The organism is Labrenzia sp. THAF187b (assembly GCF_009363375.1).
GTDB classification, from domain to species: Bacteria; Pseudomonadota; Alphaproteobacteria; order Rhizobiales; family Stappiaceae; genus Roseibium; species Roseibium algicola.
On the sequence record NZ_CP045344.1, the window covers coordinates 1,874,674 to 1,983,920 of the forward strand.

At 60.0% G+C, this 109,247-nt stretch carries 121 protein-coding genes and 1 tRNA gene (2 of these 122 only partly in view); 33 read left to right on the plus strand and 89 right to left on the minus strand.

The window, feature by feature from the left end:
• Window positions 1-388, plus strand: partial view of an arsenate reductase ArsC gene (locus tag FIV03_RS08630; RefSeq protein ID WP_152509268.1) — the 3' portion only. The gene continues 122 nt to the left of window position 1, outside the view; only the last 388 of its 510 coding nucleotides appear in the window; its start codon lies beyond the left edge, outside the window; its stop codon occupies window positions 386-388.
• A 35-nt stretch (window positions 389-423) separates the two neighbouring features.
• Here the strand turns inward: FIV03_RS08630 and FIV03_RS08635 are convergent, their stop codons facing one another.
• Window positions 424-1,623, minus strand: a complete 1,200-nt coding sequence (locus FIV03_RS08635) for a multidrug effflux MFS transporter (RefSeq protein WP_152509269.1) — start codon at window positions 1,621-1,623, stop codon at window positions 424-426.
• Between the two features lie 227 nt (window positions 1,624-1,850).
• Here FIV03_RS08635 and FIV03_RS08640 point away from each other — a divergent pair, with 227 nt between their 5' ends.
• Entirely contained in the window at window positions 1,851-4,070 is a 2,220-nt protein-coding gene (locus tag FIV03_RS08640) for an esterase-like activity of phytase family protein (protein WP_152509270.1), read from the plus strand.
• A gap of 88 nt (window positions 4,071-4,158) precedes the next feature.
• On the opposite strand, the gene FIV03_RS08645 is transcribed toward FIV03_RS08640, so the two are convergent.
• Together FIV03_RS08645 and FIV03_RS08650 are read right to left on the minus strand one after the other, a co-directional pair.
• Window positions 4,159-4,653 (minus strand): cytochrome b/b6 domain-containing protein, encoded by a 495-nt coding sequence (locus FIV03_RS08645; RefSeq protein WP_152509271.1) that lies wholly within the window; start codon window positions 4,651-4,653, stop codon window positions 4,159-4,161.
• Complete coding sequence (locus FIV03_RS08650) at window positions 4,650-5,048, minus strand: antibiotic biosynthesis monooxygenase family protein (protein ID WP_152509272.1); 399 nt, start codon at window positions 5,046-5,048, stop codon at window positions 4,650-4,652. Before FIV03_RS08650 ends, FIV03_RS08645 begins: the two co-directional genes overlap by 4 nt.
• Before the next feature lie 69 nt (window positions 5,049-5,117).
• Between FIV03_RS08650 and FIV03_RS08655 the strand changes: the two genes are divergently transcribed.
• Both FIV03_RS08655 and FIV03_RS08660 read left to right on the plus strand, forming a co-directional pair.
• Window positions 5,118-5,567, plus strand: coding sequence for a MarR family transcriptional regulator (locus tag FIV03_RS08655; RefSeq protein WP_023002888.1), 450 nt, complete (start codon window positions 5,118-5,120; stop codon window positions 5,565-5,567).
• The gene (locus tag FIV03_RS08660) at window positions 5,564-5,995 is read left to right on the plus strand and encodes a YqaA family protein (protein ID WP_152509273.1); all 432 of its coding nucleotides are present in this window, start codon (window positions 5,564-5,566) and stop codon (window positions 5,993-5,995) included. The genes FIV03_RS08655 and FIV03_RS08660 overlap by 4 nt, the downstream gene beginning before the upstream one ends.
• A gap of 48 nt (window positions 5,996-6,043) precedes the next feature.
• Here the strand turns inward: FIV03_RS08660 and FIV03_RS08665 are convergent, their stop codons facing one another.
• From FIV03_RS08665 to tsaD, 13 genes are all read right to left on the minus strand, one after another.
• Window positions 6,044-6,439 (minus strand): VOC family protein, encoded by a 396-nt coding sequence (locus FIV03_RS08665; protein ID WP_152509274.1) that lies wholly within the window; start codon window positions 6,437-6,439, stop codon window positions 6,044-6,046.
• Window positions 6,440-6,452: 13 nt separating this feature from the next.
• Complete coding sequence (locus FIV03_RS08670; RefSeq protein ID WP_023002891.1) at window positions 6,453-6,872, minus strand: hypothetical protein; 420 nt, start codon at window positions 6,870-6,872, stop codon at window positions 6,453-6,455.
• A gap of 80 nt (window positions 6,873-6,952) precedes the next feature.
• Complete coding sequence (gene leuB, locus FIV03_RS08675) at window positions 6,953-8,065, minus strand: 3-isopropylmalate dehydrogenase (RefSeq protein ID WP_152509275.1); 1,113 nt, start codon at window positions 8,063-8,065, stop codon at window positions 6,953-6,955.
• Between the two features lie 180 nt (window positions 8,066-8,245).
• On the minus strand, window positions 8,246-9,016 hold the full coding sequence (locus tag FIV03_RS08680) for a sulfite exporter TauE/SafE family protein (RefSeq protein ID WP_062486693.1): 771 nt from the start codon (window positions 9,014-9,016) through the stop codon (window positions 8,246-8,248).
• 1 nt (window position 9,017) lies between these two features.
• Entirely contained in the window at window positions 9,018-9,812 is a 795-nt protein-coding gene (locus FIV03_RS08685; RefSeq protein WP_152509276.1) for an ATP-binding protein, read from the minus strand.
• A gap of 136 nt (window positions 9,813-9,948) precedes the next feature.
• Complete coding sequence (locus FIV03_RS08690) at window positions 9,949-11,121, minus strand: M20 aminoacylase family protein (RefSeq protein WP_055659708.1); 1,173 nt, start codon at window positions 11,119-11,121, stop codon at window positions 9,949-9,951.
• A 143-nt stretch (window positions 11,122-11,264) separates the two neighbouring features.
• Entirely contained in the window at window positions 11,265-11,936 is a 672-nt protein-coding gene (locus tag FIV03_RS08695; RefSeq protein WP_152509277.1) for a methyltransferase, read from the minus strand.
• A gap of 27 nt (window positions 11,937-11,963) precedes the next feature.
• Complete coding sequence (locus FIV03_RS08700; RefSeq protein WP_023002897.1) at window positions 11,964-12,389, minus strand: EVE domain-containing protein; 426 nt, start codon at window positions 12,387-12,389, stop codon at window positions 11,964-11,966.
• Window positions 12,390-12,680 carry a YciI-like protein gene (locus tag FIV03_RS08705; protein ID WP_055659704.1) on the minus strand — a complete coding sequence of 97 codons (291 nt, stop codon included), beginning with the start codon at window positions 12,678-12,680 and terminating at the stop codon, window positions 12,390-12,392.
• A 478-nt stretch (window positions 12,681-13,158) separates the two neighbouring features.
• Entirely contained in the window at window positions 13,159-14,166 is a 1,008-nt protein-coding gene (locus FIV03_RS08710) for an NAD(P)H-dependent glycerol-3-phosphate dehydrogenase (protein WP_152509278.1), read from the minus strand.
• Window positions 14,153-14,629, minus strand: a complete 477-nt coding sequence (locus FIV03_RS08715) for an NUDIX domain-containing protein (RefSeq protein ID WP_173013810.1) — start codon at window positions 14,627-14,629, stop codon at window positions 14,153-14,155. Before FIV03_RS08715 ends, FIV03_RS08710 begins: the two co-directional genes overlap by 14 nt.
• A 26-nt stretch (window positions 14,630-14,655) precedes the next feature.
• Window positions 14,656-15,159, minus strand: coding sequence for an NUDIX domain-containing protein (locus FIV03_RS08720; RefSeq protein WP_152509279.1), 504 nt, complete (start codon window positions 15,157-15,159; stop codon window positions 14,656-14,658).
• Between the two features lie 103 nt (window positions 15,160-15,262).
• Window positions 15,263-16,369 (minus strand): tRNA (adenosine(37)-N6)-threonylcarbamoyltransferase complex transferase subunit TsaD, encoded by a 1,107-nt coding sequence (gene tsaD, locus FIV03_RS08725; protein ID WP_152509280.1) that lies wholly within the window; start codon window positions 16,367-16,369, stop codon window positions 15,263-15,265.
• 93 nt (window positions 16,370-16,462) lie between these two features.
• Here tsaD and hemC point away from each other — a divergent pair, with 93 nt between their 5' ends.
• The 5 genes from hemC (at window position 16,463) to FIV03_RS08750 (ending at window position 22,594) form a co-directional block, all read left to right on the plus strand.
• Window positions 16,463-17,389: a hydroxymethylbilane synthase gene (gene hemC / locus FIV03_RS08730; RefSeq protein WP_152509281.1), complete on the plus strand. Its 927-nt coding sequence runs from the start codon at window positions 16,463-16,465 to the stop codon at window positions 17,387-17,389.
• Between the two features lie 7 nt (window positions 17,390-17,396).
• Window positions 17,397-18,113, plus strand: coding sequence for a uroporphyrinogen-III synthase (locus tag FIV03_RS08735; RefSeq protein WP_152509282.1), 717 nt, complete (start codon window positions 17,397-17,399; stop codon window positions 18,111-18,113).
• A 120-nt stretch (window positions 18,114-18,233) separates the two neighbouring features.
• The gene (locus FIV03_RS08740) at window positions 18,234-20,198 is read left to right on the plus strand and encodes a hypothetical protein (protein WP_209009910.1); all 1,965 of its coding nucleotides are present in this window, start codon (window positions 18,234-18,236) and stop codon (window positions 20,196-20,198) included.
• A gap of 77 nt (window positions 20,199-20,275) precedes the next feature.
• Entirely contained in the window at window positions 20,276-22,318 is a 2,043-nt protein-coding gene (locus FIV03_RS08745) for a heme biosynthesis HemY N-terminal domain-containing protein (protein WP_152509283.1), read from the plus strand.
• A 200-nt stretch (window positions 22,319-22,518) separates the two neighbouring features.
• Window positions 22,519-22,594: transfer RNA gene (locus tag FIV03_RS08750), tRNA-Thr, on the plus strand.
• Window positions 22,595-23,059: 465 nt separating this feature from the next.
• On the opposite strand, the gene FIV03_RS08760 is transcribed toward FIV03_RS08750, so the two are convergent.
• Window positions 23,060-23,767, minus strand: coding sequence for a site-specific DNA-methyltransferase (locus FIV03_RS08760; RefSeq protein ID WP_152507369.1), 708 nt, complete (start codon window positions 23,765-23,767; stop codon window positions 23,060-23,062).
• On the minus strand, window positions 23,734-23,934 hold the full coding sequence (locus FIV03_RS32035) for a Com family DNA-binding transcriptional regulator (RefSeq protein WP_152509285.1): 201 nt from the start codon (window positions 23,932-23,934) through the stop codon (window positions 23,734-23,736). The genes FIV03_RS08760 and FIV03_RS32035 overlap by 34 nt, the downstream gene beginning before the upstream one ends.
• A 183-nt stretch (window positions 23,935-24,117) precedes the next feature.
• On the opposite strand from FIV03_RS32035, the gene FIV03_RS08770 reads away from it, so the two are divergent.
• The gene (locus tag FIV03_RS08770) at window positions 24,118-24,447 is read left to right on the plus strand and encodes a hypothetical protein (protein WP_152509286.1); all 330 of its coding nucleotides are present in this window, start codon (window positions 24,118-24,120) and stop codon (window positions 24,445-24,447) included.
• Window positions 24,448-24,463: 16 nt separating this feature from the next.
• Here FIV03_RS08770 and FIV03_RS08775 read toward each other — a convergent pair whose 3' ends face one another.
• From FIV03_RS08775 to FIV03_RS09035, 52 genes are all read right to left on the minus strand, one after another.
• Window positions 24,464-25,471 (minus strand): contractile injection system protein, VgrG/Pvc8 family, encoded by a 1,008-nt coding sequence (locus FIV03_RS08775; protein ID WP_152509287.1) that lies wholly within the window; start codon window positions 25,469-25,471, stop codon window positions 24,464-24,466.
• Complete coding sequence (locus FIV03_RS08780; RefSeq protein ID WP_152509288.1) at window positions 25,468-25,704, minus strand: hypothetical protein; 237 nt, start codon at window positions 25,702-25,704, stop codon at window positions 25,468-25,470. Before FIV03_RS08780 ends, FIV03_RS08775 begins: the two co-directional genes overlap by 4 nt.
• Before the next feature lie 3 nt (window positions 25,705-25,707).
• On the minus strand, window positions 25,708-26,100 hold the full coding sequence (locus FIV03_RS08785; RefSeq protein ID WP_152509289.1) for a hypothetical protein: 393 nt from the start codon (window positions 26,098-26,100) through the stop codon (window positions 25,708-25,710).
• Complete coding sequence (locus FIV03_RS08790) at window positions 26,097-28,319, minus strand: phage tail tape measure protein (RefSeq protein ID WP_152509290.1); 2,223 nt, start codon at window positions 28,317-28,319, stop codon at window positions 26,097-26,099. The genes FIV03_RS08785 and FIV03_RS08790 overlap by 4 nt, the downstream gene beginning before the upstream one ends.
• 172 nt (window positions 28,320-28,491) lie before the next feature.
• Window positions 28,492-28,929, minus strand: coding sequence for a hypothetical protein (locus tag FIV03_RS08800; RefSeq protein WP_152509291.1), 438 nt, complete (start codon window positions 28,927-28,929; stop codon window positions 28,492-28,494).
• Between the two features lie 15 nt (window positions 28,930-28,944).
• Window positions 28,945-29,166 carry a hypothetical protein gene (locus tag FIV03_RS08805; protein WP_152509292.1) on the minus strand — a complete coding sequence of 74 codons (222 nt, stop codon included), beginning with the start codon at window positions 29,164-29,166 and terminating at the stop codon, window positions 28,945-28,947.
• A 6-nt stretch (window positions 29,167-29,172) separates the two neighbouring features.
• On the minus strand, window positions 29,173-29,679 hold the full coding sequence (locus tag FIV03_RS08810; protein WP_152509293.1) for a phage major tail tube protein: 507 nt from the start codon (window positions 29,677-29,679) through the stop codon (window positions 29,173-29,175).
• An 11-nt stretch (window positions 29,680-29,690) separates the two neighbouring features.
• Window positions 29,691-30,929 carry a phage tail sheath family protein gene (locus tag FIV03_RS08815; protein ID WP_152509294.1) on the minus strand — a complete coding sequence of 413 codons (1,239 nt, stop codon included), beginning with the start codon at window positions 30,927-30,929 and terminating at the stop codon, window positions 29,691-29,693.
• A 170-nt stretch (window positions 30,930-31,099) separates the two neighbouring features.
• Window positions 31,100-31,639, minus strand: coding sequence for a DUF4376 domain-containing protein (locus FIV03_RS08820; RefSeq protein ID WP_152509295.1), 540 nt, complete (start codon window positions 31,637-31,639; stop codon window positions 31,100-31,102).
• A gap of 1 nt (window position 31,640) precedes the next feature.
• On the minus strand, window positions 31,641-32,531 hold the full coding sequence (locus FIV03_RS08825) for a hypothetical protein (RefSeq protein WP_152514017.1): 891 nt from the start codon (window positions 32,529-32,531) through the stop codon (window positions 31,641-31,643).
• A gap of 141 nt (window positions 32,532-32,672) precedes the next feature.
• A complete protein-coding gene (locus tag FIV03_RS08830; protein WP_152509297.1) occupies window positions 32,673-34,256 on the minus strand; it encodes a hypothetical protein in 1,584 nt (527 codons plus the stop codon).
• 9 nt (window positions 34,257-34,265) lie between these two features.
• Window positions 34,266-37,547, minus strand: a complete 3,282-nt coding sequence (locus tag FIV03_RS08835) for a DUF4815 domain-containing protein (RefSeq protein WP_152509298.1) — start codon at window positions 37,545-37,547, stop codon at window positions 34,266-34,268.
• A complete protein-coding gene (locus tag FIV03_RS08840) occupies window positions 37,547-38,650 on the minus strand; it encodes a phage tail protein (protein WP_152509299.1) in 1,104 nt (367 codons plus the stop codon). Before FIV03_RS08840 ends, FIV03_RS08835 begins: the two co-directional genes overlap by 1 nt.
• A complete protein-coding gene (locus FIV03_RS08845; protein ID WP_152509300.1) occupies window positions 38,647-39,498 on the minus strand; it encodes a baseplate J/gp47 family protein in 852 nt (283 codons plus the stop codon). The genes FIV03_RS08840 and FIV03_RS08845 overlap by 4 nt, the downstream gene beginning before the upstream one ends.
• Window positions 39,495-39,896, minus strand: coding sequence for a GPW/gp25 family protein (locus tag FIV03_RS08850; RefSeq protein WP_209009911.1), 402 nt, complete (start codon window positions 39,894-39,896; stop codon window positions 39,495-39,497). The genes FIV03_RS08845 and FIV03_RS08850 overlap by 4 nt, the downstream gene beginning before the upstream one ends.
• The gene (locus FIV03_RS31845) at window positions 39,896-40,465 is read right to left on the minus strand and encodes a phage baseplate assembly protein V (protein WP_173013811.1); all 570 of its coding nucleotides are present in this window, start codon (window positions 40,463-40,465) and stop codon (window positions 39,896-39,898) included. The genes FIV03_RS08850 and FIV03_RS31845 overlap by 1 nt, the downstream gene beginning before the upstream one ends.
• Window positions 40,462-41,100 carry a hypothetical protein gene (locus FIV03_RS08860; protein ID WP_152509301.1) on the minus strand — a complete coding sequence of 213 codons (639 nt, stop codon included), beginning with the start codon at window positions 41,098-41,100 and terminating at the stop codon, window positions 40,462-40,464. Before FIV03_RS08860 ends, FIV03_RS31845 begins: the two co-directional genes overlap by 4 nt.
• Complete coding sequence (locus tag FIV03_RS08865; RefSeq protein ID WP_152509302.1) at window positions 41,097-41,579, minus strand: phage virion morphogenesis protein; 483 nt, start codon at window positions 41,577-41,579, stop codon at window positions 41,097-41,099. Before FIV03_RS08865 ends, FIV03_RS08860 begins: the two co-directional genes overlap by 4 nt.
• Window positions 41,579-42,046 carry a DUF1320 domain-containing protein gene (locus tag FIV03_RS08870; RefSeq protein WP_152507388.1) on the minus strand — a complete coding sequence of 156 codons (468 nt, stop codon included), beginning with the start codon at window positions 42,044-42,046 and terminating at the stop codon, window positions 41,579-41,581. The genes FIV03_RS08865 and FIV03_RS08870 overlap by 1 nt, the downstream gene beginning before the upstream one ends.
• A gap of 20 nt (window positions 42,047-42,066) precedes the next feature.
• Window positions 42,067-42,543, minus strand: a complete 477-nt coding sequence (locus FIV03_RS31750; protein ID WP_209009912.1) for a hypothetical protein — start codon at window positions 42,541-42,543, stop codon at window positions 42,067-42,069.
• A 262-nt stretch (window positions 42,544-42,805) separates the two neighbouring features.
• The gene (locus FIV03_RS08880) at window positions 42,806-43,765 is read right to left on the minus strand and encodes a capsid protein (RefSeq protein ID WP_152509303.1); all 960 of its coding nucleotides are present in this window, start codon (window positions 43,763-43,765) and stop codon (window positions 42,806-42,808) included.
• 28 nt (window positions 43,766-43,793) lie between these two features.
• Window positions 43,794-44,168 (minus strand): DUF2190 family protein, encoded by a 375-nt coding sequence (locus tag FIV03_RS08885; RefSeq protein WP_152507390.1) that lies wholly within the window; start codon window positions 44,166-44,168, stop codon window positions 43,794-43,796.
• A gap of 1 nt (window position 44,169) precedes the next feature.
• Window positions 44,170-45,156, minus strand: a complete 987-nt coding sequence (locus tag FIV03_RS08890; protein WP_152509304.1) for a phage protease — start codon at window positions 45,154-45,156, stop codon at window positions 44,170-44,172.
• A 390-nt stretch (window positions 45,157-45,546) separates the two neighbouring features.
• Window positions 45,547-46,752 (minus strand): phage minor head protein, encoded by a 1,206-nt coding sequence (locus tag FIV03_RS08895; RefSeq protein WP_152509305.1) that lies wholly within the window; start codon window positions 46,750-46,752, stop codon window positions 45,547-45,549.
• A 1-nt stretch (window position 46,753) separates the two neighbouring features.
• A complete protein-coding gene (locus FIV03_RS08900; RefSeq protein WP_152509306.1) occupies window positions 46,754-48,352 on the minus strand; it encodes a DUF935 domain-containing protein in 1,599 nt (532 codons plus the stop codon).
• Window positions 48,346-50,004 carry a terminase family protein gene (locus tag FIV03_RS08905; protein ID WP_286202277.1) on the minus strand — a complete coding sequence of 553 codons (1,659 nt, stop codon included), beginning with the start codon at window positions 50,002-50,004 and terminating at the stop codon, window positions 48,346-48,348. The genes FIV03_RS08900 and FIV03_RS08905 overlap by 7 nt, the downstream gene beginning before the upstream one ends.
• On the minus strand, window positions 50,001-50,597 hold the full coding sequence (locus FIV03_RS08910; RefSeq protein ID WP_152507394.1) for a DUF3486 family protein: 597 nt from the start codon (window positions 50,595-50,597) through the stop codon (window positions 50,001-50,003). The genes FIV03_RS08905 and FIV03_RS08910 overlap by 4 nt, the downstream gene beginning before the upstream one ends.
• A 1-nt stretch (window position 50,598) precedes the next feature.
• Window positions 50,599-50,895, minus strand: coding sequence for a hypothetical protein (locus tag FIV03_RS08915; RefSeq protein ID WP_152509307.1), 297 nt, complete (start codon window positions 50,893-50,895; stop codon window positions 50,599-50,601).
• Window position 50,896: 1 nt separating this feature from the next.
• Window positions 50,897-51,220 carry a DUF2730 family protein gene (locus FIV03_RS08920; protein WP_152507396.1) on the minus strand — a complete coding sequence of 108 codons (324 nt, stop codon included), beginning with the start codon at window positions 51,218-51,220 and terminating at the stop codon, window positions 50,897-50,899.
• A 12-nt stretch (window positions 51,221-51,232) separates the two neighbouring features.
• On the minus strand, window positions 51,233-51,505 hold the full coding sequence (locus FIV03_RS08925) for a hypothetical protein (protein WP_152509308.1): 273 nt from the start codon (window positions 51,503-51,505) through the stop codon (window positions 51,233-51,235).
• 10 nt (window positions 51,506-51,515) lie between these two features.
• Window positions 51,516-51,908, minus strand: coding sequence for a hypothetical protein (locus tag FIV03_RS08930; RefSeq protein WP_152509309.1), 393 nt, complete (start codon window positions 51,906-51,908; stop codon window positions 51,516-51,518).
• Complete coding sequence (locus FIV03_RS08935) at window positions 51,905-53,107, minus strand: N-acetylmuramidase domain-containing protein (RefSeq protein ID WP_152509310.1); 1,203 nt, start codon at window positions 53,105-53,107, stop codon at window positions 51,905-51,907. The genes FIV03_RS08930 and FIV03_RS08935 overlap by 4 nt, the downstream gene beginning before the upstream one ends.
• A gap of 136 nt (window positions 53,108-53,243) precedes the next feature.
• Window positions 53,244-53,654: a hypothetical protein gene (locus FIV03_RS08940; protein ID WP_152507399.1), complete on the minus strand. Its 411-nt coding sequence runs from the start codon at window positions 53,652-53,654 to the stop codon at window positions 53,244-53,246.
• On the minus strand, window positions 53,651-54,286 hold the full coding sequence (locus FIV03_RS08945) for a regulatory protein GemA (RefSeq protein WP_152509311.1): 636 nt from the start codon (window positions 54,284-54,286) through the stop codon (window positions 53,651-53,653). Before FIV03_RS08945 ends, FIV03_RS08940 begins: the two co-directional genes overlap by 4 nt.
• Window positions 54,283-54,513 (minus strand): hypothetical protein, encoded by a 231-nt coding sequence (locus tag FIV03_RS08950; RefSeq protein WP_152509312.1) that lies wholly within the window; start codon window positions 54,511-54,513, stop codon window positions 54,283-54,285. Before FIV03_RS08950 ends, FIV03_RS08945 begins: the two co-directional genes overlap by 4 nt.
• Window positions 54,514-54,518: 5 nt before the next feature.
• Complete coding sequence (locus FIV03_RS08955; RefSeq protein ID WP_152509313.1) at window positions 54,519-54,800, minus strand: gas vesicle protein V; 282 nt, start codon at window positions 54,798-54,800, stop codon at window positions 54,519-54,521.
• Window position 54,801: 1 nt separating this feature from the next.
• Window positions 54,802-55,485, minus strand: coding sequence for a DUF2786 domain-containing protein (locus FIV03_RS08960; protein ID WP_152509314.1), 684 nt, complete (start codon window positions 55,483-55,485; stop codon window positions 54,802-54,804).
• Window positions 55,475-55,666, minus strand: coding sequence for a hypothetical protein (locus FIV03_RS08965; RefSeq protein WP_152509315.1), 192 nt, complete (start codon window positions 55,664-55,666; stop codon window positions 55,475-55,477). The genes FIV03_RS08960 and FIV03_RS08965 overlap by 11 nt, the downstream gene beginning before the upstream one ends.
• Window positions 55,659-55,853: a hypothetical protein gene (locus FIV03_RS08970; RefSeq protein WP_152509316.1), complete on the minus strand. Its 195-nt coding sequence runs from the start codon at window positions 55,851-55,853 to the stop codon at window positions 55,659-55,661. Before FIV03_RS08970 ends, FIV03_RS08965 begins: the two co-directional genes overlap by 8 nt.
• Window positions 55,843-56,112, minus strand: a complete 270-nt coding sequence (locus FIV03_RS08975) for a hypothetical protein (protein ID WP_152509317.1) — start codon at window positions 56,110-56,112, stop codon at window positions 55,843-55,845. Before FIV03_RS08975 ends, FIV03_RS08970 begins: the two co-directional genes overlap by 11 nt.
• Window positions 56,113-56,114: 2 nt before the next feature.
• Window positions 56,115-56,783 carry a DUF3164 family protein gene (locus FIV03_RS08980; RefSeq protein WP_152509318.1) on the minus strand — a complete coding sequence of 223 codons (669 nt, stop codon included), beginning with the start codon at window positions 56,781-56,783 and terminating at the stop codon, window positions 56,115-56,117.
• Window positions 56,784-56,825: 42 nt separating this feature from the next.
• Window positions 56,826-57,116 carry a hypothetical protein gene (locus tag FIV03_RS08985; RefSeq protein WP_152509319.1) on the minus strand — a complete coding sequence of 97 codons (291 nt, stop codon included), beginning with the start codon at window positions 57,114-57,116 and terminating at the stop codon, window positions 56,826-56,828.
• A complete protein-coding gene (locus FIV03_RS08990) occupies window positions 57,106-57,489 on the minus strand; it encodes a transcriptional regulator (protein WP_152509320.1) in 384 nt (127 codons plus the stop codon). Before FIV03_RS08990 ends, FIV03_RS08985 begins: the two co-directional genes overlap by 11 nt.
• On the minus strand, window positions 57,486-58,130 hold the full coding sequence (locus FIV03_RS08995) for a hypothetical protein (protein ID WP_152509321.1): 645 nt from the start codon (window positions 58,128-58,130) through the stop codon (window positions 57,486-57,488). Before FIV03_RS08995 ends, FIV03_RS08990 begins: the two co-directional genes overlap by 4 nt.
• The gene (locus tag FIV03_RS09000) at window positions 58,130-58,888 is read right to left on the minus strand and encodes an ATP-binding protein (RefSeq protein WP_152509322.1); all 759 of its coding nucleotides are present in this window, start codon (window positions 58,886-58,888) and stop codon (window positions 58,130-58,132) included. Before FIV03_RS09000 ends, FIV03_RS08995 begins: the two co-directional genes overlap by 1 nt.
• Before the next feature lie 67 nt (window positions 58,889-58,955).
• Window positions 58,956-61,148 carry a DDE-type integrase/transposase/recombinase gene (locus FIV03_RS09005; RefSeq protein ID WP_152509323.1) on the minus strand — a complete coding sequence of 731 codons (2,193 nt, stop codon included), beginning with the start codon at window positions 61,146-61,148 and terminating at the stop codon, window positions 58,956-58,958.
• Complete coding sequence (locus FIV03_RS09010) at window positions 61,145-61,396, minus strand: hypothetical protein (protein WP_152509324.1); 252 nt, start codon at window positions 61,394-61,396, stop codon at window positions 61,145-61,147. The genes FIV03_RS09005 and FIV03_RS09010 overlap by 4 nt, the downstream gene beginning before the upstream one ends.
• Complete coding sequence (locus FIV03_RS09015; protein ID WP_152509325.1) at window positions 61,393-61,851, minus strand: hypothetical protein; 459 nt, start codon at window positions 61,849-61,851, stop codon at window positions 61,393-61,395. The genes FIV03_RS09010 and FIV03_RS09015 overlap by 4 nt, the downstream gene beginning before the upstream one ends.
• Window positions 61,844-62,686: a ParB N-terminal domain-containing protein gene (locus FIV03_RS09020; RefSeq protein WP_152509326.1), complete on the minus strand. Its 843-nt coding sequence runs from the start codon at window positions 62,684-62,686 to the stop codon at window positions 61,844-61,846. Before FIV03_RS09020 ends, FIV03_RS09015 begins: the two co-directional genes overlap by 8 nt.
• 141 nt (window positions 62,687-62,827) lie before the next feature.
• Window positions 62,828-63,061 (minus strand): hypothetical protein, encoded by a 234-nt coding sequence (locus FIV03_RS09025; protein WP_152509327.1) that lies wholly within the window; start codon window positions 63,059-63,061, stop codon window positions 62,828-62,830.
• A complete protein-coding gene (locus FIV03_RS09030) occupies window positions 63,058-63,375 on the minus strand; it encodes a hypothetical protein (RefSeq protein ID WP_152509328.1) in 318 nt (105 codons plus the stop codon). The genes FIV03_RS09025 and FIV03_RS09030 overlap by 4 nt, the downstream gene beginning before the upstream one ends.
• On the minus strand, window positions 63,375-63,686 hold the full coding sequence (locus tag FIV03_RS09035) for a helix-turn-helix domain-containing protein (protein WP_152507417.1): 312 nt from the start codon (window positions 63,684-63,686) through the stop codon (window positions 63,375-63,377). The genes FIV03_RS09030 and FIV03_RS09035 overlap by 1 nt, the downstream gene beginning before the upstream one ends.
• Window positions 63,687-63,808: 122 nt before the next feature.
• Here FIV03_RS09035 and FIV03_RS09040 point away from each other — a divergent pair, with 122 nt between their 5' ends.
• Entirely contained in the window at window positions 63,809-64,318 is a 510-nt protein-coding gene (locus FIV03_RS09040) for a helix-turn-helix transcriptional regulator (RefSeq protein ID WP_173013812.1), read from the plus strand.
• Here FIV03_RS09040 and FIV03_RS32040 read toward each other — a convergent pair.
• Together FIV03_RS32040 and FIV03_RS09050 are read right to left on the minus strand one after the other, a co-directional pair.
• Complete coding sequence (locus FIV03_RS32040) at window positions 64,227-64,838, minus strand: GNAT family N-acetyltransferase (protein WP_152509330.1); 612 nt, start codon at window positions 64,836-64,838, stop codon at window positions 64,227-64,229. The two genes, FIV03_RS09040 and FIV03_RS32040, sit on opposite strands and share 92 nt — an antisense overlap.
• Before the next feature lie 336 nt (window positions 64,839-65,174).
• Window positions 65,175-65,939: a hypothetical protein gene (locus FIV03_RS09050; RefSeq protein ID WP_209009913.1), complete on the minus strand. Its 765-nt coding sequence runs from the start codon at window positions 65,937-65,939 to the stop codon at window positions 65,175-65,177.
• A gap of 269 nt (window positions 65,940-66,208) precedes the next feature.
• Here FIV03_RS09050 and FIV03_RS09055 point away from each other — a divergent pair, with 269 nt between their 5' ends.
• Window positions 66,209-66,523, plus strand: a complete 315-nt coding sequence (locus tag FIV03_RS09055; RefSeq protein ID WP_152509331.1) for a hypothetical protein — start codon at window positions 66,209-66,211, stop codon at window positions 66,521-66,523.
• Window positions 66,524-66,692: 169 nt separating this feature from the next.
• On the opposite strand, the gene FIV03_RS09060 is transcribed toward FIV03_RS09055, so the two are convergent.
• A complete protein-coding gene (locus FIV03_RS09060; protein ID WP_152509332.1) occupies window positions 66,693-67,016 on the minus strand; it encodes a hypothetical protein in 324 nt (107 codons plus the stop codon).
• Window positions 67,017-67,527: 511 nt separating this feature from the next.
• Here FIV03_RS09060 and FIV03_RS09065 point away from each other — a divergent pair.
• Window positions 67,528-68,349 (plus strand): response regulator, encoded by an 822-nt coding sequence (locus FIV03_RS09065; protein ID WP_209009914.1) that lies wholly within the window; start codon window positions 67,528-67,530, stop codon window positions 68,347-68,349.
• Between the two features lie 288 nt (window positions 68,350-68,637).
• Window positions 68,638-69,375 carry a hypothetical protein gene (locus FIV03_RS09070; protein ID WP_152509333.1) on the plus strand — a complete coding sequence of 246 codons (738 nt, stop codon included), beginning with the start codon at window positions 68,638-68,640 and terminating at the stop codon, window positions 69,373-69,375.
• Window positions 69,376-69,582: 207 nt separating this feature from the next.
• Here FIV03_RS09070 and FIV03_RS09075 read toward each other — a convergent pair whose 3' ends face one another.
• The 9 genes from FIV03_RS09075 to FIV03_RS09115 all read right to left on the minus strand — a co-directional run bounded on the left by FIV03_RS09075 (window position 69,583) and on the right by FIV03_RS09115 (window position 78,554).
• Window positions 69,583-70,371: a crotonase/enoyl-CoA hydratase family protein gene (locus FIV03_RS09075; RefSeq protein ID WP_152509334.1), complete on the minus strand. Its 789-nt coding sequence runs from the start codon at window positions 70,369-70,371 to the stop codon at window positions 69,583-69,585.
• Window positions 70,368-71,228 carry a hydroxymethylglutaryl-CoA lyase gene (locus tag FIV03_RS09080; protein ID WP_152509335.1) on the minus strand — a complete coding sequence of 287 codons (861 nt, stop codon included), beginning with the start codon at window positions 71,226-71,228 and terminating at the stop codon, window positions 70,368-70,370. Before FIV03_RS09080 ends, FIV03_RS09075 begins: the two co-directional genes overlap by 4 nt.
• A 118-nt stretch (window positions 71,229-71,346) precedes the next feature.
• Window positions 71,347-72,978: an acyl-CoA synthetase gene (locus tag FIV03_RS09085; protein ID WP_152509336.1), complete on the minus strand. Its 1,632-nt coding sequence runs from the start codon at window positions 72,976-72,978 to the stop codon at window positions 71,347-71,349.
• Window positions 72,965-74,959 carry an acetyl/propionyl/methylcrotonyl-CoA carboxylase subunit alpha gene (locus FIV03_RS09090; RefSeq protein WP_152509337.1) on the minus strand — a complete coding sequence of 665 codons (1,995 nt, stop codon included), beginning with the start codon at window positions 74,957-74,959 and terminating at the stop codon, window positions 72,965-72,967. Before FIV03_RS09090 ends, FIV03_RS09085 begins: the two co-directional genes overlap by 14 nt.
• 3 nt (window positions 74,960-74,962) lie before the next feature.
• Window positions 74,963-75,292, minus strand: a complete 330-nt coding sequence (locus FIV03_RS09095) for a hypothetical protein (protein ID WP_023002913.1) — start codon at window positions 75,290-75,292, stop codon at window positions 74,963-74,965.
• On the minus strand, window positions 75,282-75,803 hold the full coding sequence (locus FIV03_RS09100) for an O-acetyl-ADP-ribose deacetylase (protein WP_023002914.1): 522 nt from the start codon (window positions 75,801-75,803) through the stop codon (window positions 75,282-75,284). Before FIV03_RS09100 ends, FIV03_RS09095 begins: the two co-directional genes overlap by 11 nt.
• The gene (locus tag FIV03_RS09105) at window positions 75,800-76,225 is read right to left on the minus strand and encodes an ASCH domain-containing protein (RefSeq protein ID WP_023002915.1); all 426 of its coding nucleotides are present in this window, start codon (window positions 76,223-76,225) and stop codon (window positions 75,800-75,802) included. The genes FIV03_RS09100 and FIV03_RS09105 overlap by 4 nt, the downstream gene beginning before the upstream one ends.
• A gap of 4 nt (window positions 76,226-76,229) precedes the next feature.
• Window positions 76,230-77,837 carry a carboxyl transferase domain-containing protein gene (locus FIV03_RS09110; protein ID WP_152509338.1) on the minus strand — a complete coding sequence of 536 codons (1,608 nt, stop codon included), beginning with the start codon at window positions 77,835-77,837 and terminating at the stop codon, window positions 76,230-76,232.
• Between the two features lie 75 nt (window positions 77,838-77,912).
• Window positions 77,913-78,554 carry a TetR/AcrR family transcriptional regulator gene (locus FIV03_RS09115; protein WP_152509339.1) on the minus strand — a complete coding sequence of 214 codons (642 nt, stop codon included), beginning with the start codon at window positions 78,552-78,554 and terminating at the stop codon, window positions 77,913-77,915.
• 222 nt (window positions 78,555-78,776) lie between these two features.
• On the opposite strand from FIV03_RS09115, the gene ppk2 reads away from it, so the two are divergent.
• Window positions 78,777-79,685, plus strand: a complete 909-nt coding sequence (gene ppk2 / locus FIV03_RS09120) for a polyphosphate kinase 2 (protein ID WP_152509340.1) — start codon at window positions 78,777-78,779, stop codon at window positions 79,683-79,685.
• A 268-nt stretch (window positions 79,686-79,953) separates the two neighbouring features.
• Window positions 79,954-80,961 carry a Gfo/Idh/MocA family oxidoreductase gene (locus FIV03_RS09125; RefSeq protein ID WP_152509341.1) on the plus strand — a complete coding sequence of 336 codons (1,008 nt, stop codon included), beginning with the start codon at window positions 79,954-79,956 and terminating at the stop codon, window positions 80,959-80,961.
• Between the two features lie 134 nt (window positions 80,962-81,095).
• Here FIV03_RS09125 and FIV03_RS09130 read toward each other — a convergent pair whose 3' ends face one another.
• Window positions 81,096-81,935: an MBL fold metallo-hydrolase gene (locus FIV03_RS09130; RefSeq protein ID WP_209009915.1), complete on the minus strand. Its 840-nt coding sequence runs from the start codon at window positions 81,933-81,935 to the stop codon at window positions 81,096-81,098.
• Window positions 81,936-82,031: 96 nt separating this feature from the next.
• Between FIV03_RS09130 and FIV03_RS09135 the strand changes: the two genes are divergently transcribed.
• Both FIV03_RS09135 and FIV03_RS09140 read left to right on the plus strand, forming a co-directional pair.
• Window positions 82,032-82,952: a helix-turn-helix domain-containing protein gene (locus FIV03_RS09135; RefSeq protein WP_152509343.1), complete on the plus strand. Its 921-nt coding sequence runs from the start codon at window positions 82,032-82,034 to the stop codon at window positions 82,950-82,952.
• Window positions 82,953-83,013: 61 nt separating this feature from the next.
• Window positions 83,014-83,895 (plus strand): hypothetical protein, encoded by an 882-nt coding sequence (locus tag FIV03_RS09140; protein ID WP_152509344.1) that lies wholly within the window; start codon window positions 83,014-83,016, stop codon window positions 83,893-83,895.
• Between the two features lie 86 nt (window positions 83,896-83,981).
• On the opposite strand, the gene FIV03_RS09145 is transcribed toward FIV03_RS09140, so the two are convergent.
• The 5 genes from FIV03_RS09145 to FIV03_RS09165 all read right to left on the minus strand — a co-directional run bounded on the left by FIV03_RS09145 (window position 83,982) and on the right by FIV03_RS09165 (window position 90,617).
• Window positions 83,982-84,821, minus strand: coding sequence for an inositol monophosphatase family protein (locus tag FIV03_RS09145; protein ID WP_152509345.1), 840 nt, complete (start codon window positions 84,819-84,821; stop codon window positions 83,982-83,984).
• A gap of 1 nt (window position 84,822) precedes the next feature.
• Window positions 84,823-85,884 (minus strand): ABC transporter ATP-binding protein, encoded by a 1,062-nt coding sequence (locus FIV03_RS09150; RefSeq protein ID WP_152509346.1) that lies wholly within the window; start codon window positions 85,882-85,884, stop codon window positions 84,823-84,825.
• On the minus strand, window positions 85,881-88,112 hold the full coding sequence (locus FIV03_RS09155) for an iron ABC transporter permease (protein ID WP_023002925.1): 2,232 nt from the start codon (window positions 88,110-88,112) through the stop codon (window positions 85,881-85,883). Before FIV03_RS09155 ends, FIV03_RS09150 begins: the two co-directional genes overlap by 4 nt.
• A gap of 237 nt (window positions 88,113-88,349) precedes the next feature.
• Window positions 88,350-89,378 carry an ABC transporter substrate-binding protein gene (locus FIV03_RS09160; RefSeq protein WP_152509347.1) on the minus strand — a complete coding sequence of 343 codons (1,029 nt, stop codon included), beginning with the start codon at window positions 89,376-89,378 and terminating at the stop codon, window positions 88,350-88,352.
• Between the two features lie 198 nt (window positions 89,379-89,576).
• Window positions 89,577-90,617, minus strand: coding sequence for an ABC transporter substrate-binding protein (locus FIV03_RS09165; protein WP_152509348.1), 1,041 nt, complete (start codon window positions 90,615-90,617; stop codon window positions 89,577-89,579).
• A 211-nt stretch (window positions 90,618-90,828) separates the two neighbouring features.
• Here FIV03_RS09165 and FIV03_RS09170 point away from each other — a divergent pair, with 211 nt between their 5' ends.
• From FIV03_RS09170 to FIV03_RS09195, 6 genes are all read left to right on the plus strand, one after another.
• Window positions 90,829-91,572 carry a response regulator transcription factor gene (locus FIV03_RS09170; RefSeq protein WP_023002928.1) on the plus strand — a complete coding sequence of 248 codons (744 nt, stop codon included), beginning with the start codon at window positions 90,829-90,831 and terminating at the stop codon, window positions 91,570-91,572.
• Entirely contained in the window at window positions 91,573-93,690 is a 2,118-nt protein-coding gene (locus FIV03_RS09175; protein WP_152509349.1) for an ATP-binding protein, read from the plus strand. It abuts the gene before it with no gap.
• Window positions 93,691-94,177: 487 nt separating this feature from the next.
• The gene (locus FIV03_RS09180; RefSeq protein WP_152509350.1) at window positions 94,178-95,176 is read left to right on the plus strand and encodes a Gfo/Idh/MocA family oxidoreductase; all 999 of its coding nucleotides are present in this window, start codon (window positions 94,178-94,180) and stop codon (window positions 95,174-95,176) included.
• A 2-nt stretch (window positions 95,177-95,178) separates the two neighbouring features.
• Entirely contained in the window at window positions 95,179-96,753 is a 1,575-nt protein-coding gene (locus FIV03_RS09185) for a CoA-transferase (RefSeq protein WP_152509351.1), read from the plus strand.
• Window positions 96,750-97,523 (plus strand): enoyl-CoA hydratase/isomerase family protein, encoded by a 774-nt coding sequence (locus FIV03_RS09190; protein ID WP_152509352.1) that lies wholly within the window; start codon window positions 96,750-96,752, stop codon window positions 97,521-97,523. Before FIV03_RS09185 ends, FIV03_RS09190 begins: the two co-directional genes overlap by 4 nt.
• Entirely contained in the window at window positions 97,520-99,040 is a 1,521-nt protein-coding gene (locus tag FIV03_RS09195; protein ID WP_209009916.1) for an aldehyde dehydrogenase family protein, read from the plus strand. Before FIV03_RS09190 ends, FIV03_RS09195 begins: the two co-directional genes overlap by 4 nt.
• Before the next feature lie 8 nt (window positions 99,041-99,048).
• Here FIV03_RS09195 and FIV03_RS09200 read toward each other — a convergent pair whose 3' ends face one another.
• On the minus strand, window positions 99,049-100,098 hold the full coding sequence (locus FIV03_RS09200; RefSeq protein WP_152509353.1) for a substrate-binding domain-containing protein: 1,050 nt from the start codon (window positions 100,096-100,098) through the stop codon (window positions 99,049-99,051).
• Between the two features lie 316 nt (window positions 100,099-100,414).
• Between FIV03_RS09200 and FIV03_RS09205 the strand changes: the two genes are divergently transcribed.
• From FIV03_RS09205 to FIV03_RS09245, 9 genes are all read left to right on the plus strand, one after another.
• On the plus strand, window positions 100,415-101,617 hold the full coding sequence (locus FIV03_RS09205) for an ABC transporter substrate-binding protein (RefSeq protein ID WP_286202305.1): 1,203 nt from the start codon (window positions 100,415-100,417) through the stop codon (window positions 101,615-101,617).
• Between the two features lie 164 nt (window positions 101,618-101,781).
• Window positions 101,782-102,687 carry a sugar ABC transporter permease gene (locus FIV03_RS09210; RefSeq protein ID WP_152509355.1) on the plus strand — a complete coding sequence of 302 codons (906 nt, stop codon included), beginning with the start codon at window positions 101,782-101,784 and terminating at the stop codon, window positions 102,685-102,687.
• Window positions 102,687-103,559, plus strand: a complete 873-nt coding sequence (locus FIV03_RS09215) for a carbohydrate ABC transporter permease (RefSeq protein ID WP_023002938.1) — start codon at window positions 102,687-102,689, stop codon at window positions 103,557-103,559. Before FIV03_RS09210 ends, FIV03_RS09215 begins: the two co-directional genes overlap by 1 nt.
• A gap of 4 nt (window positions 103,560-103,563) precedes the next feature.
• A complete protein-coding gene (gene ugpC / locus FIV03_RS09220) occupies window positions 103,564-104,673 on the plus strand; it encodes a sn-glycerol-3-phosphate ABC transporter ATP-binding protein UgpC (RefSeq protein ID WP_023002939.1) in 1,110 nt (369 codons plus the stop codon).
• A 3-nt stretch (window positions 104,674-104,676) separates the two neighbouring features.
• The gene (locus tag FIV03_RS09225) at window positions 104,677-106,161 is read left to right on the plus strand and encodes a GMC family oxidoreductase (protein ID WP_152509356.1); all 1,485 of its coding nucleotides are present in this window, start codon (window positions 104,677-104,679) and stop codon (window positions 106,159-106,161) included.
• Window positions 106,158-106,916, plus strand: coding sequence for a 3-ketoacyl-ACP reductase (locus FIV03_RS09230; protein WP_152509357.1), 759 nt, complete (start codon window positions 106,158-106,160; stop codon window positions 106,914-106,916). Before FIV03_RS09225 ends, FIV03_RS09230 begins: the two co-directional genes overlap by 4 nt.
• Window positions 106,917-106,941: 25 nt before the next feature.
• A complete protein-coding gene (locus tag FIV03_RS09235) occupies window positions 106,942-108,534 on the plus strand; it encodes a GMC family oxidoreductase N-terminal domain-containing protein (protein WP_152509358.1) in 1,593 nt (530 codons plus the stop codon).
• The gene (locus FIV03_RS09240) at window positions 108,531-108,845 is read left to right on the plus strand and encodes a Dabb family protein (RefSeq protein ID WP_152509359.1); all 315 of its coding nucleotides are present in this window, start codon (window positions 108,531-108,533) and stop codon (window positions 108,843-108,845) included. Before FIV03_RS09235 ends, FIV03_RS09240 begins: the two co-directional genes overlap by 4 nt.
• A 27-nt stretch (window positions 108,846-108,872) precedes the next feature.
• Window positions 108,873-109,247, plus strand: the beginning of a protein-coding gene (locus FIV03_RS09245; RefSeq protein WP_152509360.1) for a dihydrodipicolinate synthase family protein. 789 nt of this gene lie beyond the right edge of the window; the window shows 375 of its 1,164 coding nt (coding positions 1-375); it begins with the start codon at window positions 108,873-108,875; the stop codon falls past the right edge of the window.

Below are 109,247 nucleotides of genomic sequence, written 5' to 3' on the forward strand. Positions count from 1 at the left end.
ACAACCGGCTGGCGCCGTGCGTCCGGAAGCACTTGCCTTGCTCAGCAAGCTCAATTTCAAGACGGATGGGTTGCGCTCGAAGGACTGGGTCGAATTCGCTGTGCCGGATGCCCCGGTCATGGATTTCGTCTTTACCGTTTGCGACAATGCGGCCAAGGAAACCTGCCCTGTCTGGCCCGGGCAGCCGATGTCCGCTCATTGGGGGCTGCCGGACCCTGCAGCGGTTGTCGGAAGTGACAGCGAACGGGCGGTCGCATTCAACGATGCCTTCCGGATGCTCAGCAACCGGATCTCGGTGTTCGTGAGCCTGCCGATGTCTTCGCTCGACCGTCTGTCCCTGCAGAAGAAACTCGATCAGATCGGGCAGTCCGCCGAAGAGCACGTGTAACGCTTCTCCGGCGGACTTGTTTCAAGGTTGTCGCGTCAGGCGACTGCCTGGCCCTCGCGTGACGTGCGCAGGGTCAGCAGTGCGATGACCAGGGCGATGAGTGCACAGGCGGCAACCGCGCCGACCAATGGCAAAGCTGTCCGGTCGAAGAACGGGCTGCAGACGAGGATCATCACGCCACCGGCGACCATCTGGAAGGTGCCGCCGAGGGAGGAGGCCATGCCGGCATGTTCGCCATGTTCTTCCAGCGCCATGACCATCACCGGAGCAATGACCTGGCCGAGGCAGGAGTTGCCGATGAAGAAGAGCGCCATCAGAACCGGCAGGTCGTCGATGCCGCTCCACACAAGAATGACCAGCAGGACGTTGGCTGCCGCAAATCCGCTGACGGCCATCAATGCCACTCTGCCCATGCCAAAGCGCTCTCCAAGCGAGGCGGCAAACTGGGAAGACGCAAAGAAGCCGATCGCGTTCAGCGCGAAAACAAGGCTGAAGGCTGTCGGCGTCAACTGGTACTGGGTCATGTAGACCAGCGGCGCGGCGGCGATGAAGACGAAGAAACTCGCCAGCGAGAAGCCGCCGATCAGCGTCAGACCCATGAACCTGCTGTCGCGCATCAGGTAGATGGCGCTGCGCAGCATCGCTGTCGGGTCGATCTTGCCCCGGCGCTCGGCCGGTAGCGTTTCGGGCAGCAAAAAGGCCATTTGCAGCATGGCGAGAAGGGAAATAACGCCCAGGGCCACAAAGATCAGGCGCCAACTGCCGAACTGGATGATCAAGCTGCCGGCGAGCGGTGCAAGCATCGGCGAAACGCTGAAGACCAGCATCACCAAAGCCATCAGCCTGGTCGCCTTTGGTCCGGTGTGGAGGTCGCGGACTACGGCCCGCACGATGACCATCGGCGCGCCGGCACCAAGAGCCTGCACGAAACGGCCGAATGTCAGGGCTGAAACGTCGACCGCGGTCGCGCACATGACCGATCCGATGAGGAAGACGATCAGGCCCAGAAAGGCGGGCAGCTTGCGTCCGAACCGGTCTGCCAACGGACCGTAGATCAACTGGGCTAGCCCGAAAGCGATGAAATAGACCGTGAAGGTCATATGAACCGCAGCGTCGTCCGTCTGCAACGCCTGCACGATTTCCGGCATGGCGGGCAGATAGAGGTCGATGGCAAATGGACCGACAGCAGCGAGAAGCCCCAGCACAATGGCGGAGCGGACAAAACCGATCTGCATTGGAAAATCCGATGAAAAATGCGCCGGAGGCACAAATGCGGGAAAGTCTGGAAGATGGAGGTGGCGGTGATCACCGCCCGGCCTTGATATGATGTAAGTGCTCGAAATGCAAATTCAAGGCTTGCTGGGTGTTGTCATGAAAGCTTCATGCAACTGTCACCGATATTGTAATCAGGGCCACTAGCTTGCGCGCACCATCAACCCGATATTTTGTGGGAGCGAGTGCAATGGCGGACCTTCGTGGGCGCTTTTTAAAAGGTGTCAGCCTTTCAGTCCTGTTCGGCCTTGGCGCCGTGTCGGCAGCACAGGCAGAGTATTTCGAGCGTATCAACACATTCCCGGTCTACAAGACCCTGCCGGAAGGCGTGGATCAGGCCACCGAAACCGTTGCCGAAATCATCTATGCCACGAAGGACGGCCGCACGCTCGTCTTCACCGACAGCCCGGGCGAAGCCATTGTTTTCGTCAATGCGGCCAACCCGCTGAACCTGCAGCCGATGGGCCGCACCGCGCTTGGTGGTGAGCCGACTTCGGTCGCCGTCGGCGAAACATTCGCCTATGCGGGCGTCAACACGTCCGAAGACTACGTCAATGCGTCCGGCCATCTGGCCGTGATCGCTCTCGACGGTCTTGGTATCACCGCGAAGTGCGACGCCAAGGGTCAGCCGGACAGCGTTGCCATCTCTCCGGACGGCAAGTTCGTTGCGATCGCCATCGAGAACGAGCGCGACGAAGATCTGAACGACGGCGTGATCCCGCAAATGCCGGCCGGCCATCTCGCGATCTTCGATCTGGACGAAACCGGCACGCCGACCAACTGTGACGCGGTCCGCATCGTTGACCTGACGGGTCTTGCGGAAGTCGCGCCGACCGATCCGGAGCCGGAGTTCGTTTCGATCAACTCCCAGAACCAGGTTGTCGTCACGCTGCAGGAAAACAACCATATCGCCGTGGTCGATCTGGCCTCCGGTGAAGTTGTCAGCCATTTCTCCGCCGGTGCGGCTTCGGCTGAAAACATTCCGGTTTCCAAGGCGCGCATGAGCGATGCCTCCGGTTCGACCGAAAACGTCAAGCGTGAGCCGGATGCGGTTGCCTGGATCGACGACGAGCGTTTCGTGACCGCCAACGAAGGCGACTACGAAGGCGGTTCGCGCGGCTTCACCATCTGGAACACCAAGGGCGAGGTCCTGTTCGACAGTGGTAACCAGATGGAACACCTTGGCATGGCCAACGGCCACTATCCGGCCAAGCGCGCGTCCAAGAAGGGCACCGAGCCGGAAGGTGTGACGGTTGGTGAATTCGGCGGTGAAAAGCTGATCTTCGTCAATTCCGAACGCGGCAACTTCGTCGCTGTCTACAAGGACACCGGCGCCGAGCCGGAATTCGTCCAGTTCCTGCCGACCCATGTCGGTCCGGAAGGTTCACTTGCGATCCCGAGCCGTGACCTGTTTGTGGTTGCCAACGAGGTCGACAGTGCGGAAGACAACGTTCGCGCGCAGGTCTCCCTCTACAAGTTTGGTGCGGAAGCTCCGTCCTACCCGATGGTCGTGTCCGAAACCGATCCGGAAAAAGGCGCGCCGATCGGCTGGGGTGCACTGTCTGCACTGGCTGCAGACCCGGAAGACGGCAACAAGCTCTACGCCGTCAGCGACAGCTTCTATGACGACGCCCGCATCTACACTCTGGACATCTCTTCCAAGCCGGCAAAAATCGTTGCCTATGCAACCGTTCAGGGTGGCAAGCAGGCAAAACTGGACCTGGAAGGCATCTCCGTTGCCAAGGATGGCGGCTTCTGGCTGGCTTCCGAAGGCAATCCGGACAAGGAACTGCAGCACCTGCTGCTGAAGGTCGGCACCGACGGTCAGGTTCAGGAAGAAATCACGCTTCCGGAGGAGCTGAATGCCCAGTCCGCACGTTTCTCCTTTGAAGGCGTTGCCGAGTTCGAAATGGACGGCAAGACGCTGGTGGCCGTGGCCGTTCAGCGTGAATGGAAAGACGACCCGAAGGGCATGGTGAAGCTGGCCATCTACAACCCGGCCGACAAGTCCTGGGGCTTCGTTCACTATCCGCTCGACAAGCCGAAGAGCGCAGCCGGTGGCTGGGTCGGCCTGTCGGAAATCGTCTCCATGGGCGACGGCAAGTTCGCCATCCTGGAGCGCGATAACAAGGGTGGTGAAGACGCAGCCATCAAGCAGATCACCACGATCTCCCTGGACGGTGTGACCCCGGCTGCCTACGGATCCGAGCTCCCGGTGCTCCAGAAGCATTACGCCATGGATATCCTGCCGGCTCTGGCCGAAGGCAAGGGCTGGGTTCTCGACAAGCCGGAAGGCCTGACGATCACGGCCGATGGCCGCCTGATCCTGGTCACCGACAATGACGGTGTTGACGACGCACCGGGTGAAACCCGGCTGATCAACCTCGGCCCGGCAAGCCGCCTGAACTAAGGTACTTCAGACAAAGGTCCTCCCAAGACCTGAGCGAAGGTCCGGCCGCTTTACGCAGCCGGGCCTTTCCTTTTCTGCATTGCCATTCTCAAGCCGTGAAACTTCGTCTTTGCCAGTGCCACAGGGCAGCAAGGCTGTGCAGTCCGGTGAGTGCTGCAAGCAAAAGCGCCGCGGCATGGTGCAGGCCTGCCGGTGGCAATCCGGCGAAAGTCGCAAGTCCCGGCAATGTGCCATTCGCAATCATTTCCAGGCTACCGGATATGACGATCATGCCGACACCGCTGACCAGAAGCAGAAGCGGTACGAGGCGCAAGGCGGCGTGGACGCCCTTGCCGATAGCTTGCTGCAACCCGGAATGAACGGCGAACACCGGCTGAGGGGACCCCATTGTCAGCCAAAAAATTGTGCGAACAAGAGCGAGCAGGCCCGCAGACAAGCCAAGTCCCAGATGGGTTTTCAAAAGGTTTGGCGAAAACGGTTCGTTGTTCGTCAGGGCATAGCCGGTAGCCAAGGCACTGATGGTAAGAGCGGCAATCGTCCAGTGCAGCAACCTGTTTCCGGTTACGGGCAAGACCGCCATCATTCATCCTCCCGAATGACGTTGTAGAGCGCGGCATGAAAGCTGATGCCCTTGAATTCCGCGACGATGCCACTTTTGCCGAGTTTCCGGATGGCGGCCTGATACGCATCTGGACTTTCCCAAAGCGCGATGTTGACCAACTGGAACTTTGCCTGCGGAGACAGGGACTGGTGCAGGCGCGTGGTGATGTAGCCGGGCTGCTCTTTCAGGAAGTCACGCGCCTGTTCCCAACTGCGAACTGCATCGGCAAGACGGTCTTCGGGAACTTCAAAGGAATTGATCAGGGTTACCGGGGCCTTGGTGTTGATTTCACTCGCCATGGCGGAGACTCCCAGGTTGGCGGTCAGGAAGGAAAGTGCTGCCAGATGAATGGCACGACGTGTCCAGAGTGATGTCATTTCGAACTCCTATTTATATAGCAAGCTATGTTTATTTATATAGGGTGCTATCTATCGTATATGCAAGGGATGACCTTCGAAAAAGATTCCTCCGCCGGGTATCTGGCAAACCACATGGCACGGCTGTTTGCCGCCGGTCTCCATCGCCGCATCCGGCCGCTAGGCCTGTCGCCGGGGCAATTTCCGGCGCTGGTCGCCCTTTGGGCAAAGGAAGGACGCACGCAAAAGGAACTCGTGCAGTTGCTTGATATCGAACAGGCAACGCTGGCAAACACCCTGGCCCGGATGGAACGGGACGGCTTGATCACCCGCCGGGCGAGTGAAGAAGACGGCCGGGTTCAGGAAATTTTCCTGACCGACAAGGCCAAGGTGCTGGAAAAGGAAGCCATCGCGTCTGCGATTGCCCAGAACGGAGAAGCGCTGGAGGGGTTTTCGGAACAGGAAAAGGCGCAGTTCCTGGATTTCATGCACAGAGCCATTTCAGCCATGCAGAAAGCCCAGACCGGCAGTTCCCGATGAGTGCCAGCTTGCTGGGCCTGTTCGGCGTATCCTTTCTGGCTGCCACCCTGCTGCCCGCCCAATCCGAACTTGGCCTTTCCGGCCTGATAGCGCTTGGAACGGAACCCGTCGTTCTGCTGGTTGCGGCGGCAAGCCTTGGCAACACGCTCGGATCGATGGTCAACTGGGTTCTTGGTCGGGCAGCAACCGCCTGGTCGACCGCTTCATGGTTTCCGGTCAAGCCTGACAAGCTCGCCAAGGCAACCGGCTGGTATCACCGCTACGGACGCTGGAGCCTGCTGCTCAGCTGGGCGCCGATCATCGGCGATCCCCTGACACTGGCAGCCGGTGTGCTGAAAGAGCCGTTCTGGAGTTTCACCCTGCTGGTCGCCATTGCAAAGACAGCACGCTATGTCGCTGTCGCGTTGATCACGTTGCAGGTTATCTGAGACTGCAGATCAGCCGGGGGAACGCGAAACCTTCGCTGCGCGTGACGCTTAACCCTCAGCACGCTCGATCAGATCCCACTTGTTGCCGAAGGGGTCCTGGAAGACGGCAACCTTGCCGTAGGCCTCGTGGCGTGGTGTTTCCAGAAAGGTGACGCCCGTCGAAAGCATCGCCTGATGATCGCGATCGAAGTTGTCGGTGTGCAGGAACAGAAACACACGGCCGCCGGTCTGGTTGCCGATGGCGGCGTGCTGATCGTCACCGTCGGCTTGCGCCAGCAGGAGACGTGTCTCGGAGCTGCCCTTGGGCGCGACCAGTACCCAGCGCTTGCCGCCGCCAAGGTGGGTGTCTTCGACCAGGTCGAAGCCAAGCTTGCCGACATAAAAGTCGATGCCCTGGTCATAATCCGGCACGATGAGGGCGATCGCTCCAATCATCTGTTTCATGGCAGGCCGTTTCCTACTGCGCGCGCCGGTAGACGGACACGTTCGTGTAGCTTGCAACGTCGACCAGGTGGACGGTTTGGGTCACGGTCAGCGTTCTGCCGTCGTCAGACAGTTCCCGGTCGGCTTTCATGATCGTCAACCCTCCGCGGCGGGCTTCCGAAATGAGGTTGCGATCTCCCTGGAACACGAGACGCATGGCGTCGACCAGGCCGCTTTTGCCAAGACGCACTTCCGGGCCGTCCGGCATTGCCTCGAAAGTGTCGTTGGTGACTTCGCCGTCGGAGGCCACCTGGTTCATCGTGAAGACGGCGACGCCGAAGTTCTCATCGATCTTGAGCGTGGCGCTGCGTGGCGGCTCGCCTTGTTCGAAGTCGCTTTCCTCCGTGTCGAGGATCCAGGTGCCGAGAAAGGGGGCGAGTTTGTCTTCGATCATGGGACCAGCGGTGTCTTGAAAAGGGAAAGCCGCCACCGGGATAACCGGTGACGGCTCTGCTTGCAAATGGCGATTGCCTGTCAGGCGCTCAAGGCGTCCAGTTCGGCAATGATGGCGTCGCCCATTTCCACGGTGGAAACGGTGGCCTGGCCAGGCGCTGCGATATCTTTCGTCCGCAGGCCCTTGTCGAGAGCGTTGGCGATGGCCTTGTCCAGTTTGTCGGCGGCTGCAACTTCCTCGAAGGAGTAACGCAGCGCCATGCCGAAGCTGGCAATCATGGCGATCGGGTTGGCAGCGCCCGTGCCGGCAATGTCCGGAGCCGAGCCGTGGACGGGCTCGTAAAGCGCCTTGCGCTTGCCGGTAACACCATCCGGTGCGCCGAGGGATGCGGACGGGAGCATGCCGAGCGAACCGGTCAGCATGGCGGCAACGTCGGACAGCATGTCGCCAAAGAGGTTGTCCGTCACAATGACGTCGAACTGCTTGGGCCAGCGGACAAGCTGCATGCCGCCGGCGTCAGCCAGCATGTGCTCCAGCTGAACATCCTCGTAGCCGTTCTTGTGCGTCTGGGTAACGACTTCGTTCCACAGTACGCCGGACTTCATCACGTTCCGCTTTTCCATGGACGTGACCTTGTTGCCGCGCGTGCGCGCCAGCTCAAAGGCGACACCGGAAATGCGCTCGATCTCGTAAGTGTCGTAGACCTGCGTGTCGATACCGCGTTTCTGGCCGTTGCCGAGGTCGATGATTTCTTTCGGTTCGCCGAAGTAGACGCCGCCGGTCAGCTCGCGCACGATCAGGATGTCGAGACCTTCGATCACGTCCTTCTTCAGCGAGGATGCATCGGCAAGCGCCGGGTAGCAGATGGCCGGGCGCAGGTTGGCGAACAGCTGCATGTCCTTGCGCAGGCGCAAAAGCCCGGCTTCCGGGCGAACTTCGTAAGGAACGTCGTCCCACTTGGGCCCGCCGACGGCACCGAAGATGACCGCGTCGGCAGCCATGGCCTTGGCCATGTCTTCTTCGGAGATCGACAGACCATGCGCGTCATAGGCGGAACCACCCACCAGGCCTTCGTCGGTTTCAAAGGACATGCCGCCCTTTTCATTGAACCAGGCAATGACCTTTTTCACTTCCTGCATGATTTCCGGGCCAATGCCGTCACCCGGCAGAAGCAGAAGGTTTTGTGAAGCCATGGGTGTTCCATCCCGCATTTTGAGAAATCTGATGGCGATGGGTTAGCGCGTCGGCCGTTGTCTTTCAAGATGAAGCCAGTTGCGAAGAACTCAAGCAAGCCGTGGGGAAAGGTCAAGAACGGCAGAAAGGCCCGGAGAGCTGCGGGATTGAAGCGGGTTTCAGGACGGCTCCGGCAAGGATCAGCCGAGCCAGCCCCGCACTGCCTGGAACAGGAGGTTCAGCGCCAGCGCGGTCATTACCCATCTGAAGCCGGTCTTGAAGCTCTTCTCGTCCATTCGGCCGAGCAGGCGGCTGCCGGCGAGTGTGCCGAGAAAGCCGCTGGCGATCATCAGGACAATCAGTCCCAGCCAGGGCGCAAAGGCGAAGCCGAGCGCGCCGAACGCAATGATCTTGAAGATGTGCATGATCAGCGCGGTGATTGCCTGGTTGGCGACGAACCCGTGGCGCGGCAGGCCGAGGGTCGACAAGACGGCACCGCCGATGGGGCCGGCCGCACCGAAGAACATGGACAGGAACGTGGAGGCAAAACCCGCCGCCGCCATGACCCGTTTCGGTGCCTTGCCGAAGTGAGGCGCCTTGCCCCAGACGACCCAAAGCACGAACAGGCCGATGCCCGCCTTTAGAACCGCCGGTGGCAATTCCACCGCGATGGCACCGCCGACGGCCGCGCCAATTGCCGCCCCGACTGCGAACCAGAGCGCAATCAGCCAGTCGACATGTTTCAGTTGCACCAGTGCGCGTCCGGCGTTCGATCCGAGCTGAACGACACCGTGGACCGGCACCAGGGCACTGGCCGGCATGACGGTTGCCATGATCGCGATCAGCGCGACCCCGCCGCCAAGGCCGACGGCCGCTGTCAGGGCCGAGGTGAAGAAACTCGTGACGATCAGTGTCAGCGATGCAGCAAGGTGCAGCTGATCGGGAAAGAAGAAGCCGGCGATGTCCGACATGTCACGACCATCTCTTGTTGGCGTAGTTGACCGCTTCGCGGACATCCAGTGCGCGGGTGGAATTGCCGCTGCGCAGATAGAAGACCGAGGCCTTGTTTTCTTCCAGATAGACGGCGCGGGGTGCCGGGCTGACGATGACCATGGCGACGTCCTTGCCGTCCACCCTGGAAAAGACCGTGTGGATGTAAGGACAGAGATCTCCGCCGAGTGTCTTGGAAACGATGTCGTTGACGGTGCGCTCGAACGAATCGAGGTCCGGGCTTTTCAGCGTTGCCAGGTCCTTGTCGAGACCAAGCGGTGTGCCGTTGTCATCAACACCGATCAGAAGGTGCCCGCCATCGGCATTGAAGAAGCCGGCAAGGGTCTTGGCGATGACCTTTTCCAGGGACCGGTTGGTCCGGTTTTCCTTCAGGTCCCAGCGCAGCGACGACTTGAACTCCACGCGCCGGTTCTCGCCCTGTTTCAGAAGATCGGGAATGAGCGCGGTTTGCTCTTCGCGCAGAGACCGGTAGGCTTCGGACGTTCGCATGTAGTTGCGGGTGAAGATGCCGAAGGCGAGGCCGACAACTGCGCCGAGACCCGTATAGGCAATCGCAACATCCAGATGCCGGGGAAGCAGCACAAGCCACAGGCGCGCCGTCAGAAATTCAAGGAGGTTCGGAGCCGTTTCCGAAAAACGTGCCAGTTCCCACCAGACCACCACAAGGTTCAGCGGGTGGATCACCAGCACACCGACAATGGCCCCGACCACGACATAGGCTGCCAGGAAGGGAAGCTTGAACGGGGAAAGAGCCATATTCGAAAATCCAAATGAAAACGCCGGTCGGAACCGGCGTCACTCTTAATCCAAAACCTTCCCGCCGTCATCCCGGCCCGTCGTCCCGGGTCGGCATCGTGCGAACCGGGATGACGATGAAGGATTTCACAGGCGGTCAGGCCGCTGCGGGCAGGGCCGTTTCGACCAGTTTCACCCAGTAGGAACAGCCGACAGGGATCAGGTCGTCGTTGAAGTCATAGGCCGGATGGTGCAGGCCCGCGCTGTCGCCGTTGCCGGCGAAAATGAACGCGCCCGGGCGTTCTTCCAGCATGTAGGAGAAATCCTCCCCGCCCATCATCGGCTCGATCTCGCGATTGACCTTGCCGACCCCGGCAATGCCTTCGGCGACGGCCGCCGCGAAATCCGTCTGCTCGTCGTGGTTCGCCGTGACCGGATACCCGCGCGTGAACTGCAGAACTGCCTTTGCGCCGAACGCATCGCCAACAGAGCTGACGATGGATTCCATCCGTGCCTGGGCGAGATCCCGCATTTCCGGGCTCAGCGTGCGCACGGTTCCGCGCAGCAGCACTTCCTGCGGAATGACGTTGAAGGCGTTGCCGCCCTGGAAAACGGTCACCGACACAACAACCGAATCGAGCGGATTGGCATTGCGGCTGGCGATGGTTTGCAGCGCGGACACCAGTTGCGAGCCGATTACGATCGGGTCGATGGTCTCATGCGGCTTGGCGGCATGGCCGCCCCGGCCGGTGATGGTGATGCGGAATTCGTCGGTCGCGGCCATGATCGGGCCCTTGCGGATGGCGAATTCGCCCACCGGCATGCCCGGGAAGTTGTGCATGCCGTAGACTTCCTCGATCGGCCAGCGGGTCAGAAGACCATCGTCGATCATCGCCTTCGCGCCTGCGCCACCTTCTTCGGCCGGCTGGAAGATGACGACGACGGTGCCGTCGAAGTTGCGGGTCTCGGCGAGATATTTTGCAGCGCCCAGCAACATGGCGGTGTGGCCGTCATGGCCGCAGGCATGCATCTTGCCCGGGATCTTGGAGGCATAGTCCTTGCCAGTGATTTCCTCGATTGGCAGCGCGTCCATGTCGGCGCGCAGGCCGATGGTCTTGCCGGCACCGCCGTTGCGGCCCTTGATCACGCCAACGACGCCCGTCTTGCCGACACCCGTTGCGATTTCATCGACACCGAAGCTCTGCAGCAGCTCGGACACCTTTTCGGCAGTCCGCACCGTTTCGTAGAGAATTTCGGGATTTTCGTGAATGTCGCGGCGCCAGGCGGTGATCTCGTCGGCCAGATCCGCGAGGCGATTAACGATGGGCATGAAGGACTCCTAGAAACACATCGGAACAGGAAAGCGCTTTAAGCTTGAACGGCTAACCTATCGCAAGCTGCAAAAAGAGGAAGTGGGATTGCGGAAAAAGTTATGTGCAAGGCGATGGTCCGCAAGACTGATCCGCCACCAGGTCATTCTCCGGATGATTTTTCCTGCAACCGGAAAACACGGGTGCGTTTGATCTCGTTGTCTTCCAGCGCACCGACCACCGGAACGCTGTAGGCCGCCAGTTCAACCAAGCGTGACGAGGGCAGATAGGACCGGCCAGGGTCGCCGACATAGACCTCGATGTTGTTCGTCAGCAACCTGTCGAGAAATGCCAGCACCTTGTCGGCCATGGGCTTGTCGTAGAAAACGTCACCACAGAAGACGAGGTCCGCTTGCGGCGGTTCTCCGGTGGTGATGTCCGCGGTCTCGGTGGTGATCTCCACCTCGTTGAGCGCGGCATTGAGGCGTGTTGCGGTCAGGGCGTAGGGGTCGATGTCGACCGCGTGGCAGGACGCTGCGCCTGCCTTCATGGCGGCTATGCCGACCAGACCGGAGCCGCAGGCAAAGTCGACAACGCGTTTTCCCGCGACCAGTTCCGGCGTGTCGAGCACGTAGCGGGCAAGTCCCTGGCCACCTGCCCAGGCAAAGGCCCAGAATGGCGGCGGCAGGCCTAGCTCGCCCAGTTCGTCTTCGGTCTTTTGCCACAGATCCATGGCCTCATCGGCCACATGCAGAAGGATTTCCTCTGCATGCGGCACAGGTTTGACCTTGGTCTCCTTCCGGATGAAGGCTGCCGGATCCTTGATAAGGGCCATTCGGGGCGGATCTCTCAGGAGAGGAAGTTACGCAGGCTCTTTCAGACCGCCCATTTCACAGACGATTTTCCATTCCTCTTCCGTGACCGGCTGAACCGACAGACGCATGGAGGTGACCAGCGACATCTTGGCAAGGCGCGGTTCGGCCTTGACGTCGGCCAGGGTCACCGGCTTGGGCATGTCACGGACAGCCTTGAAGTCCACGCATTCCCAGCGGGGGTCATCGATGGTGGTGTCCGGATGGATGTCGCTGCAGACCTCAACGATGCCGACGACTTCCTTGCCGATGTTGGAATGGTAGAAGAACGCCTTGTCGCCGATTTCCATGGCCCGCATGTTGTTGCGTGCCTGGTAGTTCCGGATACCGTCCCACTGCTCACCCTTGTCGCCACGGGCCTTCTGCTGTTCCCAGGACCATTTGTCGGGCTCGGACTTGATCAGCCAATACTGCACTCAGTTTGCCTCCGGGTTCTTGATTGCCCAGTTCCAGGGGCGGATCTCGACGCTTTCGAACAAACCGGCACGGGCGTAGGGATCTTCCTGGGAGATCGCCAGGATCTCGTCGCGGTTGGAGGCTTCGATCACCACCAGCGAGCCGGTCATGTTGCCGTCGTCGTCAAGAAACGGGCCAGCTGCCTTGAGGCTGTCCCCGAGGCCTTTCAGGAAGTCGAGATGGGCGGCGCGGTTGTCGAGGCGCGTCTGCAGGGCACCGGGCTTGTCGGTGCAGATCAGGGCATAGAGCATGAAGAATTCCCCGGGTTGGTCGAATCTGCGTCGAACCTAGGGCCGGGGCGGGGGAAACTCAATGGGGGAAAGTCTGAGAGGTGCATCACACCCTGTGCGAGCGGCCCATCCTTCGAGACGCCTGGCGTTGCCCGGCTCCTCAGGATGAGGGAGCGGGGGAGCTGTTCTCCCCTTCGTGGCAGGGCAACTGACTTTGGACTAAAGACAGGCAGCAAGCACAAGTGTCACCCCGGGCGAGCAACGCGAGACCCGGGGGCTACTCGTTTCCAGAGAGCTGGAATGGGTTTTGCGTCTTCAGGGCACCTTGTCTGCTTCGGCAAGCGGCGCGGCGAGTGGGCCCCGGATCTGCGCTTCGCTTGTCCGGGGTGACGCCGAGGGGATGAGGATATCGCTCATATGCCAATCCCCTATCACAAGCGGAAAGAGAATCAGGTGCCGGCCTGTGTCGATGCCAAAGGCCGGTTTCCTTACGAGAGGCTTAAAGCCCTGCCGTTTCCGATTTCAGCGGGCGTGCCATCAGGGTGTTGAGGGCGTCGTCGATGGTCAGATCCTCGTCGATCATCCTGGCGACGGTCTCGCAGATCGGGACTTCGACATCGTATTTTCGGGCCAGCTTTACGGCGACGCGGGCGGAATAGGCGCCTTCCGCGAGCTTGCCGCCTGCCGAAATCAGCTCGGAAGCCATGAAGCCTTCGCCGAGCCGCAGCCCGAAGGAAAAGTTGCGCGACTGGCTGGACGAACAGGTGAGCACAAGATCCCCCAGACCGGAAAGGCCTGTCAGGGTTTCACCCTGTGCGCCCATGGCAGTGCCGAGGCGTGACAGTTCGGCAAAACCGCGGGCGGTCAGCGCCGCCTGGGCACTGGCGCCGAGCTTGCGGCCGACCACGGCCCCGCAGGCGATCGCGAGCACGTTCTTGAGGGCGCCGCCGATCTGGGCACCGAGAATGTCGATCGAGGCATAGGGCCGGAAACAGGGCGATTGCATCGCTTCGCACAGGCTGAGCGCGGTCTTGGCCGAATTGGCGGCAACGGTGACGGCAGTCGGCAGGCCCTTGGCGACGTCGTCGGCAAAGCTCGGGCCGGACAGGACGCCGGGTTCGACGCCGGGCAGTTCCTCGCTCATGACCTTGGACAAGAGCTTGCCGGAGGATTGTTCGATGCCCTTGGCGCACAGCACGACGGGGCCGCGTACCTTGCCCGTCTGTTTGAGGGCCGCCAGCATCGCACGGGTTGTCTGGGCGGGTGTCACCAGCAAGATGGCATCGGCGTCGGCAACCTCTTCCAGCGAAGATGTCGCTTCCAGTTCCTCGTCAAAGGTGATTCCCGGCAGATACCGCGGGTTCTGCCGACGGGACCTGATATCGGAGACCGTGCCGGGATCACGCGCCCAAAGGCGCACTTCCCGACCGGCACGGGCCGCGGTCAGGGCCAGGGCCGTGCCCCAGGCGCCGCCGCCAACGACGCCGATAGAACTAATGGCGCCCATTGCTCTGCCTTTCCACGCGCGTCCGTAATGTTTCAAGTTGCGCTCCAAACCCTTCAAAAAAGCGGGCCTCGGTCGGCGCATCCATGGTGAACAGGTCAATCCAGAACAGACGGAACCTTATCGGAGGTCCGCCTGCGTTCGGTGACATTTCGAAATGTTCCCATTCTGTCGCGGGCTTTTCACGAATTCGGCCGTGAAAATGCCGCCGGCGATGCAAGCCGTCGAGACAACGGGGAACATCTTTGAAGATATGGTCCTGGTCGGCGAACGATTCGAGCGCGATATCCAACGAAAGTCCGGTCTCCTCGGCAAATTCTCTCCTGGCAGCCTGCAGATAGCTTTCGCCGGGGTCGACCGTGCCTCCGGGAACCTGGATGCCGGCGTTCGGGAAATCGGGTTCCACAAACACGAGAAGCTCTGTTCCACAGGTCAGGTAGACATAGGCCTTTTGGTAGATCAGCACGGGCAGGTCCTTGAAAGAACTGTTGTTTATGCCGCGTTGGCGAGGCATGTCACACGTTTGCGCAGGGCATCGAGGGGCGCGCCGAAGGCTGCGAAGAAGTTTTCCTCGTCGCTTGCCCGTTCGCCAAAGAGGTCAACCCAGAAGAAACGATAGCGAATCGGTTCGCCGCCGCTGCTGGGATGCATTTCGTAATGTTCCCACTCGCTCTCCGGCCGGGCACCGAGGCGGACATGGTAGTTGCGGCGGATGTGGCGGCCAAGCAGCGGGCGGTTTGGTGCGGGCCGGTACTGGCCGACGGGAGGGATCGTTTCGAACGGGATATCCTGACTGGAAAAATGATCAAAGGCCACGTCCAGTTCGAGGCCTGTTTCCTCGGCAAATTCCCGCATGGCGCCATGCAGAAAGCTTTCGCCCGGATCAATGGTGCCGCCCGGAACCTGCAGGCCCAGGTGAGGCGTGTCCGGTTCGTCGAAGACCAGAAGGTCCGTGCCGCAGGTCAGGTAGACATAGGCCTTGTGGTAGACGCGCATTTCTCAGAACAGTCCTTGTTGGAAGGCTGAAGTTTCCTAACAGGGTCTTTGGTCGCGCAAAAGGGTCGGTGGGAAATTGAGCGATGATTTACAGGTCCACACCCTAGACCTTGGCGCCCTTTTTGCCCGCGCCGAGCACACCGGCATTGGCCGAATCCAGCGGCCAGCGAGGCCTGGGCGACAGGCTCATGTCGTCCACGGGGCCAAGTCGAAGCCGCTCGATACCGGCCCAGGCGATCATTGCTGCATTGTCGGTGCATAGGCGCATGGGCGGCGCGATGAAACGGGCATCTGCCTCTTCTGCCGCAGCCAGAAGACTGTTGCGGATTTCCTGGTTCGCCGCGACACCGCCAGCCACAACGATTGCCGGTTTGACACCCGGGTGACGTGTCCGGAAGAGATCGAGTGCGGAGCGGGTGCGGGCTGCCAAAACGTCGGACACAGATCGCTGAAACGCCGCGCAGAGGTCGGCAATCGTCTGTTCATCGACAGGTTCAAGCTTTTTCGCCTGGGTGCGAAGTGCCGTCTTCAGTCCGGCGAAGGACATGTCGAGGCCCGGGCGATCCAGAAGCGGACGCGGCAGGCGGAAGCGGGTGACGTCGCCCTTGGCAGCCATTTTTTCCACATGCGGGCCGCCGGGATAGGGCAGGCCCAGCAGTTTGGCTGTTTTGTCGAAAGCTTCGCCAATGGCATCGTCGATGGTCGTGCCGAGACGTTCATAGTCCCCGACGCCGCGCACCAGCAGGAACTGGCTGTGGCCGCCGGAGACGAGCAGCAAGAGGAACGGGAACTCGAGATCGTCGGTCAGGCGCGCGGTCAGGGCGTGGCCTTCCAGGTGATTGACGCCGACGATCGGCTTGCCCGCGGCCATGGCGATGGCCTTGGCAGTCATGAAGCCGACGATGACACCACCGATGAGGCCGGGACCGGCAGTTGCGGCAATCGCGTCGATATCGTCCCAGCCGCAACCGGCCTCGTTCATGGCTTCGGCAACGATCCGGTCGAGGATCTCGATGTGGGCACGGGCGGCAATTTCCGGCACCACGCCCCCGAATTCTGTATGCTCGTCGATCTGCGAACGGATCGTATTGGAGAGGATCTGCTTGTGCGCAGGGCCGCACACCACCGCTGCTGCGGTTTCGTCGCAGCTGGTTTCAATGCCCAGGACCGTCAGATTGGTCGCATTGTCATCTGTTTTGACTGAGGTCATTGGTCTAAGTGCGGTGGCCTGTGTTAGGACATCCGAAAAGACATAAATCGGTGCCCGTCATTTCTGCCGGGCGTAGCATCTGGACGGTAAACCTTGCAATCAAATCCTTTGCGTATCGGAACAAGGGGCAGCGCGCTGGCGCTGGCACAGGCCCACGAAACCCGGGACCGGCTGATGGCGGCCCATGGTCTGGCCGAAGACGCGTTCGAGATCGTGGTCATCAAGACCTCCGGCGACAGAATCCAGGACAGGCCGCTGTCGGAAGTCGGTGGCAAGGGGCTGTTCACGAAGGAAATCGAGGAAGCGCTTCTGGACGGGCGGATCGATCTTGCCGTTCATTCGTCCAAGGACATGCCGACGGTCCTGCCGGATGGTCTGGCTTTGACGGCCTTCCTGCCGCGGGAAGATGTGCGCGATGCGTTCCTTTCGCCCAAGGCAAAGACCCTGACCGATCTGCCGCAGGGCGCCGTCGTCGGGTCCAGCTCGCTGCGCCGGCAGGCGATGATCAAGCGGCTGCGACCGGATATCGAAGTGGTAATGTACCGCGGAAACCTGCAGACACGCCTGCGCAAGCTGGCGGAGGGCGAGGTGGACGCAACACTTCTGGCGGCGGCCGGTCTGCGCCGGTTGGGCCTGGAAGCGGAAATCACCAGCCTTCTGGAAACCGACCAGTTTTTGCCGGCTGTCGGTCAAGGTGCGATTTGCATCGAAAGCCGGTCGGACGACATGGCTACCCTTGAAATGCTGGCGGCAATTCACGACGCGGCAACGCAGATCCGCCTTGATGCGGAGCGCGCCTTCCTTGCTGTTCTGGACGGGTCTTGCCGCACGCCCATCGGCGGCCTGGCAACGCTCGAAGGCGATGCGATGCACTTCCGAGGGATTGTGCTGAAGCCGGACGGATCGGCCGCGCATGAAGCATCGGGCAGCGGGCCTGCGGCCGAGGCCGTGCGGATTGGCCGGTCTGTCGGTGAAGATCTGAAAACCCGGATGGGACCGGACTTTCTGGCAGGAGCCTGACCCGGTCATGCGCTTTCTGGTGACACGCCCCCAGCCGGATTGCCGGCGGACCGCTGAAAAACTGCGGGCGTTGGGGCATGTTGCCGATGAAGCTCCTGTTCTGAAAACCGTTGAAGTGCGGTCGGCAAAAATCGGACTGGAGGGCGTGTCGGCGCTGGCGTTTTCAAGCCGGCGGTCGGTTGCCGTCCTGTCGGCACAGGGCCGGATCGATGCCTTGCGGAGCTTGCCGGTATTCACGGTGGGCGACGTAACCGCGCTCGCCTGCCGGGAAGCGGGCTTTTCAAACATACTTTCGGCCAGCGGGGATATTGCAGCGCTGGCCCAGCTGATTCTCGATAATCGGAGCGGATTGTCCTCAGGGGCCGTCCTTTATCCTGCTGCCGAGGATCGGGCGGGGGATCTGGAGGGACTTCTCGCCGCAGGGGGCATTTCCTGTCGCACCGTCGTGCTTTACCGCATGGAACCGGCGGAAAGGCTGCCTTCTGCCGTGGTTGACGGCCTTCGCCAGAATGCCTTTGATGGTGTCTTCATTTATTCCAAACGCACGGCCGAAGCTTTTCTGGCGCTGGTTCGCAGGCACGGTCTCGACCATATTTTTTCCGGGTTGCCTGTCTATGCCCTTTCGCGGCAGTCGGCCGAGCCCCTATTTGAGGTAAGCCAGGTGCGTATTGCAGCTGCGCCGAACGAAAGCGCCTTGATGGATCTGGCTTTAACACAGTGTTAACCAGATCCGGGGGAGTCGTTCTTTTGCAGCGCGCAAAAGTCTTTGCTGCGGCGGTACCGCTTCGCAAAGAGGTGTGTATAGTGAAGGTCTTGGGACCGGCAGGGTTCAGGAGGAGATGAGATGACGACGGACAAGAAATCCCCGGGCGGGACATCTTCATCGGGCGGCAGCGGCACCGGCGGCAAGGACAAGCCGGGTAGCAGCACCGCGTCTTCCTCCGGCAGCAGCAAGCGGCCGGTAACGATCGATCTGACCGCAGAGAAGGTCGGTGCCAAGCCGACAGACACGAAGCCAACCTCTGGTGCGAGCTCAACCGCGAGCGCCACGACGGGGTCTGGCGGCACGACTGCGGGTGCAACCAAGACAGGCGGCATCGGCAGCACGACTGCGTCCGGCAGCTCAACGTCAGCCGGAAATACAACGTCTTCCGGCAGCACGGGCAGTTCGGGCAGCACATCGTCGCCCTCTTCGTCTGCTTCGACATCGTCCTCAACCGGATCAGGCTATTCTTCGTCGTCTTCTACCACTGCCGGGTCTTCCACTGCCGGAAAGCCATCCGGAGCCGGCACGACCGGGTCGTCAACGGCGACCGGCAAGCCGGCGTCTCCGGCAAGCTCATCGACGTCTGCCACCAGCCAGCCTGGAACCTCCTCGACAAGCAGCAGCTCCCGTCCAGGGGGAACAACCAGCTTTTCCAATCCGCCGGCCGCTGAAGACCGCGGCGGTGTCGGGGCATTCGGCGTTCTGATTGCGGCCGTTATCGGCGGTATCCTGGTGCTTGGCGGCGGCTTCGGCCTTTATCAGGCCGGGCTCGTCAAACTGTCGCCCGAGCCGAACCAGCAGCTCACCAGCGCGCTCAGTGCCGCCGAACGCAAGATCTCCGATCTGGAGAAAAAACTCGGCGACGTGACGTCTTCGGTCTCCAGCCAGGGCAGCTCCGGTGCTGTTTCTGCTCTGGAAAGCAAGGTCACCGCGCTTGAAGCCAAACTGCAGGATGCGTCGTCGTCCGATCTGAGCGCCGCGATCGATGCCCTGAAGCAGGATGTCGAAGGACTGCGCAGCACCGTCGCTTCGGCAGGGGCCGGCACCGGCGAAGGAACTCCAGCCGATCTCCAGCCGCTTGAAAGCCGTCTGGCCGCGCTGGAAGAGGAAGTGAAGGGCGATAGCCAGGTGGATCTGGCACCGCTTGAAAGCCGCCTGGCCAAGCTGGAAACCGACACCACCTCGACATCCTCCGAAGCCGACAAGCTTTCGGGTTCCGTAACCGGGCTCGAAGGTCAGCTTTCGGACCTGAAGACGACCCTTTCCGAGGTGGAAACCCGCCTTTCCAATACCGAAGCGACCGCGAAGGCAGCGCAGACAGCCGTATCGACGTCGGACGTTTCCCTGAAGACCCTTGCCGACAGCCAGGCACGGGCAACCGAAACCCTGTCTTCGCTGGCTGCCGACATCAAGTCTGTCGGCGCGGCCAACACGGCGGCGCTGGAAGGTTTGCGCTCTGAACTGGACGCGCTTTCAACGCGCCTTGCCGCGGTTGAGGCAACGATGGGCGATGCGACGGCGCGTGAAGTTGCTGCCAGGGCACTGTCCGTTTCCGCGCTGAAGTCGGCCGTCGATTCCGGCCGCCCTTATGAAACCGAGCTGGCCGCCGTCAAGGCGGGACTGCCGGGCGGGCTCGACCTGTCTGCACTGGAGGCCAACGCCAAGACCGGTGTCGAACCGGTGCCCGTGCTGATCGCCCAGTTCCCGCCGGTTGCGCGCTCTGTCTACCAGACGTTTTCCGAACCGGACCGTTCGGGTGATGTACTCGACAGCCTGATGACCAGTGCACAGTCGCTGTTCACCGTTCGCCGTTCGGGCTCGGGTGAAGGCGACGGGCCGGCCGCTGCCCTGCAGCGCATGGAAAACGCCGTCCGGAAGGGAGACCTCAAGTCGGCACTTGCCGCCTACAAGGATCTGCCGGAACAGGGACAGGCAGCTGCTGCCGACTGGGCAACGCGCGCCGAAGCCCGCGTCGAGGTTGATGACCTGACGGACAAGGCCTCGCAGGAAGTGCTCAACGCGCTTGCTGCGAAGGATAGCTGAATGCAGGCCGGCCACTCGCCCGCCCGTCAATGGAACTATGTGCCGGCAGGAGCCGGCCGTCGCAGGGAGCGAACTGAATGATCCGCGTTCTGTTCTTTTTCGCGCTGTTGTTTGCCGTTGCCATGGGCTTTGCCTGGATGGCGGACCTGCCGGGAACGATCCAGATTTCCTGGCCGGTTTATGAAGGCGGCCAGCAGGTCGGGACGGACATCTGGGAGCAGTCGCCTGCGATTGTTGCCCTTGCCGCAGCTATTTTCCTGGCGATCTTCCTGGCGATTGTCTGGGTGATCCGCGTCGTCCTCAAATCACCGCAGATTGCCAGCCGCTTCTTTCGGCGCCGCCGGAAAGACAAGGGCTACAATGCGCTGTCACAAGGCTTGATCGCTCTGGGCACGGGCAACGCCAAACTGGCGCGCCGCTACGCGCTGGACGCCGACAAGCTGCTGGATGATGAACCCGCGGCAAAGCTGCTGCTTGCGCAAACGGCCCAGCTTGCCGGCAAGGACGGCGAAGCGCGTCAGCGTTTCGAGGCGATGCTGGAAGATCCGGCCACCAAGGCGCTTGGTCTGCACGGCCTCTTCATCGAGGCCGAGCGGCACAGGGAGCCGGTGGCGGCACGTCACTACGCGGAGGAAGCCGCCAAGACATCGCCGGGTCTGGAATGGGCCGGCAAGGCTGTTCTCGGCTATCAGGCGGTTGCCCACCATTGGGATGAAGCGCTCAAGACCCTGGAGCGCAACTACGCCGCCAAGATGCTGGACAAGAAAACCTATCGGCGTCAGCGCGCCGTCATCCTGACGGCGCTTGCGACAAAGCTGGAGGACGGCGAGCCGGAACGGGCCTATTCGCTGGCCAAGGAAGCTCATGGTCTGGCACTCGACCTTGTACCGGCGGCCGTGCTGACGTCTCGTCTGGCGACGCGCCGGGGCGACATTCGCAAGGCCTCCAAAGTGTTGGAGGCAACCTGGCGATTGTTCCCGCATCCGGAGTTGGCTGAAACCTATGCCCATGTGCGTACCGGCGATTCGGCTGTCGACCGCTTGAAGCGGGTGAAATCGCTTTCCGCACAACGGGCAAACACTCCCGAAGGTGCGCTGGCCATCGCCCGCGCAGCCATGGAGGCGCGCGAGTTCGAAGAAGCGCGCAAGCAGCTGAAAAAGGTCCTGCAGTCCGAACCCACCCGTCAGGCGTTTCTGCTGATGGCGGAAGTGGAGGAAGCCGAACACGGTGACCGGGGCCGCACACGCGACTGGCTGGCCCGCGCCGTCAGTGCGCCGCTCGACAAGGTCTGGATGGCCGACGGCATCATTTCCGCCGAATGGCAGCCGGTGTCACCGGTCACCGGCAAGCTCGACGCGTTCCAGTGGGCAACGCCGGGCAGTCTGTCGGACGAGGATGGTCCGCTGCTGGAGGACAGCCTGTTCGAGGCGCCGGCCCTGCCGTCCGCCACTCCAGGCGAGCCGGTTCGGCCGGTTGCAGATGCGGATGACGGCGCCGTGGTGCTGGAAGCCGAACCCGTCACCAAGCCTGCCACTGCCAAGCCTGTGGAACCCGAGACGGGTGATGCCAAATCCGGCAGCGCCAAGTCAGCCGCCGCGGAACCTTCCGCTGCCTCTGTACCATTGGAAAAGCAGGGCTACGAAGGGACGACGGACGATGTCAAATACAGCCCTGCGCTGAAGGACCTGCCCGACGCCGAGGCTACCAAGGCACCTTCGGACAAGGCTGCGAGCGTTGAGAAGACGGCAGCCAAGGAAACTGCGGCAAAAGGCGAAGCCGGGGCCGAGGACAAACCCGCCGTGGTGACAGGCAAAGATGCCGGGACTGCGAAAGCTGGTGTGATCGGCAAGGCCGACACCCGGAACGGTTCCGGGACGCCTTCCAAGCCAGAGGCAACATCTGAGGCCAAGGTTGAGGAAACCTCGAAATCGGCGGATGCAAAGCCATCGGCAGCCAAAGCCGGGGAGGCCAAGACAGGCGAAACAAAATCCGGAAGTTCCAAAGAGGATCTCAACCGGCCAATCGAATTTCCCCTGTCGCGGATGCCGGACGATCCTGGCCCGGATGAGGACGACGAGGAAGAGACCGCCAAGACGCCACGGCCGCGCTTTTTCAACTGAAGCGCTGCTGCGGCGATAGTCGGAATGTGCTGACGAGCATGTGTTTGCCTGGCTTCCGGAAAAGGGAAGATGTGATCTTCCTGAAAGAACCGGTTTTAGGCTCTTGCATCTGACGCCAAGCTCCGGTAATTAGCGGCGCACTCGGGCTTGACCTGAGTGTCCGCGCCTAATCGCGCGATGCCCGGCATCTGCCGGAGAACGCCGCTGTAGCTCAGATGGTAGAGCACGTCATTCGTAATGATGGGGTCGGGGGTTCGAGTCCCTTCAGCGGCACCACTTTCCAGGCCCAGTTTTCTTTCTTCAGGTGCGCCCCATAGGGCTATTCCTTCTCTGATGCTTTCCTCCGAATTGAGGAAGCTGTCACGAGACTTCAGAAAATGTGTAGCGCGCAAAATCGCTTGGCGAAACGCGCAACACCATATGGCACCCAGATTGCGCGCTGAGAGAGCACCGGCAGAGGCGCGTGCTCCCAAGAGGAATCTATTGCCGTTTGGCACTAGCCATCCTTCTCACTCGGACGCTCGATAAGGCTGTCCCGCCAATCTCCCTGATAGTTGAAGTCCGGCGCTGGTATCGGTTCGGAGAACCAGAAGTCGGTGAAGGCTGCGACATTGGGTACGCAGAACCAATGTGCTTGACCGTTAGCATCGATCGCCCACCAACGTGCTTGTCTCGGCGCTTGCTTCCAGTCGACATTTGGCATCCGCGTACCCTAGTTGTTACGGAGTATTTAAAGGGACTTTATACGGCCTTTGAAAGCCGCTCACTCGCAATATCGTAATAAGCCGCCTCCCGCTCGCAACCGACAAAGCGACGGCCGGCACGAAGCGCCGCAACACCTGTTGTGCCCGATCCTGTGAAGGGATCGAGCACAGTACCGGGCGGGCAGACCTGGACGAGAGCATCCATCAACGGGAGCGGCTTGCCAGTGGTGTGGAGTTTGGGTCCGGCCGCCATTACGCCACAGCGAATGATCCCCGGATAGGTGGGACCATCCTTGTCGTGCCATGCCCCCTTAGATCCCCAAAGGATGAACTCGGCCTGCTGGCGGAACCGTCCCTTGGCCGGACGGCAGGCTTCCGTCTTGTCCCAGGGGACGCACCCCCGGTAGGTGAACCCGGCTGCCTGGACTGCATCGATCATGACCGACAGCTGTCGCCAATCGGTGAAGACAATGAACGGTGAGCCGGGCTTGAGGACGCGGTGGGCCTCAGTGAGCCAAAGGGTCGACCAGAGCATGTAGGAATGCTGGTCGCGGTTTTCGCCAGAGAACTCCGGATACTTCTTTGGGTCATTCACGTACTTGCTGTTGGCGCTATCCGCCGTGCGGCTGCCGGCATGCAAGCCGCCAGAGCTATACGGCGGATCGGTTACGAGGGCGTCATATTGTTCGGCTGACTGATCATGCAGCCAGGTCAGGGCGTCTTGTTGGAAGAGTTGCCAGGACATGTCTTCTCCGGGATTTGGCGCTCTGGGCGTTCGGAGAAGGGCTCTAGGGGCCTCAGGTTATTCAGCGTCCCGCATCGGGGACATTTGACTTCTACAGGGCCAACGATCGCTCGCTCGGCCGACTTCATCAAGAGTTTGCGGCAAGAGCCGCAGCGGATTTCATTCATCGTGAGTGACAACCTTATGGCGACTCATCCATAAAGCCCGAGCATCGCGCGATGCACCGGGCGCGGCGGTTGTCGTAGACTGCCGGGCGGGCTGAAGATTGGCGTTTGAGGCCCGCCGTCCGGACGTAAGTCCGGACCGTCCGTCAGGGTGGATTAAGGCACTGAACTTTGGGGAAGACGATAATGACCGATTTGCCGCATCTGGATATGTTGGAAACCAACATCCGCAACATCAACATGATGAACACGCAGTCCATGCAGCGCAATGCGCGAGGCCACATCCAAAATACCTTTGCGCTCATCAACGCTGACGCCGAATGCAGAGCGGCCGGCAACAAGGCGATTGCGATCTGCGATGAACTCGCCCATGAAGCCGCCGTTCTGACTGTTGAAGAAAGCCACAAACAGAAGCTGGACCAGTTGACGGCCGAGGCTCTAGCGGCAGTTGTTGCACTCAAGATGGAGTGTAAACGCTGTGGGCCGAACGACGTGGCAAGGGCTCTTGGGGTCTGATCAACCTCAGTGCCGGTCACTCCTTTGTCTCCACTTCCACCATCGTGATCCAACCGCCGCCCTCCGGATCAATCGTATGAGTGACCACGGTCGACACCCATTTGATGCTCTCGATCGCGGAGCCGAAGCCGGTCAGGGTGACCGGAGCGCCGGCAACGGCAAACGGGTTGCCGCGCATCTCGAAAGACCCGGAGCCAGTCCATCGGCTTAAGGCAGACGCCACCGCACCGGCCGTCTTCTTGGCTTCAGTCTCAGTCGGTGTCAGATGCATGGGCGCATATGCGCCGCCTTTCTTTCCGATGTTCTGGGTTTCCTGCTTCAAGCGTCCCTTCTTCGGGTCGTACCAAGTCGTCTCCGCTTTCTCGTGCGCCGGCCGTTCCTCGATATCGACATCCCAGCCGTAACACTGTTTCCGGTTGACCAGGATCGGCGGTAGATCCTTGCCCGATCCGGATTGCGCCTTGCCGCGCTCCAGGACAAGAAGCTTGCCCGCCTGGGGCTTGACGATCGCGCCGATTTCATCGGCCAGCTCGGTGGCAAAATCGAGTGGGCTTTGGTTCCAGCGAAGCCGGTACGGGATCTTGATGTTCTCGATCGCCGAGCTCACCAGCGCAGAGACGCCCGCCTCCTTGGCAAGGTCTTTGAAGATCTTGCCTGCCGTGCCGAAACCACCCTCCTGGTCATAGTGCTTGGATCCGGTTGCTTTCATCTTGTCGATGAAGTCGGCCGCCCTGCAATAGACCTCCATCGTGTCACCGTCTTCCGGGCTTCCGCCGAACGCCGTCCGGCTTGCAGAGAAGGTACCGAACTGCACAGCCGCACCCGGCAGCATGCCGGCGCTGATGGTGTATTTGGTGCCTTTCGGAGGCGGTGAGTACGGCGGCGCGGAAAAGGTCAGGACCGCTTCGTCGCTCTCGTATCCTGCCTGATCCGTGATCGAGACGCGCAACAGGGAACCACCCCATAAGGGCACAAGGTTTGGCGTCTTAGCGCCCGCGACAATGACAAACGGCTTGCCGATCATTCCCAGGGCCTCACCGGTGTTTCGTCAGGCGCTTCAGGTGCCTCGGGAACACTCAGGATCGTGCCGAATGCCACATCGCCGGAAGGGTCTTTCATGGTGCCGGAGAGGCGGCGATTGGCATTGATCAGCGCCTCGGCCGAGCCGCCGCGCTCGCTGCCGTAGAGATCCCGTGCAATACGGTCAATCCGCTCGGCATCTTCGGTGACCGTGTATCTGGTGACTATCTTCGCCATGTTTCAAACCACGAACAAAAGGCCGATTTCGGCATTGAGTGTCCGGCCCCGGCCGGTGAAGGGATGGAAGCGGTCCTCATCGATGTAGAGTTCGCGGATGACGACGAGGCCCAGGTTGTCGGCGGCAAGGTTCGCCCCAAGCCGCAGATAAAGAACAGGCAGTTGGCTTAGATGCTGTGCCTGCAGCCAGCCGAGGGCATCCATGCCGCCAAAAACAAAAGGCAAGGTCAGAACTTCCAGCCGTGCCGATCGCTCGCCAATACCGGTCAGCTGATAGTCCATGCCGGTATAGGTTGCCCGGCCGGGCACTCTTGCTTCGCTGGACAGCGAGACGTTCTGCGGGTTCAGCCCGATGACCTTGAGCTGTGCGGCTCCGATGGAAACCAGTGAACTCATGCGAGGTCTCCCGTGTCATGAAGCGACCGTGCGCGCGCACTCCGGATCGCCCGGTTCTGCATGCGTTGGGCTTCGCGGGCGGCCCGTTCCGGATCGCGCGCCTGGTTGAACGTGTTGTTGATATTCATCGCCGGCTGAGAGGCTGCCGGCGCGGTTCTGAAGCTCCGCTCAGCGCCTTGGCGCATCGAGATCGGGTCGGCCCCGGAGAAGCTCGGCTTGATGGTTGGAGTTGCGGTAAATGAGAACCGAGATTTCAGCTCGTCTGCCATCGCACCGGCTTTGGCGGCTTCCGAACTCAAGGCATCGGCGAATTTAGACCCGGCTTCGCCGCCCGCATCCCGGAGGGACTGGCTTCCAGGGATAAAGCGATCCCAACCATCCCAACCCGGTTTGGCTCTGGGGAACGGTCCGGATGGAACACTTGGCTCCGCTTGGTTGTCGATGCCCTGCACCTTACGCGCTTGCTGCAGCTGCCATTCAAGGTCTTTCAAGCGCAGTTCTAGCGGCAACCGGGCGGTGTCCGGCAATCCGAACCGAGACTCCGGCCGGCTGTCGATCTGTCCGCGCAGTTCCTTGATCTCAAGCTCCAGCGCTTCGACGTTGACGCCCCGGAGCCGCCGTTCATTCTCAATGCTGTCCTCTTGGCGGCGGTAGGACGGATTGAACCAACCTAGGATTTCGTCAATCAACGGGTTTTTAAGCTGCCCCCAGAAGGAACCGGCTACCCGGCCGGTCTGTCCCATGGCAGCCGCACGGCGAGCGGCTTCAGCGCCGGGTGTGCTGTCGATAAAATCGGCGTCCGCCTTGATGCCACCACGGGAGTCGTTCCTGATCGCATCGAAAGCATTGTTGTAGAACTTACGATTGTTCAGAAGCGGCCGGAGGGCAGACTTCGCCTGCATGTCGCCGAAGAGTTCACCAATGGCGAATTCGTTGCCACCGGTCAGGCGCTGGACCTCATCCAGGAGTGCCAGGATATAGGGCGTTCCTTGCTGCTGGGCCCGCTTCGAAATGCCTTCCAGATTGACACCCTTTTCCTTGAAGTTCTTGACCGTGTCGGGGGCTGCCATCTTCGACAAGAGGTTCTGCAGGTTGGTAGCGGCCGGGCCTTCCATGCCGGCACCTTTGCGGACAACCTGGGCCAATGCGATCAGTTCGGCCGAGGCGTCCAACCCCGACCGACCACTGGCGCTGTAGAGCGCACCAAGTTCCGGGAAGTACCGGGCCATTGCCTCGATTTCGAACTCGCCCTCCTTGCCACCCTTGACGATCTGATCGAGGAACGCCGGCACCTGATCCGGAGTGATGCCAAGGTTGTTGATCGCCGCCGTAACAGCACTTGCAACAATCGCGGGGTCAGATCCGGAAGCATGGGACGCTTCAACGGTTTTCCAGAGCAAGCCGGTCTGTTGATCAAGCGGGAAGTTGGCAGCGGCAAAAACGTTTCGGGCCGAGTTTACGAGTTCCGGTGTCTTGCCATATCGGTTGCCAATCTGATCGTTCTCCGACTTGATCCGGGCAACGGCGGCGGGATCGCGCATTTCAGCCGTGATAGCGACACGCGCGGCAGCGAGATCGAGATCATTAAAGCCCCGTTCAAGCTCGTTTAAGCCTCGGACGATGTTGTCGACACTGGCAAAGGCAAGGAGCGCACCGAACGTGCTGCCGGCAGTCGCCCCCAGGACTCCCATAGCTCCGTTGAGTTGGTTGGTTGGGGCAATCAGAGTTGACTGGTTGGATGCCTTCTTTCCAAGCCGGTCGATCTTGTCCGAGGTTTTGTTGATTTCATCATTGAACCGAGTGAACTTGGTCTTATCCAGCCCCTTCAGCTTGTCTCCTGCCCTGTCGGCCGCGTCGCCAAGATCCTTGATTTCCTTTTCCACACGATCCGTGCTGAGGCGGTTGAGGACTCTCAGTTCTTTGGCCGGGCGTTCAAGGCTGTTGCCGGCCTTTTCAGCCGCGTTTTTCAAGCTGTTGAGTTCGCCTGCCACCCGATCGGTCTTTAGCGCATCGAGCGCTCTGACCTTGTTTGCCGGCAACTCTAGAGCAGTCGCGGCCCGGCGCGCGTTTGAACCGACTTTATCGAGATCACGTCCGAGTTTTGTCGCGCCGGCACCATCCAGCCGATCGGCAACCTTGTCGAGTTCCTGAAGGTCTTTCTTGGCGCGGCGGGCACCACGGTCCTTGTAGTCCAGTCGGAGCTTAAGAGAGACGTCCATTTTGCCGCTTACCCTCTCCTTAGGAGACCAAAGGTTTCACCGTGGATATCATCGGCCTCTTTCCACCAAAGAAGGCACTCCGACCAGTCGAGTCGGAGAACCTGAGGCAAAGGCGTGTGCAAGATGGCAGCGACACGAGCTGCAATACGTCGCCAGTCTTCCGGCCGTGCCGCTATTCGCTGTCCGCCCGGAAGACGCGGGGAAAAAAATCCTGACACTTCTCGGTGACGGCATCGCCGTCATCGTCCAGCAAGCCGCGCAATACTGCGGCTGGAAGACCGGTCTGCGCCGCGTAAATATCGTAGCGGTCGAACGCCCTGCCTTGAAGCTTTGAAGCCAGTTGCCCGACCTGGGCAACCGTCAGACGCCGGACATAGATGGCGTCGATCTTTTTGCCTTCCCAGTTGAAGGCATGGTCAATCGGAACACGGCTCACGCGCGTTTCCGCCTCTGAGAGAAAATCGAGTTCCGCGATCTCGACTTCCTTCTCCTGGGAGGTCTCGGCCGTGGCATCAAGCGGGGTGTTGTCCAGCTCATCCGTCAGCTCTTCAGGCGGAAGCGGGATCTGATCCAGCGGCACATCGAGATTTGATTGCTGTTTCGAGGTCATGGGTCAGCCTTTTGTTCAGCCGATGGATGCCAGGAGAAGAAGCCCCATCCATCCGCCAAAAATTAAGATCATGATCGCATACCAACCGCCTGCGACGCACAGCGCCCAAAACAACGGTTGCGGATCGGTGGCAAGGTGTGGTGCCAGCAGCCAGCAAACAGCTGCGCCAAACCATGCGAGGATTGCGGGAATGCCTATGAACAGCCATGCCGCCTGATTTCCGGTCAGGTGTTGCATGGCGGCTCAAGCGGCAATGATGGCGTTGTGTTCGGCGCTGTAGTCGACACCGTTGATCACCATCTTGTTGGCAAAGAAGTCGAAGAGATGGATCATTTTCCCGTCGACGATGTCTTTGTAAGAGACGATGGAACCGACCTGATACTCGGTCTGTCCGCCGCGCTTGCCCGCAACGCGCGGCTGGCTCACGGCACTGATCAGTCCCTTGAGCATGACGACACGGCCAAGGTTTGTGCCGGTTTGCAGATCGCGCAGGCGTTCATAGTAATAGAAAGAGGTCCAGTCGCCGGCCTCCCGGCCGAACAGGGAGCGGATATCGTCGTGAGACCCGATCAGAGAGAAAGGCGCGGTCAGCGGCTCGATCTCCCCGGGGTTCTCAAATGCCATCCAGCCACCGGCCAGGGAAACCGTGTCGTTGACACGGCTCAGGTTCGGCAGCTGTACGGTGTCGAGGCGCAAGCGCTGGTTCAGCGTATCGACGTACCAGTTTGCGCCATAAATCACGCGATCCATGGGAGGCTCCTTCAGTTCGTGTCAGCGACCCGGATGTTCTGGTCACCCAGAGCTTCCAGTGCCTGCGCAATGTTGGCGGCCAGAAGGTCGAACGCCTCCGGCTGCGGTTCGGTGAAGATCTGCAGGTCGACTAGGTCCGGCGTTTCCTCGAAACGCAGCTTGACCTTGAGAGCGCCGTCCCGAAGCGATGTGTTCGGGTTGAGCTTGCGGTCCCAGATGACCTCGTAGTCGATGATTGCACCGAAGGCCTGCCGCTCGGCACAGGCCTCGGAAATCGTCTGGTAGATCAGCGTGGCCAGATGCGGCCCGAGGTCGCCCGCCATGTACTTGCGCATGGCACGGATAAACGCCTTTTCGATGGACCGGCGTGTCCGGATGCGCTTGATCGATCGGTAGTCCCGAACGGTCGGATCGGTTGCCGTGGTGAACGGTGCCCAGAGAAGCTTGTTCTCGATGATCGTGCCAACGCCGGCCTGACAGAGATAGTTGCTGTCCGAAGTCGGGTCACCGTCGCGATGGCTCACCCGCGTTTCAACACCGCGAATGCCGACAAGCGGGCGGTTCCAGGCAGCTTTGTAGGGGTTGCCGGCCTCCGCGTCCCGCTTCAGGATCTGCGCCGCCCAGGACGTGGACATCGGCGCGGTCGCGTCCGCCCCGTTCTTCCAGATCTTCACCCGAGGGTATCCCATCAGGATATTCAACGAGGTGGCGAAGTCTGCGGCAGAGGCTGCGGCCGTCTCGCGGGTGGTTCCGTCAGCATCGGCAACAACAAAACAGTCGATGATCTTGTTGCAGACGCCCTCGGCGGCCGTCACCACGGGGTTGGCGGCATCGCCCGGCCGTTGGTGGCTGAACTCCGGCGCAATGATCAGGCCGGGTTCAAGGCCGATTTCCGAAAGCGCCTCGGCCAGCGCCCAGACGCCGGTCTTGCTTGCCGCGCTGCCGGCGATGTGCCCGAGCTGCGTAGCCTCGTCGGGATCATCCTCGCAACGGGAGAAGATAATGTCGGTGGAAATGCCCGCCATGGCGATCTGCTCGATGGCATCCTTGGCGACACCGTCACCCAGGAGAGCGATCGTTTCGCTGTCTTCCGTCGAAACGGCAATGGGCTTGTGCATCTCGATGGAGTTGTCGGCGTTCGGTGCCGGTAGGCACATGCCAATGTAAGTCTGACGGGCGTCGATCGACGCAACGGTGGGCGTCAAATCGGAAAAGACGCGGGTGCCAACATTTGGAACAATGGCGCTCATATCTACGCTGTCTCCGGCCAAGGGTTTAAGGGCGGTTCAATCAGCGTTGAAGATCGGCGTAACGGTCAAAAAAAAGGGGCTGACAGTTGTCAGCCCTTGAAAATCTCACTCCCTGAGATCGCGCGAAGCATGCCAGAAACCGGCCCCGACATGCAACGGGTTTATGCCGATCAAGGCCAGAGCGCGACGATCTCATCGAAGTCGGACGGGACCGGGTCCATTGCCTTGATGGCGTTTGCAGCGAAGATATGCGCTGACTTGTGATCGAGGACAGCTTCACCGAAAGCCATCATGGTCTGCGCGTCCATCTTCACCCGGCTGTCGTTGGCCGCGATCCACTCGAAATCGCCAGGGCCACCGTGCCAAGTGAAATCACCAGGCTGCGCACCGTCGATCAGGATAGCCGACTGAGCGCGGGAGTAAGCGCCCTGAATGTTCTCGCGATCTTCCGGGCGGGTCTGGTACAGCACGCCGTTGAAGGTGATACCGGCGTCAATCCGGCGATCGCGAGCAGCGTTGATTTCACCGTTCGTCACCGGCGGGACCGGAGCGCCCGGGAAATCTTCCAGCTCGTTGTCAGTCAGGTACTGGTCGAGATATTCGGCGTGGTAGGTGCCTACACGGGGCCAATCAGCAGAGTCGCCACCGACGAATTCGACCCGAACGCGGGTGTTCTCTGCGTCCGAATAATATGCGTTTTGGATGTCCATTTTAAATCTCCGCGTTTACCGACAGAATTTGATCCGACGGGTTGGTTCCCATGCTGTAGGCTCCGAACGTCAACCCGGAGAAGCCGTCGATAATCACACGCGCACCTTCCCTATCAACGAGCGAAAACGATACCGTCGATCCCGCTCCGATCTCTGTGGTGCCTCCGATGATGAAAGACGGTGTTGTCGTCAGCAGACCGAGTGCCGGCGTGGCTCGCTTCCTGACATAGGAGACGACATGTCTGATGGCCGTTGTAGATTGAGCGTGCCCCGTGCCCATTCTTGCCGAGTTTACCTGTTCGTAAAACGGCAGGCATCGAGCCAACTCCGCTTGCGGATCTCGCGGAGCCTTGATTACCGGGAGGTGTCGATTGTCGCCCGGAGTAAAGGACGTTTCTGCGATGTCGAGATACCCATCCTGCGCGCCAACATAATTTCCGCCACCGGAGAAATCTGTGCCAAGGCTGAGCGCCAGAATAAGGCTCAACCGCGCCCCGACGCCGACAGAAGCAGGTGTCCATACCGGCGTTGTAATTTTGATCGGGAGCCTTTGCCAGATGCCGCCTGTTAAAGGGAAGGTCTGCGGGTCTATCATGACGATGCTGTCGGCAGGATTACCGCTATCGGCTGCAAGTCTGGTTTCGATCCCAACCGCCATGCTGTTTTGCGGACGCACCCAAAGATCATAGGTCCACACCCCGTTTGCAAAACGGAGCGGCCGGTCGATGCGGTAACCATAAGTGACCCAATGAGACGCAGCGTTTGCTGTCGTGCCGGCGAAGTTGACGCGCATATACTTTTCGGGGCTGTTAGGCACATCCGAAAAGCCAATCGCAAAGTCACGAAGCTCCTGACTGAAGCCGGTATCAACGGCATTCGAACAGTCCGCCACGTGTCGATCCGCAACCCGGTAGAGCGTCGAAGTGCTCGACACTGCGCCGCGTTGGTTCACATCAAACGAGCCGTTGATGATGAAATCCTGACGCGGGCCATACGGCCCGTCAACGAGGTTCTGGGGAAGAAGGGTCATGTGTCAGAGCCTCGCGTCTGCTGTCAGACTTTGCGTAAAAGTTGGACCGCTTAGTCCGTAGAGGTGAAAGCCGTCCGGACGAACTGACTGACCGCCATTCACAGTTACGCCACCAAAGAGCGTATAGGTGATGCCAGGGGTCGCCCTCATCCACCGCGGGAAGGTTCCGGTGATTTTACTTTGGTGATCGGAGCTGAAAGGGATTTGGCTCTTGTAGAAGTAATAGTGGGCCATATGCAGCTCTTGCCCACGGCTCCTGCGAGGCCGCTTAATCTCTGATGCCCGCACATCCCCGCTAAGAAGAGATACCTCCGAGAGGTAAACCGTAGCTGTCGGGTTGGTGCTGTCATGTTGACGGGTAAATGCGGCCCGCAGGGCGTCATTCAGGCCTGTGCCAATGACTTTGCCTTCGACGCTGTCCAGAGTGAACAACAGGGAAAACTCTGTTTCTTCAGTCGTCAGATTTACGGTTTGGAAAGCGGTTTCGTTCGTGGCCGATGGCGCCCCGCCTGTTCCAAAGAACTGAGATATGTTGACCTGCAACTCAGTGGGAGCGGATGCCTGCGCCCTAAAAGTGAAGGTACAGGTTTGCCCGCCGAGCGTGTCGACGAATTCAATCGGCTGGAAAAGCGCTGCCGGATTAGCTCCCGGCGTCGGACGCTCCCACTTTAGGCGCTTCCTCGTGCGCGATCCAAGGGGGCGATCCTCGATCGTGATCGGGCAAGAGGTGCCTGCGACACGAAACATCCGCCACATGTCGCAGACATAGCCGCTGGTAAGATCGAACGGACCTTGTCCCTCTTGGTAGATGTCGAAACTACCGTTGATCAGGTGATCTGGGTCGCCAGTCACCTGGCTGATGCCAAGCTTGACCAGCAGCTCCGGAATGCCGCTGGTCTTGATCTTGTCCGCGTCAATGGTTTCCGGGCTCGGCTCGCCGATCTCAACAGCAGTCAGAACCATCGCGTTCAACTTATGACCTGCTGCCGGCATTGTGTTGAAGGTCACGTCAGCGTCGTTGAGCGCGAAATCCTCATGCAGAACGAAGTTGCCGTTCAGGTTCAGAAAGACAGCGTTCTTCGAGTTCGGCGTTGCCGGCAAGGTGACGGTGTCGGTTTCACCGTCAAACACGTAGCTCTGAAAGGCCGGATCGACGGTCGGCGTCGTGACTTCCTGCACCAGCTCGGCGAGCGCTGCCTGGACGTTGTTCGCGGAAATGCCGTTGATCGGGTCGATGGCAAAGAACGAGGCCTTGGCAGCAACCGAAACCCACTGATCATTGAGATACTGCAAGAGCATGCCCTGCGTGGCGTCGGATACGTCCGTGTCTTCCAGCCCCGCAAGCGTGCCAGACACGTTGGCAATGCTGTCTGCCAGCGTGTTCAGTGCAGCTTGCAGGCCATCTACATCATCGATGTCATGGTTATGAACTGAAGGCGCAACGCCTGCGAGTGCCGTCTGGAGGGAATGGATAAATCCATCGATCATCTCCATCGCCAGGATGATACGGGTGAAGTCATAATCGACATCGTTGGCCGGGTCTGGCTTCGGAATGCCGAGTTGTGCTGTAATTGCGTCGGTTGGCATCGGAACCTCTTAGTATCCGTAGGCGCGCAAACGCGCGATGGAGGGACGCGCTGCCGGCGTGCCGTTGAGTGTGACTTTCACGCGGCCTCCGTTGGGGGCGGAGAAGCCAGCAAGGGCAAGTTTCGGTTCCGTCCAGCCACCGCCGAGGGCGCGGGCGCTCTCCTGGACAAGCGGCTGCCAATCGTCATCGCCGTCATCAACAAAGATCGAGACCGTTGCCCCGGCCGGCTGCCACCGATCGAACAGCGCGCGGAATCCGATCGGGCCGTCGATCGCGAAGAACTTCGAGACATAGTCCGCCTGCTCCTGCACCTGCCCACCAATGATCGTGGTGCCTGGCCAGAGGACAGGCGACAGGTACTCGTTGCCGTTCAGTACAGCGCGCAGGGTTATGGTCTCGGAGACATACTCATCGAACTCGATGGACTGCCCTGAAGCGAGTGGGATCACATCCCCGTTGGCGCGGACAAGCTCGTACCTAAACCGGGTCTGATCGGATTGCAGCTCGACCGTGCCGCGAACGACCAGATCGGTGATCGCCTCGATGTCGCCCTGGTACAGATCGACGGTCTTTTCCACCGGGCTGAATTTGGCCGCGAGGATATCGATCTTGAGATCGCTTTTCGGGTGCGCCACCCACGTGGTGCGGTTCGATCCGGAGAACAGGTCGCCGTTGGTATAAGGCTGCGAGGAAACCAGCTGTTGGGATTCCGGAACCACTTCGCCAAGCGTTGCGATCTTCAGGGCGTGGTCCGCATCGTCAGTCATGATCACGACACAGTATTTTTCAGAAGCACTGAGATAGTGCGGCGCATCCCAACGCGGGCTGACCTTGTCACCAGGCTGAACGCCAACCATCGGAATGAACGTGGTCGCCAGAACTTCATTGGTCGGATAGCCGTTCAAGGTCCGGGCGAGCTGGCAAACCAAGCCATTGGCCGGGTCCCCCACCTCGGCGATCTCCACGTCGAACCCGAGCATCATGCAATCAACTGGCGGGACAAACGTGAAAGCAAGCGGATCGCCGTTCATGCCCCCTTCGCGTCCGGAGCCTTCACCGGGGCCGCGATTGTTGGACACGTTGTTTACGTTGGTGACCCGCACAATATTGTTGATCACGTTCACCACGGGCGGCGGCGCAGCCCTGGTCACCAGATTGACCCGGCGCATCACCTCGACGGTGATTTCACCAGCACCAACGAAGGACGCCTCAGCAAAACCACCGGCAGCACCTTCTGCCCGGATCGCATGCGTGCCGGTCGGAACACGGGCCGGGATCTGGAATGTCCCTTGCACATCACCATTGGCACCGGCAACAAGCGGGCCGGCCGGCGTCACGTCCCGCCCTGCGAACAGGAGCTTTTCCAACTCTTCGTTGGGGGCAAACCCTTCTATCGTGAAGTCGATATCGATCTGCCGCAGGAACTCTGCCGCCCGTGTCGTCTGCCGCACTTCTTCCGTAATCGTTGTACGGCCCGGAGATTGACCGGGGGCTGCCGTGAACTGGCGCGTGATGGACGAGGTCCACTGCGTTTCAGTCGACGTCCAAAAGTCGTTGTTCGGGTTGAGCGCCAACAAGCCCGGCATCGGATTATAGTTGGCGTAGGGGTTGACCTTCATGGACCCGGTTGCGAGTGGCTGCGAGATTATCACTTCTTCGGTGTAATCAAGGATCGCAAGCGTGTTGATCGTCTCGACAAACTGCTCATAGACAGGCAACTGCAAGACGCCCTGGTTGGCGGCGGCAGACTGGACGACACCCTCATCGCGGTAGAAATCGCTCCAGAAGTCATCCGTGAAGATGCCATCGGCAGAGATCGCGGCCGCGTCCGGTACTGATTGTTCCATGAGCGTCCGGTTGAGTTGATCGGCAAGCTTCACCGTCAGTCGCAGATATCCCCAAAGCTCATCATAGGTCGGTACACGGGTGCCGTTGTTGACGATCTCCGGAGCGCCGTCCCACGTGTTGTGGATCTCGGCAATCTTCAGGTAGCCCTCGGGTGGCTTCGGCGGCAGCGCGCCCTTGCGAGCGGACTGCCCTTTGACGACGCTCGGCGTGCCATCGATATCAAAAACAAGAATATCCTTGCGCGGGATCTTGGAGTTGTACGTCAGCAATGCGGTTTCGTCGGTCACACCGCCTGACAGTGTGATGGTCGCTGCGTCGAAGGCATCCGGCGCGACCTGTTTGAAATACCGATAGGTGACGACATACGTGCTGCCGGCAGCCGGCTCATCACCAGCCGGAGCCCACGAGATATTGTCACCGGACAGGGAATATGTCGCCGGATCAAACGTGGTCGCGGCCTGCGTGACGCTTATGATTTCGACAATCGACGCTTCCTGCAGTTCATCCAGACCGTTGGGCACAGGCCCGCGCGTCACGTTCTCGGAGATCTGCATGGTGACAACCGCAGACACCACGTTCGCGATCGGCGGCCTTGCGACGGTCAGAACTGCGGTGCCGCTACCGCCATCGGTGAAGGTCTTCGCCTCGGCCGAGACCAGTTCAAGATCCGGATCTTGGGACTGGAACAGGGTAAAAGCGGTTTCGCGCGTGCGGCGCCAACCCTGAATGTTTGCAGCACCGGCACCCACCGACAGGATCTGCCGATCGTTGCCGTCATCCCCAAGCGCGCTGACTTCGCAGCCGGCAACGATGTAGGAGCCGCGTGCGCGGTCGTAAATCGCAGCAGTCGCAAGAATGCCATCAAGTGCAGGCGGAGCGGTCTGATCAACGACGGTGCCATCGAGCAGCTTGTAGACCTGTATAAACTGGCCCTCGCCGCCATCGTTCAGCAAACCCCACTCAAGAGACCGGTTCGTCCGGTAAGCGCCCGGTTCGCCTTCGGCATCCGTGCCTGGATGCAAGCCGACGAGAGACGGGTCTTCCTCGTGGCCGATACGGGTGACCACCTGGCGCACACCAACGATCACGTCGCCGGAGATCGGAACATCATCAAATTGCGCGGCGGCAACGGAAAGAACATGACCGTCAATGTAGATCCGGCCAGCCTGTAGGATGATGCTGGCGGTGGTCGGAATGGCGTTCGGGTCTTCCGGGTCAATGTCGAACGCGACCTTGATTGCCGCATCGCTTTCCCGGTTGCCGTTGCCAGCTACCAGATCGCCAATCGCCTGGATGCGGCGGCCGGTCAGCCCCTGCAGTTCATTGAGTTCCGCGCCCTGAATGAAGCGGTCCTCGACAAAGACCAGATCCGTCCGGGTGGACGGCGCGTCTGGAGTTCTGTCATAGGCGGCGTCAATGCCGGACTCGTGTTCGTAGGCCATCAGAACCTCAAGAAAAATTGGACGTATTCACGGACCGTCTCGCCAAAAAGGATCGAGATCGGCTGTGACGCGATTTCAACGCCTCCGGTCAGACCGGCAGGCTCCAGCCAGAGTTGGCCGGGTTTCGACTGGTCGGTGACATCAGCGCCGAAGACGATGGAGACAGACGCGGCTTCGGAGCCGTAACCGTCGCCGAACCCGGTGCGCGCAAAGACATGCACGCCGATCGGGTTCTCAAGGCTCGGCTCCAGAAAGTCAGTGCCGAACGCGTATCCGGTAAGCCCTTGCTCAACACCCCTACAGACGGCCCGGCGATAACCAATCGTCTGGTCAGCGTCATCGGCAAAGCGAAGCCAGCAAGGTAACGCCTCAATGGCACTCGCCATCGAGACCCTGCGGCCAAGCGCGGCGTCATCGGCCCACTTGAAAGTGGCAGTTGCCCATGGAAACTGCATGTCGGCCCAAAGCTGGCTCGGGACTTCTGGAAGCCAAACACCAAGCACGGTCAGGTCAGCTTCCGTCAGAACGTGGGTGTAGCGATAAGCTCGACCGAAAGACCATTTCGGCCCCTTGCCATCGATCCGGACACCGCTGTCATCTCCAAGGATCGAACCGCTCAAACGGGTTCGGCAACCTTCGGCGGCCGGGACATCGTAGCCATGGACGCCACGGCGGAATGTTGACCGCTCCGGGATGCTGAGATCAACGATGCCTGCGATCTTGGGAAGATCGTCACGCTCATCGCGAACCCGGTCCAGATCGATCTGGAACTCTGCCCAGGCAAGACGACGCGCAGGCGGGTCCTGGATCGTGCCCGAATAGCCCACCATGTCGAGACCTTGCGCAACCGCGGAATGGGTGCCACGCACCCTTGCCCAGGGCAGCCCGCGTGCAAGAACTTCGGCGTAGCTGGAAAGATACGGAACCAGAGCGGCAAGGCCGTATTCATCGACCAGGAACGGACGGAGATCCGGAGGCTGCCGGCTGTACTTCCAGCCGGAGATGTATTCGACGCCCGGCACAAGGTCGGGCATGAGGTAGGTGGCATTCGCCAGCGCACGGTGTTGTAGGCTGACATTGTCTGGCAGGCGGTCGGCGCTCATCGGCTGCGCCCCCCGTCGACAATGGTGACCGTGCCGATCGCAATGGCTTCATTCGATCCCGCAACCACGTCACCGGCCGGAAGTTGGACCGCGATGTTGGAGACCCCTGGCAGCATCGCGTTAGCCGTGATCCAGGCACGTGTCAGATCAAGCCCGAGAAGATCTGCTTCAGCATCGCGTGCGGTTACGAGGTGGCTTTCAAGCTCCTGCAGGAGAGACGCCGGCGCATCCGGTGACAGGGTAACGATGATCGTTACGTCCACGATCTGGCGAACCGCAGACATGACCTCGTAGCGGTCAGATACGAGCATTACCCCCGGAGCTTCAAGGGCCGTTTGAACGATGTTTAAAAGGCTTTGACTGGCGTTGCCGCCGATCTCGGTAGAGAGCACTGCAACGTTTACGGTTGGATCGCGACCAACGCGCCACGTTGCGATGTCGCGAACGCGGATATCCGCCCCCATCGCTACGCTCTTGAAGCGTTCCTTGGTACCGCCAACGGAACCGCCGATCGTTGCCAACTGGATACGCACCCGGAGCCGGGTGTCGTCTTCACCCGGAAGTCTTGCGAGATTGTAAAAGCTGGCAAGGTGGTCCAGATCCGCACTGGTGGAAAAGGCAAGGATCTGGTTGCGGGCGGCCTCGTTCACATAAGAGGTAAACAGCATGGCGTAGAACGCGGCCAGCTCCAGTTGGATCATAGCCGGGTCACTGGAGACATTCGCGTCCCAGGTGATGCCGAGCGCATCGCTTTCGGCAACCATCCTGTCGATCATGTTCTGAAGCCACTCCTCATGGTCGATCGACTTCAGAACCTCAGGATCGGGGAGAGCCTCAAGATCTATCATGCGGCCTCCCGGTAGAGCTTGAGGGGAGCGGTCGAGGCTTCGACAGCGACCTTGTCCTCGTAGTTTCCGAAACGGCCCTCCGGATAGTAGGTGCCCGAATGGCGGACGCCGAGACCGCCCTCCCTGGTCAGCCTGACAAGCTGCATGGAATGGATCCTGTATTCCGGTTCGTGGGTGTGCACGGCGGTGATGAGGGCGTTGTAGAGCCGGAGTGCGAGTTCCGGCGTGATGTCTTCGCCGTGCAAGGCGAAGTGTTCGGAACCGAAATCGAGAGCCATGACGCGCACATCGAGACGCGTGGTCCAGATGATCTGAAGGCTCTGGGAAACATGCGCCCAGCCCGTCAACGGTTCGAAGGTTTCGAAGTGAACGCCGGTTCTGTAGCGGAGAGCTTTCATCAGGTGATAGCCCTCACTGTGTTGGACCCTTCGATGATCGGCCATAGGCCTTTCGAGGAACCAATTTTGACATCGACCCGATCGCCGACACGGGCAACCCGCTTACCGTCTTCGCCGCCCAGGTGAACGTCTTCGCTTTCGACAACGACTTTCGCAGACTTCACAAGTGCATCGGAGCCACGCAGCTCCAGCCGGGTATCACCGAAGGTCACCACAACTTCACCCGCATCATCGGAGGGCGATCCATTGTCGTCGTCGTAGCTGCCGGCGATGGCGATGCTTGCCGTCCCGATCGTGCCGGACGGGCTGAACAGGATCATCTGTTCGTTGTCGGCCGGTACCGCATGAACCTTGAGCCGACCGACACCGGGTGCCCCCCATTTGACGGGGGGAGAAAGGATCGGCTTGCCTTCAGCATCCACAGCAAGCTGCAGGCGAACGGTGCGCTCTTCCATGTCCTGGCTGCCGGGGTGGACCTTGCCGCGCAGGACGGCGCGCGCAAGCCGTCCTTCGGCACGGCGCAGAAACCGGCGAAGCGTTCTGAGTTCGAAAGCGGCGAGATCTGTCACGGTTCCTCCCCTTCGATCATGGCGATGATTTCGGGCGGGATGTCCGTTTCTGCGAGGAACTTCAGGCCTGGGCCGCGTTCTTCATCCGGCGCGACAAACGCCGGCGTTTCACCGCCAAGGAAATCGGGACCAAGGCCGATGATCTCTTGTGTCCAGGTAACGGCGTAATAGGCCGTCCCCTTCTGATAGGCGGTTGCGGTGAACATCGGCCGGAAGGCGGGAGCCGGCTCTGTGAGCGGCAGACTGATGTCGGCAAGTCCCCAGTCCGCGAGATCCGGATCATTGAGGATTGCAAGCAGCCGGGTGCCGATTGCATTGGCAACGGTTTCCCTCGGTATCCTCCGGCCGCGCTGTTTGTCCGCGAAGTCTTCAGCGACGATGTACGCGGCGAAGTCGACCGGCATGGTGTAGTGCCCGGCTGTTTCCCGCATGGCCTTGACTTGGGTCCAACCAAGAAGCACGCCCGGAGCGCGGATCAGATCGCGGGAAACCACATCGTAGATGTCCAGCTTTCCCGGATGAGACCGGACGGTCAAGCCGGCGATCTGCGCGTCGATGGTCGCGGTGATCGCGAGGGTCGCAACCGAGACATGGTCGACGTCGATCAGGTCCGTCAGGGTGGTCGGCTCAATCATTGTAGGCCTCCGATCCCGAGAAAGTCAGTCACCAGATCGCGGATCTCGATCTCGTTCTCCGCCGAGATCCCGACAAACGCACGCGCGGGGACAACGACCTTCTGCGCAAAGACGTTCTGACCGCCGATCTGAAAAGCGAGAGCCTTTGCGTCTTTGGGTTCGATGACGGCACCGAATTGATGGACATGTGCGAATTCCCAGCTCGCACCCCATTCCGCCTGCGTGGCGGAAGAAGTTGAGGCAACGCTGTCCAGGAGATTGCGGCCGGTCTCGCGCAGGATGCTTGTGCCGTTGTGGTTCGGGACCCACGGCGTTCCGTCCGGAGATGTTTTTTCCGTTTCGATGCGCCGGCGCGTCTGGCTCTCACCGAGCGCGGCGATCGCTGCCATCAGCGGCGCGGGTTCAAAGTCCAGAAGCGGTTCAAGGCGCACGAGGGCTTCATCAAGCTCAGTGCTGTCAAGCTGGATTGAAACGCTCATTAAAACCCCCGTAAACGGTCACGGGTGAAGACACGCTCCGGGGCATCGATCAAAACTTCATTGGGTGAGCTGAGAGCATCGGAACCGTTTGAGGAACCGCCATCAGAACCGGACGGCTCGAAAGACAGCCCACCTTTACCGGAGGCAATGGCCTCAAGGCGTTTGATAGCCGCCTCGTACCGATCCTTGATCTGATCGTTCGAACGGGAGAAGGACAGCGCAATACGGTAGAGACCGATATCGATGGCATAGACCTTCAATAGCTCAAGGCTGTCGGCGTCGAGATTGTTCAGATCATTGCTGCCATAGCGGGCCTTGAGGATGCCACGGATTTCCGTGCTGGCGGACGCCAGCGCCCCCGCCACCCTGTCCGCATCGACCGAGCCGTCATTCTCATCTGCGGCAAGCAGAATGAGTTCATCAGGGTAACGCAGTTCTAGATCGGACTGGGAGGCGTAGGCGGTCATGGCTTCCTCAATGGCGGGGCTCAGTAGTCTTCGAATTCACCTTCCACGGCCTGAGACCGCTTCAGTTCCTCAAACTCGCTGCCGGTCATTTCGGGTTCGGCCTCGGGCTCGTAGGTATCGCCGTTCAGACGAACGTGGCAGAGCACGGGGATTTTCTTCCGTTCGGGTCCGTCCTGGGCGGAGGCTGCCGCTTTGGCTTTTGCTTCAGCTTCTGCTTTCGCCTTTGCATCAGCCTCCGCCATCGCGTCAGCCTCGGCTTTCGCCTTCGCATCGGCTTCAGCTTTCGCCTTTAATTCGGCCTCTGCTTTTGCCGCCTCATCAGCCGCCGCTTTTTCTGCAGCTTCATCCGCTGCTTTCTGTTTCGCTTCGGCTTCTGCCTTTGCCGCCGCGTCTGCGGCCTCTTTGGCGGCTGCCTCGTCAGTGGCGGAAGACTTTGCGTCGGTCGATGCGGCCGTCTTGGGAGAACTGGTTTCATTGGATTGCTTGCGGGTTGCCATGATGTTTCTCCGTGGCTCTTCAGAAGAAGTACGAGGCGCGACCTGGGGTCCTTATGGGCCGAATTGCCGTCAACCACCCGAAAGCCAGATTGCGCGGGTAGTGCTGGGGGCCTTGCGAGCCGTACCAGACGCCTCTCTCAGGTATTCAAAAGGCCGCTGTTTCCACTGGACCTGTGGGTCCGCCTGCCAGTGGAGGGGCTTCGCTTGGAGAGCCTTCAGTCCAAAGGCCCTCCTTGCTCGCGGCGCTCCCCGAGGAAACCGCTTAGACCGGGTTCTGGATCAGATAGCCCACGTCTTTGGCGACTATCTCTTCCTTGACCCGTTCGCCGGAACGGATGCGGAAACCGCCTTCAAGGCCGATATCCGGATCTTCGATACGGCCGGCAACCTTGGTGCCGTACTGAGCCGTGAAGCCCCAGGTCACTTCATTTTCGATGTGGGCGGTCGGATCGGTGTAGTGCGCGGCAATGAAGTTGCCCCAGGCACGGGTGAGATTGGCCGCTTGCCCAGGACGGGCGGTGTTGACATGGGCATCGCCCACAAGCACCTGCTTGATCTCAAGCAGCTCGGCGAGCTGCTGCTTGGTGATGAACCCTTCGTTGGTCAGATTGCCCTTGATGGCGTTGACCAGTTTCGGGTGTCGCTTCAACCAGTTCCAGACCACATTGCCCATCGACAGCTGATTGGGGCGGTAGATCAGGGTGCCCTGCAGGGCGGTGTCCAGGACACCGAGCGGGTCGGAATTGGCGTAGTCGGACAGCTTGTCGGTGCCGACAAGGGCGACGCGCCGTGATGCATCGTAGTTGTTCGGATCCTGTACCCTGGCAGCGACCCGGACTTCGCGGTCAAGCTGAGTGATCTTGGTCAGCATCATGACCGAATGCTGTTCGGGATCGTAGGTCGAACGCTTTTCCTTGCGCGCGGCAGCGGCAGCATTGATGTCGGAGTTCGGGATCGGAACGTCGAGACCGTAATCCTTCACCGAACTTTCCCGCTCGGACCCGGAGAACACGATCTGATTGACCTGACCGCGCCGGCCGACTTCCGTGTCGGGCACGGTGAAAGCCTCGGCAATCGGATATTCGGTCCACTTGAACTGCTCGCCGCCGACGCTTTGACGGGGCATGACATCATCGGCAATCAGGGACTGTGCCGGATTGGAATAGCCGATCGCGATTGCGGTCAGGATCGGATCGACGACAAAGGGGCGTTTGGTAGCCATTTTAAAGTGCCTTTAAACTCGCGGCCGATCAGACCGGCGTGTTGAGAATGCCAGGGGCGATGACTGCGGAGAACTGATCGTCCATGGTCGCATCCTGCAGCGCATAGCCTGCGTAGCGGACAACTGAGCCGGCCACCGGCACCGCCTTGACCGCCTTGCCGTTTGCGTCCGAGGTGAAGAAATCACCGAAATCGAGGTCCCCACCAGCTGTGACGGGTGCGGGACCGGACAGGATGACATCCGCCATGTCACCGGCATCGATGTCGAAGGTGTCGGCCACGCCGATGATGAGATCAGTGGCGTCGGAGGCGGTTTCGACTTCCTTGTCGACGGCAGACGCCGCGACGAGGCGCAACCCGGACACCGCCGTGTTCGCCCGGAAAGATTTGATGAGCGGCATCATGTCAGCCGTTTCCTTTCACGTGATTGACCGCCTGAGCGATATCGATGTGGATACCCTTGGCGGCCTGCTCTGCCTGATAGGCGGTTGCCTTGGCCGAAAGGGTGACGGGATCGCCCGGCTCATCGTCAGACAAAGTAGTTTTGTCATCGAGGCCGGACGGAGCGAGACCTTTGGCGGTCGCGCCCAGGAGGGCTTTGACCTGGTCAAACCCTTCGTCGGTCGCGCAGAGCTTTTCGTAATGGTCGCGCTGAGCGGGAAAGATCTTCTTGTCGGCGAGCGCGCCTTCCAGCAGATCATCAACGTCCTTCTTGCGACCATCCGCTTTCAGGGTTGCAAGCTCTTGAGTGGCGGCCGACAGCTTGGTCAGCGCCTCATCGTGAACGGATTTATCGACCTTGCCGGTCGACAGGCCCGTGATGGCTGTCAGGCATGCAGCCTCATCGGCATCCGTACCCAGGCCTAGGGCCTCGGCAATAGACTTGATCGGCATCTGATTTTCCTCTGTTGCAGTCTCGGGAGAAGCGTGAGCAAGCGCCGGCATGGCGAGTGCCGGAGCCGCCACAAGAGCGACGGAATGCAGCCAAACGGCCTTGCCTTCCTTGGTGTGAGGGAAAGTCGGGGAAATGAAGCGCCGGCTTTTTTCGGCCAGCACTTTCTTGCCGGCATCCAACCAGTCGACGCGGCCATACAGCCCATCCGGCTTGGCAGCCATTTCCTTGATCCAGCCAACGGCGGCCGGCTTGTCGTTTTTCGAAATGCCGTGGTCGAGGTCGACAGGGATATCGATACCATCGGCGTTGAACCGGGCAGCGAGCGCCTCGGCGTCGAAGATGAAGAAGCGACCGTCGCGGGTCGTTACCTTACCGGCCGGAAGGATCTTGATCCATTCCGGCACGGCGGCCATTTCAGCGGCAGCACCGGCCGTGGCGATTTCCGTAACCACGGCACCATGGGCAATGTCAGAAGGAGAGGCGGTCTGCTTTGTCATGCCGCCAAGCTAGGCTGGCGCGCGCATGCCAGCGGGGCTGACAACTGTCAGCCGCAGCACCGGGAGCAATTTTTGGGGATGGGTGGACCGTATCAGACCGGATTTGAAAGCGCTACCCGCATCTGGGTCTCACGTACGCAGGCAAGATCGTTTTTAAACGGGGTTTAAACAGGCGTGAGCGCCTTCGTGCCTGTTTCGCGGGGCATTGGGCGTCAAAGCCCTTCCTCGGGCTTCTCAGCCGGTTTTTCTCGCGCCTAAAAATTCGGGAAGAATTCGCACCTCTATGATGTTGTCAGATCGGTTGGAAAAACGCATATTCATATTCGTGGCGGCGCGAAGTCGATGGTGCCGGCCGAATGCGGCCGCGAGGGGTCACGTCCTCCCGCTACTTTACTCCTTCTCAATCCATTTCAATGCACGGCGCTGATCGACCTGATAGATCGTGTGCAGCCGCAGGAAGCCATCCGCTGAGCGTTTGATGACCAGCTTCCACCAAGAAAGCCCCAGGCTGATATAGACCGCCCGTTCATTTTCCGATCGACCTTCGTCAACGATCGTTCCCAGATCAAGCATGTCCTGGACGATGCTGAAGGTGTCGATCGTCACCACTGCATGCTTTGCTGTCTTTGCCTGGATGGTATCGGTAGATGCCACGATCAGGGATGTCTTTGCGTCCAATGCTTCTTGTAGCTGTGGGGCGACCGCGACAGGAAGGTGCACCCGTTCCTTCAGCCCCGCGATCACTTCAGGAGTGCGGCCAGAGAACAGCTCCTGGATGCGGCCACGAGCAACATCGGGACCGGCTGCATCCAGTTCCTCGTTCAGTCGGTCAATCAGGGTGCGTGCACGGGACCGGCCGGGGTTGGTGTGCCAGCCCGGATCGATCCCGACTGGAACCTGTTCTTCGATGTCCCGGCGCTTGTGCTTGAAGGTTCTGGTTTCAATCTGAGGGGCTGTCTTTTCGATCCGGACCCACTCTCCATCAATCGTTAACCCGCCATCGGAAATCAGCCGGTTCGCTTCAAATCTGGTGACCTGACGGACGGCACATTTGCAACCCCAGCCATTCGGCGGGAAATGCGTGTTCCAGAAAGGGTCATCGACAGGCAGAAGAATACCGGCCCAGACGAGGTGTTCCGGTCGCGGATCGGAGGCAACGGAACGCACGTAGAGCAGATAGGGCAAAGCGCGCTTAGTTCGCTGAGCACGCTCCCATTGTCCCGCAGCTCGAGCGGAACGCATGTTTGACCAGAAGATTGTCTTCAGCCGGCGCGACCGGGAAAAGTCGACCAGGCTGTCCTCCGCGATGCCTGTTGGGTCCTTGACCCTGCGCGGCCCCCACCAACCAATCTTGGTGAGATCAGTGGCAATCTTCTTCTTCCAGGTGTCGAAACTTTCGCCGTTGGTGATCGCATCGTCTAGCGACTTCTGGAATGTGCCGAGCAGCTCCGTATCAACGGCCTTGGCAACCGTGAACGCAAAGGCATGTTCCTGCGCCCAGACATCCACCCACGAGAAGCCCGGCCGAAGCCGTTTCTGCCGGAAGTAATCCGTGACCTCTCGCGGTGTTTCGAAGTCCTTTGAGGTTTCGGCCAAATCAGTCCTCGTCTCTCACATCACCAAGGCCACGGGTAATTGCCGTGAACCGGGCAAGCGACTGGCGCATTGGTTCACTGTCTGGGCCGGCCTGGTCGAGACGGCGGCGCACGTCCTCAAAGTCGCTCGCTTCCAGAATGATCTTGCGAAGCGGTGCCAGGAGCGGATCGGTGACCGGCTCCCAGTCGATCGACCCGAACAGGCGGTCGAACTCGTCCAGGTCCGGGTTGGGATCGGAACTCAGGCTTGCGCAAGTCGCGCAGGCACAGCCAGCGACATGGGCGGCAAGCTTCGCTTTGTCACCTTCAGTCTCTGATCCGTTCTTTGTCGTTTTCGGATCGTTGGCCGGCGTCTCCACCTTCGCCACTGCCGGCGCTGTCAGGATCTCTTCATCTTGAGACGGCTCAGACAAGGCAAGCTTCTCGCGGACTTCCCGCTGCCCCACCTTCAACCCCATAGGCACCAATGTGCCGAGGGCGTTGGTGAGCGCCTCAAGATCTTCCGGCTGCGCGACCGGGAAGGAGACGAGCGGATAGACCTCCTGAGGGCCGAAGTTCATATTGACGAACGGAATGATCAGATCGCGGTTATAGGTGGCCGCCATCTGTTTGCCGTCCGCCTCGTTGATATCGAGACGCACCTCGTTATGGATTGCCGCCTGGGCAAGCGACGATCCATCATCGGCGGTCATCGTCTGGCCAACCACGACTTTCGAGACCTGCCGATCGACATAGTCGAGCAGCTCGCCGAAGACAGCCGAGCCATGGGAGCCTTCCACCTTGTGGAATTCAACGTCCATTCCCTGAGGGATGATGGCGGCCGCGTCGTTGGCGATCGCCTTTACCGCGCGGAGCAGAGTGCGCTTGTCCTGGTCGCTCGCCGTCGAGTGATAGCGGCCGACGCGGATCGGGATGCCGTAGATCTCGGAAAATGCCGCCCAGTCTTTCAGGCCGAACGACTGGATCAGGAATGCCCAGGCGGCCGGTCGGGCAAGGCCACGCCGCAACGGGATGCCAGCCTTGGTGCGAGGTTTGTGCACGATGAACTTCGCAGGCGGAAGTTCTTCGCCGTCAAGGTTGGTGTCAGTCGCCAGCAGGAGCTGCGTTAGCGATTTGCGATCGAATTGGAAGTAGCGCGGATCTCGCCATTTGTACTCCACCGGCCGGAGCGCCTTGCGCTCATACTCCCACATGATCTCGCAGACCGAATAGCCTTTGCCAATACCGTCTGTAAGTTCCCCGGTGGTCTCGTTGATATCCGCCCCATCCATCAGTTCCTTGACCGCGTCAACGATCTTGGTTGGTACACCCTCAGCAGCTTCCACGACAGGCGACAGGCCCTCGATCGCCAAGCGGCGGGTCTGCAACTGCGATGCATAGTGAAGGTAGCGTTCCTCCATTTCTTCAGCGAGCGTGAGATAGGCGCGCGCGTGGCCGTTCTGCGCATCGATCAGGATCTGAGCCAAACGACCGGGAGTGAGGCCTGAGGCTTCCCGGTCCTCGATCGTGCGCCGCACCCCCATGATTTCCGGGGTGGCGATTTCCTTGGACAAGGCGGCCTTTTCGATCGGCCGGCCATATTGGTCGATAAGCCCTACCAAAGCTGCCTCCCTGAGGTGTCGTTAAAGGCGCTGTCGGAAAGCGGGCTCTGCGAGGCCGTTTCTTCCTGCGCGGTGTAGGCGTATTCCGGAATGTCCCGCTCACTCGCAAAGTGGCCGAGCAGGCAGGCGATGCCGGCATCGCCGTGGCGCTTGCGTCCCCGCTTCGCCTTTTCAAGCGTGCGTTCATCGCTCGGGATCTGGGCCACGCCCTGGATCTGTTTGAAGCTCCTGAGATCCTGAAGGACATCGTCGTCGCGCGGGATTGACCGGATATCGCCATCTTCAAAAGCCTGTTTGAACTTCGGCGTATTCTCCCGGTACCACTCCTTGGAAAACTTGATCGCAGCAATCATGTGTTCGCCGAATTCTTGCTGCGCGACCTCAGCGAGGTAGGCTCCGTTGCCACCGGCGTCCATAGCGCCACCGGCAAAGCGCGGCAGGCCCCGGATCAGGTAGAAAAGGATTTGCTTCTGCTGCTCATAGGGAACGTTGCGCAGTTCGATCGTGAACGGCGTATCGAGGCGGAGATCCCGCCCGATAGAAAACGGCCACAAAACACTAAGGTCGGCAACGCGTGCAAAGTCTTCCCCGAAGACATGGCGCTGGCGTTTGTCGAGATCTGCGAGCAGCGGCCCGACCTCGCGATCGAGCCAATCTTCGACATAGGCAATCCGAACGGCCTCGGGTTTGAAAACGAAGTCGTCGCTGCATTCGAGGCGAACAACGGGAATGCCGTCCGCCATACGGGAGCGGATCAGCGCACCATTGAGGAAAGCCCCGGAGCCCTTTGACGGAATGCAGAACAGCTCTTCGTCAGCATCATCGCCATAGTCTTTCAGGATACCAGCGCGCCACTCAGCTTCGCCCTCGGGCGTCCACTCGTTTCCAGTCCGGAGACAGATCCGCTGGTAAAGCCCATCCCTCAGAGCATCGTCAAAATCGAAGCGGACGATCTCATAGCTTTTCTTGCCGGCGCGACAGTCCTGGATCAGCTCGTTGAACGGATTGTCTTCCCCATCATGGGTGGAAATGATGCAGACCTTGCCGCCCCAGATCAGGAACGCCATGGCGGCCTTGATCAGTTCCTTCAGATCGTCATGGAACGCGGCCTCATCGACAATGACAAAGCCTTGCCGGCCACGAAGGGATCGGGGTTTGGAGGTAAGCGCAACGATCTCGAAGCCGCTCGCAAACTGGATCCGGAACGCCTGGATGAAGCGGTCGGCACCCTTCTCATCCCTGCCATCCGGAAACAGGTACTCCTTGACGCTCGCAGCGATGTCGTAAAACGACTTCGCCCACATGCCGCAAACGTCGATGAACTCGCGCGCCATGTCGAGGTTGTAGCCGATGTACATGGCATCCATGCCACCGGCAGATCGTGCCGCGCCGGCTGTCAGCACGGCCTGTGCCCCCAGCGCCCAGGTGGCCCCGGTGCGCCGGCTCTTTTCGACAATGACGACTGAATGGATCGACGTGGCAGAGAGAAGCCGCTTCTGATAGTCGAGCAGCACATCGACATGGTCGATGTCTGCAAGTTCCTGCAGCTCAGGCGGAAGGCCGTAGAGCGAAGCGGTTCGCAGCTCCTGCCATTCCTCCTGGGTAATGGCACGGCCGATCTTGAATTCGTCCTGGTCGGAGACAGCGCTCATATATCAAGCCCGAGGATCTTGGCCTTGATGGCGCGGACAGTGTCCTGGGTAAAGCCTTCGGCCTTTGCCACCTGCTCGATCGCTTGGGTGGCTTTGTCTGCAAAGTCTTTCTCAACCTTCTGCCGTCGTGTGGTCGAAACACCCTGTGCCTGACACGCTGCCCGCAGAGCATTGGCAAGGTTCATGGCACCCTTAGGATCGACACCGCTTTCGCCGGCATCGGTCAAGAGTTCGAAGACCAGCGTCTTGATGGCCTCGGCCGCGATAAGGGTGAGATCGTCGGACGCCTCTGCGTCGAACCGCTCGGAGATCGTCGCGGCGATGGCGCGAGTGTCTTCCAGCCGGCGTGTCAAATGCGCCTGCTTGATGGAATAGCGATTGAAGGCGGAAAAGGACGGTATCTTGAAGTCGAGTTCGCCGCGATGATCTTTCTGCAGCTCTTCAAGCTTCAGATAAAATTCTTCGTAGATTTCCTTTTGAGTGTGCTCGCGCCCGCGCAGCTCGTTGGCCGCCCAGACAATGATTTCATCACATTCAGGCGGCAGTTGCTCGATCGCGGAGAGACGGCCACGGCCTTTGCGGCGATTTGCCATTTTAGCCCTCCACGGAAGGACGGCCAACGCCTTCCAGGAATGCCCGGCGCTCCACATGGTCGAGGCCAGCCCGCAACAGCTTCACGACCAGGACACTTCCAACCTCTTTCACGCTGACGGCGTTCAAGCCTTCAAGCATTCGGATCTGAGTGCGGACATAGTCGCGGGTTTTGAGGTGCCCGAAATTCTCAAGAACCTTGGTAAGGATGGTTTCATTGAGCTGATGATCATTCTGGCCGGCTAGCTCTTTCAGCATGATCAGCCGGCAGTCAGCGGCGACAACGTCGAGATAACTCATGTCAGTTGCTCTCCTTCATCAGAAAGCCTTCAACGCGGCGGACAGTGCGTGAGATCCCGGACAGGCTTTCGTCCAGCCGCCCGACCGTCCCGTCCAGTTGAGCCATGGCCAGTTTGAGTTCGTTCACATCGTCTTTGTTCGGCAGATGCTTCAGTTCGCTTTCGATCGACTGCACGCGCCGATCCAAATCAACCAGCTTGGCGTCAACCGCTTTGAGGTGTTCCGCATTGGCTTTGGCCTTGGAAGTGATCCAGGCGTACACGGACGTGAGCAGCGATATCGCGAGCGCCACCACACCAAGCCATTCCTTCAATCCATCTGGCATCGGGCCTTCTTTCTAGTCTTCACCGAACAAATGCCGACGCAGGATCAAATCAAGTTCGGTGGGTGTTAAAAGCATCATGTCCGGGTGGTCATCTGGACTGTTGCGGTCGGGCAACTCGCAGATATCCGTGGTGATTGCGCCAATCACTTTGCTTCTGGCATTTTCGCCAAGCCCTGAGAGGTCTGGCGGCTGCGTTTGAAGGCCTGCGAAATAGAGGTTCGCAAGAACTTGCGCATCCATCCGTCCCGCCAGATATGCAGCTTCTTCCCCCGGCGTTTTCTGCATTGCAGGGGCCTCACTTCAGGATCTTGATGGCACCGACAATCGTGCCGGTGTAAAACAGCCAGCGGATCATCTGCCCGCCCCATTCTTCCAGGATGGGGACTGTGGCCACCTTCCAACCGAACAGAAAAACGCTGTCCAGGATCACAGCCGCCCACCAGAAGCCGAGCGGCAAAACAAACAGGCCGGCGAACACCCAATAAAGCAGGTACTCGAATTTCGATTTCTGGAGATCCGCCATGATGCGTGATTCAGAGACTGCCGCCTTGACCACCTCAATGGTGGTCTGGGACTTGATCCGCTCCCGCTCGGTTCCGAGCGCGGCTTTCTGCTCCATGTAGCGGAGCGCCTTGTCGACCAGGCCGGAGCTGGCGAACTTGAGAACCCAGGCAAGAAGGAAGCTCATCCGATGTGCCTCCATTCCTTGGCATCGTAGAGCCGGCGCAATTTGATCTTGCGGGCAACGAGGTAGACAGCGACACCAATGGCAATGAGGGCGAGCCATTTGTTGCTGGAGATCAGTTGCAACACCGGCTGCACCATCCCGGCAACCTCCTGGATCGTGTCGGAAACGCCTTTGAGAGATTCAAGACCCTTCACGCCCGGAACCGTCTCCAAGGTTTCAGCGCCGGCACCTGTCGCCAGCACACCGATTCCGATCCGGGTCAGCCAGTCGGCCTGCTTGATGGTTTCCGAACCGGCCTTCCGAAGGTCTTTGACAGTGAGGTTTTCGCGGGTACCACCCGGCTGGTCTTTCACCGGGATGGCCTTGTCCAGCATATCGCTGGTCTTGGGACCGACGACACCGTCCGGCTGCAAGCCGTTGTCCGCCTGAAACGCAATGATCTGACGGCGGGTGGCCGGACCAAAATCACCGTCCGGTTTGACGTGATAGCCGAGGTTGACCAACCGCTCCTGGAGCGCCTTCACCCGGTATCCCTCGGACCCGAGGCGCAGCAAGCCGGGGTTATAGTCCACTCGACCCGTCTTGTTGGCGATCCGCTCATAGGCGGCTTTCATCAGGCCGGCATAACGCGCCACCTGTCCTGGGCCATTGTAGCGCCGGGCTATCGCGCGCCAATCGCGGTCGCGGATCGCCTGCAACAAGCCCACGCGCTCCAGATAGGTCAGGAAGGCTTCGATCTGATTGGCTTCGGTCTCGGCCAGCGCCAAGACGAATTCCTGCACGGTCGCATAGCCGCACAGCTGAGCGTTGAAGCCCATGATTTGCGGGCCGGCGTAGGAAGCCGAACGCAGGCCGGCTGTTTCCTCCAGCTCGACCATGGCTTCCAAACGATCCCAACGGGCATCAGAACCGGAGCCGCCCAAGCCTTTGTAGTTGGCCTTGCCCCACTTCGGTACCGCAAGGCCAAGGCGCTTGGCCTTGTTGCGCAGGTTCTGTGGAAGCTCCCGCCAGAAGACATGCTTTTCGGTGAGAATGATTAGGCGGCCCTTGTCATCAAAGGCGCGGCCATTGCTTTCGACTTCAAGGATCGCCTGCAGCACAGCAACTTCGCACTGCATGCGCGCGGCGGCCAGTCGGAGGACGCTGTCGTCGCTGAGCTTTCCTCCGCCTTGCCGGAGTTTGAAAATGATATCGGACATCGGGCCTCATCCTGGCGTCTAGGGAGGCCTTCAAGATCTGTTTTTCAGTGGGAATAGCGGGGCTGACAGGTGTCAGCCAGAGCGATTTAGCGTTCGGGAAGAGAATTTGAACGCCGTTTAATCGCTTGTCAAATGCCTAGAACAGCGAGCCTTGCTTGCTGTCTTCCTCTTCCCGGATCTTCTTGCGCATCCGGAACGCGGAGCGCTCCGACAGGCCGGCCCGCCGTGCGGCCTCGCGGGCGCTTGTACCCGCTTCCAGTTCCCTTGCAAGCCGGGTTCGCGCCTTTGCCATGCAGCCGGCCGGACCACGGGGAATGACAACGTGTCGAGCGCCAGCCTCGCGACCTTCCGGGGACAGGGTCCGCAGATGCTTGCAAATCAGGTCTGCCGCCTCTCGGCCGACAGTTTTCACGAGCCAATGATCGTCGGAGGCACGGGAAGGTATCGTGACGCGTGTCCCCCCGACCCGCTCGGCAATCGCGAACGCTGCCGGAAAACCGGCAATCTCCGCAATCTCTCCAAGCAGGCCGGGCAGGTCCTCGTTCATTTCTTCACCGACCGATAGAACTTGCCGAGCCGGTTCATGAGCTGGATCCAATCCGTGGAGTTCAGTGAACCCGGATAGTCTTTGCCACAGCACGCGACCATGTAAGTCGTAAGATTTTGCGCGGGCTCTTTGCCGACCTTTGCCAACTCCGCCCAGATGTGCAGGCAGATCTGAAACCGATAGTCGTTCAGAATTGGGGACTGGTTTTGATCCTGGGTGAACAGGTCGTAATTCTGCGTTGACCGGCGCAACCACATCTTCAGCGCATCTATCGCCTTGTTGGCGTCTCGGCCGTCCTGCAGAAACCGATGATGATCCAAACCGGTCTGACGCTGCAGGAACGCGGTCATGGCCTCATCGCTCTTGTTCGCGATGACACCGAGATTGTAACCGGCGATCCAGAGCGCCTGCAGCTTTTTGGCAAACTTGCCGGTCGCCCTCTTGCCCTGGGCCGCATTGGGGTCCTGTTCGGGCAGAAGCCGCTGCAGTGCAGAGATGACCTTCAGTTGCTCGGCTGATGCCATGCCCTTGCAGGATCGTTTCCCGGTTTCCCGCTCCAGCAGGTCCCGGTACGTATCATCGTCCAGGTTGGCGTTTTTCTTCAGGACATGGATCTTGGCGTAGGCGTTCATGATCCGGCCCTTTCCTTCTTGATCTCGTTGACTTCAATCATCGCTGCCGCAGCTAGTCGCATGTAACTGGGCCGCCGTTTCTGCCAGTCCTCGGCAAGGCTGGTGTCGGTGTCAGCGCTCAAGGGCTTCTCGATCGAGGACAGGCCGTCCAGCGTCAGTGTGCTGGCAACATGAGGCGCGTAGACGGTCTTGAACATCGCAAAGGCAATCCGCTCAAGTTGGCTCATCTGCGTTAGTCCTTGTAGGGTAAGCGGCCCTGGGCATATCCACCCACCGCACCTGCATCACCCATCGGTTCCATCCGGGTGGCTGGTTGCGGCGTGGCTTCCTGCCGGGCCTCAAGTTCACGTTGAAGGAGTTCGTTGGTCACCTGCTGAAGATCGCCCAGAAGGGCCTTCCGGTTTTGCAGGCGGTACCGGCTGTTCTCGGCCTTGCGCAGCAAAAGGGCACGCCTGTCGCGCAAGGCATCGGTCTCACTCAACACACGATGATCGGAGTTGGCGAGGCGGCGCATCTTATGAAGCTCCGGCCAGTTGTTTTTGCTGTGAGGCGCCATCCACGCCGTGGGACAGGTTGACGTCCTTTGCGGCAATGAAACCGGAAGCAACCACTTCATGGAAACGGACGGAACCCGACCGTTTTTTAATTGCCTCTAGGTTTGGAAACAGTTCCTCTTTGGCATGGATCGAAGCCTCAAGTTCCTTGCGGTTCGCAACGCCCTTGAAAAGCTCCAGAAGCCGTTCCTGCAGCCGGATTGCCATACCAAGCTTAAAGTCTGATACGGCCTGTCTCTTTGTCGCTTTCGACCTTCGGCGGCGATAGAACGTTGACTTGCGAAAGTCCCGAACTGCTTTCTTGATTGCGCGATCGCAAACGACCCAGAGATACGCGGCAATCTCGGGGCCTGGTTCTTTCCCGATGAACGTCAACCGATTACAATTCTGGTCACATTCCAGCACGAATGCACAATTCGTGCAGAGCGCAATGATGGTCCAGAGACGGCTTTCCGGGGCTTGACCGCGCGTATCGCATCTGGCCGAACTTTGATGGATCTCAAGATCCAGTTCCGAAAGACCAGCTTCTCTCATCAGGTCCGCTGCCTTGGCGGCGGCTGCCATCGCTTCCGCCTCGGTACAGCCATTCGCAGTCGTCTTGTCGCGCAAAGCATTGATGCGCTGTTTCAAACGATCAAGATCCATCGCCGCTTCCTCTCACAGCTTCGCTCCAACGCTCAAAGGCAACTCCGGATTTTTTATCCGCGTCGTAGAACGCACTTTCAGCCTTGTCCGCCGCCAGCCGTGTCTCGAGCATCTTCTGTTCGGCCTTGGCCCGTGCGAGACGGGCCTGGTCGTATTGGATACGGAGATCTTCGCTATTCACTTTCGACCTCCCGCACTGCGTCCACGATCTGCACAAGATCGTCGTATTCATCGGCAACCGACAGCAACCCGTAGGCGTGGCCATCTTCCCAAGCCTTTTCAAACATGAGGTCCAAGGCTTGCTTCGGCAGGTGTTCCACACCGTGGCGCTGCTCAAGTTGTTGCCGGATGTAAGCTTCACTGGACATCGCAACCCCCCTGGGCGTTCGAGATTGCGATCTCCAGGGGTGTCTCAACTTTGCGAAGGGCAGGCTTCTCATAGCCAAAGCGCTGGAGGTAAGTCCTGCGAGCTGACTGCCACGCTTTTCTGGCTGCAGCGGGTGCACTCTTGAGCGCGGGGCGTTCAGCATCCAACCGGGCGATCCGGTCTTTCAGCGGCAAGCTGTCCGGAAAGTCTTTCGTGACCTCGAACACATACCGTTCTGCTGTAGCCTTGAAGGTTCCCATCGTCACGCCGCCTTCGCCAGATCGATCGTGATGGTTTCCCAGTCCGCGTCCGGATGGTCGCGGCGATAGAAGCGTAGGTAGCTCTTGGAGCCGGTGACACGCATGGAATCTTTCAGAGCCGCCATGGCCCGCTGCCAGCGGTCATCTTCAATGTCAAGGCGGAGCAGCATCAGGATCTCGGACTTGTTGATCTGCCCCTCTTTGTCTGTATTGAAGGCACGAGTGACGATGGTGCGGATCTCTGAGCGGCTGTCCGAGGACCATTCAATCAGGCACTCATCGATCAGGACCTTCGCGGTCTGGATCTCCGGGCCGAAGTCGATGAAATCCGCGACCTGCACCTGCACCTTCATGCAGCCGTCGATGGTCTGGAACGTGGTGTTGCCCTTTTTGCCGCCCTTGGTCGCGTCATACTGCTGAGCAAGCAGAGCGGTCAGCGCCAAGAGATCCGCAAAGGTGTGATTGCGAAACCGGGCGATCTGGCCGGACAGCTCTTCGGCGAAGCCGATCACCTTGCGCACCGTCTCGTCTTCCAGCTTGTGCTGCGGTTTGACGTTTTCCAGCGGCATCAGATTGTTCTTGGCGTCCCGCATATACTTCTGGCCGTTGATGATCTCGACACCATCTTCCGGTGCGCTCGATACGGCGGTTTCAGTTGCTGCATTTTCCATCTTTAAAGTCCCTTTAATGTCCCACTAAACGCCGGGAGATACTCAAGCTGCTCCGCCCTCGTCCGGCCCGTCCGCCGAAGTGCGGATCGGGTTGGAGTGGACGGGCACGGGCCGTTTCGCCTTGGGAAACAGCTCGATCTTCGGATCGGAGAGATCGACCAGGATGGCCGGTTCACGGACGGCATTGGCTTCCAGCTGCTTTGCCATCCGCACGCATTCGGTCAGGATGCAGCCGAGGGCGGCAGTCCGGTGCGCCGGCAATGTCAGTTCGCCGTGGGCGTTCTTTCGGATGTCCAGCTCACGCGCCAGAAACTCCAGATCTTCACTGAGCATGGCCGCCTCCCTTCAAGCGGGAGTGAGGACAACGGTTCCGGCAAGCCCGGTAGAGCTTCGACCGGGTTGAATTGGTCACCGCCCTGGGCTTTGCCTGCCAGTCAAGGCAGATGTGTCGCCCGATCTTCCCGAGGACGGGGCAATCAACCGTGACGCCCATAAGCGCGCCACGCACCTTGTCCTCGAGCTTCGATAGGTCCCCTCGATACTTGTTGCTGATGGTTTGGCTGATCACGGCCGGGGAGTAACCGAGTCTGGCAGCACACGCATTGAGACCTTCGCAATCGGTCATGAGCGCGAGTTCCTCGACCCAATCCGGTACGCCGCCCACCCAGGCGTTAACCGCCTTCTGTTGCATGGAGAGCGTGTTCATGCCGCGCACTCCTCAGCGACAGGACGCCCCATGATTTCCTTGCGGTTCGCGTCATAAACGACTTTGGTGCGCAGGATCTTGGGCGGATTTGGTCCTGTGTTCATGGAGGACTTCAAGCGCCAGATCTGCTGAACCTTCGGGGACGCCTGCCGCAAAACCTGCAGATACCCGGCGCGGCTCAAATGGGTCACATACCGCTTGGCGGTTTCCCTAGGCACCTCAACACTGTCTGTCGAGGCGGACACAGCCAGCTCAATCAGTGTGAAGGTGGACAAAGCCCGCATGGCGTTCCAAAGATGCAGCTGCGCCAACCCTTGCGTTCCAGGGGTGCCGTCTCGGTTGATGATCGGCGTGGCAGAAGGACGCTTGAGCAGGCGGTAGACATTGTGCAGGGCAGTGCCACCACCCGCCGTGTTCGCAAGCCTTTTCTGGTCGATCACTTCCAGGAAGCCAGCAGCGTGCAAGCGTTTCAGAAAGTCTCCAACGCAAGTATCGTCCCGGTCGTTGGACCGCAGAGCAACTTCCCGTCTGGTGAACGTCCTCCGGTCCTTTCCAAGATCGCGCACCACGCTCCAGTAATGATCGTGTCCGCGAAAGATCGGCGTGCCGGCTGTAACAGTCAGTTCAAGCTGGATGGACATCAGGCAGCCCTCCGATTGACGCGGCGGGGCGGTTCGCCGGTGTAGAACCAGCCGTTGTCGAATGACGCGGCGTCGAACTCTGCCTCCCGGCTGTTGCGGGCATGCTCCAGCATCTTGTTGAGGTTTACGACGATGCGCCGAGCTCGGCCCTGCGTCGTGTCGACCAGGACATCAAGGAGATCGTCATGGATTTCGAGGTGCGGGCAGAACAGGTTCGCCAACGCCCTGGCATCATCGATATCGCAAGGCTCAGCAGGTACCCATTCAAGCACCCGGTTATGCACTCGCTCGACCTTCATCAACTTTGCAGGCAGCTGCTCTTCACCGATCAGCAACACTGGCACCTGACTGTGCTCCTGGATCTCGCGAACCAGCTCCAGCATGCCCTTGTCGGCCAGCTTGTCCGCTTCATCGATGATCAGCGGCCGCGTATAATCGTCGCCCAGAACCATGATCGCTTCTTCAGTGAGATCGGCGATCGTCATGCGACCCGGCTTTGCGCCGGCTTCGATCAGCAGCTTTTGCAGAAAGGTTTTCTTGTTCCAGCTGTCGCCTACTTCAAGGCGCAAAGCCCCTTTTTTGTTGGTGGCATAAAGGGAGGCATAGGTTTTGCCGTAACCGGAAAATCCGTGGAACACGCCGAGGCCCGGCAGGTGCACTCCGCGGTTGATCAAAGTTTCCATCAAAACAAGAAACCGGGAAACGTTCTTCAGGGCTGCGAGGCCACCGGGATTGACAGAGTTGTCTCCGTTCGTCATTCTTCACTCCGTTATCTAGTTATCAAGGCTCTGAAGGTTGCCCCCTTCAGGGCCGTTTTCTTGCCCATTAAGACGCGGGCGGTACGCGTTTCTGTGAGTGCTGCGTGTCTTCCCAGACCAGCTTGTGAGCGCGATAGATTGGCCCGGCCTGAAAGCCGGCCAGCCAGATCGCGTCTTCATCTGAAATCGGTGTTCCTTCTGCCAAGCGCTGTTCCAGCTGCAGCGCCCGCTTGAACAACGCTTCCGGCGTGTGCTGCTTGGAGAGCTTGTGAACCTTGGCCGTTGGCTGCAGCGCCTGCGGTAGGGTGTCGGCCTTCAGGCTTTCCATCATCGCGGCTTCGCGCTCGGACAGTTCCCTGGGCGCGCGCCGCTTCTTCACGTCTGCGGCTGCAAGGGTTCTCGCCGTGGTGTGTTCTTCGCGCTTTTGCGGGAACGACAACACCTGGGCGCGCTCTTCGTTCATGACCGCCTTGAGGGCATCGCGCGGGCCAATTTCCTTCATCGCCTTTTTGATCGGCGCGACCTGTTCGTCCATGTAGGCTTTTTGCAGGGCGCGGTATCTGGCAATGGTTTCCACCGGGTCTGCGCCGACCAGGTCTGCGCAGATCGCGTGACCGAGGAAGGTCAGTCCTTCGGCATCGAACAGCCAAATCCGTCCGAGGTCCTTCGGGTCCATCCGGCACAACACCTGTTCGCCCGCCATCACCGCGCAATCGGTCATGACGTAGAACTCGTTGTCGACGCGCACGCCGCCTTTCTGGACCGTCCGAATACCGCCGCCATTCGGTACGGCAGCCAAAAGAACATCCAGGGCGTCTGGGTCGACAGTCAGCACCTTTTCCGTCGAGGTTGCCGCTTTGGCCTCCGGTGACATTTTCTTCAGGCCGCCATGCGGGTTCCGGCCGTAGGCGTTTTCAGCCCAGTCGTTCGCCATTTCCTGAAGTTCTTCGGGCGACACATCCACGCCAAAGACATTGTAGTCATCAAGGCCGAGGCGCTTGGCGAACGCCTTCCGCCCTTCAATGACTGAGCGTTCGGCAACGTTGTGCCCAACGAACCCCGGCAACAGCTCTACAAAGCCATGCTGGAATGTCTTAATGACACGCTCCACATGCGGCTTCTGTTCGGGTGAATAGGGCGGGCAAATTAGATGCTCAATGTCGAGATGCTTCAACAACCGAACGGTCGACTTCGCCTTGAAATCCGAGCCGTTGTCCGACTTGATGGCTTCCGGCACGCCCCATTTCAGGATGGCTTCGCGCACCAGGAGGCCAACAGCGTCCGCGCGAGGTGTGCAGGAAATCAGGAAGATCGACCGGCGCGACCAAACATCGATGCAGGCGTAAACGTTCCACCGGCCTTCCGTGGTCAACATGTCCACCGGCGAAGCGTCGATTTCCCAGAGTTGGTTGAGACGTTCGATCCCGGCAGATGCTCCGCCGATCATCACAGCCCGATCGGTGTTCTTCCAACCGTCCGGATCGGTGTGGCGCTTGAGCGCGCTGGCAAATTCCAGCTTCCAGCTCTTTAAGGTGTGTTGAAACGTCCTTAAAGGTGGCAGATCCCGCTTCGAGACTTCACCTGTCTCGGGATTTACGACCTCGATCTGCTTGCCGAATTTCGCTTCTGCCATCGCTCTGAGAACATTGGCCTTCAGGTGTGGTTGCTGGAATATCGCCGCAAGCACGTAGGACTTCAGTGTGCCCTGTTCGGCTTGGTCCAGAACGCCCGTTCCCTTGCGCGATTGCGCGGGATGGAACGCCAGTCGGTTCTGGCTTTCCTCTGCCTGGGACCGCCACCGGGCCAGGCTGCGCAAGGAAAGGCCTTTGACCGTCGCATAGACCCAATCAGGAACCGGAACTTTCTTCTCGGCATAGATCAGGATGAACCAATGATCGCTTGCATTCTGATGAAGGCCGGTCTGTGCCCGGAACCTTTCTGCAGCCCGCAAGACGATCAGCTTGGCATTCCGCTTCCGCTCGGCCCGGTGATCGAACTCGGGATCGTCGGAAGACTCCAGGATCAGGTCCTCATCCTTCAATTCAACGAAGGTGGCGCAATACTGCAGCTTCTGAGTGAGCGGAAAGAGATCCGTGTGATACTCAAAGCCACCGCCGCCTTCCCGGCCTTGCCGCTTGCGGGCGTAGCAAGAGCCTGCCCATCCTTCGCGATCTGCCAGCTTTTGGACACCGCGCTCTGACGCAGGAAAACCATCCAGTTTCAGGTCTGCGATCTCTTGAGCGGTCAACCAGAGTTTCATGCTCCAGCCCTCCGTTTGTCCCAACGGGCCTGCCGGCGCTCGTCGCGCCATCTTTTCAGGCAACGCTGAAACGATCGAACCGGTGGCATCGGCACCTGTTCACCGTTCACAGCGACTGTCTTGCCGAAGGTCGCGAGCGCCAGTTCACGGATTTGCGTAGCAGGTGCATAAGGATGGGCGGCATGAACGTCGCGGCACCATTCGCGAAGTCGGCCACTCTCGGCTCGGTCCAGCAAACTCCTGGTCATTTCGCCCCCCGCAACCGCGCCTGCAGCGTTTTCTTGCGAGTTTCGATCATGCGGGCATGGTCTTCGATCAACGCCAGCTCGATGACGTTTTCGTATTTTCGAGGAACCACAGCCATGTCGAACCCTTCGGCAAGAAAGCCGAGCAGCTCGGTTTTGCCGGTGGCGTGTATCAACGCGACAAAGCGCTCCACCGTGATGTTGTTTTGGGTTTTTGCTTCCGAGGCATAGGCCTCAAGTGTCTCTTTGGTGACCTTGTAGCCAAGCCGCTCGCTCATCTGGGCGGCAACGGTGAGCCTGTCTTTGCCGCAGTCTTTGAGAACTCTGGCGATGGCACGGCTGATCCGGGAGGCAAGCCGCGTACCGGGGAAGGCATCCGGCTCAAAACCGACCGAAACGCGTGGCGGCGTCCAATCGTTGAAGAGATCGAGGGTGAATTCATCGCGCGGCTTACGCATCGAGCCAGCCCTCCCTTTTTACCAGGTCAAGGATCTCTTCCTTGAACCCCCTGAACAGGGTCGCGCGGAAGTGCTTCCCGAGTTTGGGCAGATACTGCGTGACCGTCTTCTCCCGCTTCTGGGTATCGGTCTCCGGTTCTTCGCCTGAGATTTTCAGGATCGCATCGGCAATGGACGCGACAGCCGGCTTGTCGCCCAGGATCAGCGCCAACACTTTGGCTTGGGCATCCGCGTCCAGAACCGCCAGTGCCTTCAGGTCGCTCTGTTTGCCTGCAAAGGCGGTGCCCTTCAGGCGCTCACGGGTCTCGGGGGACAGTCCCTCAAAGATTTGCACCGCAAGCCGAACAGATCGATCGGACAAACCCGTGCTCTCGGCAGCATTCTGGCAAAAGGCAAAAATTGCCACTTGCCTCTTTTCGCCGCCTGTATGCTGGTTGCCGCGTTTGCCGCCGTGCTTGGTTTCCGGGTGCCGTACCTCGTAAATGCGCTTCATTTCCGTGAGCGCCTCGCACCGTTCCAGGGCGTTGAAATCCTTGCGGCCAAGGTTTTCCAAAATCTCGTGCAGGCGAAGATCTTCCGCCTCCAATACGCCGCCGTCTGTCTCCAGAATGCGGGCTTCAATCTCTTTCCACTTGACGATCCCGGCAGCCGTCAACCGATGGGCTCCGGCAACTAGGGTGTAGCGTTTCCCGTTGGGGACAACGTCAATCGGTGTTTTCTGTCCAGTCTCAATAAACATGCCGGACAGGCATTCCGCCCACGCCTGATCCACATTCCGCAAACGGCCCTCGGGAATATCGATCAGGGAAACCTTGATGGACTGATACGCGCTCAATTCGAACCTCAATGATTTCTGGGAAAAGGACCGGGCGGCCCGTCTCAAGAATTCCAAAGCCGCCCGATAAGTTGTTGGCTTCGCGTCAATTGCGGCAGCGCCGCGTCTCACCACTGACGCAGGTGACGCGCTTTGACCGCCCTAGGTCCGCCTGAACAGGAGGGCAGCCATAAGTCTTGAAAGGGTCGGAAAACGACGCCGGCTGCGGTAGCCGAACTCCGTGTAGTGCGATTGAAAAGCTTCCGGAGCGAAGAAGTCGTTGCGTCTGGGGCGAGGGCTTGAGATCGATTTGAGGAGGCTATAAACGCCCAACAGAAGCGTCAGAAGCAGTGCGACCGCGCCACCCATGCCAACCAGATACGGAGCGGCGCTCATCGTTCCTGCGCCCCTTCACCGGCCAGACTGGTATAAGGAACCGCCATCCAGGCCGCCCCGCCGATGCCATTTTCGTTCAAGTCATCGCGTAAGCGTTGCGCCACGACCTCATTGTGAAACCTGTAAGCGTCTCCCAGAAACAAAGATGTCTCTGCGACAAGTGCTTGGTTTCCGCCTTGCGTCTCGACCAGGGAGACACCTGCTGTGCAGAAAAACCGGTTTCCGGAATTGGACACTTTGGTGACAACAAAGCGCTCGCAGAGTTCGGCACCATCCGTCTGCGCGGACAGCAACGTCTGATCATGCGCTCCCATCACGCCGCCTTCCTGTCCGGCCGAACCGAAGCTTTCTGGCTAGCGGCGGAACGCTCGTTTGCGGTAGAAAGGATTCGAGCGGAACGGATCGGATAACGGTCGGGCCAGAGCTTGTCCGGTTTCACTTCAAGGAAATCGGCGATCGCTTTCTCGGCCTTACGGTTGGTACGCGTCCAGACCTGGCTAAAGGTCTTGATCGTGATTCCAGCCCTGTTAGCCAGCTCGCCGAACGTCATCCCCTGACGGTGAATTTCGGCGGTGATGGAAAACCGGTCCCATCCATCTGGCGGAGCGTGTTTTGGTTTTGCCATTTGGGCCTCTCTGGTGGGAAAACGGCTTGCTGCAACAAGCCGTTTTCTTTGGACTTTTGGTGTGACAACTCGGCGTGAATGTTCGCGCCGACAAAATGAAAGGTAGGAACTATTGGGCCTACATGTCAAGCCTCATAGGGCTTGATTGGCCTTATTGGGCCTATTTTGTGTTGGAAACAGATACTGCTTTCCGTAACCGGTTGGAAATACTGGTTAAATCCGTTGGAGGTGTCGGTCAGCTTGAGCGTCGGTCAGGCATCGCACGCAGAACACTCGACAAATATCGATCGGGGGAGTCCGATCCAACGAGGAGCAAGCTAGTTGCGATAGCAGAAGCTGCGAACGTTTCTGCAGGTTGGCTGGCAGATGGAAAAAGCCCCATGAAACTGGATGCCCCGCAAGTGACGGGCACGCAGATTTCGATAGACGATATCCGCAGCTTCCTTTGGAATATATGCGAGACCTACTATGAGAAGTTGCCAAGGCGCACCAAGCCGGCCGCCTTCGCAGATCAGTGTCTGTCCATGTTCGATTACTTGCTTACGCGGGAAGACGTGAAGACAGAGGCTGCGGCCGAGGTGATTGAATTTGGCGCTGAGCAGCTGAAGCGCGCATCCGGTCGAGACGATTAAGAAGACCGTCATAGTCCGTAACCTGGTACCCGATCTCAGGGAGCGCAATACCTGCAATAATGCGGTCTCTGAACACCTTCGGTTCACAACCAAGGGCCGGATAAATGCGGCGGTACGGGTTCGATTTGAAGGCCCAAACGCACGCAGGCCAGAGAGCTTCGGATTTCAGGAATTCGGCTAGTACCCGCATAGCCAATGGGCCGGATGACCCTCCGCGATAATCCGGTAAAATGTAACATGCGTGGAACTCGCCAGGTGCGTCTATTGCTGGATCGGTGTTCGGTTTTGCCACAGCAAAACCGACGACTTTCTGGCAAGCTTCCAAAACGAAAACCGCTTGTCCTGTTGGACGCTCTTCGAACCAATGCTCCCACTGTCTATATCGGTAATCGAAACCACGTTGCGCCTGGACTTGATCGGGCATGAAGGAATAAACTTCCTTCCAGCAACCTACGTGAATACTGGCAATTTTTACAACGTCAGATAAATTCGCTTGTCTAATTCCCGTAATGATAGACATCGCGTCTGCTCCCCTCTAGATTGCAAAAACTCGGGGTGCAAGGGGCGAACAATGCGCGATGATTTTCTGCGCCAGATTATTACGGATAATGTTTCAGGCAATGTCCGCAAAATTAAGACTAGCGGAATTGCCGTTCTGGCGTTCTCAATTGGGTTTGCGGTCGCAGCCGGGTTCCATTCCTATGCTTCAAACGGGCCATCGGATGATGACCTCGCAAAGTTAGCGGAATTAGCTGCCTGTTCCACTGGCGAGCCCGCTTCTTCATTGTGGTTGCAAGCTCAGTCAGACAATGCATGGGGTTTCGTTGGCGACCGCTATAAGGTCGCCAAGCGATTTTTAGTTGATATCGATATCGACCGTTGCGGTATCAGGGAGACCGCGAACGCTCAGATTGATCAGCGGGAAATCGGAACTTTTTCGCCACGCGACCGCTACAACTGAATTCTGGTATCTCACCACTCGCGATCCGGACGTCTCGTGGGCACTAATCGCGACGTTGATCAACCTCGAACTCACTTGAATTTCTGGTGGAAACATTGTGACGATCGTTCCGTCTCGCTGCAGCGCAAGAGACCAGCAGTCGCCACATTCGCTCTGCAGATCTACGAGTGCAAAGGGCGATGCCACAACAACGAATGTCAGGGAACCAAGTCGTTTTACTAAAGGAACGAATGACGCTCCAGACGTGCGTCCGACTACCTGCTTACCGACAACCAGGTCGGTGCCGGTCAATGCCTCTTTGAAATAACTGCGGTCGGACAGATCCAACGGTGCAACCGGGTACTTGTAGCTGTCGTGCAGCAACTGCCCGTCACTGCCAATCACGATGATAGCTCTCGCCCCAGGAACTCCAGTTGCTAGGCGCTTCAATTCGGTATGCACCAATCTGTCATTCTGGACTGAGGATACGATCACCGCACCTGCATCAATTGCTTGCTCGGCAGCGTAGAGTATCCGTTCGGCGGCCAGTTGATTGGTTCTGGCTGATTGGACTACCTCAGAGATAAGATATTCCGTTTCGCTCTTCTTTATGTCGATTTGCGCGATCGCAGAAGTGGCGAACGTTATCGCAAAAACCAGTGTTGAAAAAATGCGTACCACTAAGTTCTCTCCCCCAGCATTTGTTCGGTGCAAAAGCCCACCAAGCCGATGGGTATAGTCGCTAGCGTGACTCAACCGTGACAGGAATCAGCGGGAAAGAAGTGCCTTGGCGATCAGTGCAGAGCTCGATTTGGGACCTTTAAATGGTCCTTCAACAACGCCTAAATTGAACCACCCGCTGCACGCAAAAATTGGAAACTCGTTTTCGATCACGCCGCAAGTTGATATGTAGAAAGCTGCACCGTCGTTTTTTAAGAGTTGAGGTAAAAATGATTGCAGGCTTTTTTGGCACTGGGGTGTTCATTGCCCTGGTTATTTTTTCGGTGGCACCGGTGGTAGTGGCTGATTGGTACAACGCCCGAGCCGTTGCAGTTCTGGCTGCGATCGCGGCAGTTGGTAGTCTCGCTCTAGCTGCTGTTACAGGTGACCTAACTCTCTTCGTGATCGGTTGGGGCGCGTCCGCTGTACTCGCGGCCTTGTCTCGTATCGTTGGACTGAAAGCCATCGAACTTGTTCAGGGGTACAAGGGGGCGGTCCATCCAAGAAACGCTCATCAGTTGGGTAAACCTGGCTTTCATCGCTAAGGGGCTTTCACTGCTCGTCGAGCGCAATTCGAAAGTTCGGACCTCGTGTTATCAACCGATCTGCGCAATTTCCTTCAACCCCGCAGATTTCTGCCGATCAAGCCCAGGTCCGAACTCATCGCAATAATCGCGTTGCAGTTCGGACCTCTTTTTTTGTGTTTCGTTGCTTTCATTGCAGAATTTCTTCCCGCGCAGCTTCATTTGCCGACGGGATCTCAGTTGGACTGCCAAAATCATTGCGCGCCCTGAAATCACACAGATTGGCGTCTTCTCGGTAAAAACGGCTGAATTTCGCCAAAAACCGGGTAATCCCACTTAATCCCACAAAAGCCCCAAGTGCCAACTCTCCTTGCGCATTACAAAATGCTGTGCGATCGCTGGACCCGCCACTAGATTCATGGGCCGCACAAGTCACAGGGACAGCTTTGATGCTGGCGAACTTGTTGCCCTGCTGCTGATCCGGTTTCTGTTTATCGGACGGGAAGTGCCACATTGATGGCCCGTCGGCAGCTCTTTCAAGAGGCAGGGTGATTGTCCAATTCTGACGCTACAAATTGACGTAGAGTTGGTGTGGCGGGTTGCGGGCGACCTTGTCCCGACGTGACAATCGTATTGCCCAGCAGATCCTTGTTTTGGTCGCGTCTGATTTTCAGAAACAGACTGATTGGAGCCCGTGTTCTGAAAAAGAAGGCCGCAGGTTGCTCCAATTCGACGGAAGTCACTGAACCATAATGCGACTGCGGGGAAGGCTGTGAAGCCCGGTTGAGGCTGTATCCTCGTATTTTGTGGGATTTTCCCAGATGTGGTTCCGGCCTTTACATCTTATTTGTAAGAGTTGCAGAGTCCATTGAATGATTATTCATGTAAATCTATGTATATCAAAAGTTGTAAAATGATCGACGATCTTCAGTAACAGAAAATATACAATTGTTTCCTTATTGTACTTGTTAATTTAGACATGGCCTCAAGTGACGATGCGAGAGCCGCACACAAGGTGATGAGAATTGCTGCATAAAATGATCCGCATTCTTGTCGCTGACGACAGCGGCATCGCTCGTGAAGTCATCAACAACGGCATCGCCGTTCATCGTTCCAAGCGGTACATCGAGGTCGACAACGTCGATAACGGTCGTTCAGCTGTCGAGGTTCTGAAGAAGAAACAGATCGACATCGCCTTCATCGACATCAACATGCCGGGGCTGAATGGCCCGGAAGTAATCGCCGCGATGAGCGAGACGAAGTCTACAGATTGTCTGACGGTCGCGATTTCAAGCGGCCTCGATGAGCGCAATGCCAACACGCTTCAGCAGCTGGGGGCCTATCATTTCCTGAAAAAGCCTTTCACTCCGGAGGATGTGTCGGAGATCGTCGCCACTTACATGACGATGACGACGACCTATCCGATCCTGTTCGTCGACGACAGCGGTACGATGCGCAAACTGACGCGCAAGGTTCTGGAGGCCAGCCGGTTCGACTTCGAAATCTCGGAAGCCGACAGCGCGCACGCGGCGCTTCGTGCTCTGGCATCGGGCAAGTTCCGGATTGTGCTGACGGATTTTCACATGCCGGATGTCGACGGTATCGAGCTAGCCGGTTCGATCCGGGACCTGTCGAGCAAGATCGGCATCTACATGATGTCCACCAACGACACGAGCTATCTGGAGCGGTCCGCGGCCTTCGTCGGCATATCCGGTTTCCTGAAAAAGCCGTTCACGCCTCAGGACATAGATACGCTCATGCATCAGTTCCTGGAGCTGGATACGCCAAAATTCGGCAAGGTGCGCAACATGTTCAGCTTCATGGAGCGAGAGCGCAAGGCATCGTGAGCCTCGTCGGACTGGCGGGTGCTGATCGTTCCGTCCGGTTCTCCTGGAAATTTCGCAGGAACCATTTGCCGAACGCTTGCATTGTTTCTGGATTGTTTTTCAGCATTCTTGATTTAAAACGCTTCAGTTGATTCAATGAAAGAATCAGAAGTCTCCCTCTAGTTCGTATCGGTTCCACTGTCTGAATGCATGGAGAGCGGTGTGGGCAAAACAGCAAAACTTGAATTACTTCGCCGGATATTGCCTCTCGGCCTCTGCGTGCTGGGTATAGTCGGCGGATATTTTTTCATGTCGGTGCTCAGCAGCCTGCTTTGCATTATCGCCGCCGCCGGGATCTACGCTGCCTTGCCGCGGCCGAACATACCGTCCGGTGCCGTAAAGCCGGTATGTCATCCGCCGGTTCTGGTGCTCGACATGATCGGGTTCGTGATTGGTGCCGTTTTCTTTTCCATAGCTTTCATCGGGATGGCAGACTGGAGCGGAGGCGCGGCCCTGTTGGCCCTGCTTTGCCTGGGGCCTGCCTCGATTGCGCCGGTGCTGTTCACAGTGTCCGCACGACAGGAGACATCCTGGGTCCGTTTCTTCAGCAACGGTTTCGAATTCACCCAGTTTGGCCGACGCGTCCGCGTGATGTATGAGGATCTGAAAAAGATCGACATCCGCCTGTGGCACGCTTCCGGCTGGGCTGCCTGGTTCCAGTCGACGATCGGCTCGCTGGGACCGAGATCAGCGGTTCTGCTGAACGGGGCTGAAACCACCACGACACTGGTCTTCAAGCGCCCGGACGGGGCAACCTTCACCATTTCCTCCGAACTTGTGCCGGACCTGCAGCGGGTGCTGATCAACATCGATAGGGCCGGTATGGAGCTTCCAGACGGGATCAGCGAATATCAGCGCAAGAAGATCCGCCAGCGGCGCGAGCGCATGTACGGCGGCCCGCAGCAGGAGCCGCCGCAGTCGGAACAGAAGGAAGTGGCGCGTATCGCAGCCCTGATCGAACACGCAAGGCGCAGCGCCGGGCATTGAGGCTGGGTTTTTCTGTTTTCAGCGCTTTGTTGAAGCTCACCACAAATTCTTCCTCATGCTGAGGAGGACTGTCAGGTCCGTCTCGAAGCATGGGCTGCTTGTTCTGTGTGGCCCATCCTTCGAGACGCGCGCCAGCGCGCTCCTCGGGATGAGGGAGTGGGGAGTTTGATCGTCTGAAGACCCGGTACTGGCATCAGCCGCTGCAAACTACGAACCGACCCAGTTCGCCTTTCGCTTTTCGAAGAATGCGGAGATGCCTTCCTGGGCTTCGGGGGTTTCCCAGGTCTCGGCGAGGCGGCGGATGGTGTCGTCGATGATTTCTTCGGTGATTTCCGGGCCAAGGCTGCGGGCCAGTGCCTTGGAGGCGGCAACGGCAGCGGGGGCAGCGGAGAGATACGGTTTGATTTCCTTTTCGATCGCCGCATCGAGGTCCGCCTCGCTCACGACCTTCGCCACAAGATCGAGATCCCGGGCTTCTTCCGCGCCGAACAGGCGGGCGGACATGAATACCTGGCGGGCCTTGCCTTCGCCCATGCGGGCCAGCACATAGGGGCTGATGGTTGCCGGGATGAGGCCGAGACGTACTTCCGTCAGGCCGAATTTCGCGCTGTCGACGGCAACCACGGTGTCGCAGACGCTCATCATGCCGATGCCACCACCAAAGGCCTGGCCCTGCACACGGCCGATCAGTGGCTTCGGCAATTCGTTGAGGCTCTGCAGCATCATGGCAAGCTTGCGCGCTTCAGTCATGCGGGTCTCACGGTCAGCTTCGAACTGCTCACGCATCCATCCAAGGTCGCCGCCCGCGCAGAAGCTGGCACCGGCACCCGTCAGGACAACGACACGGACAGCGTCGTCCTCCGCCAAATGTGCGGCAACTTCCGTCAGTTCGGCGATCATCGTGGCGGAAAGCGAATTGTGCTTTTCCGGGCGGTTGAGTGTCAGCGTTGCGACGCCCCGGTCGTCAACGGCAAGGGAGATTGTCTCGAAGCTCATGCGTCAACACTCCTGAGGGTGCGGGCAAAGTCGGCGATTTCAGCAAGCCTAGCCCGGTCGATGCCGGTTTCGAAGCCCTTGCGGGTCATCAGGTCGAGCACGGCTTCGGTTGCGACATTGCCTTTGGCACCCGGTGCATAGGGGCAACCGCCCAGACCGCCGACCGCACTGTCGAAAGTGCGCAAGCCCTTTTCGAGGCTGACCTCGATGTTCTCGATCGCCCGGCCCTTGGTGTCATGAAAATGGCCGGCAAGCTTGTCCGCAGGGATCGCGGTCAGCACGGCGTCCAGCATCCGGCCGATGGTCTCCGGCGTTCCGGCGCCGATGGTATCGCCGAGGGAAATCTCGTAGCAGCCGAGATCGAACAGCGTTTTGGCGACCTCCGCAACCTTCTCCGGTGGTGTTGCACCGTCGTAGGGGCAGTCGGTCACGCAAGAGACATAGCCGCGAACCGGGATGCCGTCCTCGTGTGCCTTTTCCAGAAGCGGCTTGAAGCGTTCGATGCTTTCGGCAACCGAACAATTGATGTTCTTTCTGGAAAAGCCTTCCGAGGCCGAACCGAAAATGGCGACTTCATCCGCCGACACCTTCTTGGCGGCCGTATAACCCTTCACATTGGGTGTCAGCACCGCATAGGTCACGGACGGATGCCGGTAGATGCCTTCCATCACTTCCTGGGCATCGGCCATCTGCGGTACCCATTTCGGACTGACGAAACTGGTCACCTCGATCTTGCGGAAGCCGCAGGCAGAAAGCCGGTCCACGAGGTCGATCTTCTGGGCCGTCGGCACAAAGGTTTTCTCGTTCTGCAGACCGTCGCGCGGGCCCATTTCAAACAGGGTGACGAATTCAGACATGTTTTCTTCTCTAGCTTCTCGTGAGGCCTAAAGGTGAGACCGGTTCTTCATTGCGCTTCGTCCGGGGGACGGCATCAGGCAAATCGCGGATGCATTCGTTAAACGGTATTTGACACGATCACTCTTCCTGCTCGGCTCGGGCGCGCAGTTCACGGCGGATGACCTTGCCGGTGGTGGTCAGGGGCAGGGCGTCGACAAAAGCGACTTCGCGCGGATACTCGTGGGCTGCAAGGCGCGTCTTGACGAAGTCGGCGATTTCCCCGGCAAGTTTGTCGGTCGGTTCAATGCCGTTTTTCAACACGATGTACGCCTTGACGATCTCCGTTCGCTGGCTGTCGGGTTTGCCGACGACACCGGCCATGGCGACCGCCGGGTGCTTGATAAGGCAATCCTCGATCTCTCCCGGGCCGATGCGATAGCCTGATGACGTGATGACGTCGTCATCCCGGCCAACGAAGCGGATCCACCTGGTGTCGTCCTTGATGCCGGTGTCGCCCGTCAAAAGCCAGTCGCCCGCAAACTTCTTTTCCGTCGCTTCCATGTTGTTCCAGTAGTTCAGGAACATCACAGGATCAGGACGTCTGACGGCAATGTTGCCGAGTGATCCGGCAGGCAGTTCCTCACCTGTGTCGCTGACAACGCTGACATGGTGGCCGGGAACAGGTCGGCCCATGATACCGGGACGCGCCTCCATCAGACTGGCGCAACTGGAAACGATCATGTTGCACTCGGTCTGGCCGTAGAATTCGTTGATCGTCAGGCCGAATGTGCGCCGGCCCCAGTCTATCAGCTCAGCGCCGAGCGTCTCGCCACCGGAGGCAACCGAGCGCAGGGTGAATTGCCAGCGGTTTTCCGGGGCTTCCACCTGACGCATCATCTTCAGCGCGGTTGGCGGCAGGAAGGTGTTGCGGATCTTCTGGTCCTGCAGCAGCTGGAAGGCTGCTTCAGCGGTGAACTTTCTGAACCGGCACGCTACCACGGGCACACCCAGGAAGAGCGCGGGCATCAGAACGTCGAGCAGGCCGCCGATCCAGGCCCAGTCCGCCGGGGTCCAGATCCTGTCACCCGGCTGGCCCAGAAGATCATGACTCATCTCGACGCCCGGTAGATGGCCGAGCAGCACACGGTGGCCGTGCAAGGCGCCCTTGGGCTGTCCGGTGGTGCCGGAGGTGTAGATGATGATTGCCGGGTCATCGGGGCCTGTGTCGAAGGGGTGGAATGTGCCTTCGTGTCCGGCCATGTGATGATGGAGGCTTTCTGCCCCCGGGACGTCTTCATCCGCACAGAGGACGGTCGTCAGTTCTGGCAGCCGGTCACGGATGGTCGCAAGCTTGGCAGAGCCGCTTGCATCCGTGATCACTGCCTTTGCGCCGGAATCCTTCAGCCGATACTCAAGTGCTTCTTCACCGAACAGGGTGAAAAGCGGAATGGTGATCGCACCGAGTTTCAGGGCCGCAATATGGGAAAACGCGGTTTCGGGCCTTTGAGGCATCAGGACGCCGATCCTGTCACCTGGCTGGACGCCTCGGGCGGTCAGCAGGTTGGCAAGCTGATTGGAAAGCCGCCTCAGGTCGCCATAGGTGTAGCTGGTGGCGCTGCCGTCCTCGTCCGTGTAGACCAGCGCCTCCCGGTTCGGCTCGCGTGCCGCCCAGTCGTCACATATGGCAACGCCGATGTTGAACCGGTCGGGGATTTCCCATCGGAACCTGCCGGACAGGTCGTCATAAGTCGTGGCGTCATGCGGCAGCATCGGCTTCCTCCGCGAGCGCCAGAAGAACGGTGCCGTCGGTTACCTGCTCGCCTTCGGCAACAAGAACCTCGCCGATGACACCGTCCCGCGGGGCTTTCAGCGTGTGTTCCATCTTCATGGCTTCCAGGATCACCAGTGGCTGGTCCTTCGTCACGGCTTCGCCTGCCCTGGCGTTCAGAACCTTCACGAGGCCGGGCATCGGCGCGATCAGCTGATCGCCCGCGCCGCCGGCCTCCTCGTCGGCGCTGAGTGTGTCCGGCAAGGCAACCGGGAAGGCATGGCCGCCGAGGAAGACCGTCAGTCCCTTGCGGTCCTCCACCACGACGGCCCGGGCACGGTGGCCGTCACAGTCGTAGGTGATCGCACCGCCTTCAACCTTCACCAGAGCATATTCGCGTGAGCCTTCCTCCAGCTGGACCGCGAACCGCTGATGGCCGAGGGCATGGACCTCGACGTCCCGGCGCTCGCCAGCAATTTCAAGCAGTGCGTACTGGCGCGATGCACTCCAGATCCGCCATCCGGCCAGCGTGTCGAACGGATCGTTGCCACTTGCCGGCCTGGTCAGGCCGAGCGCCGTGAGAGCGGCAAGGGCAATGGCGTCCACCGGAATGGAGGGTTCTTCTATGAGCTGGGTCAGATCCCGGTCGATGAGGCCGGTGTCGACATCGCCCGCGGCAAAACCTTCATGGCGGCACAGGGCCGCCAGAAAGCCGGCATTGGTGACGCAGCCGGCAACTTCCGTTGCCTCAAGGCTTGCCAGCAGCTTGCCGAGAGCCGCCTGGCGGGTTGGGCCCTGGACGATCACCTTGGCGATCATCGGATCGTAATAGGGGGTGATTTCATCTCCGGAGCGCACGCCGCTGTCGACCCGGGCGCTGTCTTCCGGAAGGGCCAGATGCTCCAGCGTGCCGATGGCGGGCAGGAAGCCCTTCGGCGCATCTTCCGCATACAACCGTGCTTCGAAGGCCCAGCCGTTGAAGGAAAGATCTTCCTGGCGCTTGGGCAGGGTTTCGCCGGAGGCCACGCGAAGCTGCCACTCGACCAGGTCTTCGCCGGTGATGAGCTCGGTAACCGGGTGCTCGACCTGCAGCCGGGTATTCATTTCCATGAAATAGAACCGGTCGGAGCTGAGGCCTTCGGAAACGTCGGCGATGAACTCGATTGTGCCGGCGCCGGAATAGTCGATGGCCTTGGCCGCGGTCACGGCGGCTTCCCCCATGGCGCGGCGCATTTCTACCGGCATGCCGGGGGCAGGGGCTTCCTCGATCACCTTCTGGTGGCGACGTTGCAGCGAGCAGTCGCGCTCGAACAGATGCACGGCATTGCCGTGGCTGTCGCCGAAAACCTGAATCTCGATATGGCGAGGCTTGGTCAGGTATTTCTCGATCAGCACGCGGCCATCGCCAAAACTGGCTTCGCCTTCGCGCTGCGCGCCTTTCAGGGCGTCTGCAAAATCCTTCGGGTCATCGACCCGGCGCATGCCTTTGCCACCACCGCCGGCACGCGCCTTGATCAGCACCGGATAGCCGATCCGGTCGGCCTGCTCCTTCAGGAAGTCCGCGTCCTGGTTCTCTCCATGATATCCGGGCACCACCGGCACACCGGCCTTTTCCATCAGCGCCTTGGCGGCATCCTTCAGGCCCATGGCGCGGATGGAAGAGGCGCTCGGGCCAATGAAGGTTATGCCGGCCTTGTCGAGGGCGTCGACGAAATCCGGATTTTCAGACAGGAAGCCGTAGCCCGGATGCACGGCTTCGGCGCCGCTCAGCTTGCAGGCTTCGATGATCTTGTCAGCCTTCAGATAGCTTTCCGAGACCGGTGCCGGTCCGATACGGAAAGCCTCGTCGGCCATGGCAACGTGCTTGGCCCTGGCGTCCGCATCGGAATAGACCGCAACGGTCTTGATGCCGAGCTTCTTGGCCGTTGCCATCACCCGGCAGGCAATCTCGCCGCGGTTGGCAATGAGGATCTTCTTGAACATTTCTCAGTTCTCCTCCCAGGGAGTGACTAGTGCGCCGGGGGTATCGGCAGTTCGGTCCGGAGCAAGATCCGGCATATGTTGTATGGGCAGCTCGCTGAACACCGTGATGGAGTTCCGGCTTCCGTCGGCAAGGAGCGCGCTTCGTCCGGTTGCCAGCACGCTCACCTTCAGGCCGCCGACGGAGAGGGTGTCGCCCTTGTCGATATTGCCTTCGTCGAGCGCAACCAGGATGGCCGTCAGGGGCTGCGTCAGCTGTATGTCGGGATGCTGGTCACGGAACGCTGCTTCGATATCCGGGCCGCATTCCACCATCGAGCGGACTTCACCCTTCATGAGGTTTCCTCCCGAGTGCTGCCAGAAGATGGGCATGGCTTGCCTCGTCGAAGGCAACCAGTGTGACGGTTTCGATTTCCGGCAGGTCCTCCAGAACTCGTTTGACAGTTTCCACCGCGATCGACGCAGCGCTGCCGGCCGGATAGCCGTAAATGCCGGTGGAAATGGCCGGGAAGGCTATGCTTCTGCAGCCGGTTTCTGCCGCAAGACGCAGGCTGGTTTCATAACAGGAGGCAAGAAGGTCCGCTTCGCCCGATGTGCCGCCTTTCCAGACGGGGCCGACCGTGTGGATGACGTGGCGGGCGGGCAGGCGGTAGCCACTGGTGATCTTTGCGTTGCCTGTTTCACAGCCGTTAAGCGTCCTGCATTCGGCCAGGAGCTCCGGACCTGCCGCACGGTGGATCGCCCCGTCGACACCACCGCCGCCGAGCAGCGACGAGTTGGCCGCGTTGACGATGGCATCCACGTCGAGCCGGGTGATGTCGCCGATGTGTGTCTCGATCCTGCTCACGGCTTGAGCTCCGGCTGCAGATCTTCGACAACCTTGAAGCGCTCGCAGACAAGGTCCATTTCCGGGTCAAATCCGCCGTTGCGTTCAAAGAAGACCTGATGGTCCCTGCGCCAGCCGGCGAGGTCATCATTCTCGCCTTCCGCCAGGGCGAAGTCTTCCCCGACATCGCAGAAGCGCACGACGGACACTTCCAGTGTTTCGATCACCAGCGCGGGGGTGTCGTCCCAGTTCAGTGCAATGTCCCGCCGTCCATGAACGGGCAGGACCTCACCGCCGTCCTCATAGCTCTGCAAGGCACCGCATGTGGCGGTTTTCCTGCCGGCGCGGACGAGGGCGATGAGCTGGGCACACAGGTCCGCATTGTCGCCGAATTTGAAGGTTTCGGCGCCGGGGTATCTTGCTTTCAGCTCGTCGATGGACATCGGATCACATCCTGAAGAGACCGAAGCGCGTGTCTTCGATCGGGGCGTTGAGGGCTGCCGACAGGGAAAGGCCCAGAATGTCCCGGGTCTTGCGCGGGTCGACAATGCCATCGTCCCAGAGCCGGGCAGTCGCGTAAAGCGGGTGGCCCTGCTGCTCGAACTGATCGATGATCGGCTGCTTGAAGGTTTTTTCCTCTTCCGCCGACCAGCTGCCACCCTTGCGCTCGATACCGTCGCGGCGGACGGTGGCAAGCACGCCGGCGGCCTGTTCGCCGCCCATGACCGAAATACGGGAATTGGGCCAGGTCCACAGGAAGCGCGGCGAATAGGCCCGGCCGCACATGCCGTAGTTGCCGGCACCGAAGGAGCCGCCCACCAGCATGGTGATCTTCGGAACGGACGTGGTGGCGACCGCCGTCACCAGCTTGGCGCCGTCCTTGGCAATGCCGCCGCTTTCATATTTGCGGCCGACCATGAAACCGGTGATGTTCTGCAGGAACACGAGCGGAACCTTGCGCTGGGAGCAGAGCTCGACGAAGTGGGCCCCTTTCACCGCGCTTTCGGAAAACAGAACACCGTTGTTGGCGATGATGCCGACCGGCATGCCATGGATATGGGCGAAGCCGCAGACCAGAGTGGTGCCGTAGCGGGCCTTGAATTCATCGAAGCGCGATCCGTCGACGGTGCGGGCGATCACTTCGCGGATGTCATAGGGCGTTTTCAGATCGGCCGGAACGACGCCGAGGATTTCGTCCGGATCGTAGAGCGGGTCTTCCGGGGTCTGCAGCGCGACGGATGGCGTCTTTGTGCGGTTGAGGCTGGCGATGGCGCGGCGGGCGAGGGCGAGTGCGTGGGCATCGTCGCGGGCAAGATGATCGGCAACACCGGACAGGCGCGTGTGGACATCGCCGCCGCCGAGATCTTCCGCAGATACTTCCTCGCCGGTGGCGGCCTTCACCAGAGGCGGACCGGCCAGGAAGATGGTACCCTGGTTCTTGACGATGATGGTTTCGTCCGACATGGCCGGCACATAAGCGCCGCCCGCTGTGCAGGAACCCATGACGACCGCGATCTGGGCGATGCCTTTTGCCGACATGTTGGCCTGGTTGAAGAAGATGCGGCCAAAGTGGTCGCGATCCGGGAAGACCTCGTCCTGATTGGGCAGGTTGGCGCCGCCGCTGTCGACCAGATAGATGCAGGGCAGATTGTTTTCCGAGGCAATTTCCTGGGCGCGCAGGTGTTTCTTGACCGACATCGGATAATAGGTGCCACCTTTGACGGTCGCGTCATTGGCAAGGATCATCACCTCGCGGCCTTCAACCCGGCCGATGCCCGCGATCATGCCGGCGGCGGGAGCTGCGCCCTCGTACATCTCGTGGGCGGCCAGCATGCCGACTTCCAGGAAGGGTGAACCGGGATCGAGCAGGCGGGAGACGCGTTCGCGCGGCAGGATCTTGCCGCGGGACACATGACGCTGTCGGGCGGTCTCGCCACCACCGTCCAGGGCTGTCTGGGCTGCTGCCTTGACGGTGTCCATGGCCGCTTCGTGGGCGGCGCGGTTTGCTGCAAACTGTTCGCTTCTTGGCGATAGGCTCGATTTCAGGATGCTCATGTCACCCGGTCTCCCTTGGATCAACCTTGTGGACGGTCGATTGAGTTCAGTTGCTTGCTCCCCACGCGTCCGGTTTCACGCCTGAGGGGCCGGAATGTCCCGGTTCTCCGGCGCAACGGCCTTGCGCGCCAGGTCCAGGTAAATCTCTTCGATATCCAGTTTCGACAGGCGGCCGCCTTCGCGGTACCAGCTCGGAATGCCAGTCAGCATGGCGATGATCGCGCGGGTGGCGACCCTCGGTTCGCGTACGCTGTAGCGGCCTGCCGCGGAGCCGGTTTCCAGAATACCCGTCAGGATGCCCTCGTAGCGGCGGCGCTCGGTTTCGACGATGTCGAAGTTGTCCGGTTCGAGATTGCGCAGTTCCATGTAGGAAATGAACACCTCGTCCGCCCGTTCCAGGTGATAGCGGATGTGAAAGCGGACAAAACGCTCCAGCGGGTCCATGTCAGCCGGAAAAGCCGCTTCGTCCCAGGCAGCAAGGAGTTCGCCCATGTGGGCGAGCATCAGATCCTTCAGGATGTCCTGCTTGGTCGGAAAATGATTGTAGAGCGCGCCTGGCTGAACGCCGACATCGGCGGCGATTTCGCGCATGGAGACAGCGGCATAACCGTTGGCGGCAAAGCGTTTCAGGGCTGCCTTGCGCACACGTGCGGCAGTCTCCTGGCCTTTCGCGCCCGTTCTGGATCGGCTTTGCGGTCTTGCGGCTGCACTTGCCATCTTGTTTCTCCCTGCTGCAAAAAATAAATGAACGTTCGTTCATTTGCAAGGGTAATTTGAGTGCGAAAGCGTTGCTGCTAGAAAGAATGACAGGGGAACAGGCGCGACTGTCAAAAAACCTTCATGGATAACCTGTTCACAGTCCTTGGGCATTCTGCGTCCGGTTGAATGCGCTGACGAACCTGGGCGTACCTCCGGGATGTATTTCAAAGGAACCGATTGATGACCGAAGAAAGTGCAAAAACCTGGGTTGAAGCGGAATGGACAGACAGCCTGGACGAAGAACTGGAAATGGAGATCGACGATTTTCTCGTCGCCAAGGATCTCGCCTTCATCTCCGCGAAGAAGCACAAGTCGACCATCGACCGGAACACCTATTTCCATGAGTTGCTGCGTCTGCAGGCCGAGCTGGTGAAGCTGCAGGACTGGGTGCAGCATACCGGCGAGAAGATCGTGATCATCTTCGAGGGGCGCGACGCTGCCGGCAAGGGCGGGGTCATCAAGCGCATCGCGCAAAGGCTCAATCCGCGTGTCGCCCGTGTCGTGGCGCTGCCGGCGCCAACCGACCGTGAAAAAACCCAGTGGTACTTCCAGCGCTACGTGCCGCATCTGCCGGCCGCCGGCGAAATGGTGCTGTTCGACCGCTCCTGGTACAACCGCTCCGGCGTCGAGCGCGTCATGGGCTTTGCCAGCGATAGCCAGGTGGAGGAGTTCTTCCACGATGTGCCGGAATTCGAACGCATGATCGTGCGCTCCGGTGTGCGGCTGATCAAATACTGGTTCTCCATCACGGATGAAGAGCAGCAGCTCCGCTTCCTGATGCGCATTCACGATCCGCTGAAGCAGTGGAAACTGTCGCCGATGGACCTGGAATCCCGCGTGCGCTGGGAGGATTACACCAAGGCCAAGGAAGAAACCTTCGAGCGGACCAATATTCCCGAAGCACCGTGGTTCATCGTGGAAGGCAACGACAAGAAGCAGGCGCGCCTCAACTGCATCAGTCACCTCCTGTCGATGATCCCTTACGAAGATATCCCGCACGACCCGATCAAGCTGCCGGAACGGGTCTACAATTCCGACTATGAGCGCAAGGTCCTGCCGGAACATCTCTACGTGCCGGAGAAATTCTGAGCCGCGACAGTGCTCCCTTCACGGGCGCGGCGCTGCTATGTGAAATCGCGGCGAAAGACCTTCGATGTCTCCCCGGATCACCGCTACGCTTGTCCGGGGGGGGGGGCGCGGTTGGTGTGAATGCTGCCCGCGTCCAGCCGATGAGGCCGGTTTCAATTCTGCATTTCACCAGCGAGCAGGCCTTTCTCCGGTCTTTCTGCCCTTGCGGAGTTAAATCGTTTTATGTCATCTGGCGTGCGTACCTCAAAATCATGGGAAGGATGCCGGCATGACGGAAAAGACTATCAGGTGGGGGATCGTTTCGACCGCGAAAATCGGTCTTGATAAGGTCATTCCGGGCATCCAGCGGTCGAAGACAGGCACCGCCTATGCGATTGCGTCGCGAGATCTCGACCGGGCAAAGGAAGCAGCGAGGGGTCTCGGTATCGAGAAAGCCTACGGATCATACGAGGAGCTGCTCGCAGATCCGGAGATCGATGCGATCTACAATCCGCTGCCCAACCACATGCATGTGCCCGTGACGATCCAGGCGGTGAACGCGGGCAAGCACGTGCTTTGCGAAAAGCCGGTGGCTCTCGATGCCGAAGAAGCAAAGCAGCTTCTGGATCTGCCGAAGGACAAGCTGGTTGCCGAAGGCTTCATGGTTCGGGCGCACCCGCAGTGGATCAAGGCGCGCGACATCGTGCGGTCCGGCGATCTGGGTGAGCTGAAAGCGATCCAGACCTTCTTCAGCTACTACAACGATGACCCGGGCAACATCCGCAACAAGGCGGATATCGGTGGGGGGGCCCTGCTCGACATTGGTTGCTACACGATGCTGGCCGGCCGGTATTTCTTCGATGCCGAGCCGCAGCGGGTCGTTTCGCTGATCGACCGGGATCCTGCCTTCGGCACCGACCGCATGACCAGTGCCCTGCTCGACTTCGGCAATAACCGGCATCTCAACTTCACCGTCTCGACCCAGCTGACGCCTTATCAGCGCATTCATCTGGTCGGTACGAAGAAGCGGCTGGAAATCGTCATCCCGTTCAACGCGCCGCAGGGTGAAGCTGTTCAGATCCGGCTTGACGACGGCTCGCTGCTCGGCGATGCGGCGATGCAGTCGGATATCATCGCGCCTTGCGATCAATATGCCGAACTGGCGGATGTGTTTGGCCGGGCGATCACCGGTGAAGCGCCACTGCCTTATGGTGCGGAAGACGCCGTCCAGAACATGAAGATCCTCGACGCCATCTTCGCGTCGGCCGAAAAGGATGGCTGGGTCAGCATCGGCTAAGCCGTTCGCACACCTTGCCTCCCGCAAAGCCAGGTCCCGGCCTCGAGCCGGGACCTGTTTTTTTGAGGAGACAGCGGGGCAAAGGCCTGCGCAGCCACGAAAGGACTTGGCGTGGTCGAAAAGTCGCCTTGTGTTCAAATCTCCACAAAAGCGAACCCGTTGTCGCGTGTTTCCAGACAACCGAACCTGTAGGTAGACAGGTGCGTCGCGGCGAAGGGGATCCTGTCTGCCGACAGCCTGTCGAAAAGAGTCTTTCTTGTTTTCACAGCCAGATCCGGGTCACTGTCGAGCGCATAACGGACTTCCGGATTGGCAAATTGCAGCACATCGGACACCACGACATCCGCGAGCAGAATGGCTTCCTTGTTGCCTGAAGAAAGGTGCAAGGCCTGATGGCCAGGGGTGTGGCCGGGTGCTGAAAGCAGGGTGATGCCATCACCGAGGTCGGCATCGCCGCGATGAAGCCGCAGCTGATTGCCGACCGGTTTCGCAAGCGCCTGAATGAGACCCACCAGCGGCCGTTTGTCTTCCGGTACGGAGGTCAGCAGGGCTTCGTCGGTCCAGAAGTCCCACTCGGCAGCCTGAACGTGGATCTCTGCATTCGGGAAGAGACTGCTGCCGTTCAGTGACAGTCCGCCGATATGGTCGGCATGCATGTGGGTAATGACGATATCGGTTACCGCTGCGCGCTCTTCGGCCTTTTCCGGAGCCTGCCAGGTCAGCGTGCCGCTGGCCGGAAATCGTTCCTTCAGATATTCGCCCGATCCGGCGTCGACCAGGATCTTGCGGGTGCCCGTTTCAATCAGCCAGGTATTGGCGCCAAAGCGTGTGCTCGGGCTGACGGCGTCCTGTTCGGTCTGTGTCACGTTGGAAAAATAGGCTGCGGGAATATCGAGATAGCCGTCCGACAGGGCCGTGACGGTCAGGTCGCCGAGTACAAGACGGGAAGCGGATTTTTCGAGAGTGCCGAGCATAGGGGTCTCCATGTGTTTGTGCTGGAGGGAAACCTAGCTTCGAGTGTGTTCTGGAACGATTGGCGTAAATGACAAAGAATGTGCTAAATCAGCCAAATGGACCAATCGCTGTCGATCGCAATTCTCGCTTATCCGGGATCCTTGAAATCCGCTGTCTACGGGCTCCAGGATATTCTGGGCCATGCGGCGCGGATCAGCGATACCGAGATGAAACTGGATTTGTTGGAGAATTTTTCTGCGGCAGTGGACCGATATGACGCGGTAGTCCTGCCGCCCTCGGCAGGAACGGTCCGTCTGGAAGAGGTTCCGGCTCTCCCTGCTTTTCTCCAGCATTTGCACGGTCGCGGTGCTGTTGTTTGTTCGGCTTGTACCGGGCTGACATTCGTTGCGGCGGCCGGTCTGGCGGAGGGGCGCAAGGTTACGACCCATTGGGGACTGGAACAGCGTTTGTCAGCAGCCTATCCGGACCTCAGGCTCGATACGGACAGGCTGCTGATCGAATATTCCGACCTGATCACGGCCGGTGGCCTCATGGCCTGGGTCGATCTTGCGCTGGCGCTCATCGAGCGGTTTCTGGGGTACCCGGTGGCCGTTGCCACGGCGCGGCATTTCATTGTCGACTTTCGCCGCCGCGACCAGCGCCGGTTCAGGCGCTTCCTGCCTGAACTTCGGCACGGCGATGCTTCCATCTTGAAAGTGCAGCATTTCCTGGAAACCCGGTCGGGTGACGACGTGAGCGTTGCCGATATGGTGCGCACCAGCGGGCTGCCGGCGCGGACCTTTCAAAGGCGGTTCAAGCTGGCAACGGGACTTGCCCCGAAACAGTATCTCCAGGAGCTTCGCATTGAACGTGCCAGGGATCTCCTGATCGAAACGGATCGAGCCGTCTCGGATATCTGCTTTGCCGTCGGCTACAACGACCCGCCATCCTTCGTTCGCCTGTTTTCACGCCTATCCGGCCTGACGCCGGGCGCGTTCCGCGAGCAGTATCGACGGCAGTCAGATATGGCAGGGTAACCGGCTTGATCGACCTTCTTGTTGGTGCGACCTTTCCCGCTGCCGGCGAATGCATACGAATATGAGAGAGGGACGCGCAATAGGTATCTTCGCAAGAACTTTGGGACTTCTGGCCGTTGTGGGCTCTTGCCTTGTCGCGGGAGGCGCCAATGCGGACACGTTGGGTTCCCCCATCACGGGTGCGGTCGAGTTCGGCGGTCTCCAGATGAAGCTGTCAGAGGGCGACGGTCAAAGACGTTTGATCTTGGCAAACGGCGAGACCTTGTCTTTTCCGAAAGGTGGCAACATCGTAGTGGCTGTCGATCGGGTCCTGGTCTTTGATGCAGAGGGAAACACCGCCGGGAGTTTTCTTCATGACGGTCGGATTTCTTCTGAATTGCTGCAGCGGATGGCCGTTCTGGAGAGCTTTTCCACAATAGGTGCAAACCTGACACGCGAAGATGCGGCACAGCATCTTGCTGCCTTTGGTCTGCCTCGGACGTCTGCAGAGCTGCTGGCGGCAATAAACCGGGATGTGCCGGAGTTTGCCCGCGCCAGCGGAGAAGAGTGTGGCGGCAATTGCGATTGGTCCGCGCTCAACGCCATCGAGCGCATTGCAGAGGACCTGGAACGCAAGGATGTCCGTATCTTCGAAAACGCCACTCGCTATCTTGTCGGCTTCGGGCCGCCGGACGTAGAGGCGAAGCCTGATTACATGATAGCGGCAAACCCCGCTGCGCCGCTTTACCTGTCTGCGGACAAGACGGCTGCGGCAACCGATGTACTCGGCCTGAAGTTCTTGCTGCTGAATGCGGACGAGCAAACGGACAGCCCCGGGCGCCGGGCCGTCTGCGTTCCGCTTTCTGGCTGTGGTTGGGCGGAAATCGATGTTCTGACAGAGGTTCGCCCGGAATGGCTCGAGTTTGAAAAATCGACCGGAAAATTGCTGCGCGTGATGTTTTGAGGTCGTTCAAAAGGTCCTGAATGAAAAGAAGGCGTACCTCTTCCGAGACACGCCTTTGGAGACGTTCGCAGGATTTCCCTGAAGCGTCAGCTTTTCAGGAAACGCTCGCACTCCGTTGCCAGATCCGACAGATCCTCAAACGTTCCCGGACCGGCCGCGAGAACCGGACCACCGTCCAGGATGGGATCCCCCGCCACCGGGAAGGGGCGGTAGCTGCCACCGGCTTCGGCGACCAGGCAATAGCCGGCAAGGCAATCCCAGGCATGCATGGACGGTTCGTAGAACCCGGCGAGCCTGCCTGCGGCCACGGAGGCCAGCATCTGCGCGCCCGAACCAGTGCGGATGTAGTTGCCGCCACGCGCCATCAGACCGGCGACAAGCGCGCCGATCATTTCCGATGGCACGGCGTGGTTGGCGCCGATCCCGGTCAGGCTGTTTTGCAGGGTCCTGGATGAATCAAGCCGGAGGGGTTCGCCGTTAAGCGTTGCGCCGCCGCCCTTGACGGCTGCGAAGCTCTCGTCGTCGCAAGGCACGCGGATAACACCCATGACCAGGTCCGTGCCGTTGAGAAGGGCGATGGAAACACACCAGCTCGGCAGACCGTGAACGAAGGCGGATGTACCGTCGATCGGATCAACCACCCAGGTGAACCCGCTGCTGCCCTGTTCGACGCCGTGTTCCTCACCCAGGATGCCGTCTTCGGGAAAGGAGGTGTGCAGCCTGTCGCGGATGAGGGTTTCAACGTTCTTGTCGGCGATCGAAACGACATCCTGCAGGCCGCCCTTGATCTCTATGGTGAGGTCCTTGCGCCGCCGAAAATAGTCCAGTGCTAGGGAACCGGCTTCTTCGGCGATTTCCCGAGCTGCGGCGAACCTTGCTGTCAATGCATCGGTCGATGGGGACATGTCTTCAGTAACCAGTGTCATCTCATGCCTCGATCAGGGCGAGACCGCGGTTGCGGAAGCCGAGGGAAACGGCTGTGTGGGGGGCAAACGACCTTTCGACCGAATGATCGATGACGAAGAAGTTTCCGACCTGGGTCTCGATCTCGTATTCGACATGATCGCCGAGATAGGCCGCGGTCAGGATCTCTCCGCCAAGTCCGGAAGCACCTTCCGGGTTCAGCACGACCGAGCCGGGCCGCACGGCCAGCTTGGCCTTGCCGTTGGCGGTCTGGCGGGCGCGCAGCCGGTGCTGCAGGCCGCCGACATCGATCAGGGCTTCGTCGCCTTCACGCCCGACGACTTCGCAGGTGACGACATTCGCCTCGCCCATGAAGTCTGCGATGAACTCCGAAACAGGTTCTTCATAGAGTTCGCGCGGAGCGCCCTCCTGGGCGATCTTGCCGTCTTTCATGACGACGATCCGGTCGGACACCGCAAGTGCTTCGTCCTGGTCGTGGGTGACGTAGACGGCGGTGAAACCGAGCCGCTGCTGCAGCTCGCGGATTTCCGTCCTGACGCGCCGGCGCAGCCGGGCATCAAGGTTGGACAGGGGTTCGTCCAGCAGAAGCACCTGTGGGTTCAGCACCAGAGCACGAGCGACCGCGACGCGCTGCTGCTGACCGCCGGAAAGCTCTGCCGGCAGGCGGTGACCCATGCCGGCAAGACCGACCTGGGCAAGGCCTTCTTCCGCCCGCTCCCGTGCCTCGCGCTTGTTGTATCCGGAGGATTCCAGGCCGTAGGCCACATTGTCGAGCGCGTTCATGTGCGGGAAGAGTGCATAGGACTGGAACACCATGGAGACGTCGCGCTCATGCGCCGGAACCATGGTGACGTCCCGTCCGCCGATCAGGATCCTGCCCGCGCTCGGGTGTTCGAGACCTGCCAGCATGCGCAAGGTGGTCGTCTTGCCGCAGCCGGAAGGGCCGAGCAGGGTCACCAGAGTGCCGGGTTCGATGGTGATCGACAGGTCTGGAATGGCGGTGAAGGTGCCGAAGTCCTTGCGGACGTTTTCAAAAACGACGGAGCCGGGTTTGAGGTCAGTCATGCAGTTTTCTCCTGCGCGATACGGATTTTATTGGATTTGGCCATGCCGGAGACGCGGTTTTCCCGGCGCAGGCGGCGTTCGCCGACCAGCAGCTGGAAGCCCGCAATGACCGTGATCATCACGAAGATCAGCATGGAGGAATAGGCGATGGCGATGCCGTATTCGCCGTTTTCGACGAGGCCGACGATGTAGGAGGTCGCCATGTTGTATTCCGCGCTGACCAGGAAGATGACCGCACTGATGGACGTGATTGCCCGAACGAAGGAATAGACCAGCGCGGCGGTGATGGCCGGCCGCAACAGCGGCAGGATCACCTTGCGCAGGGTCCGGGCGCTGTTGGCCCGAAGCGTCAGCGAAGCTTCGTCCAGGCTCTTGTCGAGCTGGCTCATGGCGGCAATGCCGCCGCGCACGCCAACGGGCATGTTCCGGAAGACAAAGCAGGCAACCAGGATCAGGGCCGAACCGGTCATCTCGATGGGCGGCAGGTTGAAGGCCATGATGTAGCTGATGCCGATGACGGTGCCGGGAATGGCGAAGCTCATCATGAGGGCAAATTCGAAGGCGTTCTTGCCGGCGAATTTCTGCCGCACGATGATATAGGCCGTCAGCAGGCCGACTGCCGCCGTCAGGGGGGCGGAGATCAGGGCGATTTCCATGGTCGTCCAGAAGGAGTTCCAGGCAACGCCGGTCCACACGAGAGCACCATCCTGGAAGGTGACCGAGAACGCCCTGGCGTAGTGTTCCAGCGTAAGGGAATTGTCGAGACCCCAGGTCTTCACGAAGCCGCCGAACAGGATCATGCCGTAGACGACGATGGTGAAGCCCATCCAGGGAAGAACGATGCCATAGACGGTGACGGAGAGGCTCTTCGGCAGGCCCGCGTGGGCACCGCTGTCGCCCTTGCCGGTGACGGTTGCGAAGTTCTTGCCCGAAAGCCACAGACGCTGCGCAAGGAAGGCGGTCAGTGTGAAGCTGAGCAGGATGATCGCGAGAACGGCGGCACGGGACGGGTCGACCTGCGAGCCGACGACGGCAAAGAAGATTTCGGTCGAGAGCACGCCATGGCTGCCGCCAAGCACCAGCGGATTGCCGAAATCTGCCATGCTTTCGATGAAGCCGATCAGGAAAGCGTTGGCAAGGCCGGGTTTCATCAACGGCAGAGAGACGCGCCAGAACGTGCGCCAGCGGTCGGCCCGCAGCGTTTGCGAGGCTTCTTCCATCGATGGGCTGACACCTTCGACAACACCGATCAGGACGAGGAAGGAGATTGGCGTGAAGGACAGGACCTGCGCAATCCAGATGCCTGTCAGCCCGTAGAGCCAACGGCTTGGTTCGATGCCGAACAGCGTGTCGAGCGCTTCGGTCACGACGCCGGAGCGGCCGAACAACAAGGTGAGTGCCAGGCCGATCACGAAGGGCGGGGTGATGATCGGCAGGACGGTCAGAAGCCGCAGGCCTTTCTTGAAGGGAAAGCGCGTGCGTGTGGCGACCAGTGCGAAGGCGAGGCCGAGAATGGTCGAGCCGAGGCCGGTCATCACCGCAAGGAATAGTGTGCGCCATGCGACGCCGCAGCGATTGCCGCCGATGACACAATCAAGGCTCCAGATCGCGGGATCCTGCATGTTGCGGATGAAGCCGTCCGGCTTGAAGGAACCGTCGAAATCCTGCACCGAGCCGGCGAACATCGAGCCAATGGGATAGAAGATGAACACCGTCACCAGGAAGATCAGGATGGAGATCGATCCGACGACAAAGGCATCGCCCTTCATGAATCCCCGCTCTGCAAGGCCGAAGGCTATGAAGAGAACGAAGATCAGCGAGGTGAGGATGGCACCTGCCCCCATGGCGGGCTGGCCAAGCGGCAGGGCTCCGAAGGTGGTTTCGGGAAAGGTCCAGGCCCAGCCGGTGAAGCTGATCGCAAGCCCCTGAAGCGCCATGTACAGAATGCCGATTGTGCCGGTGACGACGAGCAATCGGCCGCGCTTGTTGGCGTCCGCCATGAAGCGCGCGCTGCCGCCGATCAGGAAGAGGGCCAGTGCCAGCACAAGCCACACGCGACCTTCCGCGAAGATCTGCAGAAGACCGGGCGCGAGATCGGATGAGAACGGAAAGTCCGATGGCCACTCAAAGGAAAAGAAGCCGCGTTCGACCCTGTACCAGGGTACGATCAGAAAGGCGCCGATCCCCAGCCCGAGTAGAGCGTTCAGCCGTTTGTTGCCACTCAGCATGGCCACCCCTGTATTTATAGTTTTTCAATAACGGTCGTGCCCCGCCGCATGCCTGTTGCGATGCGCTGGCGAAGCCGGCCGGAAGTGCGGACGTGCCGCGGCACTGCCATCGACGTGTCAGATGCTTGTGGCGGCAGCTTTCAGCGAACGTACGTCCGCGTTGCTGCGCAGTCTGTCCGGGCGAAGCCCGCACCCGGCTATTAGGCAGCCGTGTGCGGACTTCTTCGGGTGTTGGGGTCAGTTGGCGATAGCGCCAATCTCACGGTCCCAACGCTCCAGGAGGCTCTTGCGGGTATCCGGGTTGCCGTAGGTGGTGAAGTCGTAGTCGATCAGCTTGATATCTTCGAACTTCGGTGCTTCCGGCGGAACTTCGGCAGCCTTGTTGGACGGCAGCTGGAAGGACTTTGCCTCTTTCATGCGGGACTGAACTTCCGGGGACAGGGCCCAGTCGTACCAGACCTTCGCATTGTCGAGGTTGCGGGCACCCTTGACGATGGACATGGAGCCGATTTCATAACCGGTACCTTCGCACGGTGCGATTGCCTTGACCGGGAAGCCGGAAGCAGCCTGTGCAATGGCGTCATGCATGAAGACGATGCCGAGGCCGGTTTCACCGCGTGCAGCGGCCTTCACCGGTGCAGAACCCGACTTGGTGTACTGGGACACGTTGTTGTTGAGTTCCTTCAGATAGTCGAAGGCCTCGTCTTCGCCCATGATCTGAACCAGGGAAGCAAGCGCTGTATAGGCGGTGCCGGAAGAATTCGGGTTGGCGACCTGGATTTCAGCTTTCAGCTCAGGTTTCAGGAGGTCTGCCCAGCAGGCGGGTTCGGCAAGACCCTTGTCCTTGAAGATTTCGGTGTTGTAACCCCAGCCGAGGGCGCCGGCATAAACGCCAACGGTCTTGAAGCCGGAGCTTTCCGCCTGCTTCTGAGCCCATTCATGAAGGTCTGCGAGCTTTTCCGACTTGTATTCCTGGGTCAGGTTTTCAGAAGCTGCCTGAAGATGCGGGTCGCCGGTGCCGCCCCACCAGATATCGGTCTTCGGATTGCGGGATTCGGCGCGGATCTTTGCGTAGCTTTCGCCTGACGACAGGCGCACCATGTTGACCTTGATGTCATGCTTGGCCTCGAAGTCGCCCTGCAGCTGTTCGCAGATCACGACATCCGCCGAACAGATGACATTGAGGTCGCCTGCTGCCATGGCCGGTGCAACCGAGAAGGTTGCTGCCGTTGCAAGCAGTGCGACGGAAAGTGATTTCAAAGACATGGTTTCCTCCACTTTTGGCTTTCAGCCTGTTACCTGCCCGGACGGGCAGGCGTTTGTTTCAGCCCGGGGGCTGATGTGTTGACCGGCATGAGGCAAAGCTTGCCCGTTCGGATCCGCCTCCACGGGTCCGTTGCCGGTCGAATTTCAAATGACGAACTCCGGATTTTTCCTTCGCTGGCGAAGGGTCAATCTCGTCCTTTACTGGGTGGCTACAGGGGTTGCCGTCTGCAGCACCTCCTTGTCGAAACGGTCGAGCAGTCTTCGCCTCTGGTCAGGTGAACCGAAGGTGGCGAAGTCGTAGTCGACCATGCGAATGAGTGAAATATCGGGGGCTGCCGGTGGCAGCGACGCTTTCGCGTTTGCGGGTATCTGGTTCTGTCCTGAGGCCGCGCAGGTTTCCTGTCCTTCCGGGCTCAGCGCAAAATCGACGAACAGGCGGGCAGCCTCGGGGTTCCTGGCGCCCTTGACGATGCTGACGGCGCCGATCTCGTAGCCGGTGCCTTCGCAAGGAGCGACGATGACCATGGGCGCACCGGCGAGTTTCTGCGTCACCGCGTCGTGGATGAAGGAGATGCCGATGCCTGTCTCACCACGGGCGGCTGCCTGAACCGGTGCTGCGCCCGAAGTGGTGAACCGGTCGATGTTTTTCGCAAGCGCCGCCAGATATTCGAAAGCCTCGTCTTCCCCCAGCAGCTGGACGAGGGTTGCCAGCATCGTATAGGCGGTTCCCGAGGAATTCGGATTGGGCATCTGAACAAGGCCCTTGTACCGCGGAGCGGTCAGGTCTTTCCAGCAGGACGGAGCGGCAACGCCATGCTCAGCCAGAAATTCGGAATTGTAGCCAAACCCGAGTGCGCCCGCATAAATGCCTGCCGCCTTGCCGCCTGACATCAGAAAGAAATTCTGCGCCCAGGGCAGCGTGTCCTCGAAGTTTTTCGGCTGGTAGGGTTCAAGCAGGTCTTCGCCTGCAGCCTGCAGGTGGGTGTCACCGGTGCCGCCCCACCAAACGTCGATCTTTGGTGCGTCGCGCTCGGCCCGGACCCTGTCGAGGATCTCGCCGGTGCTTCTGCGTTCCATGGAAACATCAAGGCCGGTCTTTTCCTCGAAGACAGCCTTCATCATCTGGCACCACTCGACCTGCACGGCACACAGGACATTCAGGTCCTGAGCCGAAGCAGCGTTGAGCGACAGCGACAGCCATACGGCCGCACCCGCTCCGAGTGACGCGATGAATTTCATGTTTCCTCCCAGTCCGGAACCAGGCCCCGGACAGCTATTACCATGGCAGAAGAGGCAGTGTTCGCAACAGGAGATTGGTTACTGTTGTTTCGCTGGCAAAAGAAAAGAGTTACAAATATTACAAGCCTTACAAATGTGACAAGCAATTGAAAAACCAAGGCTTTGCATAATACGGCTCTATGCATATGATGTCACTCGGGAGGACATAGGTTTGCTGAACGAAGGCATCAAGATCCTGATCGTGGAGGACGATCAGGATATGGCGGAACTGATATCGGATCTTCTGGAAGCCGAAGGCTGGTCGCCGGTTGCCGCGCGCTCGGCGGAAGAGGCTGCGCGGATCCTGCCGGAGCATGCCTTTCATCTGGTTCTGGTCGATCATAACCTGCCGGGCATGTCCGGCAGGGTGTTTGCGCAGAAGCTGCGGTCGCAGACCGATATCGGCATTGTCATGGTGACGGCCGCCGGTAGCGCCGCAGAGCGGGTGCTTGGCCTTGAAACCGCCGCCGACGATTATGTGGTCAAGCCGTTCGAGCCGATTGAACTCACTGCGCGGATCAAGGCGGTGCTCCGGCGGATGCATCCGTCCCTGCGCGGCAGCGACAAGGACACCATCAGCGTTCAGCACGAACCAACCGCGCTGCTTCTGGGCGACTGGGTGATCGATCTCGTCAATCGCAAGGCCGTCTGCACGTCTCACCCGACCCGGACGCTGACATCGTCGGAATTTTCCTTGCTGGAGATCCTGGCATCGACGCCGAACGAACCGGTGAGCCGGACCAAGATCCTGGAACAGCTGGGCGCGGAAACGGACAGGCTGATCGATCGCAACGTCGATGTACTGGTCCTGCGGCTGCGCCGGAAGATCGAACGGAACCCGGACCTGCCGCAACATATCAAGACCCGCCGGGGGAAGGGCTACATCCTGCATCAGGATCCCGCCCATGCACCTTAAATGATCAGCCGGCCGGTTCTTTCATCCATTGCCTTCAGGCTGCCTGCCGCCATCGCGCTGATCTGTGCCGTCGCCTTCACGCTGTCGGCCATCGCGATCTACGGGCTTTTGAAAGCGCGCGAGGAAACCGCCGCTTACGGGCTGCAGGCCTTCACCAGCCTGGCTGATGCCGCGCTGGTCTCCAGGCAGGTGTCTGACCTCGTCTCCAGTGCGCCTTTCCTGATGAATGCGACCTCGCCCTACACCGTCTCTGGCAAGAGCCGGCTGCTGGTGGAGCAGGTCGACCAGTTGTTGAGTTCGCTTCCTGACTATCCGCCGGGCAAGGAGACCTACCGGGCCGCCAACACGCGCATCTTCGAACTGCTCGGGCAGATCCGTGCGCAGACGCTCGCGCTGTCTGCAAAGGCCGAAACCGCCCAGCACTACAAGGAAGAGGTCTCCTCCGCGCTCGGCATGATCGCCGTTGCCGACACGGCCAGCCAGAAGGAACCTCGCCAGCGTCTCAATGCCATCGTGCATTCCGTGTCGAGTGCGGGCAGCCTGTTTCAGCTGGGCGAGTTGAAGCGGCGCTACGTGGCGGAGCCTGCCGCGGCCTCATTGCCGCCGTCGGACCTCAGGCCCTATGAGCGGGTTTTCGAGGCGCAGACCAGCTATCTGTTGGAAATGTTCGCCGTGCGCAGCGCAATTGCCAGACTGCACACGGTGGCGCGGGAGCTGTCCCTTGCCACGGAAACCCAGTCGGGCATCGTGACGGAAACCCTCAACCGGGATTTCCAGTCGACCTCGGCCACCCTGCAGCAGCTTCTGGTGATCGTTGCCGTGGCTTCACTGCTGGTGTTGACCATGGCAGTGATGTCGATCCGTTCGGTCATTCGGGTATCGAAAGGCATCGTTTCGCTGTCCAGCGGCATGAACGCCCTTGCCAAGGGGCAGAAGGATGTCGGCCCGCCCGTCTATCAGGGGGATGAAACCGAGCTTCTGAACCTGCAGCAGGCCTTTCTCGCCTTCAAGGAAAGCGTTGACCGGGTCACACGTCTGCGGCGCACGGCGGAGGCCGCTGCCAGGACGATCCGTTCCACCTTCCGCAGCATGAATGAGGGCATTGCCATCTTCGATGCTGCCGGCAAACCGGTCACCATGAACCGGCGGGTCATCGAATTGCTGGGTCACAAGGGGGCTGCCCGCAAGCTGCCTCTTGTCCAGTTTCTGGAGCCGGTCCCGGAAATCCGGACCGAACTGCTTCCGGGTGCGCCCGACGGCAGGCCCCTGAGCGCACCCTTTTCCGTGCGTCATCGTTCCGAGAACGGGTCGGTGACGGAAATCTCGCTGTCGCGGCAAAGCGATGATGGTGTCGTGTTGCTTGCCCGGGATGTGACCTTGCTGGACCGGCAGGAGGCGGAGGCAGCCAAGGCTCAAAGGCTTGATGGCATCATGCGCCTGACGCATCAGCTCAGCCATGAGGTGGGCAACACCATCGGTATCATTACCGGAAGCCTCGGACTGCTGGAGCGGGACGGCGGCTTCAGCGATCGCCAGGCCCGCAACATTGCCCGTATTCGCAAGGCGGCGGATCGGGGTCGGTCGCTTGCCAGCAGCATGTTGACCATCGGCCGTCAGCAGCCTGCCAACCTCAGCCGCATCGGTATGTCCTCGTTGCTGCGCGGCATGGCGGACATTCTGGAAATTGCCATTGGCGAGAAATGCAGTCTGAAACTGGATCTGGACGACAGCTTGCCACCGCTGGTGCTGGATCCGGAACTCTTCGAGCAATCGGTACTCAATCTCTGCCTGAATTCGGCAGCGGCGATGCCCGACGGCGGCGAAGTGCAGGTTGCCACATTTTCAAACGGGGACGCGGTCGTGGTTGCCGTCCGGGACACGGGCATCGGCATGAGCCGGGAAGAGGTCGACAAGGCGTTCGAGCCCTATTTCACCACCAAGACCAGCGAGGGCGGCGCGGGGCTGGGCCTCGCTGTCGTCTATGGCTTCGTTCGCCAAAGCGGCGGCACGGCAAATATCTTCTCCGAGCCGGGCAAGGGCACGACCGTCGAGCTTCGGTTTCCACAGGACGTGGAAAATGCCGGGGAAGCTACCCCGCGCATCCAGGCGGTTTCCTGAGGCGCTGACTATCCACCTGCGGAACGTTTCCAAGTTCATCGTATTCGGAACCACCTCACCACCTGAGTCACCCCGGACAAGCGAAGCGCAGATCCGGGGCCTACTCGCGAAGCCGCTTGCTGAAGTCGATGTCATCGTCTTGATGGTTGCTGCACCTTGCGAACGCTCTGGAAATGAGTGGGCTCCGGGTCTCGCGATGCTCGCCCGGGGTGACGCAGGGGGGGTGAAGTGGGGGGCAATTTCTGATGCAGTGCTGAGCCGGCGAGAACTAGCTGCCTTAAGCCGTTGATAAGGCGGAGATGTCTGGAGACTTTGAGCAATGCGAACGTGTTGCTGATTGTTGTCTAACCCGATCATCGATCTCGTCTGTCTCTCCAATTTCACCTCCTTGCAAAATTCCACTCTTGACTCATTTGGAACGTTCCAGTAATTGTTCCGATCAAGAAATTGGAACGTTCCAAAATTAAGAGTTATTCGGGAGGAATGGATGCGTTGGGCCCTTATCGGTGCAAGCCGAATTGCGTCGAGTTACATGATCGATGCCATCCGCTCGCAGAATGCCGACATCCAGTCCGTCCTGAGTTCGGATGCGGCCCGCGGTGAGGCGTATGCCCGTGAGCATGGTATTGCCGACAGCTTCACGGATCTGGATGCGCTCCTTGCGGATGACAGTGTCGACGCGGTCTATATTTCCACCACCAACGAAAAGCATCATGCGCAGGCACTGGCCGCGATCGCTGCCGGAAAGCACGTTCTGTGCGAAAAACCGCTGGCCATGACCCTGGATGAGGCCGGTGAAATGGTTCGCACTGCCGCCGGCAAGGGTGTGGTCTTCGCGACCAACCATCATCTGCGCAATGCCGGGTCCCATCTGGCCATCCGCGAGCTGATCGCTTCCGGCCGCATCGGCAAGGTGTTGAGTGCGCGCGTCTTCCACGCGGTCAACCTGCCGGACGCGTTGCGCGGCTGGCGCATCAACGATGCGGCTGCCGGTGGCGGCGTCATTCCCGATATCACCGTGCATGACGCGGACACCATCCGCTTCCACCTGGGTGAAGATCCGCAGGAAGTCGTTGCCAAGGCCGCAGCCTCAGGCCTCGGAGAAAGGGTCGAGGACAGCGTGATGTCCGTCTGGTCGATGCCGTCGGGTGCCATGGTGCAGTCGCATGAAAGCTTCACGCATAAATTTGCGGGAACCGGCATCGAGTTTCACGGCACGGATGGATCGATCTTCGCCCGCAACGTCATGACCCAGGAACCTGTCGGAGCGGTTCGTCTGGTCGATGCGGATGGCGAACACGAGATCTCCTACGACAAGCATAACCTCTACCACCGCGCGCTCGGCCTCTTTGCCGATGCGGTCAACGGCAAGGGGCGCCCTTCTGCCGATGGTGTCGATGGGGTCAAGTCGCTGGCGGTCGCCCTTGCCGTGCGCGAGGCCGCGCAGTCCGGCAAAGCTGTTGCCGTCAACTATGGAGGCTTCTGAACATGACCTCCAAGATCGTTTCCATGGCGGATGCCGCCGCCCGCATTCAGGACGATGCGGTCATCACCGTTTCCTCTTCCTCCGGTCTCGGGTGCCCGGACAAGATCCTTGAGGCCATCGGCGCAAGGTTCGACAGCGAAGGGCACCCGAGAAACCTCACGACGCTGCATCCCATTGCCGCCGGCGACATGTACGGCATCAAGGGGATCGACCACCTTGCCAAGGATGGTCTGCTGTCGACCATCATTGCAGGGTCCTACCCCTCCGGACCGTCCAACCTGCCGATGCCGGCGATCTGGCAGATGCTGGTGGAGAACCGGGTAGCTGCCTACAACGTGCCTTCCGGCATCCTGTTCGACATGCACAGGGATGTGGCAGCCCGCCGCCCGGGCGTCATGACCAAGGTCGGGCTGGATACCTTCGTCGACCCAATCCGTCAGGGCTGTGCCATGAACGATGTCGCGGCAGACCGGCCCATTGTGTCCCGGCTGGAGCTTGGCGGCGAAACCTGGCTGCATTTTCCGAACATCGTGCCGGATGTCGCGATCATTCGGGCAACGACTGCGGATGAACGCGGCAACCTCACCTACGAACACGAAGGCGCCTATCTCGGCGGCCTGGAGCAGGCAATTGCCGTGCGCAATCACGGCGGCCTGGTGATTGCACAGGTGAAGCGCGTGACGGCCTCGGGCTCGCTGCGTCCGCACGATGTTCGTGTGCCCGGTCATCTGGTCGACCTCATCGTTGTCGATCCTGACCAGCGCCAGACCACGGAAACCGGATACGACCCGGCGATCTCGGGCGAGATCATGCGGCCGTGGTCCAGCTTCTCGCTTGCCGAGCACGGCATCGAGAAGGTTGTCGCTCGCCGGGCGGCAATGGAACTCAAGTCCGGCCAGACGGCAAACCTCGGCTTCGGCATTTCGGCCATGGTGCCACGCGTGTTGCTGGAAGCCGGTCAGGAACAGGCCGTCACCTGGGCGATCGAGCAAGGTGCGACCGGCGGCATGCCGCTGACGGGTTTTGCTTTCGGCTGCGCTTCAAACGCCGATGCTTACATGCCGTCGCCGCAGCAGTTTACCTACTTCCAGGGCGGCGGCTTCGATGTCTCCTTCCTGTCCTTCCTGGAGATCGATCTGGATGGCAATGTCAATGTCTCCAAGCTCGGCAAGAAGCCCTATCTGACCGCAGGTTGTGGAGGGTTTGTCGACATCACTGCGAACGCGCGCAAGATCGTGTTCTCGGGTCTTTTCGAGGCGGGTGCCGATCTGGAGTTGACGGAAGACGCGCTGAAGGTGCGGACGCCGGGCAAGTTCACCAAGATGGTGGACGAGGTCGAGCATGTCACTTTCTCCGGCCGCAGGGCAAAGGAACTCGGCCAGGACGTCATCTATGTGACCGAGCGCTGCGTTATCCATCTGACCGATGCAGGCCTGGTGGCAACGGAGATCATGCCTGGCATCGATCCGGCACGTGACATCGTCGATGCTTCCAAGGGCCGGGTGCGGCTCGCAAACGATCTGGTCGAGATGCCGAAAGCGCTTCTGTCCAGAGGTGCGATGGAGCTGAGCCTGTGAGCGCGCTGCATCTCATCCGTCATGGGGCAATCGCCGAGCTGAAGCTGGACAATCCGGCCAAGCTGAATGCGTTCACGCTCGACATGCTGAAGGCGGTTGAGCCCTTTTGCGATGAGCTGGAGCGCGATGCGTCGATCCTTGCGGTGGTGATTACAGCGCAGGAGAGCAAGGCCTTTTGTGCCGGCGCGGACATTCTCGAATGGTCCGAGCTGTCACCTTACGACTTTGCCCGCCACTGGGTGCGTGAAGGGCATCGGGTTTTTGACCGGCTGGCGCGGCTTTCCAAGCCGACGGTAGCTGCGCTTGGCGCGCACGCCTTTGGTGGCGGACTGGAGTTTGCAGCGACCGCCGATATCCGCGTGATGGCGCCAAGGGCGACGCTGGCGCTGCCGGAAGCATCCGTCGGCATCGTACCGGGCTGGTCCGGCACGCAGCGGCTGATCCGCCTTCTGGGGGAGCCGATGGTGAAGGAAATGGCCCTGTTCGGCCGGCGCATTTCCGCAGAGCGTGCCTATGCGGCGGGCTTTGCAGCCGAGATATCCGACGATCCGGCTTCTGCTGCGTTCGAAATGGCCGAGAAGCTGGCCGACAAATCGTCCAGGGCCGTGGAAGTGGCCAAATACATGATCCATGCCGCAGTGGGTGAAGATCGCAGTGCCATGATCGAGGCGCTCGGCTCCGGCATGATCAGTCCGACAGAAGATCGCAACGAGGGCGTTACCGCCTTCCGTGAAAAGCGCAAACCGAATTTCCTGGAAGTTAAGTCATGAGTGACCTGAACGTCGTTTCCATCAGCGAAGCAAAACTCCCGGCCGAACCCTTCGTCGCCCGTCACCTGATCGATGGCGACTGGCGTCAGAGCGCTGACGGGTCCACCTTCGATCGTGTGTCGCCGTCCCATGGCAGCGTCGTCACGAAGGCAGCGAAGGGCGGTGCCCGTGATGTTGACGCGGCAGTTTCCGCCGCGCGGCTTGCTTTCGACAAGGGGCGCTGGTCGCGCACCAGCGGCAAGGAGCGGGCAGCGCTACTCTTGAAGATTGCCGATCTGATCGACCGGGAACGGGAGCGGATCGCTTATTGGGAAACGCTGGAATCCGGCAAGCCGATCAGCCAGGCCATGGCGGAGATCGAAGGCGCGTCCGATATCTGGCGCTTTGCCGCTTCGCTGGCGCGCACCATGCACGGCGAAAGCTACAACTCGCTCGGCAGCGACATGCTCGGCCTGGTTCTCAAGGAGCCGGTCGGTGTCGTTTCCATCATTACACCGTGGAACTTTCCGTTCCTGATCGTGTCGCAAAAACTGCCCTTCGCGCTGGCCGCCGGCTGCACTGCGGTTATCAAACCTTCCGAAATGACCCCGGCAACGACTGTCATTCTGGGTGAACTGTGCATCGAAGCCGGTATTCCGGCCGGGGTCGTCAACATCGTCCTTGGCTATGGCGATCCGGTTGGAACGGCGATGACCGCCGACAAGCGGGTCGACATGGTCACCTTCACCGGTTCGACCGGCGTCGGCAAAGCCATCGTCAAGGCGGCGGCCGGAACCTTGAAGAAGGTCTCGCTGGAACTTGGCGGCAAGAACCCGCAGGTCATCTTCCCGGATGCCGACCTCGAAAGCGCCGTCGATGCGGTTGTCTTCGGCGTCTATTTCAATGCCGGCGAATGCTGCAACTCGGGATCCCGGATCATTGTGCACGAAGACATCGCCGAGGCGTTCCTGAAGGCGACAGTGGACCTGTCGCGGAAGGTGCCCTTCGGCGATCCTCTGGACCCATCGACCAAGGTCGGCGCGATCATCACGCCCGACCACCAGAGCAAAATCGACAAATATGTGCGCGATGCCGCGGACGCCGGAGCGACTGTCCACCTGGGCGGGGAAGCTCTCAAGGTTCCCGGCCTTGCCGGACAGTTCTACCAGCCGACGATCGTTGCGGATGTGAAAAGCGACATGCCGATCGCCCGCGAAGAAGTGTTCGGGCCGGTGCTTTCGGTGCTGACTTTCAAGACGCTGGATGAGGCGATCGATCTCGTCAACGATGCCGACTACGGTCTGTCCGCCGGTGTGTGGAGCGAGAATGTTCACACCTGTCTGGAATTCGCCCGCCGGGCGCATGCGGGCACGGTGTGGACCAACACCTGGATGGATGGATTTGCGGAACTGCCCTTTGGCGGCGTGAAAGAAAGCGGCCAGGGCAGGGAACTTGGCAAATACGGACTGGACGAGTTCCTGGAAGCCAAGACCGTGACCATGCGCATCGGCAAGACCCGGGCACCCTGGGTGGCGTGATGAGCAGGCTAGTCCGAAATCGAGAAAGCGCCTTCGGGCTTCAGGAGGATCTGCATATCCTCCATGGGGGCGCCGTCGATCCTCGCGAGAAGAACCTTGGCCATGGCTCTGCCGGTGGCGCGCAGGTCCTCGTCGATGGTCTCGATTCTCGGGCGGAAATGATTGGAAATGGGCGAGGCGCGCTTGGCGACGACGTCGATTTCCATACCGGGTGTCAGGCCGATGTCGTTGAGATAGGCCAGGGTCACCAGGGCCATGACCTCACCAACGCAGACATAACCGTCGGGCGCGTTGGGGCCGGCATGGAGCGAGCGCAGGGTTGCTGCGATCTCGTCGGGCTCGCTGTCGAGGTCAACGCGATCGGGAACCGTCAATTGAACACCATGGGAAATGGCTGCCTGGCGGGCGCCGAACCGCAGGTGCTGACCGAAGGTGTAACGTTCGTTCGGCATGACCATGCAAATGTGTTTGCGCCCCTTTGCAACCAGACGCTCCACGGCCATGCGGGCGAAAACCTCGTTGTCGAAGTCGACGTAAGGGTGGGGTGTGGTGAAGTCCGTCCGGCCATGGGTGGCAAAGGGGAAGTCGTGCTCCAGCAGGTAGCGGACCCGCTCGTCAAAGCATTCGGTGCGGGTAAAGACAATGGCGTCTGCCAGCGAGTGCCTGCGGATGTTGCGGATTGCCTCAAGCCGGTCGTCGGCAAGGCCGTCTGCGGTGATAGTGATCGCGTAGCCGGTCCCGGCAAGGCCTTCGGACATGCCGCCGAGAAACTCGGATGTGAAGCTGAGAAACTCGTGCCGTGTATTCAGGAGAAGGCTGATGACCTTGGTGCGGCCGGTGCGCAGGCGCTGTGCCGCGCGGTTTGGAACGTAGCCGAGACGGCGGGCGACTTCGGAAACGCGTTCGCGCGTCGTTTCCGCGATCCTGGGGTCTCCGGCAAGGGCGCGGGAAACCGTGGTCACCGCGAAGCCTGCCTCCTGCGCCACCGTGCGCAAGGTGGGACGCGGCAGCTTTTCGGCGGCGCGACCGCTGTTGGTTTCAAAGGTTTTTCGCGTCATGCCCGTTCACTTCAGCCGAAGCCTTCTAGCTCAAAAAGCAAGCCAAGTCTAATCAGGGCTTTTAAAACGTTACAACACAATAATGTGCTGCACTGCAGCACCGAAACATCCGCCTTAATAGTATGTAAGACAAACGAAACTCTTTGTTTTTCGGGAGTGATGAAAATCGTTGACACCACTCCGGTTTGCAACGTTACAATAAACGTTGCGTGACACTCGATTGCCGGGCTCCGGCACTCGAAACGCCTTTAGGCACCTTATGGGAGGAATATCGATGTCTTTGAAATCTCTGAAGCTGGGCCTCGCCGCCCTTGCAATGAGCACAAGCCTGGCGTCTGCCGCCGATGTTGAAGTTCTGCACTGGTGGACTTCCGGCGGTGAAGCTGCTGCTCTTAACGTTCTGAAGCAGGACCTGGAAAGCCAGGGCATCGGCTGGCAGGACATGCCGGTTGCAGGTGGCGGCGGCACCCAGGCCATGACCGTGCTGCGCGCACGCGTTACCTCCGGCAACCCGCCCACCGCCGTACAGATGCTCGGCTTCGACATCACCGACTGGGCCAAGGAAGGCGCTCTTGCCGACCTGAACATCCTGGCCGGCATGGAAGGCTGGGACGACGTGGTTCCGGAAGCCCTGCAGAAATTCTCCAAGTATGACGGCAAGTGGGTCTCCGCTCCGGTGAACGTCCACTCCACCAACTGGGTCTGGGCGAACAAGGCCATCCTCGACGAGCTTGGTATCGAGCCGCCGCAGAACTGGGACGAATTCGTTGCCGCTCTGGAAAAGGTCAAGGCATCCGGCAAGACCGCGATCGCGCACGGCGGTCAGGCCTGGCAGGACGCGACCATCTTCGACGCTGTCGTGATGGCGACCGGTGGTCCCGAGTTCTATCAGAAGGCCTTCATCGACCTGGACGAGGAAGCGCTCGGCTCCGACACCATGAAGGAATCGTTCGACCGCATGGCCGTGATCCGCTCCTATGTGGATGACAACTTCTCCGGCCGTGACTGGAACCTTGCGACCGCCATGGTCATCAATGGCGATGCAGCCTTCCAGATGATGGGCGACTGGGCGAAGGGTGAATTCCTGAATGCCGGCAAGAAGCCGGATGAAGACTTCCTCTGCTTCCGTTTCCCGGGCACCCAGGACCAGGTGACCTTCAACGCCGACCAGTTCGCGATGTTCGCGCAGGGTCCGGAAGTCGGCAAGGAGCAGGCTGCACTTGCAACCGCTATCCTGTCACCGAGCTTCCAGTCCGCGTTCAACGTCGTCAAAGGCTCCGTTCCGGCCCGGACCGACGTGCCGAACGATGACTTTGACGTCTGCGGCAAGAAGGGCATGGTGGATCTGAAAAAGGCTGCCGACAGCGGCAACCTCTACGGCTCCATGGCGCATGGTCACGCCAACCCGGCTGCCGTCAAGAACGCCATGTATGACGTGATCACGGCGCATTTCAACGGGGAATACGACAGCGAAACCGCTGTTGCAGAACTCGTTACCGCCGTTCAGATCAACAAGTAACGACCGCGCGGAGAGCGGTGATCCCTCACCGCTCTCCCACCGGTTCGGCGGACCGTCTCGCGGTTGCAAGCGACCGCCTGGAGCCGGCCGGAACCAAAGTCTCAGAGCTGCCGCGCGCGTTCGCTGGAACGCCGGCAAAAGTGCTCTAGGTCGGGGAACTCAAGATGTCTCTCTCTGAAACGGCGAACCCGCGCGGTTCCGTTGTTGACAGACTGCGTGATGCTTTGCCCAAACTCGTGCTCAGCCCGACGATCGCCATCGTGGCAATCTTCGTTTACGGCTTCATCGCCTTCACGCTTTACCTGTCTTTCACGGACAGCCGTATTCTGCCCACCTTCGGCTGGGTCGGCTGGCAGAATTATGAAAACCTCTTCAAGATCCGTGCGTGGGATACGGCCGTTTGGAACCTTGTGGTTTTCGGCGTTCTCTACATCACCATCTGCTGCGTTCTGGGTCTGCTGCTGGCGATTTTTCTCGACCAGAAGATCCGCGCAGAAGGCTTCATCCGCACGATCTACCTCTATCCGATGGCGCTCAGCTTCATCGTGACCGGAATTGCCTGGAAATGGTTCCTCGACCCGGGCATCGGTATCGAGGCCGTCGTGCGTGGCTGGGGCTGGGAAACCTTTACCTTCAACTGGATCAAGGACCGGGATTTCGCGATCTATACCATCGTGATCGCGGCGGTCTGGCAGACCTCGGGCTTCGTCATGGCGATGTTCCTTGCGGGCCTGCGCGGTATCGACAGCGAGATGATGAAGGCTGCCCAGATCGACGGCGCTTCCACCTTCGCGCTTTATCGCCGGATCGTGATCCCGCAGCTTCGTCCTGCTTTCATGTCGGCCTTCGTGGTGCTCGCCCACATGGCGATCAAGTCCTACGACCTGGTGATCGCCCTGACAGGCGGCGGACCGGGCACCGCGACCGAAGTGCCGGCAACCTTCATGTATTCCTACACATTCACCCGAAACCAGATGGGCATCGGTGCCGCTTCCGCCGTGATCATGCTGATGACGATCGCCGCGATCATCGTGCCCTACCTCTGGTCAGAGCTCAGGGAGAAAAAGTGATGTCGACGATGTCCAAGTCTTCCTCCCTGCGTCCGGCCCGGGTGATCCTGTATCTGCTGCTCGCGCTGTTCTGCATCTACTACCTGCTGCCGCTGTACGTGATGGTGGTCAACTCGCTGAAGCCGCTGACCGAAATCACTTCGGGCGGGATGATGGCGCTGCCGCAGGAGTGGACCATCGCTCCCTGGCAAAGCGCCTGGTCGAGTGCCCAGGTGGGCGTTGAGGCAACGGGTCTGCGGCCCTATTTCCTCAACTCCATCATCATGGTTGTTCCGGCGGTTGCCCTGTCGACGCTGGTCGGCGCGCTGAACGGTTACGTTCTGACCAAATGGACGTTCCGCGGTGCGACCATCCTGTTCGGCCTGCTGCTGTTCGGCTGCTTCATTCCGTTCCAGATGGTGCTGATCCCGATGGCCCGGATGCTGGGTCTGATGGGCATCGCCGGCACGGTGCCGGGGCTGATCTTCGTACACTTCGTCTACGGGATCGGCTTCTCGACGCTGTATTTCCGCAACTACTACGCGGCCTTCCCGACCGAGCTTGTCCGGGCGGCGCAGATCGACGGTGCCGGTTTCTTCCGGATCTTCTGGCGCATCCTGTTGCCATCGTCCGGTCCGATCGCGGTGGTCTGCATCATCTGGCAGTTTACCAACATCTGGAATGACTTCCTGTTCGGTGCGTCCTTCTCCGATTTCGACAGCCAGCCGATGACCGTTGCCCTCAACAACCTGGTGCAATCCTCCACCGGGGTGAAGGAATACAACGTGCATTTCGCCGGCGCGATCATGGCCGCGCTGCCAACCCTTCTCGTCTACATCGTCGCGGGCCGCTACTTCGTGCGTGGTCTGATGGCAGGCTCAGTAAAAGGATAAGACAATGGGCTTTCTCGACATCAAGCAGGCGACCAAGTCTTATGGATCCTTGCGGGTTCTGCATGAAACCGACATCTCCATCGAAGAGGGCGAGTTCCTCGTACTCGTCGGCCCGTCCGGCTGCGGCAAGTCCACCCTGCTCAACATGATCGCGGGCCTGGAGGACATCACCTCCGGCGAGATCGCGATCAAGGGCAAGAGCATGAACGGCGTCAAGCCGGCGGACCGCAACATCGCGATGGTGTTCCAGTCCTACGCGCTTTACCCGAACATGACCGTTGCCGGGAACATCTCCTTCGGTATGGAAATGCATGGCATTGCGAAGCCGGAACGCGAAAAGCGGATCGGCCAGGTGGCCGATCTCCTTCAGATCAGCCATCTGCTCGACCGCAAGCCGGGCCAGCTTTCCGGTGGTCAGCGCCAGCGTGTCGCCATGGGGCGTGCACTGGTGCGCGAGCCGGACGTGTTCCTGTTCGACGAGCCGCTGTCCAACCTGGATGCAAAGCTGCGCGTCGACATGCGCACGGAAATCAAGAAGCTGCACCAGAAGCTCGGCACGACAATCGTCTATGTGACCCATGACCAGATCGAGGCGCTGACGCTGTCGACCCGGATCGCTGTCATGTTTGGCGGCTATGTCCAGCAACTGGGCACGCCGAAAGAGATCTACGACAATCCGGCCAACATGTTCGTGGCGGGCTTCATGGGATCGCCTTCCATGAACCTGTTCCCGGCCAAGGTGGTCTCGGCGGACGGCAGGCCGGCTGCGGAGGTCTCGCTGGCAGACGGCAAGACGGCAGCCATTCCGTTTGCCTCCGACGCGCTCTCTTCGAGCATCGGCAAGGACATCATCCTCGGCATTCGGCCGGAAGCCATTACCGACAAGGATGGTGCCGACCGCAATTCCAAGGCGGTTCACATCGTCGATGCTCCGGTGGAAGTCACCGAGCCAGCAGGGTCCGACACGTTCGTCGTCAGCCAGATTGGCGGCAAGGACGTGACCGGCCGTTTCCGTGCCGACGTTGCCGTGAAGGCGGGGGAAGTGTTTCCGTTTGCCTTCAACATGGAAAAGGCGGTCGCTTTCGACCCGAAGACCGAAAACCGGATCGCCTGACCCATGAATACAGCGCCCGACATTGTGATCATCGGCAGCGGCATGGGGGGAGCTTCCCTTGCCGCGGGCCTTGCTCCGACCGGGGCCAAGATCACGATTCTGGAACGGGGATACCGGATACCGGACGATGCTCCGGCCCGGGACCCCTGGCGCATCTATACCAACAGCGCCTTCCGGGCGCCGGAAACCTGGCTCGATGGACAGGGTAATCCGTTCGAGCCGGGCAACTACTACAATGTCGGTGGCAACTCCAAGCTCTACGGTGCGGTGCTGATCCGTTACCGGGAAGAGGACTTCAGCGCGCTGGAGCATTATGACGGTGTTTCACCTGCCTGGCCGATTGCCTATGACGAGCTGTCGCCCTGGTATGACGCCGCCGAACAGCTTTTCCAGGTTCGGGGCGATACCGCCTCCGATCCGACTGAACCGCCGCACGGCAGGCCTTATCCGTTTCCGCCTATCCCGGACGAGGAAGCCATCCGGATTGCCCGGCGGCGCCTTGAGCAGGCGGGCGTTCGTCCGTTCAGCCTGCCGCTGGGGGTTGATATCGACCGCTGGCTGGATGCCGGGCACACCGGCTGGGACGGTTACCCCGACCTCAGATGCGGCAAGATGGATGCGGAAACCTGTGCGCTGGAAACCGCAATGGCCCATGACAACGTCACCCTTGTTACCGGCGCCGAAGTCACCGCGCTGCGGACGGGCTACAAGTCCGGCCGTATCGATGAAGTCCACTACAGCAAGGACGGTGAAGAGATCTGCCTGACACCGGGGGTCGTTGCCCTGTGTGCGGGTGCCGTCCAGTCCGCAGCGCTCTTGTTGCGGTCCGGCGTTGCCAACCTCTCGGACTATGTCGGCCGTTGTTTCATGAACCACAATGCGACGGCGATGATCGCCATCGATCCGCGGTTCCGGAATACTTCCGTCTATCAAAAGACCTTCGGCCTGAATGACTGGTATCTCGATGACGGCGAAGACGGCAAGCCATTGGGCAACGTCCAGCTGCTGGGGCGGGTAACGCCGGATATCCTGAAGATCCAGGTGCCTCGGCTGCCTAAATTCGCCGCCCGCTGGATCTCCGGCCATGCGCTCGATCTCTATCTGATTTCCGAGGATCTGCCCGATCCTGAAAGCCGGGTTGTCCTGAAGGACGGCAAGATCCAGCTCATCTGGCAGCGGTCCAACATGACGGCGCACAGGAAGCTGGTCGAGAAGACCCGCAAGACCCTGCGCGAGGCAGGTTTCCCGCTGGTGCTGTCGCGGTTGTTCGACGGCAGGGTGCCCTCGCATCAATGCGGCACGGTGCGCATGGGCGATGATCCGGCTAACTCCGTGCTCAATCCGGACTGCCGGTCCTGGGATCATCCGAACCTGTTTGTGGCCGATGCGGGAGCGCTGCCAACCTCGGCTGCCGTCAATCCGGCCCTCACGGTCGCGGCATTGGCACTGCGCGCCGCCGAAACGATCAAGAAGGATCTGGCGGCATGAACAGGATCGCACTTGTCACCGGTGGCCAGCGCGGCATCGGTCTCGGCATTTCGAGGGCTCTCGCGGAGGCCGGTTACACGGTTGCCATCGCCGCTCAGGAAGAAGCCGACGCGCCGGAGGTGACCGAAGCCCTGAACAACCTGGGTGGCAAGGGCCGCTATTTCCGGCATGACCTTCTGGACATCGACCATTGCAAGACGCTGCTCGACCGGGTGGAGGCGGATCTCGGGCCGGTGACGGCTTTTGTTTCCAACGCGGGCGTTCCGGCCAAAATCCGGGGTGACATGCTGGATCTGGCGCCGGACAGTTTCGACTTCGTCATGGGTGTCAACCTGCGCGGGGCTTTCTTCCTGGCGCAGGAAGTGGCGAGACGCATGCTGGATCAGCCGTCCGACAGCTATCGCTCGATGAGTTTCATCACCTCCGTAAGTGCGGAGATGGTGTCAATCGAAAGGGCGGAATACTGCCTGTCGAAAGCAGGTGCCGCCATGATGGCGGAGCTCTTCGCCGTCCGGCTTGCGCCGCATGGCATCGGTGTCTTCGAGCTAAGGCCAGGCATCATCGAAACCGGCATGACCGCCGGAGTGAAAGACAAATACACGGCCCGGATCGAAGGCGGTCTGGTGCCTGCTGCCAGGTGGGGGCAGCCCGCCGATATCGGCTCAATCATCGTGCCGATTGCCGATGGCCAAATGGCCTTTGCAACCGGTTCGACCTTCGCGGTGGACGGCGGACTGTCGATCCCCCGGCTTTAGAGCGAGTTGTTCTGAGAGACTTCAGATGAATACAGGCTACGACTTCATCATCATCGGTGGTGGCAGCGCCGGCTCGGTTGTTGCCGCGCGTTTAACCGAGAATCCGGACATTTCCGTGCTGCTGCTGGAAGCAGGCGGGCGCGACTGGCATCCGTTCTATCACCTGCCTGCCGGCTTTGCGAAAATGACCAAGGGCATCGGCTCCTGGGGCTGGCACACGGTGCCGCAAAAGCACATGCAGAACCGGGTGTTCCGCTATACCCAGGCCAAGGTGATCGGTGGCGGTTCGGCCATCAATGCGCAGATCTATACCCGCGGCAACGCGCTGGATTATGACGAGTGGCGTCAGATGGGCTGCGAGGGCTGGGGGTATGAAGACGTTCTGCCCTACTACCGCAAGGCCGAGGACAACGACACCTACGACAACCGCTACCATGGCAAGGGCGGCCCGCTCGGCGTTTCCAGGCCCTGTGCCCCGTTGCCGATCTGCGAAGCCTATTTCGAAGCCGCTGCTGCGCTTGGCATTCCGAAAAACGAGGATGTGACAGGCGAGAAGCAGGACGGCGTTGCCTACTACCAGCTGACACAGCGCAATGCCCGCCGGTCTTCCTCGGCCATGGCGTATCTGGCGCCCAACAAGGGCAGGCCCAATCTCCACATCAAGACCGGTGCCCAGGTGCGCCGTATCGTGGTGGAAGGCGGCAAGGCGACCGGTGTCGAACTCATTGACGGCACGCGCCTGACGGCGAGCTCGGAAGTCATTCTGTCGTCCGGCTCCATCGGCTCGCCCCGTCTGCTTCAGCTTTCCGGCATCGGTCCCGCGGACGAACTCAGAAAGCTCGGTATCGATATCGCCTATGACCAGCCTGAGGTCGGTTCCAACCTGCAGGACCATCTGGACCTCTACTGCATTTGCGAAGTCAGCGGCCCGCACACCTACGACCGCTATGCCAAGCCGCATCTGTCGGTGCTGGCCGGCCTGCAGTATCTGCTCACCCGGCGCGGGCCGGTGTCCTCCAGCCTGTTCGAGACGGGCGGGTTCTGGTACGCGAACCCCGATGCGCGCTCGCCCGACCTGCAATTCCATCTGGGTCTGGGCACGGGGATCGAATCCGGCGTTGCCGCCATGCCGGATGGCGGCGTGACGCTCAACTCCTGTTACCTGCGTCCGCGCTCAAGGGGCAGCGTGCGCCTGAAGAGTTCCAATCCCGCAGATGCGCCGTTGATCGACCCGAATTACCTGCAGGACAGCCAAGACCGGGAAATGTCGATCCGGGGCCTGAAGCTGACGCAGGAAATTCTCGCGCAAGCGCCGCTGAAGCCCTTTATCAAGGCCGAGCACTTGCCGGGGCCAGGAGTGAAGACCGACGAAGACTACTTCCGCTTCATCTGCGAACACTCCAAGACCTCCCATCACCCGACAGGTACCTGCCGCATGGGCTCCGACGACAAGGCCGTGGTCGATCCGCGCCTGAGGTTCAACGGTGTTGAGGGGCTTCGCGTGGTCGATGCTTCCATCATGCCGACGGTCGTTTCCTCCAACACCAATGCCGCGGCCATCATGATCGGCGAGAAAGCCTCCGACATGATCCGCCAAGATCACGGGGCGCTGTCATGATCCGCCATATCGTTCTCATCAAGTTTCAGCCGGATGTTGCCGAAGAGCTGATCGAAAGCCTGTTTCAGGAACTCAGAAGTATCCGCAATCAGGTGTCCGGCATCGGCGCGATCGTTTCGGGCCGCAGCGAAAGCCCTGAACAGATCGAACGGGGCTACATGCACGGGTTCACCGTCGATTTCGAAAGCTCGGAGGCACTGGAAGCCTACCAGACCCATCCGGACCACAAGGCGCTCGGCGCCAAGCTGGTCGCCAATGCCATCGGCGGGATCGACGGCATTCTCGTCCTCGATATTCCCGTCTCGGCCTGACCGGCCGCCAAGTTTCCGGAGCGTATCATGCTGACCCTGCCCACCTACGAAAATCGTCTGGAACCCTACAGCCTCATCGGAGAAGCCCTGACCCCGCGTGCCCCGCGCGTGCCGCTGACCCGCACCGCTTTTGCCGCGGCGCATGTGGTGTCCGATCCGCTGCGCGAGCGCGATCCGTGGGTTGGTTCTCCGGCAGTCGATTGGGAAAATACGCTGAAATTCCGGCACTGGCTGTGGGATCAGGGGCTGGGACTGGCCGAGGCCATGGACACCGCGCAGCGCGGCATGGGCGTTGACTGGGCAACGGCGAAGGAACTCATCGAACGCACCATGAAAGAGGCGAAGGCGCATCCGCTGAAGCCGCGTGTTGCCTGCGGGGCAGGCACCGATCAGGTGCCGCTG

What these genes read in the sequence shown, in the direction of transcription:
- FIV03_RS08635 (WP_152509269.1), bottom strand. Translation starts at nt 1,623, where the DNA reads ATGCAGATCGGTTTTGTCCGCTCCGCCATTGTGCTGGGGCTTCTCGCT.
- FIV03_RS08640 (WP_152509270.1), top strand. Translation starts at nt 1,851, where the DNA reads ATGGCGGACCTTCGTGGGCGCTTTTTAAAAGGTGTCAGCCTTTCAGTC.
- FIV03_RS08645 (WP_152509271.1), bottom strand. Translation starts at nt 4,653, where the DNA reads ATGATGGCGGTCTTGCCCGTAACCGGAAACAGGTTGCTGCACTGGACG.
- FIV03_RS08650 (WP_152509272.1), bottom strand. Translation starts at nt 5,048, where the DNA reads ATGACATCACTCTGGACACGTCGTGCCATTCATCTGGCAGCACTTTCC.
- FIV03_RS08655 (WP_023002888.1), top strand. Translation starts at nt 5,118, where the DNA reads ATGACCTTCGAAAAAGATTCCTCCGCCGGGTATCTGGCAAACCACATG.
- FIV03_RS08660 (WP_152509273.1), top strand. Translation starts at nt 5,564, where the DNA reads ATGAGTGCCAGCTTGCTGGGCCTGTTCGGCGTATCCTTTCTGGCTGCC.
- FIV03_RS08665 (WP_152509274.1), bottom strand. Translation starts at nt 6,439, where the DNA reads ATGAAACAGATGATTGGAGCGATCGCCCTCATCGTGCCGGATTATGAC.
- FIV03_RS08670 (WP_023002891.1), bottom strand. Translation starts at nt 6,872, where the DNA reads ATGATCGAAGACAAACTCGCCCCCTTTCTCGGCACCTGGATCCTCGAC.
- leuB (WP_152509275.1), bottom strand. Translation starts at nt 8,065, where the DNA reads ATGGCTTCACAAAACCTTCTGCTTCTGCCGGGTGACGGCATTGGCCCG.
- FIV03_RS08680 (WP_062486693.1), bottom strand. Translation starts at nt 9,016, where the DNA reads ATGTCGGACATCGCCGGCTTCTTCTTTCCCGATCAGCTGCACCTTGCT.
- FIV03_RS08685 (WP_152509276.1), bottom strand. Translation starts at nt 9,812, where the DNA reads ATGGCTCTTTCCCCGTTCAAGCTTCCCTTCCTGGCAGCCTATGTCGTG.
- FIV03_RS08690 (WP_055659708.1), bottom strand. Translation starts at nt 11,121, where the DNA reads ATGCCCATCGTTAATCGCCTCGCGGATCTGGCCGACGAGATCACCGCC.
- FIV03_RS08695 (WP_152509277.1), bottom strand. Translation starts at nt 11,936, where the DNA reads ATGGCCCTTATCAAGGATCCGGCAGCCTTCATCCGGAAGGAGACCAAG.
- FIV03_RS08705 (WP_055659704.1), bottom strand. Translation starts at nt 12,680, where the DNA reads ATGCTCTATGCCCTGATCTGCACCGACAAGCCCGGTGCCCTGCAGACG.
- FIV03_RS08710 (WP_152509278.1), bottom strand. Translation starts at nt 14,166, where the DNA reads ATGGGCGCCATTAGTTCTATCGGCGTCGTTGGCGGCGGCGCCTGGGGC.
- FIV03_RS08720 (WP_152509279.1), bottom strand. Translation starts at nt 15,159, where the DNA reads ATGCGCGTCTACCACAAGGCCTATGTCTACCTGACCTGCGGCACGGAC.
- tsaD (WP_152509280.1), bottom strand. Translation starts at nt 16,369, where the DNA reads ATGACCTCAGTCAAAACAGATGACAATGCGACCAATCTGACGGTCCTG.
- FIV03_RS08735 (WP_152509282.1), top strand. Translation starts at nt 17,397, where the DNA reads ATGCGCTTTCTGGTGACACGCCCCCAGCCGGATTGCCGGCGGACCGCT.
- FIV03_RS08740 (WP_209009910.1), top strand. Translation starts at nt 18,234, where the DNA reads ATGACGACGGACAAGAAATCCCCGGGCGGGACATCTTCATCGGGCGGC.
- FIV03_RS08745 (WP_152509283.1), top strand. Translation starts at nt 20,276, where the DNA reads ATGATCCGCGTTCTGTTCTTTTTCGCGCTGTTGTTTGCCGTTGCCATG.
- FIV03_RS08760 (WP_152507369.1), bottom strand. Translation starts at nt 23,767, where the DNA reads ATGTCCTGGCAACTCTTCCAACAAGACGCCCTGACCTGGCTGCATGAT.
- FIV03_RS32035 (WP_152509285.1), bottom strand. Translation starts at nt 23,934, where the DNA reads ATGAATGAAATCCGCTGCGGCTCTTGCCGCAAACTCTTGATGAAGTCG.
- FIV03_RS08770 (WP_152509286.1), top strand. Translation starts at nt 24,118, where the DNA reads ATGACCGATTTGCCGCATCTGGATATGTTGGAAACCAACATCCGCAAC.
- FIV03_RS08775 (WP_152509287.1), bottom strand. Translation starts at nt 25,471, where the DNA reads ATGATCGGCAAGCCGTTTGTCATTGTCGCGGGCGCTAAGACGCCAAAC.
- FIV03_RS08780 (WP_152509288.1), bottom strand. Translation starts at nt 25,704, where the DNA reads ATGGCGAAGATAGTCACCAGATACACGGTCACCGAAGATGCCGAGCGG.
- FIV03_RS08785 (WP_152509289.1), bottom strand. Translation starts at nt 26,100, where the DNA reads ATGAGTTCACTGGTTTCCATCGGAGCCGCACAGCTCAAGGTCATCGGG.
- FIV03_RS08790 (WP_152509290.1), bottom strand. Translation starts at nt 28,319, where the DNA reads ATGGACGTCTCTCTTAAGCTCCGACTGGACTACAAGGACCGTGGTGCC.
- FIV03_RS08800 (WP_152509291.1), bottom strand. Translation starts at nt 28,929, where the DNA reads ATGACCTCGAAACAGCAATCAAATCTCGATGTGCCGCTGGATCAGATC.
- FIV03_RS08805 (WP_152509292.1), bottom strand. Translation starts at nt 29,166, where the DNA reads ATGCAACACCTGACCGGAAATCAGGCGGCATGGCTGTTCATAGGCATT.
- FIV03_RS08810 (WP_152509293.1), bottom strand. Translation starts at nt 29,679, where the DNA reads ATGGATCGCGTGATTTATGGCGCAAACTGGTACGTCGATACGCTGAAC.
- FIV03_RS08815 (WP_152509294.1), bottom strand. Translation starts at nt 30,929, where the DNA reads ATGAGCGCCATTGTTCCAAATGTTGGCACCCGCGTCTTTTCCGATTTG.
- FIV03_RS08820 (WP_152509295.1), bottom strand. Translation starts at nt 31,639, where the DNA reads ATGGACATCCAAAACGCATATTATTCGGACGCAGAGAACACCCGCGTT.
- FIV03_RS08830 (WP_152509297.1), bottom strand. Translation starts at nt 34,256, where the DNA reads ATGCCAACCGACGCAATTACAGCACAACTCGGCATTCCGAAGCCAGAC.
- FIV03_RS08835 (WP_152509298.1), bottom strand. Translation starts at nt 37,547, where the DNA reads ATGGCCTACGAACACGAGTCCGGCATTGACGCCGCCTATGACAGAACT.
- FIV03_RS08840 (WP_152509299.1), bottom strand. Translation starts at nt 38,650, where the DNA reads ATGAGCGCCGACCGCCTGCCAGACAATGTCAGCCTACAACACCGTGCG.
- FIV03_RS08845 (WP_152509300.1), bottom strand. Translation starts at nt 39,498, where the DNA reads ATGATAGATCTTGAGGCTCTCCCCGATCCTGAGGTTCTGAAGTCGATC.
- FIV03_RS08850 (WP_209009911.1), bottom strand. Translation starts at nt 39,896, where the DNA reads ATGAAAGCTCTCCGCTACAGAACCGGCGTTCACTTCGAAACCTTCGAA.
- FIV03_RS08860 (WP_152509301.1), bottom strand. Translation starts at nt 41,100, where the DNA reads ATGATTGAGCCGACCACCCTGACGGACCTGATCGACGTCGACCATGTC.
- FIV03_RS08865 (WP_152509302.1), bottom strand. Translation starts at nt 41,579, where the DNA reads ATGAGCGTTTCAATCCAGCTTGACAGCACTGAGCTTGATGAAGCCCTC.
- FIV03_RS08870 (WP_152507388.1), bottom strand. Translation starts at nt 42,046, where the DNA reads ATGACCGCCTACGCCTCCCAGTCCGATCTAGAACTGCGTTACCCTGAT.
- FIV03_RS31750 (WP_209009912.1), bottom strand. Translation starts at nt 42,543, where the DNA reads ATGGCAACCCGCAAGCAATCCAATGAAACCAGTTCTCCCAAGACGGCC.
- FIV03_RS08880 (WP_152509303.1), bottom strand. Translation starts at nt 43,765, where the DNA reads ATGGCTACCAAACGCCCCTTTGTCGTCGATCCGATCCTGACCGCAATC.
- FIV03_RS08885 (WP_152507390.1), bottom strand. Translation starts at nt 44,168, where the DNA reads ATGATGCCGCTCATCAAATCTTTCCGGGCGAACACGGCGGTGTCCGGG.
- FIV03_RS08890 (WP_152509304.1), bottom strand. Translation starts at nt 45,156, where the DNA reads ATGACAAAGCAGACCGCCTCTCCTTCTGACATTGCCCATGGTGCCGTG.
- FIV03_RS08905 (WP_286202277.1), bottom strand. Translation starts at nt 50,004, where the DNA reads ATGAGCGCTGTCTCCGACCAGGACGAATTCAAGATCGGCCGTGCCATT.
- FIV03_RS08910 (WP_152507394.1), bottom strand. Translation starts at nt 50,597, where the DNA reads ATGGCAAATCGCCGCAAAGGCCGTGGCCGTCTCTCCGCGATCGAGCAA.
- FIV03_RS08915 (WP_152509307.1), bottom strand. Translation starts at nt 50,895, where the DNA reads ATGAGTTATCTCGACGTTGTCGCCGCTGACTGCCGGCTGATCATGCTG.
- FIV03_RS08920 (WP_152507396.1), bottom strand. Translation starts at nt 51,220, where the DNA reads ATGCCAGATGGATTGAAGGAATGGCTTGGTGTGGTGGCGCTCGCGATA.
- FIV03_RS08925 (WP_152509308.1), bottom strand. Translation starts at nt 51,505, where the DNA reads ATGCAGAAAACGCCGGGGGAAGAAGCTGCATATCTGGCGGGACGGATG.
- FIV03_RS08930 (WP_152509309.1), bottom strand. Translation starts at nt 51,908, where the DNA reads ATGAGCTTCCTTCTTGCCTGGGTTCTCAAGTTCGCCAGCTCCGGCCTG.
- FIV03_RS08935 (WP_152509310.1), bottom strand. Translation starts at nt 53,107, where the DNA reads ATGTCCGATATCATTTTCAAACTCCGGCAAGGCGGAGGAAAGCTCAGC.
- FIV03_RS08940 (WP_152507399.1), bottom strand. Translation starts at nt 53,654, where the DNA reads ATGAACGAGGACCTGCCCGGCCTGCTTGGAGAGATTGCGGAGATTGCC.
- FIV03_RS08945 (WP_152509311.1), bottom strand. Translation starts at nt 54,286, where the DNA reads ATGAACGCCTACGCCAAGATCCATGTCCTGAAGAAAAACGCCAACCTG.
- FIV03_RS08950 (WP_152509312.1), bottom strand. Translation starts at nt 54,513, where the DNA reads ATGAGCCAACTTGAGCGGATTGCCTTTGCGATGTTCAAGACCGTCTAC.
- FIV03_RS08955 (WP_152509313.1), bottom strand. Translation starts at nt 54,800, where the DNA reads ATGCGCCGCCTCGCCAACTCCGATCATCGTGTGTTGAGTGAGACCGAT.
- FIV03_RS08960 (WP_152509314.1), bottom strand. Translation starts at nt 55,485, where the DNA reads ATGGATCTTGATCGTTTGAAACAGCGCATCAATGCTTTGCGCGACAAG.
- FIV03_RS08970 (WP_152509316.1), bottom strand. Translation starts at nt 55,853, where the DNA reads ATGTCCAGTGAAGCTTACATCCGGCAACAACTTGAGCAGCGCCACGGT.
- FIV03_RS08975 (WP_152509317.1), bottom strand. Translation starts at nt 56,112, where the DNA reads ATGGGAACCTTCAAGGCTACAGCAGAACGGTATGTGTTCGAGGTCACG.
- FIV03_RS08980 (WP_152509318.1), bottom strand. Translation starts at nt 56,783, where the DNA reads ATGGAAAATGCAGCAACTGAAACCGCCGTATCGAGCGCACCGGAAGAT.
- FIV03_RS08985 (WP_152509319.1), bottom strand. Translation starts at nt 57,116, where the DNA reads ATGCTCAGTGAAGATCTGGAGTTTCTGGCGCGTGAGCTGGACATCCGA.
- FIV03_RS08990 (WP_152509320.1), bottom strand. Translation starts at nt 57,489, where the DNA reads ATGAACACGCTCTCCATGCAACAGAAGGCGGTTAACGCCTGGGTGGGC.
- FIV03_RS08995 (WP_152509321.1), bottom strand. Translation starts at nt 58,130, where the DNA reads ATGTCCATCCAGCTTGAACTGACTGTTACAGCCGGCACGCCGATCTTT.
- FIV03_RS09000 (WP_152509322.1), bottom strand. Translation starts at nt 58,888, where the DNA reads ATGACGAACGGAGACAACTCTGTCAATCCCGGTGGCCTCGCAGCCCTG.
- FIV03_RS09005 (WP_152509323.1), bottom strand. Translation starts at nt 61,148, where the DNA reads ATGAAACTCTGGTTGACCGCTCAAGAGATCGCAGACCTGAAACTGGAT.
- FIV03_RS09010 (WP_152509324.1), bottom strand. Translation starts at nt 61,396, where the DNA reads ATGACCAGGAGTTTGCTGGACCGAGCCGAGAGTGGCCGACTTCGCGAA.
- FIV03_RS09015 (WP_152509325.1), bottom strand. Translation starts at nt 61,851, where the DNA reads ATGCGTAAGCCGCGCGATGAATTCACCCTCGATCTCTTCAACGATTGG.
- FIV03_RS09025 (WP_152509327.1), bottom strand. Translation starts at nt 63,061, where the DNA reads ATGAGCGCCGCTCCGTATCTGGTTGGCATGGGTGGCGCGGTCGCACTG.
- FIV03_RS09030 (WP_152509328.1), bottom strand. Translation starts at nt 63,375, where the DNA reads ATGGGAGCGCATGATCAGACGTTGCTGTCCGCGCAGACGGATGGTGCC.
- FIV03_RS09035 (WP_152507417.1), bottom strand. Translation starts at nt 63,686, where the DNA reads ATGGCAAAACCAAAACACGCTCCGCCAGATGGATGGGACCGGTTTTCC.
- FIV03_RS09040 (WP_173013812.1), top strand. Translation starts at nt 63,809, where the DNA reads ATGTCAAGCCTCATAGGGCTTGATTGGCCTTATTGGGCCTATTTTGTG.
- FIV03_RS32040 (WP_152509330.1), bottom strand. Translation starts at nt 64,838, where the DNA reads ATGTCTATCATTACGGGAATTAGACAAGCGAATTTATCTGACGTTGTA.
- FIV03_RS09055 (WP_152509331.1), top strand. Translation starts at nt 66,209, where the DNA reads ATGATTGCAGGCTTTTTTGGCACTGGGGTGTTCATTGCCCTGGTTATT.
- FIV03_RS09060 (WP_152509332.1), bottom strand. Translation starts at nt 67,016, where the DNA reads ATGTGGCACTTCCCGTCCGATAAACAGAAACCGGATCAGCAGCAGGGC.
- FIV03_RS09070 (WP_152509333.1), top strand. Translation starts at nt 68,638, where the DNA reads ATGTCGGTGCTCAGCAGCCTGCTTTGCATTATCGCCGCCGCCGGGATC.
- FIV03_RS09075 (WP_152509334.1), bottom strand. Translation starts at nt 70,371, where the DNA reads ATGAGCTTCGAGACAATCTCCCTTGCCGTTGACGACCGGGGCGTCGCA.
- FIV03_RS09080 (WP_152509335.1), bottom strand. Translation starts at nt 71,228, where the DNA reads ATGTCTGAATTCGTCACCCTGTTTGAAATGGGCCCGCGCGACGGTCTG.
- FIV03_RS09085 (WP_152509336.1), bottom strand. Translation starts at nt 72,978, where the DNA reads ATGCTGCCGCATGACGCCACGACTTATGACGACCTGTCCGGCAGGTTC.
- FIV03_RS09090 (WP_152509337.1), bottom strand. Translation starts at nt 74,959, where the DNA reads ATGTTCAAGAAGATCCTCATTGCCAACCGCGGCGAGATTGCCTGCCGG.
- FIV03_RS09095 (WP_023002913.1), bottom strand. Translation starts at nt 75,292, where the DNA reads ATGAAGGGTGAAGTCCGCTCGATGGTGGAATGCGGCCCGGATATCGAA.
- FIV03_RS09105 (WP_023002915.1), bottom strand. Translation starts at nt 76,225, where the DNA reads ATGTCCATCGACGAGCTGAAAGCAAGATACCCCGGCGCCGAAACCTTC.
- FIV03_RS09110 (WP_152509338.1), bottom strand. Translation starts at nt 77,837, where the DNA reads ATGAGCATCCTGAAATCGAGCCTATCGCCAAGAAGCGAACAGTTTGCA.
- FIV03_RS09115 (WP_152509339.1), bottom strand. Translation starts at nt 78,554, where the DNA reads ATGGCAAGTGCAGCCGCAAGACCGCAAAGCCGATCCAGAACGGGCGCG.
- ppk2 (WP_152509340.1), top strand. Translation starts at nt 78,777, where the DNA reads ATGACCGAAGAAAGTGCAAAAACCTGGGTTGAAGCGGAATGGACAGAC.
- FIV03_RS09125 (WP_152509341.1), top strand. Translation starts at nt 79,954, where the DNA reads ATGACGGAAAAGACTATCAGGTGGGGGATCGTTTCGACCGCGAAAATC.
- FIV03_RS09130 (WP_209009915.1), bottom strand. Translation starts at nt 81,935, where the DNA reads ATGCTCGGCACTCTCGAAAAATCCGCTTCCCGTCTTGTACTCGGCGAC.
- FIV03_RS09135 (WP_152509343.1), top strand. Translation starts at nt 82,032, where the DNA reads ATGGACCAATCGCTGTCGATCGCAATTCTCGCTTATCCGGGATCCTTG.
- FIV03_RS09140 (WP_152509344.1), top strand. Translation starts at nt 83,014, where the DNA reads ATGAGAGAGGGACGCGCAATAGGTATCTTCGCAAGAACTTTGGGACTT.
- FIV03_RS09145 (WP_152509345.1), bottom strand. Translation starts at nt 84,821, where the DNA reads ATGACACTGGTTACTGAAGACATGTCCCCATCGACCGATGCATTGACA.
- FIV03_RS09150 (WP_152509346.1), bottom strand. Translation starts at nt 85,884, where the DNA reads ATGACTGACCTCAAACCCGGCTCCGTCGTTTTTGAAAACGTCCGCAAG.
- FIV03_RS09155 (WP_023002925.1), bottom strand. Translation starts at nt 88,112, where the DNA reads ATGCTGAGTGGCAACAAACGGCTGAACGCTCTACTCGGGCTGGGGATC.
- FIV03_RS09160 (WP_152509347.1), bottom strand. Translation starts at nt 89,378, where the DNA reads ATGTCTTTGAAATCACTTTCCGTCGCACTGCTTGCAACGGCAGCAACC.
- FIV03_RS09165 (WP_152509348.1), bottom strand. Translation starts at nt 90,617, where the DNA reads ATGAAATTCATCGCGTCACTCGGAGCGGGTGCGGCCGTATGGCTGTCG.
- FIV03_RS09175 (WP_152509349.1), top strand. Translation starts at nt 91,573, where the DNA reads ATGATCAGCCGGCCGGTTCTTTCATCCATTGCCTTCAGGCTGCCTGCC.
- FIV03_RS09180 (WP_152509350.1), top strand. Translation starts at nt 94,178, where the DNA reads ATGCGTTGGGCCCTTATCGGTGCAAGCCGAATTGCGTCGAGTTACATG.
- FIV03_RS09185 (WP_152509351.1), top strand. Translation starts at nt 95,179, where the DNA reads ATGACCTCCAAGATCGTTTCCATGGCGGATGCCGCCGCCCGCATTCAG.
- FIV03_RS09195 (WP_209009916.1), top strand. Translation starts at nt 97,520, where the DNA reads ATGAGTGACCTGAACGTCGTTTCCATCAGCGAAGCAAAACTCCCGGCC.
- FIV03_RS09200 (WP_152509353.1), bottom strand. Translation starts at nt 100,098, where the DNA reads ATGACGCGAAAAACCTTTGAAACCAACAGCGGTCGCGCCGCCGAAAAG.
- FIV03_RS09205 (WP_286202305.1), top strand. Translation starts at nt 100,415, where the DNA reads ATGAGCACAAGCCTGGCGTCTGCCGCCGATGTTGAAGTTCTGCACTGG.
- FIV03_RS09210 (WP_152509355.1), top strand. Translation starts at nt 101,782, where the DNA reads ATGTCTCTCTCTGAAACGGCGAACCCGCGCGGTTCCGTTGTTGACAGA.
- FIV03_RS09215 (WP_023002938.1), top strand. Translation starts at nt 102,687, where the DNA reads ATGTCGACGATGTCCAAGTCTTCCTCCCTGCGTCCGGCCCGGGTGATC.
- ugpC (WP_023002939.1), top strand. Translation starts at nt 103,564, where the DNA reads ATGGGCTTTCTCGACATCAAGCAGGCGACCAAGTCTTATGGATCCTTG.
- FIV03_RS09225 (WP_152509356.1), top strand. Translation starts at nt 104,677, where the DNA reads ATGAATACAGCGCCCGACATTGTGATCATCGGCAGCGGCATGGGGGGA.
- FIV03_RS09230 (WP_152509357.1), top strand. Translation starts at nt 106,158, where the DNA reads ATGAACAGGATCGCACTTGTCACCGGTGGCCAGCGCGGCATCGGTCTC.
- FIV03_RS09235 (WP_152509358.1), top strand. Translation starts at nt 106,942, where the DNA reads ATGAATACAGGCTACGACTTCATCATCATCGGTGGTGGCAGCGCCGGC.
- FIV03_RS09240 (WP_152509359.1), top strand. Translation starts at nt 108,531, where the DNA reads ATGATCCGCCATATCGTTCTCATCAAGTTTCAGCCGGATGTTGCCGAA.